The organism is Phycisphaerae bacterium, assembly GCA_041652575.1.
In the GTDB taxonomy this organism is placed as follows: Bacteria; Planctomycetota; Phycisphaerae; order Sedimentisphaerales; family UBA12454; genus UBA12454.
On the sequence record JBAZHC010000006.1, the window covers coordinates 57672 to 173014 of the forward strand.

General features: G+C 44.4%; 99 protein-coding genes, 1 other RNA gene and 2 pseudogenes (2 of these 102 cut by a window edge). 44 read left to right on the forward strand and 58 right to left on the reverse strand.

The window, feature by feature from the left end; all coding sequences use genetic code 11:
* Nucleotides 1-135: the beginning of a deoxyribodipyrimidine photo-lyase gene (locus tag WC496_06035; protein ID MFA5292579.1), read on the reverse strand. The gene continues 1233 nt to the left of window position 1, outside the view; 135 of the gene's 1368 nt are visible here — the first part of the coding sequence; it begins with the start codon at nt 133-135; its stop codon lies beyond the left edge, outside the window.
* A 697-nt stretch (nt 136-832) separates the two neighbouring features.
* Here WC496_06035 and WC496_06040 point away from each other — a divergent pair.
* Complete coding sequence (locus WC496_06040) at nt 833-1693, forward strand: MBL fold metallo-hydrolase (protein ID MFA5292580.1); 861 nt, start codon at nt 833-835, stop codon at nt 1691-1693.
* 129 nt (nt 1694-1822) lie between these two features.
* Entirely contained in the window at nt 1823-5272 is a 3450-nt protein-coding gene (locus tag WC496_06045) for a right-handed parallel beta-helix repeat-containing protein (protein MFA5292581.1), read from the forward strand.
* Between the two features lie 111 nt (nt 5273-5383).
* Here the strand turns inward: WC496_06045 and WC496_06050 are convergent, their stop codons facing one another.
* Together WC496_06050 and WC496_06055 are read right to left on the reverse strand one after the other, a co-directional pair.
* Nucleotides 5384-5743 carry a hypothetical protein gene (locus WC496_06050; protein MFA5292582.1) on the reverse strand — a complete coding sequence of 120 codons (360 nt, stop codon included), beginning with the start codon at nt 5741-5743 and terminating at the stop codon, nt 5384-5386.
* Between the two features lie 23 nt (nt 5744-5766).
* A complete protein-coding gene (locus WC496_06055) occupies nt 5767-6120 on the reverse strand; it encodes a DUF2007 domain-containing protein (GenBank protein MFA5292583.1) in 354 nt (117 codons plus the stop codon).
* Nucleotides 6121-6378: 258 nt separating this feature from the next.
* On the opposite strand from WC496_06055, the gene WC496_06060 reads away from it, so the two are divergent.
* The 4 genes from WC496_06060 to WC496_06075 all read left to right on the forward strand — a co-directional run bounded on the left by WC496_06060 (nt 6379) and on the right by WC496_06075 (nt 11497).
* Complete coding sequence (locus WC496_06060; protein MFA5292584.1) at nt 6379-6579, forward strand: hypothetical protein; 201 nt, start codon at nt 6379-6381, stop codon at nt 6577-6579.
* Nucleotides 6580-6870: 291 nt separating this feature from the next.
* Nucleotides 6871-8184: a glycosyltransferase family 4 protein gene (locus tag WC496_06065; protein ID MFA5292585.1), complete on the forward strand. Its 1314-nt coding sequence runs from the start codon at nt 6871-6873 to the stop codon at nt 8182-8184.
* 54 nt (nt 8185-8238) lie between these two features.
* Nucleotides 8239-9447, forward strand: a complete 1209-nt coding sequence (locus tag WC496_06070; GenBank protein ID MFA5292586.1) for a glycoside hydrolase family 57 protein — start codon at nt 8239-8241, stop codon at nt 9445-9447.
* A gap of 40 nt (nt 9448-9487) precedes the next feature.
* Complete coding sequence (locus WC496_06075) at nt 9488-11497, forward strand: amylo-alpha-1,6-glucosidase (protein ID MFA5292587.1); 2010 nt, start codon at nt 9488-9490, stop codon at nt 11495-11497.
* A 55-nt stretch (nt 11498-11552) separates the two neighbouring features.
* On the opposite strand, the gene nikR is transcribed toward WC496_06075, so the two are convergent.
* Both nikR and WC496_06085 read right to left on the reverse strand, forming a co-directional pair.
* Complete coding sequence (gene nikR, locus WC496_06080) at nt 11553-11969, reverse strand: nickel-responsive transcriptional regulator NikR (protein ID MFA5292588.1); 417 nt, start codon at nt 11967-11969, stop codon at nt 11553-11555.
* Nucleotides 11962-12312, reverse strand: a complete 351-nt coding sequence (locus WC496_06085) for a cupin domain-containing protein (GenBank protein ID MFA5292589.1) — start codon at nt 12310-12312, stop codon at nt 11962-11964. Before WC496_06085 ends, nikR begins: the two co-directional genes overlap by 8 nt.
* A gap of 161 nt (nt 12313-12473) precedes the next feature.
* On the opposite strand from WC496_06085, the gene WC496_06090 reads away from it, so the two are divergent.
* From WC496_06090 to WC496_06105, 4 genes are all read left to right on the forward strand, one after another.
* Nucleotides 12474-13493: a hypothetical protein gene (locus tag WC496_06090; protein MFA5292590.1), complete on the forward strand. Its 1020-nt coding sequence runs from the start codon at nt 12474-12476 to the stop codon at nt 13491-13493.
* 4 nt (nt 13494-13497) lie between these two features.
* Entirely contained in the window at nt 13498-14157 is a 660-nt protein-coding gene (locus WC496_06095; protein ID MFA5292591.1) for a prepilin-type N-terminal cleavage/methylation domain-containing protein, read from the forward strand.
* A gap of 77 nt (nt 14158-14234) precedes the next feature.
* The gene (locus tag WC496_06100; GenBank protein ID MFA5292592.1) at nt 14235-15434 is read left to right on the forward strand and encodes a nucleoside transporter C-terminal domain-containing protein; all 1200 of its coding nucleotides are present in this window, start codon (nt 14235-14237) and stop codon (nt 15432-15434) included.
* A 40-nt stretch (nt 15435-15474) separates the two neighbouring features.
* Nucleotides 15475-15741: a hypothetical protein gene (locus tag WC496_06105; protein MFA5292593.1), complete on the forward strand. Its 267-nt coding sequence runs from the start codon at nt 15475-15477 to the stop codon at nt 15739-15741.
* A gap of 5 nt (nt 15742-15746) precedes the next feature.
* On the opposite strand, the gene WC496_06110 is transcribed toward WC496_06105, so the two are convergent.
* A complete protein-coding gene (locus tag WC496_06110; protein MFA5292594.1) occupies nt 15747-16238 on the reverse strand; it encodes a metallophosphoesterase in 492 nt (163 codons plus the stop codon).
* A gap of 103 nt (nt 16239-16341) precedes the next feature.
* Here WC496_06110 and WC496_06115 point away from each other — a divergent pair, with 103 nt between their 5' ends.
* Nucleotides 16342-17553 carry a 6-phosphofructokinase gene (locus WC496_06115; protein MFA5292595.1) on the forward strand — a complete coding sequence of 404 codons (1212 nt, stop codon included), beginning with the start codon at nt 16342-16344 and terminating at the stop codon, nt 17551-17553.
* Nucleotides 17554-17641: 88 nt separating this feature from the next.
* Here the strand turns inward: WC496_06115 and WC496_06120 are convergent, their stop codons facing one another.
* Entirely contained in the window at nt 17642-18430 is a 789-nt protein-coding gene (locus WC496_06120; GenBank protein MFA5292596.1) for a hypothetical protein, read from the reverse strand.
* 259 nt (nt 18431-18689) lie between these two features.
* Here WC496_06120 and WC496_06125 point away from each other — a divergent pair, with 259 nt between their 5' ends.
* From WC496_06125 to WC496_06135, 3 genes are all read left to right on the forward strand, one after another.
* Nucleotides 18690-20873, forward strand: coding sequence for a CHASE4 domain-containing protein (locus tag WC496_06125; protein MFA5292597.1), 2184 nt, complete (start codon nt 18690-18692; stop codon nt 20871-20873).
* Nucleotides 20874-21068: 195 nt separating this feature from the next.
* Complete coding sequence (locus tag WC496_06130) at nt 21069-21614, forward strand: hypothetical protein (GenBank protein ID MFA5292598.1); 546 nt, start codon at nt 21069-21071, stop codon at nt 21612-21614.
* A 205-nt stretch (nt 21615-21819) separates the two neighbouring features.
* Nucleotides 21820-22587 carry a sulfite exporter TauE/SafE family protein gene (locus tag WC496_06135; GenBank protein ID MFA5292599.1) on the forward strand — a complete coding sequence of 256 codons (768 nt, stop codon included), beginning with the start codon at nt 21820-21822 and terminating at the stop codon, nt 22585-22587.
* Here WC496_06135 and WC496_06140 read toward each other — a convergent pair whose 3' ends face one another.
* Nucleotides 22588-23571, reverse strand: coding sequence for a PfkB family carbohydrate kinase (locus WC496_06140; protein MFA5292600.1), 984 nt, complete (start codon nt 23569-23571; stop codon nt 22588-22590). It lies immediately after the preceding gene.
* Between the two features lie 230 nt (nt 23572-23801).
* On the opposite strand from WC496_06140, the gene purF reads away from it, so the two are divergent.
* The 4 genes from purF (at nt 23802) to WC496_06160 (ending at nt 28837) form a co-directional block, all read left to right on the forward strand.
* Nucleotides 23802-25241: an amidophosphoribosyltransferase gene (purF, locus tag WC496_06145; protein ID MFA5292601.1), complete on the forward strand. Its 1440-nt coding sequence runs from the start codon at nt 23802-23804 to the stop codon at nt 25239-25241.
* Nucleotides 25241-26308, forward strand: a complete 1068-nt coding sequence (gene purM / locus WC496_06150) for a phosphoribosylformylglycinamidine cyclo-ligase (GenBank protein ID MFA5292602.1) — start codon at nt 25241-25243, stop codon at nt 26306-26308. Before purF ends, purM begins: the two co-directional genes overlap by 1 nt.
* 22 nt (nt 26309-26330) lie before the next feature.
* Nucleotides 26331-27326, forward strand: coding sequence for a hypothetical protein (locus WC496_06155; GenBank protein ID MFA5292603.1), 996 nt, complete (start codon nt 26331-26333; stop codon nt 27324-27326).
* 353 nt (nt 27327-27679) lie between these two features.
* Entirely contained in the window at nt 27680-28837 is a 1158-nt protein-coding gene (locus WC496_06160) for an iron-containing alcohol dehydrogenase (protein ID MFA5292604.1), read from the forward strand.
* A gap of 85 nt (nt 28838-28922) precedes the next feature.
* On the opposite strand, the gene WC496_06165 is transcribed toward WC496_06160, so the two are convergent.
* The 4 genes from WC496_06165 to WC496_06180 all read right to left on the reverse strand — a co-directional run bounded on the left by WC496_06165 (nt 28923) and on the right by WC496_06180 (nt 35978).
* On the reverse strand, nt 28923-30575 hold the full coding sequence (locus WC496_06165) for an electron-transfer flavoprotein:ubiquinone oxidoreductase (GenBank protein ID MFA5292605.1): 1653 nt from the start codon (nt 30573-30575) through the stop codon (nt 28923-28925).
* Nucleotides 30576-30595: 20 nt separating this feature from the next.
* Nucleotides 30596-32683 (reverse strand): FAD-binding protein, encoded by a 2088-nt coding sequence (locus tag WC496_06170; protein MFA5292606.1) that lies wholly within the window; start codon nt 32681-32683, stop codon nt 30596-30598.
* Nucleotides 32684-33641: 958 nt separating this feature from the next.
* Nucleotides 33642-33854 (reverse strand): KTSC domain-containing protein, encoded by a 213-nt coding sequence (locus tag WC496_06175; protein MFA5292607.1) that lies wholly within the window; start codon nt 33852-33854, stop codon nt 33642-33644.
* 21 nt (nt 33855-33875) lie between these two features.
* Nucleotides 33876-35978 carry an AAA family ATPase gene (locus WC496_06180; protein ID MFA5292608.1) on the reverse strand — a complete coding sequence of 701 codons (2103 nt, stop codon included), beginning with the start codon at nt 35976-35978 and terminating at the stop codon, nt 33876-33878.
* An 805-nt stretch (nt 35979-36783) separates the two neighbouring features.
* Here WC496_06180 and WC496_06185 point away from each other — a divergent pair.
* Both WC496_06185 and WC496_06190 read left to right on the forward strand, forming a co-directional pair.
* On the forward strand, nt 36784-37413 hold the full coding sequence (locus WC496_06185; protein ID MFA5292609.1) for a corrinoid protein: 630 nt from the start codon (nt 36784-36786) through the stop codon (nt 37411-37413).
* Nucleotides 37414-37614: 201 nt separating this feature from the next.
* A complete protein-coding gene (locus WC496_06190; protein MFA5292610.1) occupies nt 37615-39297 on the forward strand; it encodes a sigma-70 family RNA polymerase sigma factor in 1683 nt (560 codons plus the stop codon).
* 175 nt (nt 39298-39472) lie between these two features.
* Here WC496_06190 and WC496_06195 read toward each other — a convergent pair whose 3' ends face one another.
* Together WC496_06195 and WC496_06200 are read right to left on the reverse strand one after the other, a co-directional pair.
* A complete protein-coding gene (locus WC496_06195) occupies nt 39473-40120 on the reverse strand; it encodes an HNH endonuclease (protein MFA5292611.1) in 648 nt (215 codons plus the stop codon).
* 719 nt (nt 40121-40839) lie between these two features.
* Nucleotides 40840-41295 (reverse strand): ferritin family protein, encoded by a 456-nt coding sequence (locus tag WC496_06200; GenBank protein ID MFA5292612.1) that lies wholly within the window; start codon nt 41293-41295, stop codon nt 40840-40842.
* Nucleotides 41296-41522: 227 nt separating this feature from the next.
* On the opposite strand from WC496_06200, the gene proC reads away from it, so the two are divergent.
* Nucleotides 41523-42332, forward strand: coding sequence for a pyrroline-5-carboxylate reductase (proC, locus tag WC496_06205; protein ID MFA5292613.1), 810 nt, complete (start codon nt 41523-41525; stop codon nt 42330-42332).
* A 9-nt stretch (nt 42333-42341) separates the two neighbouring features.
* Here the strand turns inward: proC and WC496_06210 are convergent, their stop codons facing one another.
* Together WC496_06210 and ffs are read right to left on the reverse strand one after the other, a co-directional pair.
* Nucleotides 42342-42524, reverse strand: a complete 183-nt coding sequence (locus WC496_06210) for a ferredoxin (protein MFA5292614.1) — start codon at nt 42522-42524, stop codon at nt 42342-42344.
* Between the two features lie 168 nt (nt 42525-42692).
* Nucleotides 42693-42790, reverse strand: an RNA gene (gene ffs, locus WC496_06215) — signal recognition particle sRNA small type.
* A gap of 119 nt (nt 42791-42909) precedes the next feature.
* Between ffs and dnaX the strand changes: the two genes are divergently transcribed.
* Both dnaX and WC496_06225 read left to right on the forward strand, forming a co-directional pair.
* The gene (dnaX, locus tag WC496_06220) at nt 42910-44589 is read left to right on the forward strand and encodes a DNA polymerase III subunit gamma/tau (protein MFA5292615.1); all 1680 of its coding nucleotides are present in this window, start codon (nt 42910-42912) and stop codon (nt 44587-44589) included.
* 12 nt (nt 44590-44601) lie between these two features.
* Entirely contained in the window at nt 44602-45480 is an 879-nt protein-coding gene (locus tag WC496_06225) for a nucleotidyl transferase AbiEii/AbiGii toxin family protein (protein MFA5292616.1), read from the forward strand.
* Here WC496_06225 and WC496_06230 read toward each other — a convergent pair.
* A complete protein-coding gene (locus WC496_06230) occupies nt 45454-46332 on the reverse strand; it encodes a hypothetical protein (protein MFA5292617.1) in 879 nt (292 codons plus the stop codon). The two genes, WC496_06225 and WC496_06230, sit on opposite strands and share 27 nt — an antisense overlap.
* Before the next feature lie 780 nt (nt 46333-47112).
* Between WC496_06230 and recR the strand changes: the two genes are divergently transcribed.
* Entirely contained in the window at nt 47113-47718 is a 606-nt protein-coding gene (gene recR / locus WC496_06235; protein ID MFA5292618.1) for a recombination mediator RecR, read from the forward strand.
* A 134-nt stretch (nt 47719-47852) separates the two neighbouring features.
* Nucleotides 47853-49355, forward strand: coding sequence for an RNA polymerase factor sigma-54 (gene rpoN / locus WC496_06240; protein ID MFA5292619.1), 1503 nt, complete (start codon nt 47853-47855; stop codon nt 49353-49355).
* Between the two features lie 22 nt (nt 49356-49377).
* On the opposite strand, the gene WC496_06245 is transcribed toward rpoN, so the two are convergent.
* The 5 genes from WC496_06245 to WC496_06265 form a co-directional block, all read right to left on the reverse strand.
* The gene (locus WC496_06245; protein MFA5292620.1) at nt 49378-49620 is read right to left on the reverse strand and encodes a hypothetical protein; all 243 of its coding nucleotides are present in this window, start codon (nt 49618-49620) and stop codon (nt 49378-49380) included.
* On the reverse strand, nt 49617-50018 hold the full coding sequence (locus WC496_06250) for a DUF6677 family protein (GenBank protein ID MFA5292621.1): 402 nt from the start codon (nt 50016-50018) through the stop codon (nt 49617-49619). Before WC496_06250 ends, WC496_06245 begins: the two co-directional genes overlap by 4 nt.
* Nucleotides 50015-52219, reverse strand: coding sequence for a hypothetical protein (locus tag WC496_06255; GenBank protein ID MFA5292622.1), 2205 nt, complete (start codon nt 52217-52219; stop codon nt 50015-50017). The genes WC496_06250 and WC496_06255 overlap by 4 nt, the downstream gene beginning before the upstream one ends.
* 185 nt (nt 52220-52404) lie before the next feature.
* On the reverse strand, nt 52405-55776 hold the full coding sequence (locus tag WC496_06260; protein ID MFA5292623.1) for a right-handed parallel beta-helix repeat-containing protein: 3372 nt from the start codon (nt 55774-55776) through the stop codon (nt 52405-52407).
* Between the two features lie 39 nt (nt 55777-55815).
* On the reverse strand, nt 55816-56448 hold the full coding sequence (locus WC496_06265; GenBank protein ID MFA5292624.1) for a hypothetical protein: 633 nt from the start codon (nt 56446-56448) through the stop codon (nt 55816-55818).
* A gap of 338 nt (nt 56449-56786) precedes the next feature.
* Between WC496_06265 and hemL the strand changes: the two genes are divergently transcribed.
* From hemL to WC496_06285, 4 genes are all read left to right on the forward strand, one after another.
* Nucleotides 56787-58061, forward strand: coding sequence for a glutamate-1-semialdehyde 2,1-aminomutase (hemL, locus tag WC496_06270; GenBank protein ID MFA5292625.1), 1275 nt, complete (start codon nt 56787-56789; stop codon nt 58059-58061).
* 81 nt (nt 58062-58142) lie between these two features.
* A complete protein-coding gene (locus WC496_06275) occupies nt 58143-58931 on the forward strand; it encodes a hypothetical protein (protein ID MFA5292626.1) in 789 nt (262 codons plus the stop codon).
* 88 nt (nt 58932-59019) lie between these two features.
* Nucleotides 59020-59391: a GxxExxY protein gene (locus WC496_06280; GenBank protein MFA5292627.1), complete on the forward strand. Its 372-nt coding sequence runs from the start codon at nt 59020-59022 to the stop codon at nt 59389-59391.
* Nucleotides 59392-59467: 76 nt separating this feature from the next.
* On the forward strand, nt 59468-60361 hold the full coding sequence (locus WC496_06285; protein MFA5292628.1) for an NAD(P)-dependent oxidoreductase: 894 nt from the start codon (nt 59468-59470) through the stop codon (nt 60359-60361).
* Nucleotides 60362-60376: 15 nt separating this feature from the next.
* Here WC496_06285 and WC496_06290 read toward each other — a convergent pair whose 3' ends face one another.
* From WC496_06290 to WC496_06300, 3 genes are all read right to left on the reverse strand, one after another.
* A complete protein-coding gene (locus tag WC496_06290; protein ID MFA5292629.1) occupies nt 60377-60925 on the reverse strand; it encodes a hypothetical protein in 549 nt (182 codons plus the stop codon).
* A gap of 330 nt (nt 60926-61255) precedes the next feature.
* On the reverse strand, nt 61256-62065 hold the full coding sequence (locus WC496_06295; protein MFA5292630.1) for a hypothetical protein: 810 nt from the start codon (nt 62063-62065) through the stop codon (nt 61256-61258).
* Nucleotides 62066-62129: 64 nt separating this feature from the next.
* Entirely contained in the window at nt 62130-62468 is a 339-nt protein-coding gene (locus WC496_06300; GenBank protein MFA5292631.1) for a PilZ domain-containing protein, read from the reverse strand.
* Between the two features lie 351 nt (nt 62469-62819).
* Here WC496_06300 and WC496_06305 point away from each other — a divergent pair, with 351 nt between their 5' ends.
* From WC496_06305 to WC496_06325, 5 genes are all read left to right on the forward strand, one after another.
* Nucleotides 62820-63917 carry an ATP-binding protein gene (locus WC496_06305; protein MFA5292632.1) on the forward strand — a complete coding sequence of 366 codons (1098 nt, stop codon included), beginning with the start codon at nt 62820-62822 and terminating at the stop codon, nt 63915-63917.
* 39 nt (nt 63918-63956) lie between these two features.
* A complete protein-coding gene (locus WC496_06310; protein MFA5292633.1) occupies nt 63957-64313 on the forward strand; it encodes a four helix bundle protein in 357 nt (118 codons plus the stop codon).
* Nucleotides 64314-64330: 17 nt separating this feature from the next.
* Nucleotides 64331-64774 carry a hypothetical protein gene (locus WC496_06315; GenBank protein MFA5292634.1) on the forward strand — a complete coding sequence of 148 codons (444 nt, stop codon included), beginning with the start codon at nt 64331-64333 and terminating at the stop codon, nt 64772-64774.
* Nucleotides 64774-65121 carry a hypothetical protein gene (locus tag WC496_06320; GenBank protein ID MFA5292635.1) on the forward strand — a complete coding sequence of 116 codons (348 nt, stop codon included), beginning with the start codon at nt 64774-64776 and terminating at the stop codon, nt 65119-65121. Before WC496_06315 ends, WC496_06320 begins: the two co-directional genes overlap by 1 nt.
* Nucleotides 65122-65270: 149 nt before the next feature.
* Nucleotides 65271-66659, forward strand: coding sequence for a sigma-54 dependent transcriptional regulator (locus WC496_06325; protein MFA5292636.1), 1389 nt, complete (start codon nt 65271-65273; stop codon nt 66657-66659).
* Nucleotides 66660-66733: 74 nt separating this feature from the next.
* Here WC496_06325 and WC496_06330 read toward each other — a convergent pair whose 3' ends face one another.
* The 4 genes from WC496_06330 to WC496_06345 all read right to left on the reverse strand — a co-directional run bounded on the left by WC496_06330 (nt 66734) and on the right by WC496_06345 (nt 72118).
* Nucleotides 66734-67426: a transposase gene (locus tag WC496_06330; GenBank protein MFA5292637.1), complete on the reverse strand. Its 693-nt coding sequence runs from the start codon at nt 67424-67426 to the stop codon at nt 66734-66736.
* Nucleotides 67427-67576: 150 nt separating this feature from the next.
* Nucleotides 67577-68362 carry a phosphoribosylformylglycinamidine synthase I gene (gene purQ, locus WC496_06335; GenBank protein MFA5292638.1) on the reverse strand — a complete coding sequence of 262 codons (786 nt, stop codon included), beginning with the start codon at nt 68360-68362 and terminating at the stop codon, nt 67577-67579.
* Between the two features lie 7 nt (nt 68363-68369).
* The gene (gene purL / locus WC496_06340) at nt 68370-71249 is read right to left on the reverse strand and encodes a phosphoribosylformylglycinamidine synthase subunit PurL (GenBank protein MFA5292639.1); all 2880 of its coding nucleotides are present in this window, start codon (nt 71247-71249) and stop codon (nt 68370-68372) included.
* A complete protein-coding gene (locus tag WC496_06345) occupies nt 71246-72118 on the reverse strand; it encodes a prephenate dehydrogenase/arogenate dehydrogenase family protein (protein ID MFA5292640.1) in 873 nt (290 codons plus the stop codon). Before WC496_06345 ends, purL begins: the two co-directional genes overlap by 4 nt.
* A 168-nt stretch (nt 72119-72286) precedes the next feature.
* On the opposite strand from WC496_06345, the pseudogene WC496_06350 reads away from it, so the two are divergent.
* Both WC496_06350 and WC496_06355 read left to right on the forward strand, forming a co-directional pair.
* Nucleotides 72287-73249: pseudogene (locus WC496_06350) on the forward strand (acetyl-CoA carboxylase carboxyltransferase subunit alpha).
* A gap of 140 nt (nt 73250-73389) precedes the next feature.
* Nucleotides 73390-74445 carry a PfkB family carbohydrate kinase gene (locus tag WC496_06355; GenBank protein ID MFA5292641.1) on the forward strand — a complete coding sequence of 352 codons (1056 nt, stop codon included), beginning with the start codon at nt 73390-73392 and terminating at the stop codon, nt 74443-74445.
* A gap of 386 nt (nt 74446-74831) precedes the next feature.
* Here WC496_06355 and dprA read toward each other — a convergent pair whose 3' ends face one another.
* Nucleotides 74832-75992: a DNA-processing protein DprA gene (gene dprA / locus WC496_06360; GenBank protein MFA5292642.1), complete on the reverse strand. Its 1161-nt coding sequence runs from the start codon at nt 75990-75992 to the stop codon at nt 74832-74834.
* A 292-nt stretch (nt 75993-76284) separates the two neighbouring features.
* On the opposite strand from dprA, the gene WC496_06365 reads away from it, so the two are divergent.
* Nucleotides 76285-77691 (forward strand): folylpolyglutamate synthase/dihydrofolate synthase family protein, encoded by a 1407-nt coding sequence (locus WC496_06365; GenBank protein MFA5292643.1) that lies wholly within the window; start codon nt 76285-76287, stop codon nt 77689-77691.
* 302 nt (nt 77692-77993) lie between these two features.
* On the opposite strand, the gene WC496_06370 is transcribed toward WC496_06365, so the two are convergent.
* The 18 genes from WC496_06370 to WC496_06455 all read right to left on the reverse strand — a co-directional run bounded on the left by WC496_06370 (nt 77994) and on the right by WC496_06455 (nt 99371).
* Entirely contained in the window at nt 77994-78737 is a 744-nt protein-coding gene (locus WC496_06370) for a DUF5677 domain-containing protein (GenBank protein ID MFA5292644.1), read from the reverse strand.
* A 141-nt stretch (nt 78738-78878) separates the two neighbouring features.
* Entirely contained in the window at nt 78879-79541 is a 663-nt protein-coding gene (locus tag WC496_06375; GenBank protein ID MFA5292645.1) for a DUF4410 domain-containing protein, read from the reverse strand.
* 50 nt (nt 79542-79591) lie between these two features.
* Nucleotides 79592-80137, reverse strand: a complete 546-nt coding sequence (locus tag WC496_06380) for a hypothetical protein (GenBank protein MFA5292646.1) — start codon at nt 80135-80137, stop codon at nt 79592-79594.
* Between the two features lie 354 nt (nt 80138-80491).
* Nucleotides 80492-82018, reverse strand: a complete 1527-nt coding sequence (locus WC496_06385; GenBank protein ID MFA5292647.1) for a catalase — start codon at nt 82016-82018, stop codon at nt 80492-80494.
* Between the two features lie 111 nt (nt 82019-82129).
* On the reverse strand, nt 82130-82987 hold the full coding sequence (gene folP / locus WC496_06390; GenBank protein ID MFA5292648.1) for a dihydropteroate synthase: 858 nt from the start codon (nt 82985-82987) through the stop codon (nt 82130-82132).
* The gene (locus WC496_06395; protein MFA5292649.1) at nt 82987-83622 is read right to left on the reverse strand and encodes a hypothetical protein; all 636 of its coding nucleotides are present in this window, start codon (nt 83620-83622) and stop codon (nt 82987-82989) included. Before WC496_06395 ends, folP begins: the two co-directional genes overlap by 1 nt.
* Nucleotides 83623-83770: 148 nt before the next feature.
* Nucleotides 83771-84913 carry a 4-phosphoerythronate dehydrogenase gene (locus WC496_06400; GenBank protein ID MFA5292650.1) on the reverse strand — a complete coding sequence of 381 codons (1143 nt, stop codon included), beginning with the start codon at nt 84911-84913 and terminating at the stop codon, nt 83771-83773.
* Nucleotides 84914-85046: 133 nt separating this feature from the next.
* On the reverse strand, nt 85047-86150 hold the full coding sequence (locus WC496_06405) for a nitronate monooxygenase family protein (GenBank protein ID MFA5292651.1): 1104 nt from the start codon (nt 86148-86150) through the stop codon (nt 85047-85049).
* A 193-nt stretch (nt 86151-86343) separates the two neighbouring features.
* Nucleotides 86344-87444 carry an AmmeMemoRadiSam system radical SAM enzyme gene (amrS, locus tag WC496_06410; protein ID MFA5292652.1) on the reverse strand — a complete coding sequence of 367 codons (1101 nt, stop codon included), beginning with the start codon at nt 87442-87444 and terminating at the stop codon, nt 86344-86346.
* Between the two features lie 314 nt (nt 87445-87758).
* Nucleotides 87759-88517, reverse strand: coding sequence for a hypothetical protein (locus WC496_06415; GenBank protein ID MFA5292653.1), 759 nt, complete (start codon nt 88515-88517; stop codon nt 87759-87761).
* Nucleotides 88518-88710: 193 nt separating this feature from the next.
* Nucleotides 88711-91596, reverse strand: a complete 2886-nt coding sequence (locus tag WC496_06420; protein ID MFA5292654.1) for an anaerobic glycerol-3-phosphate dehydrogenase subunit C — start codon at nt 91594-91596, stop codon at nt 88711-88713.
* Nucleotides 91597-91659: 63 nt separating this feature from the next.
* The gene (locus tag WC496_06425) at nt 91660-92283 is read right to left on the reverse strand and encodes an NYN domain-containing protein (protein MFA5292655.1); all 624 of its coding nucleotides are present in this window, start codon (nt 92281-92283) and stop codon (nt 91660-91662) included.
* A gap of 410 nt (nt 92284-92693) precedes the next feature.
* Nucleotides 92694-93860 carry an ATP-binding protein gene (locus tag WC496_06430; GenBank protein ID MFA5292656.1) on the reverse strand — a complete coding sequence of 389 codons (1167 nt, stop codon included), beginning with the start codon at nt 93858-93860 and terminating at the stop codon, nt 92694-92696.
* A gap of 151 nt (nt 93861-94011) precedes the next feature.
* On the reverse strand, nt 94012-94833 hold the full coding sequence (locus WC496_06435; GenBank protein ID MFA5292657.1) for an ABC transporter ATP-binding protein: 822 nt from the start codon (nt 94831-94833) through the stop codon (nt 94012-94014).
* A 13-nt stretch (nt 94834-94846) separates the two neighbouring features.
* A complete protein-coding gene (locus WC496_06440; protein ID MFA5292658.1) occupies nt 94847-95683 on the reverse strand; it encodes an ABC transporter permease in 837 nt (278 codons plus the stop codon).
* 219 nt (nt 95684-95902) lie between these two features.
* Complete coding sequence (locus WC496_06445) at nt 95903-96940, reverse strand: hypothetical protein (protein ID MFA5292659.1); 1038 nt, start codon at nt 96938-96940, stop codon at nt 95903-95905.
* Entirely contained in the window at nt 96937-98166 is a 1230-nt protein-coding gene (locus WC496_06450) for an acetate/propionate family kinase (GenBank protein ID MFA5292660.1), read from the reverse strand. Before WC496_06450 ends, WC496_06445 begins: the two co-directional genes overlap by 4 nt.
* Nucleotides 98166-99371, reverse strand: coding sequence for a M20/M25/M40 family metallo-hydrolase (locus tag WC496_06455; protein MFA5292661.1), 1206 nt, complete (start codon nt 99369-99371; stop codon nt 98166-98168). Before WC496_06455 ends, WC496_06450 begins: the two co-directional genes overlap by 1 nt.
* Nucleotides 99372-99548: 177 nt before the next feature.
* Here WC496_06455 and WC496_06460 point away from each other — a divergent pair, with 177 nt between their 5' ends.
* From WC496_06460 to WC496_06470, 3 genes are all read left to right on the forward strand, one after another.
* Nucleotides 99549-101174, forward strand: coding sequence for a sigma 54-interacting transcriptional regulator (locus WC496_06460; protein ID MFA5292662.1), 1626 nt, complete (start codon nt 99549-99551; stop codon nt 101172-101174).
* Nucleotides 101175-101311: 137 nt separating this feature from the next.
* Nucleotides 101312-102106, forward strand: coding sequence for a hypothetical protein (locus WC496_06465; GenBank protein ID MFA5292663.1), 795 nt, complete (start codon nt 101312-101314; stop codon nt 102104-102106).
* A gap of 62 nt (nt 102107-102168) precedes the next feature.
* Nucleotides 102169-102879, forward strand: coding sequence for an HNH endonuclease (locus WC496_06470; protein ID MFA5292664.1), 711 nt, complete (start codon nt 102169-102171; stop codon nt 102877-102879).
* Between the two features lie 100 nt (nt 102880-102979).
* Here WC496_06470 and WC496_06475 read toward each other — a convergent pair whose 3' ends face one another.
* The 5 genes and pseudogenes from WC496_06475 to WC496_06495 form a co-directional block, all read right to left on the reverse strand.
* Nucleotides 102980-103219, reverse strand: a complete 240-nt coding sequence (locus tag WC496_06475) for a hypothetical protein (protein ID MFA5292665.1) — start codon at nt 103217-103219, stop codon at nt 102980-102982.
* Between the two features lie 2 nt (nt 103220-103221).
* Nucleotides 103222-103467: a hypothetical protein gene (locus WC496_06480; GenBank protein ID MFA5292666.1), complete on the reverse strand. Its 246-nt coding sequence runs from the start codon at nt 103465-103467 to the stop codon at nt 103222-103224.
* A 126-nt stretch (nt 103468-103593) separates the two neighbouring features.
* Nucleotides 103594-103983: pseudogene (dcm, locus tag WC496_06485) on the reverse strand (DNA (cytosine-5-)-methyltransferase).
* Between the two features lie 341 nt (nt 103984-104324).
* Entirely contained in the window at nt 104325-104531 is a 207-nt protein-coding gene (locus WC496_06490; GenBank protein MFA5292667.1) for a helix-turn-helix transcriptional regulator, read from the reverse strand.
* 62 nt (nt 104532-104593) lie between these two features.
* Entirely contained in the window at nt 104594-105532 is a 939-nt protein-coding gene (locus WC496_06495; GenBank protein ID MFA5292668.1) for an HNH endonuclease, read from the reverse strand.
* A gap of 339 nt (nt 105533-105871) precedes the next feature.
* On the opposite strand from WC496_06495, the gene WC496_06500 reads away from it, so the two are divergent.
* The 4 genes from WC496_06500 to WC496_06515 all read left to right on the forward strand — a co-directional run bounded on the left by WC496_06500 (nt 105872) and on the right by WC496_06515 (nt 111571).
* Complete coding sequence (locus WC496_06500; GenBank protein ID MFA5292669.1) at nt 105872-106597, forward strand: cobalamin-dependent protein; 726 nt, start codon at nt 105872-105874, stop codon at nt 106595-106597.
* A 187-nt stretch (nt 106598-106784) separates the two neighbouring features.
* Nucleotides 106785-109322, forward strand: coding sequence for a S8 family serine peptidase (locus WC496_06505; GenBank protein ID MFA5292670.1), 2538 nt, complete (start codon nt 106785-106787; stop codon nt 109320-109322).
* Between the two features lie 86 nt (nt 109323-109408).
* The gene (locus tag WC496_06510; protein ID MFA5292671.1) at nt 109409-110893 is read left to right on the forward strand and encodes an FGGY family carbohydrate kinase; all 1485 of its coding nucleotides are present in this window, start codon (nt 109409-109411) and stop codon (nt 110891-110893) included.
* A gap of 3 nt (nt 110894-110896) precedes the next feature.
* A complete protein-coding gene (locus WC496_06515; protein MFA5292672.1) occupies nt 110897-111571 on the forward strand; it encodes a CDP-alcohol phosphatidyltransferase family protein in 675 nt (224 codons plus the stop codon).
* A 2-nt stretch (nt 111572-111573) separates the two neighbouring features.
* On the opposite strand, the gene WC496_06520 is transcribed toward WC496_06515, so the two are convergent.
* From WC496_06520 to WC496_06540, 5 genes are all read right to left on the reverse strand, one after another.
* On the reverse strand, nt 111574-111990 hold the full coding sequence (locus WC496_06520; protein MFA5292673.1) for a secondary thiamine-phosphate synthase enzyme YjbQ: 417 nt from the start codon (nt 111988-111990) through the stop codon (nt 111574-111576).
* 100 nt (nt 111991-112090) lie between these two features.
* Nucleotides 112091-113263, reverse strand: a complete 1173-nt coding sequence (locus WC496_06525; GenBank protein MFA5292674.1) for a glycosyltransferase family 4 protein — start codon at nt 113261-113263, stop codon at nt 112091-112093.
* A 58-nt stretch (nt 113264-113321) separates the two neighbouring features.
* On the reverse strand, nt 113322-113681 hold the full coding sequence (locus WC496_06530) for a four helix bundle protein (GenBank protein ID MFA5292675.1): 360 nt from the start codon (nt 113679-113681) through the stop codon (nt 113322-113324).
* Between the two features lie 80 nt (nt 113682-113761).
* Complete coding sequence (gene truA / locus WC496_06535; protein MFA5292676.1) at nt 113762-114505, reverse strand: tRNA pseudouridine(38-40) synthase TruA; 744 nt, start codon at nt 114503-114505, stop codon at nt 113762-113764.
* A gap of 78 nt (nt 114506-114583) precedes the next feature.
* On the reverse strand, nt 114584-115343 hold the 3' portion of the coding sequence (locus WC496_06540) for a hypothetical protein (protein MFA5292677.1). 194 nt of this gene lie beyond the right edge of the window; the window shows 760 of its 954 coding nt (coding positions 195-954); the start codon falls outside the window, past its right edge — the gene reads right to left on this strand; the stop codon is at nt 114584-114586.

A 115343-nucleotide genomic window follows, 5' to 3' on the forward strand; every position in this document is an offset into this window, starting at 1 on the left:
CTGTTTTATTGCGTATTCGAGGGCATGGTTAAACTCAGTCCGTTGGGCCGTTTGCATCCAATAAACGACGAATTTGCCGCTTTTTATGGGACAGTTGTTGAGTGTTGTAATTCGTTCTTTTTCTAATGTCTTCATAACTGCTCTTTATGCCATTTTAAAAGTTGAAAAATCATAATTTCAACCAGGATTTACAGATGTTCCTTGTATTTTTTCAGCCGTATTTTGTCCCCGTTTACAGGCGTTATTATTATTTTTATCGGTTTTTTTCTAAAAAAGCCCTATTTGCAATTTTATCGGTATTCTACCGCTGTACAATCCCTAAGCGTATTAAAATCCATACCGGATTTGGCTTAAAAACCCAAAAACTTCGTTGAAAAATTATTTGAACAGAAATTTTTGCTTGACGTATAATAGGAGGAAATGTTATTTTAGATAACCCACACGTACCTCCTCCTCTTTAGGAGGCGCACACGGCATGGCGGTTTCTCTCCTCGGCCGCCTGCCATTTTTTTTGCGCTTATGTGGGCAGGTTGTTTTAGCGCCTAAATGAACGATTTTATGTTCATTCAGGTAAATGGGTTTTCGGGCTTGCGGGGCGGAAAATTTTGTCCAAAGTCAGGCAAACAATTTAGCTTGTTTTTACGTATAATAACTACAAGGGAAGTATCAAAACTTCTTTGATTTTTTTCTCCAGGGCGAGCGGCTGACCTCCTCGGTCGCTTGCCCATTGTTTTTTCAGCATATCCTCCACTTCAAAAACAGCCCGAAAGTGCCTTAACGCCAACCAAATAATTCATACCAATTCAGGTCCATACGTGGTAAAATTCCGCTTATGGCAAGTCATAACCTGGCAAAAATAAAAATAGACGACCTCGATATTCTCGGCTATTCGGTAGCGGGCGAAGAAACCGTTATCGGTATGCCGCAGCTCGACGTCTGCTTCGATATCGGCAAGTCGCCTGACCAGCTCATCAGTATAAATAATCTCCTTCTTACGCACGGACATATGGACCACGCGGCTGGAATAGCCTACTATCTTTCACACAGAAAATTCTGCGGACAAAAGCCGGGCACCGTACTGGCACCGGCAAATCTTATGCCCCCGCTGCAGGAAATCATCAACGCATGGGGAAAACTGGACGGCAATAAAATACCGGTAAGACTTATCCCTATGCAGGCGGACGAGGAATTCTATATCAAGCCCAATCTCCTTGTCCGGGCGTTCGCAACCAAACACTGCAAAGGGTCGCTCGGATTTACCGTCATCGAAAAAAAGAAAAAGCTGAAAGAAGAATATCTCGGCCTGAGCGGCAGTGAAATTGTTAAACTTAAAAAGCAGGATATAACGATAGACTACCCGGTCGAACTGCCGATAGTAACATACCTGGGCGATACGCGAGCCAATAACTTCGCGAAATTAGATTACGTCGTCAAAAGTAAAATCCTGATTGCCGAGTGTACATTCGTTGATAATGAACATATCGACCGTGCCCTTGCCGGCGACCATATGCATATCGATGACCTTGCCGAAATGCTCGCCGAACTCGATAACGAATATATAGTCCTGACGCACTTAAGCCAGCGGACACATATTATGGATGCGAAAAAAATCCTGAAGGAGAAATTGTCCCCTGCCGTTTACGCAAAAACAGTTCTGCTTATGGACAAAAGAAGCAGGCTGACAAATTCTTAGGCTCATTAACCATTAAATAACGCCGTTTTTTTATCAAAACAAGACATTTTTACTTGATTTTTACAGAAAAAGTCTTATAATATAGGCATATTTTTCGATTAAAGCCTGATTTTTCGAAAGAGCCCTAAAATGACAAAGAGAGAAAGCTGTTCTCAACGGTTGCGTTCTATGTATCAGCGTTTTTCATTTCTACTGCTGCTTTTGATTTTTTCTGTGAATGCCGTTCCGTTTATATCGGCATCTGAAAGATATGTCTATCCGCCGCCTGAGCAGCCATCTGACGGACTGAACGTAACCTTTGCCGGCGGAACTGTAATGTATCCAAACATTCAGGCCGCGATAGATGATGCCTGCGACGGCGATATTATTTATCTTGCGCCCGGCAGATATAAAGGCAAAGGCAACAGGGACCTTGATTACAAGGGAAAAGCAATTACAGTAAGCGGCCTTGACCCAAACGACCCTGATAAGGTGGCGGCGACAATAATAGACTGCAACGGAACAGAGACAGATAAACACAGGGGTTTTTATTTTCACACCGGCGAAGACACTAATTCCGTCCTTTGCGGAATTACAGTAACCAACGGTTTGCACGATTCGGGTTCAGCCATATATTGTGACCGGGGCAGCCCATATATTCATCACTGCAATATTATTTCAAATACAGCCAGATATGGCGGAGGTACCGCAATTAATGTTTATGGTTCCTCAATTTTGGAAAACAGTACTGTTACGGATAATAATACGGCCTATGCTGTTTATTCATATACTGATTATCGAGATAACAGCAATGCAATAATGATAAAAAATTGTATTATAAAAAATAATACCGGTTCCGGTATTAACTGCGGCGGCAGTACAGAAGTCGTAAATTGCAGGATAGAAAAAAATAAAGGATCAGGTATATATATGCGATTCGGGGGACGTTACACAACAGTAAAGATTTCCAATTGCGAGGTAATGTTTAATGGCACAACAGGAAATCAAGTCAACGGTGGGATTTTTAGCGCAAGCAGTACAGGCGTTTATATCGAAAATTCTTCAATTATAGGAAACATAGGAACCGGCATAGCACGATGTCAGGACGTTAATAATTGTTTCATAGGATATAATTCGGACAACGGCTTGTTATATTGTCAAAGAATTATAAATTCGAAAATTATTGGTAATGGCGGGGATGGAATATATTATCCAATCGGCATTAACGGTCCTTCACAGGTTTCAAACTGCGTTATCGCCAAAAATAAGAAACGAGGAATTTATTTTTATTACGGGACTCCTTATTTATCTAACTGCACAATAATCGATAATGACGGGGCAGGGGTTGAAATATATAAAGTGACGTCACTGAATATCACCAATTGTATAATCAGAGATAATTTCGGCGAACAGATTAAAGGGGCAACATCATCAACGAACATCACATATACCAATTCCTATAAATATTCCGGGGCTCCATGGCCTGAGAAAATACCTTATGATGGAACAGGCAATATTACTGCCGACCCTTATTTTGTCTCCAATGACGATTTTCATTTGAGGTCGAATTCCAACTGCGTTGACGCGGGAACAAATGATGCCAACTTTGTTACGGAAGTCAATGATATTGAAGGAAGTCCAAGAATTATTGACGGAGACGGAAACGGCACTGTAACGGCGGATATAGGCGCTTATGAATATAATGCAAATCAGCCTGTTATATCCGCATGGGCGGACAGGATAGTATGTCTTAAAAACGCAGGCAATCAGACAGAAGGAAAGATATATATAAAAAATGCAGGGACCGGTACGCTCGATTATGAAATTGTTTCAGATAACAACTGGCTGACTATTATTACTCCGCAGGGTACGTCTGCCGGTGAGATTCAGGAAGTGAATGTTTCGATTGATGCCAACAATCTGGATTTGGGCGATTATATTTGCACAGTAAAAATATATGACTCCAATGCAGCGAATAACCCGACAGACTTGTGGTTTTGTGTGCATATAGGAAGCCTGTGGACTGTCCCGACCGATTGTAATACTATTCAGACAGCAATAAACGCGGCAAGCAGTTGCGATTATATCTGCGTTATGGATGGCAATTACACCGGGCCGGGAAACAGAGATATTGATTTTCTTGGAAAAAATATCGTTCTTTACAGCGAAAACGGCCCGGAAAATTGTATTATAAACTGTGAAAATGTTGCGGATGGTTTTAAAATCATTTCGCACGAAACAGAAGCCGTTCTCGATGGCTTTTCCATTATTAATGCATTTGATAAAGCTGTTAGTTTAGATTCTTCCAGCCCGCTGATTACAAACTGTATTATCTCTAACAGCAAATATGGTGTTTATATGCGGTATTATGGCAGCCCCACAATCACAAACTCAAGATTTAATTGTGCTTATGCTGGAATATACGGCAGTTACAGATACTTCACTATTAAAAACTGTGAATTTTCAGAATGCGGGATTTTAGTATGTACTGGCGAAAAACTCCTCGTTAAAAATTGCAATATTACTTCAACTCGTTTTCCCTCCGATTCAGGAATCCACTGTGGAAATACCGAAGAAGTAATCATTGATAGGTGCTCTATCTATGGCTGTGAAGAAAGCGGAATTATACTCACTGCTGTGGGGGAATTCCAGATAAGCCATTCAGATATACGAAACAATGCATTTTATTTTATGTCTCGGCATGCAGGAATTGACCTTGGATATATCGGGCATGGATTAATATCAAATTGCATCATAACCAATAACATGTCTAATTCGGAATTCCACTATGGTTCTCCATGTGGTGGAATAGTTATATACTATGATGCTAATATTCTTGTGCAAAACTGTTTATTGGCAGCAAACACTTATGCTTGTTTTGCCGGTTACCGGTGTAAGGTGCAATTTGAAAATTGCACCTTTAACAATAATCGGGATTGTCTTCTCTGGTGCAATGACGGTCCTGATGTTAGTTTTAAAAATTGCATCTTATGGGAAGATGGAGATTTGATTCATCAGGAAGGAACTCCGGACGCGATAATAGATATTTCTTACAGTAATGTTCGCGGCGGATGGGAAGGTGTTGGAAATATCGATACAGACCCTTGTTTTGTCGATGCCGGTTATTGGGACGCCAATGGCACGCCGAGCGACGCAAATAACGATTTCTGGGTTGACGGCGATTATCATTTGAAGAGTTTTGGCTGGCGATGGAATCCGTCCGAACAGGAGTGGGTCTTTGACAGGGTAACGAGCAGATGTATCGACGCCGGTTCGCCGGGCTGGCCTTTAGGTAATGAGCCTTTAACTATATCGGAAGACCCGGAAAACGAATGGGGCGAAAATCTGCGAATCGATATGGGCTGTTACGGCGGAACCGCAGAGGCGTCGATGCCGCCTTACGATTGGGCATTATTATCCGATATGGATAACAGCGGCAAAGTTAATTTCGCGGATTATTCTTATCTGGCACAATTTTACAGTTCATCCGGCGAAAAAATAGACGGCGATTTGAATCGCGACGGGCAGGTAGATTTCGAGGATATAAATTTAATTGCCGCCGACTGGCTCTGTTATACAGACTGGGCCTACAGCAGGTAATAATAAAATGGATTCCCGCTGGAGTTTACCCTCGTGAAAACGGGGGCAAGAATGACAAGGGATAAATAACCCGCCGAATAAATCAGCGGGCTTTCGGATATAAAAGAGTTTTCAGCCTTGCGGTTTCGAATCGTCTTTGTCCTGCAAATCCTTGAGCGAACATGGCTCGGCTGTTTTTCGATAGCCCAGAGTCTTTATTATCTCGAGAATTTCCGTCCAGCTCGGGAAAGGTTTGTTGTTGAGTTTTTTATACTGGTCGATGGCCATGATAAATTCGAACTGCTCATCGGTCATTTGTCCTTCTTCGGCGGCTTTTCTGTCGTCGGAGCGTCTTCTGCCGGGACCGCGTCTTCTGTCAAGGTCGGCCCTTCTATCGGAGCCGTCCTGTCTTGTGCCGTTTAAGCGCCTTTCCGCAACTGTCTGACGTCTTGTTGTAAAGCAATTTTCAATATGTGATTTATATTCTTCCACTTTCATCACCTCATTAATTCAAATTATAAATTTTCATCTTCATCATCGAAACTGTCGCTATCGCCAAATTCATCGAAGTCCGGCTCCTTGTTCCAGTTGTCATGGTCGTTGAAGGCATCGTCGAGGAAATTATCGAAACTCTGCTCGGATTCGATAAGTTCCTGGGCCTGTTCGAGATAGTTTTCCGGAACCATTACCGCTGTGCCTATAACTTCCGAAGAATAACTTTTCTGTGTGGCGATTACGGCTGGAATGTTATGCCCTGCAAGTATATCCTTGTATTCATTTGCAAGGTCAACATCCTCAGCGATTGCAACGGTCACATAATCCTCCAAAGCCGTTCTCTGGTCATCACTTCTATTCTCATTAGTATTCATAATTCTGACTCCAATCTCGATATAGTCAAAATGACCCTTTCAAGGGGTTCCTAAGCTGTTTTCGACAAAAAACAGGGGCTATATAATCTAAAAACTGGTGCAAAAGGCTTAATAAGTGCATAATTTTGCATTTTTACGGAATTTTTTTGTTGCAAAAGGTCTTATAAGTATTCAAAATACGACCCAGAAGTCGGTCATTGTCGTAAAGGGCCGATAAAAAAAGGAATATTTGTTTAATTTGCATGGAGGATTTCTAACATGGCAAAGAAAAAAGCTGCAAAAGGTAAAGAGTCTCTGATCGTGGCGAGCAAAGTAAAAGCTTATGTCAAAAGCAAAAAAATGATGACATCGGCTGACGCACTCGGCGCGCTGAGCGACAAAATTTACTGTCTTCTCGATAACGCCTGTGAACGCACAAAGGCTAACAGAAGAAGCACCCTGAAGCCGCAGGACCTGTAATCTGAATTTTGCAGGACAAAACAACGAAACCGACCTCTGTAAAAAAACAATAGAGGTCGGTTTTTTTACGAACATACTTAACCACTTCTTTCCTTCTCAGGGGTTTTTCATAGTATTTTAGTCTTTTTTCCACTTTTGACACAATTAACGTCCGATAAATCGTAAAAATGGGGTTGGCGGCACTGAAAAATGATTTTATAGGAACAATTTATTAAACCCGTTTCGATAAAAAACCGATTATAACCATAAGAGATATATTATTTTACCTGTTTTTTGGGAGACCAGAAGGTCTTGAAGATATTTATGCTTGGCTGGGAGTTTCCGCCCTTTATTAGCGGCGGTTTGGGTACGGCGTGCTATGGCTTAACCAGAGCGATGAGCAAGCTCGGACTTGAAGTAACATTTGTCCTGCCGCGGACAATATGTGCGGACAAACTCTCGACCCATGTCAAAATGCGAACACCGGCAGATGCGAACTTCCACCACGTCGATTTGGAAAGCACGGAACTTAAAAATATAAAATTCAAGGCTATCGATTCCCCGCTGAAACCTTATGCCGACGCCGGAACATACCGGCACGAAATCGAGGAGATGATACGGGCCAAACAAAAACTCCGCAGCACGACGATAGTCGGTGAGGAAAACGATTTCGATGACGACAAGGCTCATTATGCCGGCGATATGTACACGGAAGTTCACAGATACGCCGCGGCCGCAGTTAAACTGGCGATGAAGGAAGATTTTGACGTTATCCACGCACACGACTGGATGACATATCCTGCCGGATTGGCCGTAGCCGCTGTTACAGGCAAGCCCCTCGTTATACATGTGCATTCGACCGAATTCGACCGCAGCGGCGAACATGTCAACCAGATGATTTACGATATCGAACGGGCCGGAATGCACGGCGCCAACAGGATAATCGCGGTAAGCTATCTTACAAGAAATATAATCCTGGCCAGGTATGGCGTCCCCGGCGACAAGGTGGAAGTCGTTTATAACGGCATTGAAAGAAACGGCAACGGCCTGACTATCGGCAAAACAGGAATAAAGAGAGACGAAAAAATCGTTCTGTTCCTCGGCAGAATTACCATGCAGAAGGGACCTGAATATTTCCTCGGCGCCGCCAAGAAGGTGCTTGAGGTTATGGACAACGTCAGGTTCGTCATGGCCGGTTCCGGCGATATGATGAGAAGGTCTATCGAACTCGCCGCCGAGCTTGGTATCGGCAGTAAAATATTGTTTACAGGCTTTTTAAGAGGCGAAGATGTCCGCAAAGTCTATGAAAGAGCGGACCTTTATGTTATGCCCAGCGTATCTGAGCCGTTCGGCATAGCTCCGCTTGAGGCGCTTAATCACGATGTGCCGGTGCTGATAAGCAAACAGAGCGGCGTCTCGGAAGTATTGACGCACGTTCTTAAGGCGGATTTCTGGGATACGACCGAAATCGCCAATAAAATTGTTGCAGTATTGAAATACCCGCCCCTGCAGATGACGCTGAAGGAACATGGAAACTTCGAAGTCAGAAAACTCAGATGGGAAGACGCCGCTGAAAAGTGCAGACAGATATACGAACAAATGATCGACCAGGCGGTTTGCGTCTAAAGTTACCGAACCGGCCAAAATATGCCGGAAAGGATTATATCAAAGGATTGAATTATGCCATCCGTATGCTTTTATTTTCAGGTTCATCAGCCTTACAGGCTGCGGCACTACACCGTTTTCGATGAAGACCACAGATATTTTGACACTTTCAAGAACAAATCAATCTGCCAGAAGGTCGCCAATAAATGCTACCTTCCCACGAACAGGCTGATTCTCGACTTGATAAAGCGCCACGAGGGACGGTTCCGCGTCGCATACAGTATTACAGGCGTACTGCTCGAACAACTGGCCGACTACGCCCCCGAGGTGATGAGCACGTTCGACGCGCTGGCAAGAACCGGCTGCGTGGAATTCCTGGCCGAAACTTATTACCACAGTTTGAGCTTTTTATACTCGCGAAACGAGTTCCACGAGCAGATTTTCAAACATATGGATACGATTGAAAACCTGTTCGGACAGCGGCCGAAGGTCTTCCGCAATACCGAACTTATCTACAGCAACGATTTGGCCGAGGCAATTGAAGAAATGGGCGTATTCGACGGGATTATTACCGAAGGCGCCGACCGTATACTCGAAGGCAGAAGCCCCAATTTTCTTTATAAGGCGCCTAAAGAAGGAAAAGCAAAATTACTGCTGAAAAACTATGCCCTTAGCGACGATATCGCGTTTCGCTTCTCCAACAGAGGCTGGAGCGAATGGCCGCTTATGTCGCATAAATTCAGCAATTGGGTAAACGAAGTCAACGGCAACGGCTACGTGGTCAATCTTTTTATGGATTATGAAACCTTCGGCGAACATCAATGGGAAGATACCGGCATATTCGATTTTATGCGGCAATTGCCCGAAGAAATTATGAAGAACCCGGATAATAATTTCAAGACGCCTTCCGAAGCGATTGCGTCATATCCGGCGACCGATGTAATAAATGTGCCGGGACTTATAAGCTGGGCAGATACCGAAAGAGACCTTTCCGCCTGGCTGGGCAACGCCATGCAGTCCAACGCCCTGCACGAACTTTATCGTATGGAGCAGAAAATAAAAAAGACAGGCGACAAAACGCTTCTGTCGGACTGGCGAAAACTCCAGAGCTCCGACCATTTCTACTATATGTGCACAAAATACTTCTCAGACGGTGACGTACATAAATATTTTAATCCGTATGATTCGCCTTATGACTCATATATCAATTTTATGAATGTGATGGGCAATCTCGAAAAGAGATGCGCAAAAACCACACAAAACCGACAAAAAGTTATGAGTTAACCGGAAATCAGGGATTAAACTTAAAAAAGGAACTGCCAGGATGGCGGAACTCGCCCAGCAAATTTCAAAACCGAAACAGCAGTCGAAACAAAAAAAAGAATTCGAAAAACAGATTGAAACCGAATGGCTGCTGACCAATAATCGCGGAAGCTTCGCGGCGGGCACAATATGCGGCTGCAATACGAGACGCTACCACGGGCTTCTGACAGGAACGCTCGTACCGCCGGCAAAAAGAACCGTTGCGCTTGCGAACTGCCTCGAAACAGTTATTACCGAAAACAAAAGGTACAATCTCAATCATTTCGAATTCGAGCCGCCCTCACCAGAGAACGCTCCGCCGCTGCCGACCGGCTTCAGGAAAGATATCGGAGTTCATTTCGATTATTCAGGCAGCCTGTTTAACCTTACCAAAAGCATTTATCTGCTACCGGAGACCGACATAACGGCGATTGTTTACGACTTCAGCGACATACAGCAGAAATTCGATTTTACTGTAAGGCCGCTGGCGGCAATGAGAAATTATCACAGCCTCGCAAGGGCAGGCGAGAATTTTTATCTCGAATGGCAGGACGACTTCCTCGCGGTCAAAAACAAAAATTTTGAACAGGCTCAGCTCCTGCTGGCAACCGACGAAATGGCCTTTATGGAAGATACGCAGTGGTGGTACAATTTTTCCTACCGCCAGGAAAAATCCAGAGGCTACGATTATATGGAAGACCTCTGGTCGCCGGGGATTTTCAGAAGAACTATCGATGGGCCGGTAAGAATCGTCCTGTGGGCAGGTTTCGGCGACGCTGATATGCCGCACAAAATGGCAGGGCTGGATGTCGATGTGATTATCGACGACCTTAAACTGCAGCAAAAACAAGTACTGGGCAATATGAAAAACAAAGACCCCCTTGTTCAGTCGCTTGCTGTCTCCGCAGAGCAGTTTATTATCAACAGGCACCTTGAAAAGCTGAAAACCAAATCAATAATGGCCGGCTTCCCGTGGTTTGTCGACTGGGGCAGAGACGCCCTTATATCCCTCGAAGGCCTATTGCTGTGCTGCGGCAGATATGAAGACGCTTTTTCAGTCCTGATGAATTTCGCATATAACGCCGACGAAGGTATGATTGCCAACTACTTCGGCGACGACGAGAGCGGCGCACATTACAACAGTATAGATACGTCGCTTTGGTTCGTCCACGCGGCTTTCAAATATTACAAAGTTAGCGGCGATTCGAGGGGCTTCACTTCAAGACTGATGCCTGTAGTTCGCTGGGTAGTCGATTCGTACTGGCAGGGTACAAAGTTCGGCATAAAAGCCGACACCGACGGCCTAATCACCGGCGGCTCTTACGAGACTCAGCTTACATGGATGGACGCCAAATTCGATAATGTCGCCTTTACGCCGAGATACGGCAAGGCGGTGGAAATAAACGCCCTGTGGTACAACGCTATATGCAATTGCGCAGAATTTTACAGGAACAGGGACGCGGTACTTGCGGAAAGGTTCGGCAAAATGGCGGATAAACTCGTCGGCAGCTTCCGCTCCTGCTTCTGGAACCAGCAGGGCCAATATCTCTACGACTGCGTAACAACCGAATACAAGGACGCAAGCATAAGACCAAACCAGATATTCGCTGTTTCTCTGCCGTTCTCGCCTTTAGACTGCCAGCAGCAAAAAGCGGTGGTAAGCTGCGTTGAAAATAATCTTCTGACGCCTTTCGGCCTCAGGACACTTAACCAGGGCGACAGCAAATATAAGGGTAAATACGAGGGCGGCCCAAAAGAACGCGATAGTGCATATCATCAGGGTACCGTTTGGCCCTGGCTGATTGGGGCTTTCGTCGAGGCTTATTTGAAAGTCAACAACAACAATAAACAAAGCAAAAAAACCTGTGCCGACTGGATTGAGCCTCTTATCGAACACTTCAGGAACGAAGGCTGCGTAGGCAGCATAAATGAGATATTCGATGGCGACCCGCCGTACGAGCCGCGAGGAGCATTCGCCCAGGCATGGAGCGTAGCGGAAGTGTTAAGGGCCTGCATGATGATTAACGGCTAAAACACTTTGTCATTTCGAGCGAAGGCTGCAACGCAGCCGAAGTCGAGAAATCTATTTATTTTTCGGCTTCGACAGCGACGAGATTTATATAGCCGTGCTTTACGCCCCGCAGACTTATCATTTTTTCGCCCATCGCGTTTATATCTGAAGCCATCCCCCTTACAATCAGAATCTCAAGGCAGTTATCATGGTCGATATAGACATGAATCGAAGAAATTGTTTTTATGGGCCTGCCGTGGCGCAGTTTTTTGAACACGTTCGAGATATGCGCGGTGTGGTGGTCGTAAACGAGGAAAATTGCCCCGATTGCCGGGGTTTTTTTATGCTCAATTTTTTTCTGGGAAAGATTCTCGCGAATCAGGTCGCGAATCGCTTCGGAACGGTTTTTATAGCTTTTGCCTGAAATGAACTTGTCAAATAGCACAAGCAATTCTTTTTCCAGCGAAACTCCTATGCGTTCAATATCACTCATGTTTATGTTCTCCGTTGCCGTTTGTCGGCGCTACGCAGTAAATATAACACAAAGGTTCATTCGAATTATTCACTATATTATGTACGGTCTGCGGAGGAATATAGGTTATTTTTCCTTTGCCGACTTCGAGAATTTCTCCCTCACCAATAACCGCCTGCCCCTGTCCTGAAAGGAATACAAGCATTTCTTCCTGCGCTCCGGTTGTATGTTGGCCGCAATCGGCGCCGGGCTGCAGGTAAACCCTGCCGGATTTCATTCCACAGGTTTGTGGAATTCCGTCTAAAAGACTCTGGTATTCAGGTTTCTCGTTTAAAACAGCGATAAAAGGTTCTTTTTGCGACATTGTAGTAACTTTCGAGATAGTATTAATATTTTCAGGCCATTCTACAAAATTTTTAACTATTTTCCATATTTTATTTCTTGTCAAAGATATTTGAATGTGGTATTCTTGGTAACACGATTTTCAATTTTTTATGCGCAGGTGCTCGCAGGAAGGTTTCAGGAATGAAGAAAGATGTAAGGTTAATTTGTATAGTTATGTTTTTATTTACGGCTCTTTGTTCTGCCGTAACAAACTGGGATTTACAGCAGATTGGTCCTGATGGCTATCCTATTGAAGGTTGCTATGCGTATGATTATGACTCTGCCGTTATTGAAGGATATATTTTGAACAGGCCCGAATATATGCTTAATGGAACGCCTAATTACAATACCATTCCCTGGAATCTCGGCGGCCAGTGGCAAATTTTTGTTCAGGGAGGCACGGGTGATCATGCCGGCACGGCAGTTTGGATGGGACAGAATTACGCGAATATGCTTGGAGTAGGATACGGACGATATACCAACGAAGAATGGATTGCAGAGCTTGACCGTTTAAATAACGACCCCTGCACCGGCCACAGGTTTATGCCGGGCGATAAAATACGCGTAACCGGTCTTTTAATGCCTCATGGCGGCAAAGCAAACATCAACGAACAACATGATACCGATCCTGACAATGATATAACAATTGAACTTATCGAGCTTGGCGCAGGCCTGCCCGAGCCGGAAGTAATTACCTTAAGTCAGGTTAAAGACGCAAATAATAATTTTATCTTTGATTATACAAGAGCAACCGGCTGCGAATATTATCAGAGCAGGCTGGTTCGAATAAATAATGTACATTTTGTGGATGTCAATCTATGGGCACCCGGCGTAAAAACAATGCAGATTAGCGATGGAACGAGGACGTTGCCGCTATGGCTTGGTATCGGCCCAGGCATAACAACCAACTCAAACAACCTTCCCGCTAATTTCGATGTCATCGGCATTTTCAACCAGGAAGATTCGGACACCGCCGGTTATCTGCTCTGGGTTACAAATTATGACGGAAATGGTCAGGTATTAACCGATGGCTGCGACTTGTCAGGCGTATTCGCTTCCGGCGATATAAATAAAGATTGTACTGTAAACTTCGAAGATTTTGCGATTATGGCGGCAGACTGGCTCAAATGCAGCAATCCGCTCTTGACTGAGTGTCAATAAATATATGAAACTGAAACGGGCCTTTACATTAATCGAACTGCTTGTAGTCATAGCTATAATAGCTTTACTGCTTGCGATTTTAATGCCCTCATTGGCAAAGGCCCGCCTGCAGGCTAAAATATTAGTTGCCAATGCCGAACTTGCGGATATAGGCCTTGCTCTTGAGGCTTATGCGATAGACCATAATAATAAATTTCCTCCCACTCGGGCCAGTTGCAATTCTGATGCTCGTGAGTATTCGTGGGCATTGCCGCAGGAGTTGGTTAAGGCCGGATATATGCCGGGCGGCAGGACCAGGGTTGTAACTTATTCAAAAGTCGAGGATAAATTCAATCCCGGCTTCGCATACAAATATGTTGCGGTTGGACCGCGGCTTGATTTTTCCGGCAAGCCCTTTAAAAATGACCTGTCTTTACAAATACCGGTAGGTTTCCCGGACAACGAAACAGAAAAATATAAAACTTACGACGACCCAAAAACATCGCCCGTAACATGGGCACTGTTCAGTCTTGGACCTAAATACGATGAGCAAAATGCGGGAATGGAAAAATTTCCTGTCTCAAAACAATATTGGTATTCCCCAAAAACCGGCAGCGGTATTATAACACGCCTTCGGTTATTGAAACAAATGGACCATATCGGCACATTTCAGAATGGCAATTAAACCGGCAATTTTATTTCGAGGTTGATTTACCGGTTCTGTCCTCTTATATTATCCTGCGGTAATTACGGAGTAATTTTATGCCCAGATTGATAAGTCTTACGGGTTTGCTTGCAATGGTTCTTCTCGCATGGCTGCTTTCCGATAACCGCAGAAAAATGAACCGGCGGCTTATTGTCAGCGGCATTATTCTCCAGCTTGTACTTGCAGTTATTATTCTGCATACCATACCCGGCCAATATGTTTTCAACGGCATAAGGATTTTTATAACAAGGCTTATTGGTTTTTCCGAAGCGGGTTCGGCATTTGTATTCGGCGAAGGCTTTAAAGAACACTTCTTCGCGTTTTCAGTTTTGCCCACCATAATTTTTGTATCATCTCTTATGACAGTTCTTTTTCATCTCGGCGTTCTGCAAAAAATCGTCGAGTTTATGGCCAAGATTATGGTCTATGTTATGGATACGGCAGGCTCGGAGTCTCTGGCCAGTGCCGCCAATATTTTTATGGGAATGGCCGAGGCGCCGCTGGTGATAAGACCTTATATAAAGACAATGACCCGCTCTGAAATTATGGCGATGATGACCGGCGGAATGGCTACCATTTCCGGCGCGACACTGGCAGCCTATACAGGATTCGGCGCAAACGCAGGACATCTGCTGACGGCCTCGATAATATCGGCGCCGGCCGCACTGGTTATAGCGAAAATAATGGTTCCGGAAACCGAGCCGTCCCAGACCAAAGGCGTAGTAAAGATTAAAATTCCGAAACAGGACGTAAATGTTCTCGACGCCGCCTGCCGCGGCGCCATCGATGGCGTCAAGCTCGCAATCAATATCGCCGCTGTACTGATTTGCTTTATCGCGTTTGTCGCTCTTGTAAACTGGCTGTTTTCGTTTATGCCCGGTTTCAGGGGCCAGCCGTTTACGCTCGAAAGAATCCTCGGCTGGTTTTGTTCGCCGATTGCATGGATTATGGGGGTGGAATGGAAAGACGTCTCGATAGTCGGCTCGCTGCTCGGAAAAAGAACGGTACTTAATGAATTCATCGCTTATCTTGACCTTGTTAAATACAAAGACGTGATTTCTCCTCGTTCGTTTACTGTGGCGACTTATGCACTTTGCGGCTTTGCGAATTTCGGCTCGGTTGCTATTTTAATAGGCGGCCTGAGTACGCTTGTTCCGGAAAGACGAACGGAATTTGCCATGCTCGGTTTTAAATCTATGATAGCCGGAACTCTGGCCTGCTTTATGACGGCGACAATCGCAGGTGTGCTGATTTAAAAGCGGCTCGCTTAATGAAATGTTTTTGAAGGAAGAAATTATGATTAAAGACCCTCATATCATTCTCGGCGTTCATATCACGGACAGAATAAAGCACATCGGCCAGATTCAGCCGGTTTTAACGGAATTCGGCTGCTACATTAAAACAAGGCTTGGTCTGCACGAAGCGGGCAAAGACTTCTGTTCGCCGAACGGTTTGCTGATTCTCGAATTGGCTGGCGACGCGAAAAAGTGCGCCGAGCTTGAGCAAAAACTCAGGGCCATAGAAGGCGCAAGCGTTCAAAAGATGGTTTTCGAACACGATTAATTTGCTTATAGTTCGAATTCCGCAATCTTTAAACTGTCCGTATCGAGTATGACAAGATTGCCTTTGCCGCACACCCAGTCGGTCGCTTCGCCGGGGTTTATAATCAGCGTCTTGCCGGCGGTTCTGATGTCCCTGAAATGCGTGTGCCCGTAAATGACGATATCGTATTTACCGCTTGCGACGATCTCATCGAGAACGCTCGGCTTGTGCGTCATAAAAAGTTTTTTGCCTGCGATTTGCCCGGTATAAGGGTCCTGATGGATTTCGCCGCCGAAGTCCTCTATTACTTTTCTAAGCACGAATTTTTCGCCGTCGTTATTGCCGAAAATCGCTATAAACTTCGCGTTTTTCACATCTCCGAAAGCCCTGGCGGTATATTGAGAAACAATATCGCCGGCGTGAAATACATACTCTACCTGTTCTTTCTTAAAAATTTCAACCGCCTTTAGTACGTTTGCGTGATGGTCGTGCGTATCGCTTATTATCCCGATTTTCATAAATAATCCCTGTAATTTTTTATATTATAAAATATTGTCGAAAAAAGGTCAATTCTGTATAATACCGCAACTATTAATAATCTGGATTTGAAAGGTTTTAAAAATGGCATCTGCCCCGAAAGCAAACGCAATTGTAAGTCAGTCCGGCGGACCAACAGGCGTAATTAACGCTTCATTAGTCGGCGTTATCGAAGAAGTTAAGAAATATCCTGAGATTCAGAATCTCTACGGCGCAATTCACGCGGTAAGCGGCATTGTGAAGGAAAACTTCATCGACCTTAACAAAATCTCAACCAATGTTCTCGAAACAGTCGCGGCAAGCCCCTCATCGGCGCTCGGCTCGAGCAGGGATAAACCGGACGCCGAATACTGCAAAAAAATTCTCGATGTCTTTAAGAAACGGGATATCCGTTATTTCTTCTACATCGGCGGAAACGATTCGGCCAATACCTGCTTCATTATTAATAATATGGCTCAGGAAGCCAAATATGAACTCAGGGCTTTTCACGTTCCAAAGACCATCGACAACGACCTGCTCGTTACCGACCATTGTCCCGGTTTCGGCACAGCGGCAAAATTCGTAGCCTGTGCTGTTATGGGCGATGACCTGGACAACAGGGCTTTGCCGGGCATTAAAATCGACGTTATAATGGGACGCCACGCAGGTTTCCTTACCGCCGCCGCGGCTCTCGGCAAACAGAGAGACGACGACGGCCCGCATTTGATTTATCTGCCGGAAAGACCCGTTACAATGGATAAGTTCCTTTCCGATGTTGACGCTGTTTATAAAAAACTCGGCAGATGCGTCGTCGCTATAAGTGAAGGAATTGGCGACGTCGACCATAAAACATGGGCCGAGAAAATCACCGAGACCGAAGAACGCGACTCGCACGGAAATGTTCAGCTTTCCGGAACAGGCGCTCTGGCCGATTTCCTTGCCGCTCAGATTAAGAGCAAATTGAAAGTGAAACGTGTCCGCGCTGATACGTTCGGCTACCTGCAGAGAAGTTTTGCGGGATTGCAGTCGCCTGTCGATGCGGCCGAGGCCCGCTGGTGCGGCCGACACGCCGTTCAGTATGCTATGAAGGAACTCAACGGCTCTGTCGCTATGAAGCGAACAGGCAATGGTAAAAACTACGGCGTTGAACTTTTCAGAACGAAACTCAAAAACGTCGCCGAAAAGACAAAATCGCTGCCCGATGAATTCATCAACAAGGACGGCAACGGCATAACGCCGGCATTCGTCGAATACGCCCTGCCGCTGACCGGCGGACTGCCGAAAACAGAATTTCTCGGCAACAAACCGAAAATTTAAAAATGCTTACTCGGAAACAAAAAAGCCCTCGATAACAACGGGGGCTTTTTTTATAAATCAAAACATCGATTATGTATTAAGGCGGTTTTTAAAAATCCACCGTATAGGAGAATGAACACCAGAATTCATCTTCTTCATTAACCGATTTATCCATCGTGGTCTGGTAATATACGGCAGGCGTAAAACCGCCGGGGCCGAATTTAATATAGCTCGAAGCTCCCCATGTGATATATGCCCAGTCGTGGGCAAAATCGGGGCCGCCCTGCCCGTCGTTATATGTAATATCCCAGCTCAGCGTCAATGGCAGCGGCAGCTCGACTTTGGGTATATTGACATCATAAGTAAAACCGAATGTATGCAAACAGCCTTCCATTTCAAGAGCCGCAGCCGGGCTGTCGCCTTTGGCGGCATAAAGATAACTAAGCGTATAATTCGGCACTATGCCGCAGGAAAAAATATCAGGCCAGGAAAAACTGAATTCAAATTCCTGTGAATCCGCCTCATCGGACGATATGCGGGTATAATCGTAATATAACCATTTCAATTCATAATCGATTTTAAACTTCGTATCTTCAAACAAACTGTTTGTATAAGCCACCGTATAATCAAACTCATCGCTGCTTACAAAGCCGCTGCTGCACGCCGATGACGACCAGACATTAACGCTGAATCCGGTTCCAAATAAATCTATATTGATGCTCGGCTGAAAGGCCGCACGACCCTCGTACAAATCCTGACCGTGCCAGATGTATTTGCTGACCCAGGTTACATCGAGTTGTATCCCCAGTTTAGTCTCCTGTGTCAGGTTGGCATCCTGCGCCAGCACACAATTAACTGCACAAATCAGTCCTATAACAAATATTGTGATGTTTTTCATTTCGGCACTCTCGAAAAAAACGTTTAATTGTGGAGTCATAACTAACTGTATTTACAGCCGGTTATCGTCAAAATCATCAAAGAAACGGCCTTTAATCCCCAACCTCTTTATCCCGCCTAAAATTTGGGGCGTTCCCCAAAACATCCATATCTTTTTATCGGCAAAACCAATTAATTAACAACAGGATTAAGACGAAAAAACAAAAGGAAACAGGCCGGCAAGGTACCGCTTCGATAAATAATTTAGGGGTTGATAAAAAATGATATTTAAACCTTCACTCAGCCGAAAAGTACTATTAAGTATCAGTTGTGTAATCATACTGGCTCTTATGGCTATGCTCTATGTTTCCAAGACGATAGTACTGAGAGGGTTTGCCCGTCTTGAAGAACAGGAAGCACAGACAAATATTGAGCGCGCCAAAAACAGCGTCGATGTCGAACTGACTGATTTAGTCAGGATATGTAAGGACTGGGCGCCATGGGACGACTCACAGAATTTTGTACTCGGCAAAAATCCCGAGTACATCGCTTCGAATCTTCTGGCAGACAGCCTTTCAAATTTTAATCTTAATTTTATGATGTTTATAGATTTGTCCGGAAAAATATTTCATATTACGGCGGTTGATCCTGAGAAGGGGGAATTTGTACAGCTTCCAGAGACAGTGGTTGACGGTATTCTTGCGAACAAGTCTCTTCTCACAATGACAGAGCCGAAGGACAGCAAGTCGGATATAATTATTCTGCCTGACGAAATTATAATGGTGGCTGCTCAGCCGATTTCAAATAGTTTGTCAGAAAAGCCCATCAGCGGAACATTGATAATGGGGCGATATTTGAATGACCGGATGATAAAAATATTGAGTGAACGAACGCAGCTCGATATCAGCATATCACGCAACGATGCACCGGCATATGACCACGATGCTTCGGTCGTCGTACTGAGTAAGGATAGCATAGCGGGGTTTGTGAACATTTCCAATCTCAACGGTGATAAACATATTACGCTGAAGACAATAATGCCGCGGGCGATTTACAATCGCGGCCTTACGACAGTTCGCTATTTTACCACAGCTATAATATCAGGAGTCGTGAGTATTCTGGCGATTCTTCTGTTCGTTATGCACAAAATCATACTTCGGCCCATTAATACTCTAACTAAAAATTTCATGGATATCCGCAACAACCACGATACAAGCACAAAACTTTATACAGAAAGAAACGATGAAATCGGAACCCTCGCCAGGTCGTTCGACGAGATGATGGAAAACCTCAAAAATAAAATGGCAGACCTGGACGAAAGTCAAAATCTGACAAGAAACATCATCGACACGGACCCTGCGATAATCTTCGTTAAAGACTGTGACGGCCGCTATCTTCTCGTAAACAAGGCAATGGCCGGTTTATTCGATACGACCTGTAAAGATATGCTCGGCAAAACTAATATGGATTTTCTGGGCAGCGCCATCTCTTCTTCCGAGCAAATTGACAAATTCGCCGGCGATGACAGAAAAGTCATCTTAAGCCAAAAACCTCTTTTCGTAAAAGAGGAACAATTTGCTTCGCCCAAAGGCTGGTCAAAGTGGCTGCAGATTTACAAAATTCCGATAACCATAAAGGGCAACCCGAAATGCGTCCTTGGAATCGGCGTGGATATTACGGAACGCAAAAAAAATCAGGACGAGACAAATTCTTTGAACCGTGAACTGATAACAGCCACAGAAAAAGTTGAAACGGCAAATATAGAACTCAGGAATTTTGTCTATGTGGCCTCCCACGATTTACGTGAGCCTTTGAATAAGATTGCCATGTTAAGTAATGTATTGCATCGGTCCCTTACAGACAAGCTTACCGGCAACGACGCCGAAAATCTGAATCTTATGATCGAAGGCGCCAATCGAATGACAAAAATGGTTGAAGGCCTGCTTGATTACTCGCGTGTGGATATGGAAACTCATCCTTTCAAAACCGTTGACGCAAATGAAATTATCGAACAATTAAAGGAATCGGAACTTTCGGTACTGTTGGACGGAAAAAATGCAATAATAGAAATTCCGCAGTCATTGCCGACTGTTATAGCCGACCCTGTTCAGTTTCGCCAGCTGCTTGGAAATCTTATTGCCAATGGGATTCTATATCAGGATAAAGACTCAACTCCGCATATTACGATAACATCAAAACCTGCCGCTGACGGCATGACAAAGATAGAAGTCGCCGACAACGGCATAGGCATAAAGCCAGAATATCATCAAACAGTTTTTATGGTGTTCAAACGCGTCGCCTCCGGCGATGAATATGAAGGTACGGGAATCGGTCTTGCCGTCTGTAAAAAAATTATTGAACGGCACGGCGGCAAAATCGGCCTCAAATCAACCCCCGGCAAAGGTTCGACTTTCTGGTTCACAATCCCCACCTCCTCAGCTGCGGTTTTTGCCGCTCACGTCTGAGTTTAATTTGGCACTGTATGCCGCAACAACTTTAAAAACGCAACATATTTAACTATAAGCACTTAACGCAAAAACCCCGCACGGTGCCGGAAATTTTCCCGAACATATTCCTTTTGTTTAAGTACTATTTATACGGTACGTTAAGGTAGATGTATGCAAATATTAACCAATATTCAGATTAGAAAGGTAAATTGTATGTTTAAAAAAAACCTATGGATTTCAGCTTGTATTCTTACAATTGCGATATTCGTTTTTGCCGGCTGTGACAAACAGGCCAAGTCAGACACTCAGGACCTGAAAACCGCCCCGAAGGCTTCTATCGCAGATAATACAAAGACTGGCTGCATAAGCAAAGCCGCAGACACAAAATGTACCAAATCAAAAGAGAAGAAGGGCTGGTATGCAAAGAAAGAGAAATGTGCCGCTGTTAAAAAAGAATGTAAGGCTGCAAAAAAGGGCTGCCCGACAATGGCTAAAAATAAATGCAGCGCTGAAATGGCAAAGAAATGTGCTGCCGACCCGAATATGATGAAAAATTGTCCGATGAAAGACAAAAAAGGCTGTCCGACAATGGCTGAAAAGAAATGCAGCGCTGAAATGGCAAAGAAATGTGCCGCCGACCCAAACATGATGAAAAATTGTCCGATGAAAGGCAAAAAAGGCTGCCCCATGATGAAGAACAAAAAGGGCTGCTGTGCAAAAAAAGGTGCTAATGATCCAAACGCACCGGCAAAGCCGTAAAAATAAATAAACCAAAAAAAGATTGGCTGTGTGATAAAACTTTGTCGCACAGCCATTTTTTTTGCCTTCACCCCGCACCTATTGTACAATGCCAAAGCAAAAAAATAATCGATTCAAAGATAAAATCGAAACAATTTTGAGTCGGATGTAAAACGGAACGATAGGTGCGGGGTTTATCCCGCTTAGCCGGATACTATTTTTCATTATGTTTACAAGTTTGACGAATCTATTGCCGCAGAATTACACTTCAACCCAATGGCTGATATTATGTATATGCGCAGTTTGTGTCGGTATGAACAAAACAGGTCTGCCCGGCATAGGGATAGTTGTAGTTCCTTTGATTGCGGCGTTTTTCCCGGCAAAGACCTCGACCGGTTTATTGCTGCCGATGCTTGCGATGGGCGATTTATTTGCCGTTGGTTTCTATCATCGTCACGCGAAATGGCCGCACATTATTAAACTCCTTCCGCCGGCACTTTTCGGCATAGCCGCCGGTTCCGTCGTAATCAGGCATATTTCCGATTTTCAGCTGGCGCCGGTCATAGGCGTAATTGTCCTTGTTATGCTCGTTTTAAATTATTTGCGTTCGCAAAAACAGCGGGATAATTTCGATGTGCCAACGCATTGGCTCTTTGCCGTTACTATGGGTTTCTTTGCGGGCCTTACTACGCAGATGGCCAACGCGGCCGGTCCCGTTATGATTATTTATCTGCTTGCCGCACGTCTGCCGAAATACGAATTCATCGGAACAGGCGCATGGTTTTTCCTTATTATCAACTGGCTCAAAATTCCGGTATTTATAACTGAAGGCAGGATAACCCTCGAATCGGTTTCTGCTGATGTTATTATGCTGCCTTTGATTGCTGCCGGTGCAATTATGGGAGTATTTGTTCTGAAAAAACTTCCCCAGAAATGGTTTAATATTATTATGCAAATCCTCGCCGCAGCAGCCGCCGTTAAACTGCTGTTCTAATTACGGCAAACTCTGCAGCAGTTCGATTATTTCCTCTTTTTTCGGCAGCGATTCCTGCGAACCGAATTTTGAACAGGCCAGCGCTCCTGCCGCCGATGCGAACTTGGCGGCCCTTCTGATTTCGTCTGCCGTAAGGCATCCCTTAGCGGAGCCTACGCCGCAGCTTGCGGCAAGTGCTCCGTCAAACGCATCGCCGCAGCCGGTATGGTCGACAAATTTTACTTCAAACGGCGCGATATGGTCTGCGCCGCTTTTATCAATAACCATCGCGCCTTTTCTGCCGAGCTTGATAACAACACAGCCTACGCCGCGGGCGATAAGGTCGGAACCGATAAGTTTTGCGGTATGAATATTATGATTTTGAGCGGTGCTTAACTCGGCAGCCTCGGCAAAATTAGGCACCAGTATATCGGCGGTATAATAATCCAGCGGCAGTTTCCCGCTTTGATTTTCAAACTGCTCGCCTGACAATGCAGGGTCGAGAATTACTTTTGTCTGGGCCAGTTTCGCCGCTCGTATCGCGCCGCAGATAAAATCATTTGAAAGACCGCCGTTTATCAGGCACACATCGGCGAACCTTAAAAGTTTTTCGAATCTTTCCTCTTCTATATCGCTGTTCTGCAGCGCCCTGTTTGTTCCTTCGGAGATAATTGTTCTGTTCGCTCCCGAACTATTGACGAACGAAACGCTCACACCGGTGTTTTTCGCCTCGGCATCGGAAACAAAATCGCAGTTTACGCCGAAGGCTTCAAGGTTGTCTTTTATCATCTGCCCGAAGATATCTTTGCCGACCTTGCCTACGAGGTAAACATCGCATCCGCAAAGGGCCGCCTGAATTGCCTGGTTCGAACCTGCCCCGGAGGCCGTATATGAAAAGCCGCTCCCTGCCGCGATTTGTCCGGTAGCAGGAAAATCCACGCACCGTATCGCCATATCCACATATATGCCGCCGATTACGACAACTTTAGGTTTGTCCCCTGCCATTGGTACCTCTAAAAAAATTCTGCTCGGCTTGTCGAAGTCGGGATTTCTACTGGTCTATAAAATACAGCCAAGTCACGGGTTTTGCAATAACTTATCATTATTCAATCCTGACGTGTGAACCTATAAAGCATTTGACTTGAACGATACGTTCGGCTACACTACTTTCACTGCAATAAGAACGGGATTTCCCGACAGCACTGCTGTTTTAACCTTTTATCTGGATAGTACTTATGGACAAGAAAGAAAACTGCGGTCTTTTCGGTATTTTTGGAGATGACGACGCGGCTGAAAAAACATTTTTTGCTCTGCACAGTCTTCAGCACCGCGGCCAGGAGTCGGCGGGCATTGCCACAAGTAACGGAGAGATGATTACCTGCCATACCGGCATGGGGCACACGACCAGGGTCTTCCGGTCGGGACCGAACACACTTAACCGCTTGCGCAATCCGATGGCTATAGGCCATGTACGATATTCCACCTCCGGCTCGCGAAACCTCGCAAATGCCCAGCCGCTGCTTAGCGAATACTCTCGGGGCCAGGTTGCGGTCGCTCATAACGGAAATTTAATAAACGCTTCTTTGCTTCGGGACGAATACGAGGCTTACGGCCATATTTTCAAATCCACAAACGACACTGAAATCATAATTCATCTTCTGGCCAAACCCTCGCACGTTTCAAAGCCTGACCCGCTGGGTCACGTTCTTAATCATCTTCAGGGTGCCTATTCTCTGCTCTTTCTTTTTCCCGACAGAATTGAAGCCGCAAGGGACCCTTACGGCATAAGGCCTCTGTGTATTGGAAAAACGAAAAACGGCGCTTACTGCGTCGCAAGCGAAACCTGCGCACTGGTCACTATTGACGCCGAATACATTAGAGATGTCGCTCCGGGCGAAATCGTAACACTCGACAGCAGGGGCATCACCAGCAGATGGTTTGTAAAGCCCGCAAGTATCACCCCGGCGCATTGCATCTTCGAGCACGTTTACTTCGCAAAGCAGAGCAGCGATATTTTCGGAGAAAATGTCCACGAGATCCGCAAAAGATTCGGCGCTCAGATTGCCAAAGAGCATCCCGTTGACGCCGATGTTGTAATTCCCGTGCCGGACTCAGGAACCTCGGCCGCCATTGGATATTCACGACAGAGCGGAATACCTTTTGATATGGGTTTTATAAGGAGCCATTACGTCGGCAGAACTTTTATTTCTCCGACTCAGGACCTGCGAGACCTTGCCGTCAAGCTCAAGCTTGCCGTCGTTGCAAACGTTGTCAGAGGCAAACGTGTTATAGTGGTTGACGATTCGATTGTTCGCGGCACAACCACGAAAGGCAAAATCAACGCGCTCAGACAGGCAGGAGTTAAGGAAGTTCACATGAGGGTAAGCTGTCCGCCGATAAGATTCCCCTGTTTTTACGGCGTGGATTTCCCCACAAAACAGGAATTGCTCGCCAACGAAAGAGATATGAAGCAGATAAAGGAATTTCTCGATGTGGACAGCATCGGTTATATCTCGCTCGAAGGAATGCTGTCCTGCGCCTCTTTGCCGAAGGAAAATTACTGCACCGCCTGCTGGACGGGAAGTTATCGGATTCCTATCCAGACGGTAGTGAATAAATTTACGATGGAACGATACCAGATGCAGCTTTTTGACGATGAACCGGTACAATTATAATGGCTGAATATCTCACTTACTCCAAATCGGGCGTCGATATTGACGCGAATGACGAAATGGTGGACAGGATTCAAACCTCTATCCAGAGCACGCTTGGCCCTCGCGTAATTAACGTCCCCGGCGGCTTTGCGGGCCTGTTTCGTCTCGACTACGACGAAAAAATCTTCCGTAAAAATTACAAAAAACCTGTTCTTGTCGCCTGCACCGACGGCGTCGGCTCGAAGGTCCTCGTCGCAAGACAGATGAAAAAAATCGATACGCTCGGCTTCGACCTCGTAGCAATGAACGTCAACGATATGCTCGTTATGGGCGCAGAGCCGCTGTTCTTCCTCGATTATCTGGCCATAAACAAACTCGAACCGGCCAAAGTGGCCGATATGGTCGAAAGCATCGCCGCCGCATGCAGGGTCGCAAATTGTGCGCTCATCGGCGGAGAAACAGCAGAGATGCCCGACATCTACAAAAAGGACGATTTCGATATGGCAGGTTTCGCCGTCGGCATTGTCGAAAAAAATAAAATTATCACCGGCTCAAAAATCGAAGCCGGCGACGTCGTGCTCGGCCTCGCCTCGACCGGCCTCCACAGTAACGGCTACGCCCTCGCCAGAAATATCTGCTTTAAAAAACTCGGACTTAAGGTTGACCAGGAAATCCCCGAACTCGAAAACAGAACCATCGGAGAGGTACTGCTGGCCCCGACAAGAATTTATGTCCGTTCGATAATCAAACTTCTCAGTCACTACAAAGTAAAACACGTCGTTCATGGAATGGCTCATATCACCGGCGGCGGCCTGCCGGGCAATGTCCCGAGAGTCGTTCCCTCTAACTGCGATGTGGTCCTGGATAAATCAAGCTGGAAGAGACAGCCCATTTTTGATTTTATGCAGAAAAACGGCCCTGTCGAAGAAGAAGAAATGTACCGTGTATTCAATATGGGTATCGGTTTCACCCTGATGGTTGCACCTGATTTCGCCGATTCAATCGCCGAACAGCTTGCTCATAGCGGTGAAACCGTTTATAAAATAGGTACTATCCGCAAAGGCAGCGGAAAAATAATTATAAAATAACTTTAATTTCGGCAAACCTTTTATGGAAAAAAGGATTTCGTCGGCTGTTGCGTTTCCGCCGGCAGTAATAATTTATATTATTTTTGCCGCTTGGCTTTTCTATCCACACCTGCAAAAGCTCTCCGCCATACAGCGTCTTTTCCCTTTGGAAGCCATCGTCGCCGCGGCAGGTGTTTTCATTCTATGCAGACGATGGGTGCTTTCGTTTTTCGCTTCTCTTATCGGCGGCGCCATTTTCGGCTTCGGAATATTCGCCTGCTCTTTCTTCTGCTATCATCCTTTTGCAGGACTTGTTTACGCGGTTTTGCCGTGGACTTTCGTGCCGGCCGTTTTCTTTTATCAGTGGACAAAACTCGATTCCAGAAACACCGCCATTCTTTCCGGCCTGCTCTCCCTCCTTCCGTTTTTGTTTATACTCCTCGCTTATGAATTCTCCGCCGGAATGTATCTTTACCCCATACCCGCCGATACCCGCCTGTCTATTCAAAGCCTGCTCGGCATAGTAAATCCTTCCGGCGCAAAACCCGACATATTCGCCCTGGGCTTTTATCATGTTTCCGTCGCCGGCCTGATTATGGGCTGTGTTCTGCTGGTCAGGACTCGCAGAATATGGACGATTGTCTTAATCGCAGCGGCAATTTTCGCCGCCTTTTACAGACCCATAATGCACGTCCCGCCGGTTATGTGGGCCTCTGTTCCGGTTTTATTTTGTTCTATTATAATTGCCTCAGGCCTTGAAACTCTAATTCTCGCAGGCGCCGCCGATTCGAAACTGCTTCTGGCCTCGGCGGTAATATTATTTTTGTTCGGCCTGTTTAATGTTTTTGTGCCGGGCCAGTCGGGTCTTTCCCCTCAATTCATCGGTATGTACGGCCTCGGTGTCTTGGTCGTTATGCTTATCTTCTTTATCGCCCGCGCAAATCGCCCCTGGCATGGTGTCAGAATGTTCGTATTATATTCCGCCGCCCTGATGGACATATTAATCAGTACGAAATATATCATAGATATTATTTTCTAATCAGGGCCTGGTTCCGAAGGTATAAAAAAATGGCAGAGCTTTGTAAGCTCTGCCGTTTATTTTATGGCTCTTTCGTTTTTGCGTTTTAGCGTTTCGCCCGCTGCATCCTGCTTTACCATCAGACTTGCCGCATGTTGCCGAGACGGATAGGCCGGTTAAGCTAAACATAACCTTTTCAGGTAATTCGAGCCATGTTTTTTTATATGTCTCTGGTTAGACGTATCGTCTTATCAGTACTGAAAAGTTGAATTTTTTAAGACATATTTTTAAAATCATACGATAATTTTTACACTGGCAAAAAAGCACAAAATAAGTTAAATAATATCGGTCTTATTTGGAAAAGGATAAAAAATATGGATAATTTCACCTATTGCAACCCGGTCAAAATAGTATTCGGCAAAAACACAATCTCGCAATTAAACCAGCTTATAGACCCAAAAGCGAAGATTCTTTTAACCTACGGCGGCGGCTCAATTAAGAAAAACGGCGTCTACCGACAGGTTAAGGCCGCTTTGAAAAAACGAAAAGTCGTCGAATTCGGTGGTATTGAGCCTAACCCCACTTATGAAACCTGCCTCAAGGCTATTGCCCTCGGCAGAAAGGAAAAAATCAATTTCGTTCTCGCCGTCGGCGGAGGTTCGGTACTTGACGGCTCGAAATTCATCGCCGCGGGAATTCCTTATAAGGGCAAAAACCTCTGGGATATTGTTTCAAGCTTCGGACAAATCCTTAAAACCGTTATCCCTATAGGAACAGTTATTACTCTCCCGGCAACAGGTTCGGAAATGAATGCCTTTGGCGTTATATCGAGATTAAGCACAACCGAAAAACTCGCTTTCGGCAGCCCGCTTTGCTATCCGAAATTTTCGATACTCGACCCGCAGACAACTTACTCCCTCGACAAGAAACAACTGCGCAATGGCATTGTTGACACATTCGTTCACGTCGCCGAGCAATACGCCACTGTCGATTTGAACACCGCTTTGCAGGATAAATATGCCGAGGCGATTTTTAAAACTCTTATCGAAATCGCCCCCGCCGTAATGAGCGGCAAAAAAAATTACGACGCCCGCGCCAATTTTATGTGGTGTGCGACGCAGGCGCTGTGCGGCATTTTAGGCTGCGGCATAAAACAGGACTGGAGTACTCACGGCATCGGCCACGAGCTGACGGCCTTTTTCGGCCCAGCCCACGCCGAGACTCTTGCGATTGTTTTGCCGGCTATGTGGAAATACGAAATTAAAAACAAGTCCGCAAAATTTGCCAAACTTGCCGAAAACGTCTGGGGCGTAAAAAAAGGCACTGCAAAACAGAAAGCCAACGCCGCGATAAAACACACCGTTAAATTCTTCCATTCGCTCGGTATGCCGACGTCACTGAAAAATTACGGTATAACATCGAAGGACATCGAAAAAATCGTTCAGCGTTTTGCTGACAGGGGCATGGTAATCGGTGAAAATGGCGACATTGATTCCAAGGCAGTCCGGAAAATTCTGAAATTGTCTTTATAGGGCAAGGGCGGGCTTAGGTAAGGAGGACCGGCGGAATTGTGTTCTACAATTTTCCGCACCCTAAACCCTGCCCCCAATAATAACCCTACATATTTTTATATCTTGGTCCGCCGCCACCTTCAGGCACCGTCCAGCGGATATTGTCGAACGGACATTTCCTCTGACAGGTTTTACAGTGCAGACAGTTAGATGAATTTGCCGGTTTTACCTGCCAGCCTATCGTTTCATACACACCTGCCGGGCAGAATGTAATACATGGCGAACCAAATTTCGGCGTGCATTTCTGCGCACAGGTATTTGTGTTTATTATCGTCAGATGGCTGGGCTGCTCTTCGCGATGTTCCGTAGCCGCCATTGCCGTAAAAGTATCTTTGTCGTAATTCTTCGACGGTTTATATTTATATTTTTTGCTCGTAATCGCCTGATAATCTTCCTCAACATTGAACAGCGGCCCTTTCTGGCCGAGAACTGATAACGGCATCCCGAACAGCGGACCGAATTTTGCAACGTTCTGTCTGAATCTCGACGCAAATCTCATTTCTTCCATTACGCCCGACATATTCAGCAGTTCGGTATATTTCGACGCTGTGGAGTTAAAGTTATTCAAACACTGGGCAACTGCCTTGCCTGCTGCCATTCCGGATTTTATCGCGTTGTGCAAACCTTTAATCTTGAGCATATTGACAAACCCTGCCGCATCGCCGAGTATCAGCACGTTAGATTTTCCGACCGCGCTTGTCTGCGGATTTCTCGGCAGCGCGTAAAAGCCGCCTTCGGGAATCATTTTCGCCCCTGCTTCGACAATCGTGCCGCCTTCTATGAATTTTTTTACAAACTTATGATTTTTGAAATTCGTCAGCGCATCCTGTGGATTGAAATCGCAGTATTTCCAGTCCAGCCCGACAATCATTCCTACCGCGATATGATTTTGACTGACAGGATGCATCACACCGCCGCCGAACATCGCAGGCCCAAGAACTGGCGTCCACAAAGGATAGCCCATCGCGTGAACAACTCTTTCGCTGCTGAATTTGCTGAACTGTTCATCGCTTACCTTTATCAATTCCTTTACTCCGACTGAGTAAAGCTGTTTTGCTCGTCTCGTTAACCCCGCCTTTTTGACAAACTTTTCCGTTACCAGACCATCGCAGCCCTCGGCGAGTATAACTACATCTGCCTCGATAATTTCGCCCGCAACATAATTAGGCTGTTTTGCCCCGTGCTTATCCAGCCCCTGATCGACAAGTTTTATCCCCGTGGCGATATTTTTAGACACATCGTAAATAATATCTTCAGCGGCGAAACCGTGTATGACTTCGACTCCCATATCTTTCGCCGTCTGGCAGAGCCATTTCGTAAGTCTGCTTATCGATATTATATAATCTCCCTGATGTTTCATCTGGCCGAAGTTGATTTTGAACTTTTCCGCAAGTTGTATCGCTATATGAATATTGAAAGCTAATTTATCCCCCGCGAAAAACATCGTATTGTCTTTCGTCACTCTATACGCAAGAATATCCTTTGCCTCTTCGGATTGATGCCATTGCGGATTTACCTGTCCCATCAGCGATTCCAAAGCACCGGCTTCGAGAGTCGCGCCGGACAGATTGTGATTGCCCGCTTCGGCCGCCTTGTCGATTACGCATATTTCCGCATCGCTCTGCTGATGTTTCAGCGTAATCGCAGCCGATAAACCTGCCGGCCCTGCCCCAACAATAATTACTGAAGTTTTATTCATATCCGTAAAGCCTATATTGGTTAATTTTTATCTTTTGTCAATAGCGCAGAAAGCTGTGGCACGATTTTTTCTACTGTTCCTGTTATATAATAATCGCAGTGTTTGAAAATAGGCGCGTTCGGGTCGCTGTTGACCGCTACGATAATATCGCTGTTGGCAACGCCTATCATATGCTGAATCGCTCCGGAAATCCCCAGCGCGATATAAAGTTTGGGCCCTATCGACGTCCCGGTCTGGCCGACCTGATGAATACGGTCGATAAATCCCTGCTCTACCGCCGCCCTCGATGCGCCCTTTTCCACAACCGTATTAAGTCTTTGTCCCAGCGATGCGATAAGGTCGTTCAGGAGTTTTTCATAATTATCCCTGCTCTGCATTCCCTTGCCGCCGCTTACCACAACCTTGGCGCCAAGATTAATTTGGCCCGTGCCTTTTTCTGTTTTGATAATTTTCAGGCTCAAATCTTTTTCGCTTATATCGGCCGGCTCTTTTATGACTTTCCCTTTTCGCTCCGCATCGGCAGGAAGTCTCTTCATTACGCCCGGCCGGGCTGTTGCCATCTGACAGCGAGAATCTTTCGTGCATATCGTCGCCATAACATTGCCGCCAAGTGCGGGTCTTGTCTGCATCAGCACGGCGATTTGTTTTTTTCTGCTGCTGTCTTTTATTTCAAGTCCGGTACAGTCCGCAGTCAAACCACAGCCGAGCCTGTACGCAATCATCGGTGCAAGAACTCGACCACGAGGCGTCGCTGCATAGAGGACAATCTGCGGCCAATACCGGCCTATGGTGTCTGATAATACTTTTCTGTAGGTCGCCGGGTCAAACTCCGCAAGCAGCGGATGTTCTATCATATAAACAAAATCCGCCCCTGCCTCGATAAGCTCTCTGGACAATCCCTGTATATCGCTGCCTGCGACTGCAACGCCGACTTGCGTATCTAACGAATCGGCAAGACTCCGCCCCTTGCCTATAAGCTCGAATGTCGCAGGATGCAATTTTCCCCCGTCCCGTTCCGCAACCACCCATACCTGCCCCTCGTACGAAGGCTTTGTTGTTTGGAGTCCTTCGAGCATATCTTCCAGCGCTTTTTTGTGAAAATGTTCGCCGGCGGCACTCAAAATCTTTTCTTTTACTTCTCCCGTAATATCAGATAATTTTTCAACACCGGCTTTTTCAAGTACACCTTCGAAAAGTTTATAATCTTCACTTTCTTTTTTTGTACCTTCGAAACTCCTGTCGAAAATATTTGCTCTTTTCGCAGGCAGAACATAACTGTAATTCGATGTGTCCCCGTTCTGCCGTTCCGCGCCGAAGTTTTCAACTATTATTTTCGCAAGCTCCGCCGGCTCAGTTATGTGCTGACATTTTCTCGTGGTTTTACCCGGCGGGAAAACGGATATGACGCGGGTCTTTGAGCCGTCAATGCCGACATGCGTAGCGTTGATTTCGCTTGCTCCCCATTTTATAAGCTCGAATTTGCTCGCTCGGCGCGTCCCTTCGAATGTCGCGAACGTCGGGTATTCATATTTGGCGACTGTTATAACCGCCGGCGACTTTCGGCAGCTTACAACCTGGCTGCCTCCGCTTATGATTCCTGTAAATTCGAACTGCCCGTTTTTATATTCCACATCCGTTACATAAGGAATGCACGGAATATTTAATTCCTCTGCGATTTGTGCCGGCACCTGTGCCGTATCGCCGTCAACAGACTGCATTCCGCTTACGATATAATAATCTTTGGAACCGCCGAGCAAATCCTTTGCGATTTTTTTTATGGCAAACGCAAGAGGATTCGCCGTCGCGCAGGTATCCGCTCCGCCAAGTGATTTATCCGTCAGGAGAACGCCGGTATCGGCGCATCTCGCAAAACAATATCGCAATACTTCCTGCGCCATTGGCGGGCCCATCGTCAGCGCGATAATTTTGCCGCCCTTGCCGCTTAATTTATTCATCCTCTCGGCAACTGCGAAGGCATGGGTATCGAGTTCGTTGATAACGCTCGCAAGCCTCGACCGGATTAGGGTGCCCGTTTCGAGATTAAAGGCATTGTCAGTAATCTGCGTTATGTCGGGAACCTGTTTTACAAGTACTATATAATCGCTCATTTTCTCAAACCCAATTACTTTGCTTTCTTATTTAAACCTTACATAATCTTCCTTAAATTTGAGAAAATTAGATATAAGACAGGGGTTTTTATTTGTCACTATCCTGCTGTCAGCCCTTTAAAATGGCAAAAACAACGTTTTTTAACAAAAATCAGAGCCCCGACAGTTATGGAGGGGTATTTTAAAATATGGAGCGGTAAATTAAAATATCGGTCAGCCTTCGAAGCGAAGCGTCGACGCTGAGCGGAGACCCACGAGTTATTTAGTGCGTGGTTAGCCCTGCCAACACCTTGGCAGGGTTCGTCTTCCGGCGGCCGTCATTGCCAGTCTCGCCTTTGGCGGACGAAGCAATCTCATCTTGTCATTCCCGCGCAGGAATGTCACCCCCGCGCAGGCGGGAGTAGGAATCCACGTTTTTATTTAGCCGCCGCCGCTCGAGGCGGCGTGGTTGGCGGTTAGCCCCATCATTACTATGATGGGGTTCGTTATTATGGCGGGTTTCTCTCCCACCTTTGGGGGGTGTCATTCTTACTTGAAGATTCTTCTTTGAAGAGACGGGGGGATTGGGGGTTATTTTAAATTATTTTCCCGTGTTTAGCCCCCGGACCTGCCTGTCCGTCCGTAGATTTATCGAAGGCGGGTGCCGGGGGTTAACCCTGCCAATATTTGGCAGGGTTCCTCTTTTCCTGAAGCCCCCAACTTTATGTTAGGGGTTCGTTGTCATTCCCGCAAAGGCGGGAATCCACGTTTTTGTTTAGCCGCCGTCGCTCGAGGCGGCGTGGTTAGCCCTGCCAACATTTGGCAGGGTTCGTCTCGTGAAATGCGATAGTTTACCCTGTGGGATAATAATCCCACGGAACATATTAGGCTTTCTTTCATGGAGAACCCCGGACTACTTCAAACGACTACAACTCCATCCCATCAGGGCATCTCTATCCGGCATAGCATCCGGAATCTTTCAACGCACTTGGATACATGTAAATCGATCTTTGATGTGGGTATTCATGTATCTACCCTTTGATGAAGCATTTAATAATCCCTCATATTCATACTCCGACACGCCAGAGTACTGGTAAATGCTCCCAGAATTGAATTCTACTTCTAATATCCTTTTATCCGTATCATAACCAATTGAACGAATATTACTTGATTGTACTGAAATTCTATTCATTGCGGTTCCCTCTCTAAAAAGTTAAATCTTTCCTCCATTTCCGGCCTTTTGAGCATATTGAGAGATCCGGCCACATAAATCTATTAGTATTGGCGATTGCTTTTTCTTTTCATGTAACTTTTCAAGCGTTGCAGCAATCACCATACCATTCTTCTTCTTTGTTTTTACCTCTTCAAATCCATATTCTTTTACTATTACATCTTGTGCTTCCTGCCACTCCATCCCCTCAAAACTTCTTTCTACTTCTGTCCCGATAGAGTCCTTCCACATAATAATATTATTTCCTCGTATCGTTTCGCATTTCCCTGTATCCTCTATCTGTAAGCCGCATAAACTTGCTATAGCTTTATTTATTTCCTTTTGCTTGTTTAGTCCTTCTTTCGCGCCCTTAATTTTGTCTGCCCTACCTGAATCCCCTTCGGGAAGTTTTTCTGCTTGTTCAATCCTCTCAATACAGCTTTCTATGTCTGAGTCGCAAATGACAAAAGTTGGTATGTCAAATTCCTGTGCTATCGCCACAAGCCGTGGCATATTGTTTTTTCCACCTGCTACAATAAAATGGCATCCATTCCGCCTAAAGCTTTTCCACTCTCCAGTTAAATTTAAATGTGTTGCAATAAACGCCACATCTTCTTCTCCCTCTACCAAAACTACCACCGGAGAAAAAAATATCTCCTTTTGGGATGTCTGCATAATTTGTCCCACTGTTGCCATAAGACTCGTGGGCGACTGAGCTTCCTTGCCAAATGCTTTTGTAATTCTTTTTTGTACTTTCTCATAATTCGCTGATTTAACTACGGAGCAAGGTTTTTTACCATATTTACGAAACATTCTTATATTTTTAAATCCTTTGCTGGATACGAAATACGGACTGTGACTCGTAACGATAACTTGAGAATTATTACCTGGTTCTGCTAATCTTTCTAACACGCTTTGCATATGTTGTGCCTGTGGCGGGTGTTGATAAAGTTCGGGTTCTTCAAATCCAAGAAGTAATTTAGAACCTCCCTTTTGTTCCGTTGCAACAAGTTCTTTCAAAATTGCTACAATAAAACCTCTTTGCATTCCATGTCCCATTCTTGAAATACCTTGATCGATAAAGGCATCTTCCCCTACTTTAGCTTTTGCAATCGGCCCTTTAACTCTTATAGGCTCACCATGCCACTCAAGCTCTAAATTTGCACGTGGATTAGTCCACTCCCTTAAACTGTCTTGTATAGACAAACCCAGCTCTTTTAAAGCACCTTTTTCTTTCTCGAGAATCTCATTATATCTATTTTCTATTTGTGACTCTAATTCGTCAATGTCACTTTTAAAATTGATCTTTGCCCTAACTGTTCTTTGTAGTAATTGTCCTAACGCTGTCTTGCTCCCTTCTTCTTGTTCACTTGAGGCATCTTTAACGGCTGGAATATAAACCCACTGAACTAAATCAGCAAGTCTATACAACCCTCCTGTAAATCCATAACATTGACACTCTGCATCTTCCATGCTGCATTCCGCTGATCTCTCATTTTCATATTTATGCAAAGCATCTTGCATTGTTGTTCCAGTAGTTGCTTTGGGTAATTCGGAAAATTTTTCACGTAATTCATTGTAAATCTTAGATAATTCGGCTACTTTAGCATCATCTTCTTTTGCTTTAAAATAAGACTTGAAATCTTTCATTACTAATCGAGAACCATATTGTTTGACAGGTGCCCTCTCAATCGTTTCATCCCATTCAGCTTTTGCAAATAAAACCAATTTATCTTGTCGAGCATATAGCTTAATCAACTCTTTTGCTTGTGTTGAAATTAAAGGATCATCTTCATTCGGCAAGTCTTCAAATGTTAGAGTTATTTTCACAGGTTGTTGAACGTTTCCGTGATGAAAATCTTCTTTTGTTAGATTCAATACGTCAGTTACTGTCGAATCATTGTTTCTAAAAAAAACATTAAGCGCCATCAACACAGCGGATTTCCCAGAGCCGTTAGGACCGACTAGGCATGTATAATCATCGAAATTAATAGTCTGATCTTTAAAAGATCTGAAATTTTCAATTCTTAACTCCGATAGTTTCATTTTATCCTCTATTATATTTTTAAATTTTACTTTGTCATTTTGCTTTTTAATTTTTGACATTTGATTTACCGCTGTTGTAATTCCTCGATGTTTTTCCGCCGTTCAGCGATTCGTTTTTTCTCTTCTGTCTCTTGCTTGTCGCGGCGTAGTTCTTAACGAAGTCGGATGTTTACGTAATTATTAAAAATCAAAGTAATCTGTGTAACTTGTGGCATAGCTATCAGCGATGAAACAAAATTCTATCTCTTTTCCCCCTAAAACTCAACGAAAAATATTTAGCAATATTAGCAGTGTGAATCCGTGTCGTTCCGTGTCTAAAAAAACCTGTGTCCTCTGCTGAAGCGTCGGAACGAAGTGTCGGAGCTGCAGCGCAGACCCCAGCGCTTAGTTTTGCCCGTGACAAAACTGCAGGGGTAGACCCCCGTATTTAAATATCGGTTAGCCCCCGGACCTGCCTGTCCGTCCGTAGATTTATCGAAGGCGGGTGCCGGGGGGTTAGCCCTGCCAATACCTTGGCAGGGTTCATCATATATTTAGCGCCTCTGCGGTCCCTGTGACTTTGCCTGCCCGTTCGTAGCCCCTGCCCTGCATAGCACGTAGTGCGGCGTAGGGTTGGCGAAGACGGGTGGTAAAATTAATTTTGTCTTTCGTGTTTCTTCCGTCCTTCGTGGTAAGAAACCGCATCTATCTCAAAATTTGCATAAAATGGCTGTTTTTTACCCCAATCCAGTCGAAAAAACCTAGTTTCGGACTTATTTCTTGATACTCTCGCCCAAAAATTGTTAAATATCTCCTATCTGTGGAACTTGTCCGCCCTCCGGCGGGTTGGAAATTGGAATTGTGTACTTTAAATAAAGGGTAAAAAATGGCAGATCTGAAAGCGTTAAGCGAAGCTGTAATTAAAGGCGACCAGAACAAGGCTCTCGAAATCACAAAAGCCGCTATCGGCGAAGGCATGGCACCGGCTACCATTCTCAACGATGGTCTCATCGCCGGCATGAACATAATTGGCGTACGTTTCAAGAACAATGAAGTTTACATTCCTGAGGTTCTCATTGCCGCTCGTGCGATGAAGACTGCTATGGAAGTCCTTGAACCGAAGCTCGTTGAAGCAGGCGTTAAGCCTTTGGCTAAAGCCGCGATAGGCACTGTACAGGGCGATTTGCACGATATAGGCAAGAACCTTGTTGTTATGATGCTTAAGGGTGCTGGTTTTGAGGTAGTTGACCTTGGCGTTGACGTCAGCGACAAAAAGTTTGTGGAAAAGGTAAAAGAGACGAATCCGAAAGTTGTCGGCATGAGTGCTCTTTTGACTACTACTATGCCTTCGATGGAAAAGACGATTAAGGCTCTTAAGGAAGCCGGCCTTACTGTAAAGACAATGATTGGCGGCGCTCCCGTCACCCAGGCCTACGCCGACAAAATCGGCGCGGACGGATATGCCCCAGACGCGGCATCGGCGGTTGACGTTGCGAAATCGCTGCTCAGTAAATAAATAATATTTTTAGCATACCAATGAAAACGGCACCGTGAAGGTGCCGTTTTTTTTATGGCATATCAAAAATAATACAGACAGATATTACAGCTTATACTATCACGTTTTTTTATACAAATCCCCCAATAAGACACATGGACAAATGGTAAAATTAGCCCTAAAGGCTTGACTTTCGCAAGTTGTTTAGGATAAAATACTTATATGCAGAAAATTAAAAATGTTATACTTGCGCAACTCCTTATGGAGACAAGATTTGGGCCGAAAGCCGAGCAACTTAAACAGCTCGAATCGGCCGAAGAGCTTTACAAAATAATCTCGCCAAGTCAGGACTATCCATTCGAATTCGTCTGCTTCAGGATTACAGGCTATCGGCCAAAAGAACAGAGCAGAACGCAAATGATACCCGGCAAAGAACTTCTCGAAAGCCTGCCGGGGTATATCGCAAAGGCAAGCGCAAGACTGCACCTGAAAGCAGAACAGCAGGACGAGAAAATTTATTCGCTGGACGAACTGGCGAAAAAATTCAATATCTCAATCAGAACTCTCGAACGCTGGCAGAAAAGAGGACTTCTCGGCAGAAAATATATCTTCCCCGAGGGCAGTTTGAAAACAGGTTTTACCGAATCGGCCATCAATGAATTCGCAAAAGCAAACCAGGAGCTTATTCAAAACGCCTCGAAATTCAGCACTATCGAGCCGCACTTGAAAAATGAAATTGCCAAACGAGCCGGCCAGCTTGCCCAGGACCAGAGCCTCAGCAGGACAGCGGTAATAAAAAAAGTCGCCGCCGAGTTCGGCAGAGCCGCTGAGACGATAAGACTCATTCTCATCGAACGTGAAAAAAATCAGAAAAAACCTGTCTTCCAAAACCGCCACGCCCCGATAGGCACGGCTCAGGCCGTGACGATTTTCAATATGTATCAGGACGGCGCGACCGTTCAGGATATCGCCGAAAAATTCGGACGAAGCACCAGCTCCATTTACCGCATTATAACCCAAAAGAGAATCAAAAAACTTCTGGCGGTAAAAATTGAATATATCCCCAGCGATGAATTCCTCCGGCCGGACGCGCAAAAACAAATCCTTTTAGACCAGCCTTACATTCGCAGAACGCCGCGAAGGATTATTTCCGAGCCGGACGGCAGAATAAACCAGAAGGACTGGCAGCAATTTATCGAAACCGTTAAAAAAATTCCGATGCTCAACCGCGAGCAGGAAGTGCAGTTATTCAGGCGCTACAATTTTTTGAAATATCTCTCGGCCGATACGATAAGCAAACTGAGCCTCCACAGTCCGTGCGGCAGAACCGCGTATCAGGCACAGGAACTGCTTAACGAAGCCGGACAGTTGAAAAATATAATCATCGAAGCCAATCTGAAACTCGTTGTCAAAATCGCCGGCAGGCATTCGACCGGCGCAAACCTGCAGGACCTCGTCAGTGAAGGCAATATGGCGCTGATGCGGGCGGTTGAAAAATTCGACTATATGAAAGGATTTCGGTTCAGCACATACGCATCGTGGGTTATTTCCCGCGCCTTCGCCCGTTATCTTCCCGCACAGGCACGCATGAGCGCAGGCGCCGAGCAATCCGCCGATGAATCGCAGCAGGCGGCCGCCCAAACAAGCGGAATCGAAGACATCGAAACGGCACACAGCAGCCTTATGCAGGTTATCGATGAAAATCTTACCGAACGGGAACGATACGTTATTCGCTACCATTTCGGCCTGAGCGGGACGATAGTCAAAAAAGATTTCAAAACGTTAAAACAAATCGGCGAAGATTTGGGCGTAACAAAAGAACGTGTCCGGCAGATTGAACTTGAGTCGCTCCAGAAATTAAGACAAACTCTCAGTCCGGAAGAATTCGAATTGCTGACGAGATAAAAACCCCCAATATAAAATTGGGGGCTTAAGGATTACCCGGCCCCCGCAATTTTGCTTCGAAGTGCAAAATTCAAATGTTCAAAACTCGACGACGAACCCTGCCAAGGTATTGGCAGGGCTAACCCCCCGGCACCCGCCTTCGATAAATCTACGGACGGACAGGCAGGTCCGGGGGCTAACCGATATTTAAATACGGGGGTCTACACTTCGTTCGCAATGACCCCTCATTAACATTCGGGGCTCTGTTAGAATCCTCAGGAAAGTTCAAGACAGCAAAATCTTTGTGATATTTTTTCGCGGCCTCGTCATAAGCCCTTGCGGCGTCATCTTCGTTTTTGAAATAGCCGAGAAATTTGGTAGTACCGTTGTAAACTATTCGGGCGTAGAATTTTTTTCTGCTTTTTATAAAAGCGACGCCCTTGTATTTTGAGCTTTTGGGTTTGCTTGTTTTTCTGCTGCACCTGCTATTTTCAGCAAGGGTTACAATCTGCAGATTTTGTTTTGTGTTGTTAAGGCCGTTGGCGTCTTTGTGATGGACGACTTTGCCGGCAGGAGCATTTGTGATTTCTCTGTGCATATAGATAATTTTCCCGATACCCATCCTGGCGGCATAGAAATTATCCGTTTTGCCCTGATAAAACTGCCAATCCTCCTTCGCCAGTTTTTCATAATCGTCGGGGTCAACGATTGCGTGTTTTCCATTTGTAAGTTTTATTTTTCGAAAGGCGATGCCGTACTTTTTCTTTCGATAGCACAGGAGAAAATAAACACATATACTTTCGAGAAATGTTGGATAAGGAATGGGAAGATATAGTTTTGGCATAAATTCTTTCGATTAAATAAGATTATATGACCGCTCTCTCACGGTCGCGGCTCTGCCCCCCGGCACAGGTCCGGGGGCTAAACAACGCCTCTCCGTATTACCTGAAAACTTGCGCGGTTTTGACGAGTTTTTGAGGGGAATTTTTTGGGCGAAAATCGTAAATGCTTGTGATAGTTGGAGTTAAAAATTTTGGAAAAATCTTATTTTTCACATTTGCGCAATTTTTTTATTGCGCGCTTTTGACTATGTCGCCACAGAGGATATAAAAAGTATATTTTTAGCCACAGAGTACACCTGCCTTCGCTCAAAGCTACGGCAAGGCAGGCAGAGAACACAGAGATATTTTAAAAATGCAGCCACTTTAAACTGCGGATTTTTTTAAAAAAATCGGGGTTTGTTTTGCCAGATGGTTGCGGACAAAATCCTTTGTCTTCTCAGGAAAACAGGGGTATAATTTGTCAGGATAGCGAGGACAGCTAATTTTAATAATTAGGCATAGTCGCCTATTTTTCTCTCACACCGCCAATAACACGGTTTGTCGCAACTGAATATAATCTGCCTTTGGGGTTTGTATTTACGCGGCAGGCGACGAACTTTTTGCACCACGAAGGACAGAAGAATCACGAAGAAAAAATTATATAATATAAAAAAAGTTTCGTGTCTTAGTGCCTTTGTGGCTATCGAAAAACTTGTCCGTTCTGCTGACAGAGAACAGGCGGTCAGGCTTTTTTGGTCAGCATACTATATTCTATTTCAAAGCGAAGCTTGTGTTTAACTTCCTCCTCTGCTATCGCCAAAAGCACCTCTTTGGACTTTGGGTCGGTAACATGGGGCAGTAAATCCACATAAGTCCTGAACGAGGCCTCCTCTTTTTCGATTGCGAGCAAAAGTATGTCCCTGTAATCCATACTGCCCAGGGAATCTGCATCCGGTATTGAATCGGCCTCTGATGGGACGAACGAATCTTCTTCGGCGGGCAGAACTTTTCCCATTTTCAAAATTTCCAGCTCGAGCTGTTCCTTGTGGCCAAGCTCTTCTTTGGCAAAATCTTCAAGAACCTTGCGCATCTGGGGATCGCTGACAACTTTGGCCAGTGCCATATAGAAATGATACGCCGCTATTTCGCGAAAAATCGCAAACTCAAAGATTTCGCTGTCCGGCTCGGTTTGCGCCATAGTTTTGCTCCAAAATCAACCTCGCCATAATTATACGTTCCCGGCCGGGGCAAGGCAAAAAGATTTTGAGCTAACCAATCAGGGCGTTCTCTCTGTAAGGAGTCCTTAGGCCTGTGCCTAAAATCGGCGTCATTCTGTGTTCATCTGTGGCTAAAATTCTTTATTTTGCATTTTTTCTTTTCTTTGTTAAAATTACCCGAAGAAACCATTTAAAAGGGAGAAACTAAATGTCAAAAATTGGCTTTATCGGCGCCGGCAATATGGCCGAGGCGATAATCAAAGGCATTATCGACGCAAAGTTTTATAAATCGAAGGATATAATCATCAGCGATATTCGTCCGGAGCGCATTAAATTTCTCTGCAAAAAATACAAGGTTTCATCCGCCGCCGACAATTGCAAACTGACAAAGGCCGTTGATGTACTTGTTTTGAGTACCAAGCCGCAGAATATACGGGAAGTTCTGGAAGAAATAAAAGCCTCTGTCAGCAAAAAACTTTTGATTGTATCCATAGCCGCAGGTGTAACGACCAAAAAGATTCAGAAGGTTCTCGGCAATGTTTCTGTCGTGCGCGTGATGCCGAATACTCCCGCTTTGATTGGCGCGGGAGCGGCGGCGATATACGCAACGAAAAATGCAAAGGCCAAAGTAAAATCTGTTGTGCAGATTTTTTCCGCTGTCGGCCTTGCGGTAGTTGTTAATGATGAAAAACTCATCGATGCCGTAACGGCAGTCAGCGGTTCCGGGCCTGCGTATTTCTTTTTACTGATGGAGGAGATGATAAAGACGGCCGGAAAACTGGGGCTTAAAAAAGAGCTTGCCGAAAAGCTTGTTTTGCAGACGGCAAAGGGAGCGGGTCTGCTTGCGGTTGAGGCGTTAAAAAACGGTCAGTCCCCGGATATCCTGCGAAAAAATGTTACATCTCCCGGCGGGACTACGGAAGCTGCGCTGAAGGTGTTTGCCAAGCGTAAATTTGAAAAGACAGTTCTCGATGCGCTGCGGTCCGCTGCGAAACGAAGCAGGGAACTTTCGAAATAGCGAATTTGGCTATTCGACCGCGATTGCCTCTACGGGACATTCATCGGCTGCCTGCTGGGCGGCGTCTTCGAACTGAGGCGGAACCTGCTCGACGATAACCTCTGCGATGTTATCGCCCATCCTGAAAACTTCCGAACAAGTCTCGACGCATAGCCCGCACGATGTACAACTGTCATCAATTTTTACTTTCATAACATTCCCCTGCTAAACTTTTTGTTTTAGGTATTGGTTTAGGTAACGTTTATAAATGCCCAAACCAAAAACGTGACATTACCATTACCTCTACCGGTTTTTTACGCAGATTCCCACCCCCGCCTACGCGAGGGTGATATTCCTGCGCGAGAATGACACTCTGATAAAAAAGGCCGGGTTTACCAGTCACAACCAAACGACCGCGTATGGCTGCTCGCTTCCGCGTCTGACCAGGTTTGCGGGTCCGGATAGTCTGAGACCCGGCCGGATTTATTGTATCGTTTATTCCGCAAATGACAAGCCTAAAGCATTTAAAACAATTCAATTTGACTAAACGGCCTTTTGCATTTATGATGGTTTTTCACGGATTCTATACGGAAAAACAATGGCTTATACAGTACTGGCAAGAAGGTATCGCTCGCAAACGTTTGACGACGTGGTCGGGCAAAACGCTATTTCTCAGACGTTGAAAAATGCGATAACCTCCGGCAGGGTCGCCCACGCCTATCTTTTCACCGGCACACGGGGCGTAGGCAAAACCACTATGGCCAGAATCCTTGCCAAATCGCTAAATTGCCTCGCATCCAACAAGCCAACGGTCGAGCCGTGCTTAAAATGCGATAGCTGTATATCGGTAAACAGCGGCGAAGATATCGACGTTGTCGAAATAGACGGGGCGTCGGAACGTAAGATAGAAGATATCCGCGAACTGCGGAACAACGCCATATACCGGCCGGCAAGGGCCAGATACAAGATATACATTATAGACGAAGTACATATGCTCACGACAGAGGCGTTCAACGCCCTGCTGAAAATCCTCGAAGAACCGCCTTCACACGTTAAATTCATTTTCGCGACAACCGAGCCGAACAAAGTACTGGCGACAATCCAGTCCCGATGCCAAAGGTTCGATTTCGGCAATATCAGCCCTGCCGATATTATCACTCAGCTCAAAAAAATACTTACCGACGAGCAGATAAAATTCGAGGACGATTGCATAATCGCCCTGGCAAGACTTGCCAACGGGTCGATGCGCGACGCGCTGAGCCTGCTCGACCAGATTATCAGCGCAGGGACGCAGCCTTTGACGGTGAAAATGCTCGAAGATTTGCTCGGACTGCCGAGCAGCGAAAAAACATACCTGCTCCTCGAAAAAATCGGCGCTGCCGACGCCGCGGGAACATTGCAGGGAGTTGACGACCTGCTAAATACCGGCCTGAGCTGCACGGGATTGCTCGATGCGCTTATCAACGGCCTTCGCGATATGATGGTTCTCAAGGCGGCAAAGGCCGCGTCTTCTCTGGTAATCCTGACCGAAGCAGAAAAGAAAAGGCTTATTGAAATAGCAGAAAACTTCGATATACCGGCCCTTGTTTACAATATAGCGCTTCTCGAAAAGCTGCGCTGGCCGGTGAAAAACAGCGATAATCCGCGGGCACTTCTCGAAGCATCGCTGCTGAGATTCGCCCTGGCCGAGCAATTTATGAGCATACCCGACTTACTCAACGCTAAAGGCCCTGCCGAGCAGTTAAAAAAAAACACAGCAGTAACACATAAGACACAGAACACAGAACACAGTCCTATGGACTCCTTACGGAGAACACAGAATTCAGAACTCAAATCTGACCAGCAGGCGGACAAATCCCAGGAACCTGTAATCGCGGCAGGAGCGGATATCGAGCAGATAAAACAAAATTGGGAAAAAATAATTAATTCAATCCCGAATACGAGAATTGCTGAGCTTTTGAGAAAAGCATCCCCACTGCGATTAAACGGTAATTTGCTAATCCTTGGCTTTAACGGGTGCGATGAATTTACGATGAAACTCTGCAAGGGAAACGGCAAGCAGGAAGCAATCGAAACCATCCTGAGCGGTTTACTTGGCACAAAAATAAAAACCGGCTTTGAAATTATTAATGAAGCTTCGCAGAATCTGGCCAAGCCCAAACCACGCGGAGCAAAGGTGAGCAAAAAAACTATCGATGAGGCAGCTAACAGCCCAATCATAAAAAATATGCTTACCGAATTTGAAGCTAACATTATAGATGTAGAGGAACAGAACTAATGAGGACGGTTTATGGATTTGGACAAACTTGAACAAATAAAAAAACTTGCAATTATATCTGTTTTCGCAGACGACACTCTAATGAAAACACTTGTCCTAAAGGGTGGCAATGCTTTAGATATTGTCTATAAAATTTCCCCCAGAGCCTCAATAGATCTGGATTTTTCAATCGAATCTGAATTTGACTCTCTTAATGAGTTTTTAGACAGGCTAAGTAAATCATTAGAAAAAATTTTCAGTGAAAATGATTATATAATTTTTGATATTGCTATTAAGGAAAAGCCCGAACAAAACAAACCTAATACTCCAAAATTTTGGGGAGGCTATCAGTTAGAATTTAAAATTATAAGCAAAAATGATTACGTTAAGCATCAAGAAAATATTGATGCTTTGAGGAAAAATGCTACGGTTGTTGGGCCACTTCAGAAAAGGAAATTTAGCATTGATGTAAGCAAGTGGGAATATTGTGAGCACAAACAAGCCTTTGAGCTTGAAAATTATACCATTTATGCATATTCGCCAGAGATGATAGTATTTGAAAAGATAAGAGCTATTTGTCAGCAAATGCCGGAATATGTGGAATTAATTGGTCAATCTTATCGAACTGCTCGAGCGAGAGATTTCTTTGATATTTATACAGTTTTAAATCATTTTACAATAAATTTAACCACTCCAAACAACATTGAACTATTAAAGCGAATCTTTAAACAAAAAGGTGTAGGTTTAGGTTTAATTAAAAATATTAGAAATTATAAAGAATATCATAGGGAAGATTTTTCAACGATACAAAATACTGTAAAACCTAATATAGAACTAAAGGCGTTTGATTTTTATTTTGATTATGTTGTAATGAAATGTGATGATTTATGCAAGGCCCTTGGGGAAGTATAACCTCCATTTTTCAGAATAGTCTAAATCTGTCATTTTGTGCATAAGATAAAAGTCGTATTTTATTTCAAATTTTCTTAATAATTCAATTTGCGACTCTTCATACGCACCTGTTTTATCTAAGTAAAATCCAATTACCTGATGGTAAGGATATACATAGTTAATCTTTTTGAGCAAAGCAGTTAGCCTGTTGATAGAAACCTTATCTTTTGCCAATTTATACGCTCTTAATACTTCAAAAGGCCCGCCAGAGTACTCTGGCCTTACGGCTATGTCAATTAAAGTGCGTTCTACATCTGTTAATCGTATTTTTTCTCCTTCATAACCAACCGACTCAATAACTCCAGCATTCCCGGTTTGCATACCGTTTAATAATCGTATTGTATTATTATGGTACTTCGCAATATTTTGAGAAAGTCTGGTAGCATTTCTAAATGCAAAATCTATCCCACTCTGCACAAGAGTACCTTTAGAATGGGGCTTGGATCCTTGTTCAAAGTTTAAGCAAATTGTTTTTGGGATTTGCTCGGTTAGCTCGTGAAAATACATTGCAGTATAATGCGTAAAATAACTTTTAGGTTTCAGGGCCAAAAGTAGTTCATAGAAAGGGATCTCGCCCCAAGTGTATCTAACAATAGAACGGTATGAAAAATTGAATATTTCTTTTTTTAGTTTGGTATCTTTAATTAGAAAATTTATAAAATTATTGCAAGACATATACATTGCCAAACGCCAGTATGCACGGTTCTTTTCGAGGATTTCCCTGATATCAGATAGTTCAAAAATCTTCTGATTTAAACCATCAAATAGTTTTATTATGTCGGGCTTCGCTATAGATATTCGAGTTTTTGCCATGATTGCAACTTAGTATTATTAATATCAAAACTATTTTTAGATGCCTTTATAAATCTCGGCTAGTAGTTCACTTTAACGTTAAGTTTTAGTTGTAGTTTGAGTTATACACTAATAGTTTTCGTTTAATTATACCATTTACAGTAGTATATATACTACTGTAAATTGGATTAGTTATTGATCCTTTTAATATAGTCATATAATTATTACATAATTTTCAATAAACACATGTACATGGAGCGTTTAAAGCATTTTATTATTGTGTTATGTAGTATATATACTACATAACATAGGGTCAATATAAAAACATAAGTCATTTTATTGAGCAATTTCCCATAATTCCTTTATAAAAAGATATATAAATTGTATGTAAAATAGGTCTTTTTTGTTACAATTAATAATTGACAGGTTTTATGTAGTATATATACTACATAAAACCTATGAATATCAAACTTAAATTCCACTTGTAGCTAACAAAATCACATTTTTTTAAAACCTCCTTACAAATTCGCGATTAATCGCATATAAAAAAGGCGGTTATTTGACGTTGCCATATTTTGAAAAAACCATAAAATGGTAAGGTAAATGGTTTAAAAACGAGATTGCTTCGCCCCAAAGGGGCTCAGATGACAAGGTGTAAAGATAAGGCGAATAAAAGGAAGGTGCGGGATGAACCCCCGTTAGACCTGGTTGGTTTTATACATATGTTGTAAAGTTCGAAAAGGCAGGTATATTTTATACAGGTTGTACAAACAATTATAAATTGAATGGAGGTCTAACGGGGTGAATCCTGCATATACACAGAGTTTAAATAAGCTGATAGATGAACTTGGCAGGTTGCCGGGCATAGGCACAAAAACCGCTGAACGGCTGGCATTTCATATCCTGAGAACGGAAAAAGCCGAAGCACTTTCCCTTGCCGAGGCCATCACGAAACTAAAAAGCAGCGTCCGGCAATGCAAACAATGCCATAACCTTTCCGAAGGCGATTTATGCTCGATTTGCCGCGACGCCAAACGCGACAAAAGCATTATCTGCGTCGTCGAACAGTTCAAGGACCTCATAGCCCTTGAAAAAACCGGACTCTGCAAATGGGTTTATCACGTCCTCGGCGGCCATATCGCTCCGCTGGACGGCATCGAGCCGCACGATTTGACAATCGACCATTTAATCAGCCGAATCCGCGACGGCAAAATCAGCGAGGTTGTAATGGCCACGAATCCGACCGTCGAAGGCGACGGCACGGCCCTTTATCTCAGTTCATTAATAAAACCTTTAGGCGTTAAAATCACACGGCTCGCAAGAGGCCTGCCGGGCGGAAGCCAGATAGAATACGCCGGCGGCGCGGTTTTGACAGACGCTATACTCGGCAGAAACGAACTCGAATAGCGATTTTCAGCGTGTTTTTGCCGATTTTCCCCCATTTTAGGCACATTAAATTGCTTTTTTCGCAACAATTTGCTATATTTAATCCAATTGGAACGAAATTTGCATATTAGGCACGAATTTTTCCTGGAAGTGGTATGAAGCTGGATATGACAAACCAGATGCGGCTCGAACAGCGGATGAAGCTTGCGCCGCGGATGATTCAGTCGATGGAGATTTTGCAGCTTCCGATGTTCGCGCTTCTTGAAAAGATTGAAGCCGAGCTTAGCAGTAATCCCGTTCTTGAAACAGATGAGCCTTTGGAAACCGATTCTCTGCCGAACATTAACAGCGACATTGAACCGGCCACAGTTCAACAGTCCGAGCAGCCGGATGCACAGGTGCAGGAGCTTAAAGAAACCCGCGACGAGGACAAGCAGGAGGATTTCGCAAAACTTGACGATTTCGCCGAGCAGTCCGACGATTATCTTTACCGTACCGAAATTTCCAAACGGACAAGTTACGATAATGAGCCGGACAAAAAAATGGAGGCGATGAACAACGCTCCGGATTTGGGCGTTTCGCTCCATGATTATCTCAGCGAACAATGGCGGCTTGTCGATGCGGACGAAAAGACAAGAAAAGCCGGCGACCAAATCATAGATTACATCGATGAAAAAGGTTATCTGAAGGTTCGGCTCGAACAGCTTCACAATAAAGATAAAAATGATTTCGGAATGGAAGACCTCGAAAAAGCATTAAAGCTCGTCCAGCAGCTCGAGCCGGCCGGCGTCGGCGCACGCGACGCGAGAGAATGCCTGCTGATTCAGATAGACCAATCTTCGGAAGATATGAGTTTCGAGAGGGAGCTTGTATCGAAATATCTCGATAAGCTTCTTGAAAATAAACTGCCGGACATCGCGAAAAAAATGAACTGCACGGTCGAGCAAATTAACGAGGCTCTTTTACGGATGCGGAAGTTCGATACTTCGCCGGGGCTGCAGATTGGCAGGGTCAGGAATCATCCGGTAAAGGCTGATATAATAGTTGAGCCCGTCTCCGCTGAAGCCTGCAGGTTTAAAGTTTACCTGGCGGACAAAAGCGTTCCGGCTCTTCGGATAAACGAATATTATGCCGGTATGGCAAGGGACAGAAAACTCGACGTAAAGGCGCGCCAGTTTCTGCAGGATAATATTCGTTCGGCAAGATGGCTAATGGACGCTATCGCACAGAGGAAGCAGACCCTTTTGAAAGTCAGCCAGGCGGTTGTCGACAGCCAGAGCGAATTTTTCGAAAAGGGCCGGATGTATTTAAAACCGCTGCCGATGTCGGAGATTGCCGAGAAGGTCGGCGTTCACGTCGCTACCGTTTCGCGGGCTGTTTCGGGCAAATATATTCAGTCGCCGCAGGGACTGATGCCGCTGCGGGACCTTTTCGGAGGCGGAATGGAAACCGATGACGGCGGAAGCGAAAGCTTCGAGGCGATTCGCGCAAAGATGCAGCAGATTATAGATTCCGAAGACAAGTCGAAACCGATGAGCGACGACGCGATACGCAAAAAGCTCGAACAAATGGGAGTGAAGGATATCGCAAGAAGAACTGTCGCGAAATACCGCAAATTAATGAATGTACCAACGGCGAGATTCAGAAAAAAATTCTGATTTTTCCCCGTTTTGTGATTTATCAGCCGACCGTCAACTTCATAATCAAAAAAATAACTATCGCCGTCAGTACCATAAAGGCGAGAATCGAGCCGAACAGAAGAACCGTCTCGCGAAGAAACGAGACGAGTGTAATTTTTTCGAGTTTCGTCGCTTTATACACAACCGCGATAACAGTTATCAGCGGCAGCGCGAGCAGAAACGCCTGTGGCGTTGTGCCGATATTAATAGGGGCCATAAAGCCGGCAAGACAATAATCAATCATTTGTTCTGCTCTTTTATATTAATACAATGAGCCATATAAACGGCATTGATAACACACAAAAGGTTCAGCATTCCGGCGATGCCTGTGTAGATTTCACCTATTTCTCTCGGCCTGCCGTACGCGTCCAGATGATATACGGAGCCGCTGAGATGAGCGATGAATGCAGCCGCCGGCGAAAATAAAAGCTGTGCCCAGTACCAGGGCGTGTTTGCGTCGATTACGGCAATCGAGCCGATATAGGTGCCAAGCCCAAACGCGAAAACAATCGCAACAAAAATTATCGCAGCGCGTTTGTGCTGACCAATCAGCCAGTGGCCGGCGCCTGGTATCCACCAGCCGAGAACGCCGGCAAGAAAAAGAAGCCATATACCGGGCAGCTTAAATTTCCCTGCTGTCACTGATTTTCTCCATTTGCATTATTCGAATCGGCCGGGGAGTTCGGTTCCTGCTGCGCGGGCCTGAGGTTCAATCTCTTAAGAATATTGTCCGGCAGAAAATGCTCTACCGACATACTCTGTGAATCAATATAATCCTGCTGGAAAGCGAGCTGCTGGCGTATCTGTTCATAATCCTCGATTGCACCGGAATCACGAGTTAAACTTTTTATCACATAAAAGGAAAGCCGGGGCTGGAAACCGATAATCGCCGGCAGAGTTACCTTTTTCGCCTGGATATCTTCAAACTCACTGTTAATTGTGTCCATAAGTTTGCTGTAAATCAGGCTTTGATTCATAATGCCTTCGGCACCGGCCATACCGGCAGTTCTCATCCTTGTAACTTCTATATCCATTTTAGAAACTCTGGTGCTGTCGCTGAATGTCTGAATCGCAAAGGTTTTTTTGTTCGGCTCGTTACTGTCTTTTTTGCCGTACGAGGCATTGATTTTTTCCAGTGCGGAATCCCAGGATTGCTTTTTGACCATTTCCAGAAATTCTCCGGCGACTTTGTCGGCGACTTTCATTGCCTGGAGTCTTTTGCAGTCTTTCGCGACAATATCTTTCAGGACAAATGTCTTGTTTCCGGCCGCGGAAGAGGCGGCAAGTTCCGGAAGATTTTTTTGATAGCTCAGCCCGATATCGGCAGGTACGGCAGAGCCGGCGGTTTCAACAACACGCACGACGGCCATAATATTGCCGGCCATATCCGAAAGCGGCCCGACGCTAACATACAATTTCGGTACAGCAGGTTCGAACGGTCCGAGTTTGCTCGCTTCGCTGCCGAGCGGTTTTACGGCAAAGGCAAGTTTGCTCAGTCTCGTGGGCACCCTGCTCTGGCCTGTCATCATCAAACCTCCGAGATACTGGTCGGCCTGTATTTCTTCGGCGCTGATCAGAGCGGTTTTGCCCGTATAAATTTTTATATTATATTCTTTCGATGCGACCTCGGCCGCTGCGCTGTAGTCTCCCGCTTTGGACCGGAATGCGTTAACATCCGCTTTTTCAAAGTTCAGCGTATCAAAATTCGTTTCAGCCTGTTCAACGGCCCGATTGAGAATTTTCGTGCCCTGTGAACTTGCTTTTTGAGCATACAATCCTCTCTTTATCATATCGGCCACTTCGGCGTAGCTTTTCTGTCTCGTTACAGGCTTGGCGTCCGGGGCATTGGATTCGGCAGGCATCTCTTCCACGAATCTCTCGAGATTATGCTGATAGTAATCTTCCGTTTCTTCCTCGGCAGGCATAGCAACCAGCTTTTTAACGTCTTCGAGCCTGACAATCATATACTCCAGCGCGACCCGCGGCATCAGTTTATACCCAAAACCATACGGGTTGTCGTCATCGACCGTTCCCGGCAGATAATTTTTGTATTTCTCGAACTGCTCGGTAATTGCTGCGCTATCCGGTTCAGAGGCCTTATCCAGAAAGTTTTCGGCATTGAACTGAACAAATTCGGCGTTGATTTTTTCTTTTGCCCTTGCGAATATATTTTCGAGCTGCGATTCGGTAACATTTTCGGTATCGCCGACGATTCTCGCATAAGTCATAATCGACAGGATATCCGCAAAAGCCTCCAGCCCCTGCGCGTCAGACATATTATTGGCCGAACATACTCTTTTAACGGCTGTCGCCGCATCGACCTGATTGTTCGTTACCTGCGGAATGATGATGTTAAGTATTTCACCTGCCTGCTTGGCAGGCACGACACAACCGGCGCTTGCGGCTTCGTCCCCGAGCGCTATCAGGAAAAGCTCCGCTCTGCCGCGGCTTTGCGCGAAAAACTCATCTATCCTCGAAGGGCTTATGCTGAGCCGGTTCTGAATGGAAAGTTTTTTTATCTCGTCATCCAAAAGAGCCGCAGGCACCGATTCCGGAAAAAGAATCTGGCCCAAAAGTATCGATCTTAAATCCTGCTGACCAAGGAGAAATTTGTCCACATACAAACCGCGAAGCACAGTGAGCTTGGCAGTGGCTTCTCTCAGGTCGTTAACTGTGATTTTTTTGTCCTTGCCGTACAGCCACATTGCGTTTTCAAGGCCGGTAGACCTCGGCTTGGCAAGCTGAGTCAGTACGGTCGGCATAATAAAGGCAACCATAATCAGTATCACGAATATCGCCATCAACTTGGTCATATTCTTGCGAAACCATTTAACCAGATGCATATTACTCTCCAAAAAAAGGTTTAAAAATTATTTCTCTACTTCTAAGTATTTCTACAAAAAAGACTTATATCTATACACTGTGCCTGTTTTGAGAACAACAGAGTATAAGTGATTCAGAATAGTTTGCAATAAAAAAAGGCCGGGGGCAAAACCGGCCTTTTATCCTGTATTTTACTGCTAAATATCTATTCCTCCGATTTCTCAATAGATTTCCTGAATTCAAGATACTCTTGTTCGCTCATCGATTCTTTAAATTCCTCATCGCTTTTCCACAATTCGTCGAGCCAATTTAGGATTTCATTTACATCAAAAACCTTAGAAGTATCTGATAAACTTATTGATTCAGCTTTAGATAAATGCATTCTCTCTGCTCGCTGAGCTTTTAAAGATTCCAGTTCACGCTGTTTTGCGGAGATTGTCATCGCTGGTGTAATATCATAGAATTTCTGACTTCCTTCTATCAACCTTTGAGGTCTTTTACTTAAACTTTCAATAGCCGTTGACAGCATAAGATTATCATTCTCCAATGAATCTTCATCATCGCCCGTACTCATACACATCATCCGGCTTTGTTCGGCGTTTTCCTGCCACAGCCAGTCTCCGGCAAAATATGTAAGGTCATAAATATCAACATCATTATCATCGTCAAGACTGTAATCCGTCTGGTTTTGTTTCCAGCTTTGAGCTAAATAGCGATAATCCAAAAAGTTTACTATTCCGTTTTCGTCATAATCAGCAAGGCCGCCATAGAATTCATCACCACCTATATCAACTCTGCCGTACTGGACTCGCCCCTGGTCGTCAATGTCGGTTTCACCGCTATAATTACCATTCGGATCACCGGCATTCCTGCAGCGGGAATCTTTAATAATTCGCAGATTATTTGAATCAGTATCCACGAAACACGGGTCGGCCACGATGTTGCCGATACCGGAATGTATACTTTGCAGACAACTATATCTTACATTGTTAAAACTGCCATTTTCTCTGTAAAGGTCATTTGCATCATTTCCATAAATGATACAGTTGGAGATATTCGGCTCACCGCCACTGTGAGACATTTGAATGCCATAAGTATAATTACCATATAACGTGTTGTTTCTTATGAATGGGGGCGACATACTGTGATTGTTTAAATAAATTCCACTGCAGCCTTCATAAAGATTTTCTGCTGTCCCATTATTATATATCCAATTGTTTGTAATGCTGCTGGTCAGATTATTGAACAATTCCAAGCCTTCATTGCCATTATAACTAATCACACTGTTTTTGAGGGTCAAATTGCATCCGCTGTTAAGAGATGCGCCGTTATAACTGCTGTTTGAAATAATACTGTATTTTACGGTCAAATCCGAATTAGAACAGGATATTCCGTTAATAATCGAATCCGTTACGGAACAATTTGTCAAAGTGGTTGAAGTGTTACTCAGATTCAAGCCGTACCAGTTATCGATAAAATTAGAGTCCACAACAGTTATAGTTCCATTATCGGCAAGTATCCCGCAGCCGCTGGAAGAATTATATCCAGGATGATTTTTGAATATACAATTATTAACGTCTATAACAGAATAGTTTTGCGTATATATGCCATAATTCGTTATTCCGTTACCATCAAAAACGGAATACGATACTACAGGCCGACTTAATTGGAATGCATACAGACCATTTTCAAAATTATTGAAGAAGATGCAGTTGTGAATATCAGACCACGAGTATATGCTGCGAACGCCATAATAGTTATTTTGGAATTTACAATTTACGATACCTGCATAAGAATTATCGATATATAAACCGTCGCCTTGTGCATTTCTAACAGTAAACCCGTCAATGATTGTATAATCCGGGTACTCAATGTCTTCGGCCTTGACCACACTGGCAACACTTTGCTGTGTTCCTATCAAACCTTCGAGAACAGTTTCATTGGCAGGGTTATTAAAATCGCGATCAAGAGTACTTTCCTCGCCTCCTGCGAAATGTCCGAATAAGCCGACATTTGGAATAAGCTCAAATGTTTCATTACCTGTCATAGTATAGGGATTTTGCACAGGTTTATAAACACCGTTAGCCACCCAAATAGCTACAACTTCTGCACAACTGCTTCTGGCACATTCAAGAGCCTCTTGTAAATCCTTATATGCGTCCTGCCAGTTTGTCCCGTTACCCCAGCCATTAGTATCTCTATCCACATAGATTATATCACCGCCGTAATAACAAACATTAGTATCAATTGCATATTGGTCAAAATAATGATCGCCTTCTATTACAGCCTTGTTCCTGATAGTTCCGCAGGGGTTGGCATAATAGTTGACTGCCGCCTGAATCTTAAATTGGTTGCTGTCTTGCGCCGATACGTCACCGACATTCCATCTGACAGCATGCAAATCAGGGAGATATTCGCCGCCATCGGAAATAAAATTTGGCTCGTTTACCTCGAACGGCAGAAAATCTGTGATTACGACGTTGCTGTCTGCAAAACCATTTGCGTCCCAGTTAATATTGTAATACAGCCAGTTATATGGCGTTCCCAGCCACTCGTGTTCTAATTGGCTAATCAAAGGATATACGCAATCGGCATCATTATCATCTTTAACAATTTCAAAACATGGATGCCTGTATCCAATTTCGGCGACCGTTAAACCTGTCGGACAACCAAGCTGAATAGGTGTACTATGCAGAGTCAAATTAACATCATAAATCATCAGCTTATATTTTGTTTCATTAATGCCCTCATCACTGGTTGTGATATAGACAAGGCCTGTCTGCTGGTCAACAGCAATGCCCGCAACCGCGTTACCGATATATACCGAATCACTCTCGTCCGTTAGTAAATTATACTGATATAAACAGGGGTCGCCGTCACCATATCCTTCACCTATACTGCCATAATAAAGTCGCTGATTATTTTCATCAATCGCAACACTGATTGCATTGCAGTCAACATTAAGCTCACCCGCCAAGGACCAGTCGTTAGTATTATAATACTCTATAGTATGCGTATTGTCCGCCACATAAAGCAAATCGTTTTCTTCATCAAGTGTGATACCAAAAGCACCAACAGGTTCACCATATTCTATACCTTCCAGTTCGATATAATATGGGTCGTTAAAATCAAGTGTAAGCGTTTCTGTTATCGGATTCCACGAATATGACCATAAGCGATTAGTAAACCTATCCATTGCATAAAGTTTGCTTTTATCTTTATCTATCACGATCCCGGCCATACCTCTGCCATGGGCATTTGGAACTGTTATTCTTTCTTCAGGCTTCCTTGTTTGCAAGTTAATACGTTCAATTATTCCTGTATATTCGATTGTACAGAACATCCATTTGCCGTAATCCGATTCGTGAACCGTAATATCTGTCGGGAAAGCAATATCCACAGTAATATTAGCATCATACACAAAATTTAAATTATCATTTGCAATATCATAAGTTTTAATTTGCGGCATTACGCGAAAATTTGAAATCACATATAACGATTTGCATTTGACAATATTCGTCATAAAGATAAGAATAAATAAACAGAAAACCCCTGTTGATTTTTTTGTGTGGTTCATTTTAATTCTCCCTGAAAGATGACTTCCATTCTTCTCTTATTATTTTTTTCTCAATAACAATCCGCCAAATGATAATAACATTAACATTGTCGGTTCAGGAACAATATTTATATGCGAATAAACATTGCCGTCACCATAAGCAAGGTCAAAACAAAATGAACTATCATCAAGATAGTACTTTCCTGTGACCTGTCCTAAATTGTAGATTCCACCTGTTACAGTATGTATAATATCATAAGCATAAAGATTGACTATGCTATTCTCCATGGCCATAAGAATATCAATTTGGCTGTTATAGATGTTTATAATAGAATTTTTTTTCCCCCATAAAGCATATATCTCACCTGCATATAAATTTGTAATAGATGTCTCAAGACTCATTAGCTGATTAATATCACCTCCTAAAACATTGAAAGTACTCTCGCCATACGCTCTGAATTCAGTTATATGGCCATCACGCAAATTAATAATCGTTTCATCATAAGCCTCTATAGATTGAATGGAACCACTATACATATCCAGCGAGCTATCATTATACATTTCTATTACGCCATCATAAGTTTGATTTGCATCAATTACATGATGGCCTTCCGTCCAGATGGTAGTTGCCTGTGCACAGACTGGTAAAAACAGAAATGCCAATAAAACCAAAACCCCTATTTTCGTTCTCATACTTCTTTCTCCTTATCTAATTTTTTTCTTCTCTCGATTTCCGATGCCTCATCAACGGCCAGACTCGACAATCCATTATACCAAATTTATCATAAAAATATGGCAAAAAATATAACAGGACTATGTATATATATATACCAGATTATGTTTGTTTGTCAATATAAAAGCACGGAAATTATTAAGAAAAAAACCGATAAGTTTGCACTTTTAGCACTTAAACCCCGCACCAATATTCTAAATGACAATTTTAAAACTCAATGTTATCATTCTTATATATCTAAATTAAAGCAGTTTAAATTATTTTTAACGATATTGGTGTGGGGGTAAAGATTATAAAGATGAAATCGCATAAGCAATTTACAAAAGCCTGCCGGTTTATGCCCGGCGGCGTGAATTCGCCTGTCAGGGCCTTCGGCTCGGTCGATTGCCCGCCTTTATTTATCGCAAAAGGAAAAGGCTCGAAAATTTACGATATCGACGGCAGGGAATATATAGACTATGTGTGCTCATGGGGAGCGTTGATACTGGGCCACTGTCATCCTGCGGTTGTCCGTGCCGCAGCGGCCGCCGCGAAAAAAGGAACATCATTCGGCGCACCAACTGTCGCCGAGACAGAGCTTGCCGAAATAATCGTCAACGCCTTCGATTCAATCGATAAAATTCGTCTCGTCAGCAGCGGAACCGAAGCTGTTATGGCAGCGGTTCGTCTTGGCCACGCATTTACCGGCAGAGATTACATATTAAAGATGAACGGTTGCTATCACGGCCACAGCGATTCGATGCTCGTAAGTGCCGGTTCAGGTTCGGCCCAGTTTTCAAAGCCTTTATGCCCCGGCGTGCCGAAATCCCTTTCCTCGCTTACGCTGGTCGCTGAATACAACAATATAGATTCGGCGGCAAAGGCATTTGGAAAACACAAAAATAAAATCGCCGCCTGCATAATCGAGCCGGTCGCAGCGAATATGGGCGTTGTCCTGCCGAATGCAGGTTATCTGCGGGCATTGCGAAAACTCTGCGATGAAAACAAGACTCTTTTGATTTTCGATGAGGTCATCACCGGCTTTCGTCTCTGCTTCGGGGGCGCGCAGAAAATTTTTAAAGTGAAACCTGACCTGACCTGCCTTGGAAAAATCATCGGCGGCGGCATCCCGTGCGCGGCCGTTGGCGGAAGGGCTGATATTATGGATATGCTGTCGCCGACAGGAAGTGTTTATCAGGCCGGAACCCTGAGCGGCAATCCACTGGCGACCGCGGCGGCAATTGCGACTCTGAAAATTCTGAAAGACAAAGGATTTTACGCCCGTCTCGAGGAAAAATCGGAAAAGCTCCATACCGGCCTGCTCGAAGCGGCGAAAAAGGCGGCTGTTCCTCTGACGATAAATCGAATCGGGTCGCTTTTGAGCTGTTTTTTTATTGAAAAGCCGGTCAGGAACTTCGCCGACGCGAAATCGACAAAGGCGAAACTTTTCAAAGCGTTCTTCGCGGGAATGCTGAAAAACGGCATTTATCCTGCACCAAGCCCATTCGAGGCGATGTTTATTTCCGCGGCCCTGACAAAAAAGGATGTTGAAAAAACTATTTTTACTGCACAAAATATATTCAACCAGTTATAATACCGTACCTTGTGAAGCGTATCTCATATCTCGCTTAACGCTTCACTAATAACGAGATACATTTTTTTAGGAGATACCGAAATGACCGAAGACTCGAAAAAACAGGACCAGCTCCTTGAAACAACGGACTGCCTGGAGGCTATCGGAACGCTCAAGAGCTTTAAGAACCTTTTCTTCTTTATATGCCTGCTCTGTTTGCTTTTGCTGCAGGGGTCTTTTTGGTTTATGTTTACAGACCATGTAAATACCGAACCAAACAAGCCGGCGGCAGTTTCGAGTCGGCCCGCAGAGAATGTGACGGTCTCCGCTCCGATTGTTCAGCCTAAGCTTACCGGCGCCGAGGCGGTTTCAGCCAATTCAATCGCGCCGATTTCGGCAAACTCCGTCGAGCCTAACAAGCCAAAGTCCGACCCGAATGTCGTCTGGCACAAATACACCGACCAGCTCTCTCACGCCAAAATCAAATTCAGTCAGCTTGCCTGGATAATCAGAATCTGCAATTATGTGCTTATCGTCTGTTCGGTTGTTTATTCGATGAGCCTGCTGTTCGGACTGATGATATCGCTCATCGGCAGACTTGGCGGCATAAGCCACGTAACAAAGGCTTTTTTCATTTCACTTTTCGTGATTGTCCTGCTGATGCCATGGCAGTTATTGTTTAAGAACGTCGGCATCGGCGCGATTTTCAAACCTGCCGAACTTCTCGCAGCCTGGCAGATTTATACGGACGCCAATTTCTTCGCGAGAACATTCATATATCTTCGATATGTAGGCCTTCCCGTCGTCGTGATTCTGCTTCTCGTCTGGGCACAGCTAAAGAGTATGCGATGGTCGAAGAATACACTTAAACGCCTCGGCATCGTCGGGTAATAAAAACCACGAAGAACACGAAGTAAAATTAAGTTAAATAAAAATACTTCGTGGCCTTTATTATCTTCGTGAAATAAAAGGATTTTGAATGGAATTTGATTCCTTATCAAAAAAACTGATTGGATGCGCCATTGAGGTACATAAAAAATTAGGGCCGGGATTACTCGAATCAACTTATGAAAAATGTCTTTCTTATGAACTTACGAATGCTGGAATAAAACATAATGTTCAAAAGGAAGTACCGGTTGAATATAAAGGTGTAGTGCTCGAATGTGGTTATCGAATAGACCTGCTTGTTGAGAACAATATAATTGTCGAACTTAAAAGCGTAGATAAAGTTTTACCAATTCACGAAGCACAACTTCTTACTTATATGAAACTTACCGGCATTAAAATAGGTTTACTTATAAACTTTAATGTCAAAAGATTAAAAGATGGTATAAAGAGATTTGTATTATAAAAAATTATTGAAGAACAACGAAGGATATGAAATAAAAACAATATCTTCTTTTTCTTCGTGAGTTTCGTGGTGCAAAATGACTCAATTTCGTATTGCCTTTATCGGCATCGGCATAATGGGCAAACCAATGGCTCTCAATCTGCTTAAGGCAGGTTTTGCGCTTACAGTTCATGCACGTACAAAGTCAAAAGCCGACGAGGTTATAAAAGCCGGTGCCCTCTGGGCTGATACTCCGGCAGAAGCGGCAAAAGATAAAGATATAGTTATAACCTGCGTTACCGACACGCCTGATGTAAGAGAGGTTTTGCTCGGCAAAAACGGCGTAATCGAATCATCGCATTCCGGCCTTATCTGCATCGATATGTCAACTATTTCTCCCGACCAGACGCAGGAAATGGCAAAGACGCTTGCCGAAAAAGATGTTGTTCTTATCGACGCCCCCATCAGCGGCGGTCAGATTGGCGCCATAGAAGCCAAACTTTCAATAATGGCCGGCGGGCCAAAGGAATCTTTCGAGAAAGTAAAGCCTGTATTCGAAGCGATGGGCAGAACTATTACATATTGCGGCCCTTCCGGCTTCGGCCAGATAACGAAACTTGTCAACCAGGTTATGGTAGTTCATACGATTATGAGCACCGCCGAGGGTCTGGCTTTCGCTCAGCAGGCAGGACTCAATCTTCAGACTACGCTCGATGCTACCGTTGCCGGCGCCGCGGGCAGTCATTCATTGAAAGTGCTCGGCCCGAAGATTATCGCGGGAGATTTCAAGCCGACGTTTATGGTGGATTTGCAGGTGAAGGATTTGAGACTGGTTCTCGAATACGCCGACAAAATTAATCAGCCGCTGCCGGGAGTCGCGCTTATAAAAGAATTGTTCAGCGTTTTACAGTCACAGGGCAGAGGCAAAGATGGAACGCAGGCTTTGTTCGATGTGATTAGACAAATGGCCGGGAAAAAAGTATCGGGGTAGAAATCTATACGAGGTTTACAGTTGCCAGCCGGCCGGATAACTGACGCTGGTCGGCTCAATATTGAATTTTCTGCCGAGGGCATCTATCAGTTCCTGTGTCCGGCTTACCTGGTAATCCGACGCCGGGGTTCTTTTCCCTTCGCCTACCACGCAGATACGGATTGTTGAGCCGCTGCCATACCATGCTTTGCCCTGCAGGGCCGACCATTGATTGAGCCATTTTACCGTGGATTGTATCTGGCCGTCGAGGTTGAGGCTACTGCAGACAAGGAAATGGAAATTAAGGTCTTCCGGACTGGTCAGGCCGTTCAGGGACGCGAGCTGGTCGAGGTCGCCACCTTTGGTATTACTGTAGAATACTTCTATTTTGTCCCACCTGTCGGCGTTTGTCGCCTGACGGGTCTCGATAACGGAAGAAATCGAACCGAGCGAGGAGTAACTCGCCAGGCTGAACGCCCCTGCCGATATCGACTGACTGCTCAATGCCATCAACAGCGCCGCTCCGACGGTCATCGAAACCACAAGGCATATTAAGATCTTCGCTTCGCGAGGCTGACTGGGCATGTTTTTAATCCGTTAAATATTGTTTTTAGGACCTTCCATTGGCTACGCCGCCAATATAATTGCTATCGGCCAATTCGTAAAGTTTTTATAAGGAATTTTTGAAAAAAATTAAAAAAGATTTTCACTTAAATCTTATGGGATGTTTCTTTCCTGTTTTGTTTTGGTAATAACCCGAATTGCCGCTGCCAATCGGGATTTTATTGAAGTGGCAAACTGTGAAATTCTGTCCCCTATCCTCTTCTTTGCTAACGATTGTTCTGTTACTTTTTAGAATTGGGACTCAGACGCCAGTTTCGAGTGAGAATCAGCCTGATTTTCCGGTCGAACCGGCTAATCATTTATGAGACTACAGGCTACGAGGCAAAATCTTACAACTGGCTTCGGTTTGGCCGAGCAGAATATCATTTCACCTGTTAGAGGCAGGCCTTGCTGCGGAAAATGAGCCGTATCCGGCGCTATGCAGACAAATTGTCCCGGCCGAATAGGTACGTTCATGGCAATTTCATCGAAAACAAACTCCCAGCCGGAGTTTCCCTGTTCTTTTCCGTTACTATCCGGTGCTGCGATGGTCTTATAAACAGGTATAATATTGAGTCCGCAGACTTGCTTAAGACCGATAAGTGATTTCACGTTTATGCGCAAAGCGACAGTTCCGGCCGGCAGACCTATCCCTGCGGAAATATCCTTGCCTGAACGGCAGCAGATGGCCCCGGGTTCCTGAAAATCGATAATTGCAACGTCGTTGTCTATGTTTTCGTTTACATAAAGACTTATTCTTTTGGTTATTTTCACCTGTGCTTTGGACAGAACCTGTGAAAATTTCACCCAGTCGATTCTATTTCCCCCGCCGCCGATAAGTCCGTTATTCAAAAAACTTCCGGAATTTTTATATTTGACAGGCAAATCGTTCAAATCACCTATCGCATTCAACACCGATGGATACTTTCCCTTGTCGAATTCAAATACATAAATATACAGGCCAATAATAGAACTCTTTTTGTCCCCATAACTATCCTCCGGCAGAAGGTCTCCGGCCTGAGCTTTTGTCCAGGGTCTTTTCCAGTTTTGTTTTTCGGTGCAGCCCGACACAAGCATCGCAAGGAATAACAGTACGGAACAGTATCTCAGAGTTTTCTTCATAGACGCTGATACTAATGCGGCGGCTTTGAGATGTCAACGACCCCGATTGAATTAGAGATATGAACTAAAGATTAAACTGCGGCCGGGTGCAGAATTGAAAGGCTATCTGTTTTTTGCCGGCCTTTTGGTCAGATTCCATAATTCTTACGACCTTTGCGTACGCCGAAACCTTGCCGCCAATCTGGTCGGCCCTGTCAGCTACAGGTATGTCCAGCTCAATATCGAAAAGGTCGCCGGTATCAGTAACAGAGGTTTGGCTGCTTTCGACAAGAAGACCGTCAGGGCTTATATTAATGCTGTCGCCGACAAAGGCATGGTCGTGCATAGAGCCGATTTTGCGACACAATATCCCCGTCCTGACAAGCAGGCGCCGATGCCTCCTTCTTTCGTTTTCTCCTCCCATTACCTCCATGTCCTAAACAAATTAGTTAAAAAAATGTTAAATATTTATGCCATTATAGGACTATTGCAAATAATATACCAAAGAGGCTATCTCGAAAACAACCTATCTTAACTTATTTAACTACTGTAAAAACATAGGCTTATAGGAGATTGGTGGTTAATTTTAAACCTGACAGGTTGTGAACTTAGTAAATATTGTTTAAAAACTACAACAAATCGCATTTTGAACAGGCCGCAATAGCAATGGAAGTACCAAATTAAAGCTCAGGTTGTGTCTCTTTGGCGGCATTGTTGTTTTTTTGCAACATAAAAGGTTGACAAATATCGCCAATACTTCTTATAATATTGAAGTATGTCCAATAACGCTCAACAAAACGTTCCAACCAAAGAGGTTAAAAAAACCGCGAAGGCGGATTTTGCTCCCGCCGTTTTGCAGTCGCTGCCTCTTGGCGTTATCGTATTTGACAAAGAGCTTAAGATATTAAGCGCAAATCCGGGCGTATCTGCCCTTATAGACGTAAAAGCTGCCGCCGATGTTACACTCGCGGCGGGAACAAATGAAAAAATCTGGGGAAACTGGCAAAAAATTCTTCTTGAAGTCGTGGAGACCGGCAAAATCTGCCGTTTCGATAATGTCAGCTACCGTACGGCAAATAAACTATCGGCTTTACAGATAACTTCCGCACCGCTGACGGACAAACCAGGCGGCACGATACAGGGCGGACTGCTTTTGCTGGAGGATGTAACCGAAAAAGCAAACGCGCTCAAGCAGATGGCAACCACGGAACGGTTTGCAGCTATGGGAAAACTGGCGAGCAAGGTCGCGCACGAGCTTAACAATCCTATAGACGGCATAATGAGGTATATCAATCTGGCGAAAAGAACTATCGGCGAAGCGGGCCTGTCGAAACCGGTTGAGTATCTCGAACACGCAAGCAACGGGCTTAAAAGAATGATTCAGATTATCACCGAACTGCTCGAATTCTCACGCAGCAGGTATTCAGCTCTTGAGGATACGCCTATTGATAAAATTATCGATGATGCCATCAGGTTCGTTGAGCCGGCGGCAAAGGCGGCGGAGATAAAAATCGAGCGGCAATATTCCGCGGGTCTGCCAAAGGCAAGAAGCGGAAACCTGTTCCAGGTGTTTTGCAACCTGCTGAAAAACGCCATTGAGGCAATGCCTGACGGCGGGACAGTAAGTATAGGATGCAGCGTTTCGGAAGATAATGTCGCGTTAATAAGTTTTAAGGATACAGGTGCAGGCTTCAGGCCGGAAGACGGCGAAGCTATCTTTGAACCGTTCTTCACGACAAAAACAGGCAAAGGCACGGGCCTGGGCCTTGCCATCTGCAGGGATATAATTGAAAAGTACGGCGGAAAAATTACCGCCCAAAACGCTCCGGACACCGGCAGTGTCTTTACGGTCTATCTGCCTTTAAACGAGTAAATAAAAAAATCCGAATATCGAAATCCGAAACAAATTCAAATGACAAAAATGGAAAATTCAAAACTATACGATTTGGAAGAACGGACATTCAAGTTCGCAAGACAGGTTAGAGAGTTTGTTTATAAATTAAACAAAAATCTTATAACCATAGAAGACTGCAAACAAGTAGTCAGGTATTCCGGCTCGGTCGGTGCAAACTATATTGAAGCAAACGAAGCTTTGAGTAAAAAAGACTTTGTGATGAGAATTAAAATTTGCAGGAAAGAGGCTAAAGAAAGTGGTTATTGGTTAAAACTTATAAATAGCCCGGAATTACAGAATGAAAAACTAGATTTGGAAAGGGAAGCAGTAGAGCTCACCAACATTTTTGGAGCAATATTACGTAAAAGTGAATAATGTCGAGATAAAGCTGTATGATAAACAAAAATAAATCGGAAAGATTTTTTGAGAGATACTTGAATTCAAATGGATTCAAAGGCAAATGGACGTATGAGCCTTTAATCTCAGGAAAAAGCAAAAAACCAGATTATTTATTGGACTACAATGGGCAGGAGTGCTTTTTTGAAGTTAAGGAATTAAGAAAAAAGAATAATGAGCCCACTAAGTGGCCGGCTTTTATTGATCCATATATAAGCTTGCGTACTGAAATACATGACGCAAAAAAACAGTTTAAGGAATTTAAAAAATATAGCTGTTCGCTTGTTATTTTTAATGTTAATGATAGACAGGCAAGGCTTATGCCTTTAGATGTATTGGGTGCAATGTTGGGAAACTTGGGCGTTGAGATGGACTTTGATGCAACTAAAGGAAAGCAATCAAAGGAACAGAAAGAAGTACCTTTCTCAGCGGCGGCATAATGGGAAAACAGAAGAACACAACTATAAATGCTATTATTATTTTGGAGAAATTCCTTGATAATCTCGAATTAGAAAAAGCCATGTGGGAAAGAAAAAAGAAACAAAAGATTGAGCTTGCTATAGCAGAGTTGCTTGAGCAGAGAATGGAACTTCAAAAACATTATAAGTTACAGATGGTATTGAGGGTTGTTGTAATCGAAAATCCATTTGCGAGAATTCCATTATTCGCCGATATATTCGGGGGATACTTCGATGAACGGTGGCAGTTTATAAATGGTAATTGTAAAAGGATTTTTGCTGGAGATAAATTGAAAGAACTGGAAGCTCTTAAAGGGAAATCGGTATGATTGCAGGTTTTTCCGCCAAGAACAGGCTTTGGATTATTCCAGAAAAGTAATAGAAAAGAAGTTTGGTAATTTGATATTTGAGAATTTGGATTTGTTTCGGATTTCGATATTCGGATTTCGGATTTATTTATAATATTTGAAAGTTACTTATGAAGCAAAGCAGTATTTTAGTAGTTGACGACGATAAGATAATCCTCGATTCACTGTGCGAATTTCTGAAACTCGAAGGCTATAACGCCGTCGGCGCCGAATCCTGCAAACAGGCCACGAGCATGGCGCAGAAACAGAAATTTTCGCTTGTTATCACCGATGTCAATCTGCCGGACGGCAGCGGCTTCGAACTGCTGAGCCTGATTAAAAAAAATTATCCGCAGACCGTGGTAATTATCATCACCGGCTACGGCACAATTGAAAGCGCCGTCGAAGCAATCAAAATAGGAGCCTATGATTATCTCACAAAGCCTATTGTCGATGACGAACTGCGATTGACGATTGAACGGGCATTAAAACAACAGTCGCTCATCAGCGAAAACGAAAATCTGAAAAATCAGCTCGAGAACAAATTCAGTCTCGAAAATATAATCAGCCAGGATTACAAAATGGCGAAAATCTTCGACCTTGTCGAAGCCGTCGCAGACAGCCGGTCCAACATTCTTATGACAGGCCCCAGCGGCACGGGAAAAACAATGCTCGCAAGGGCGATTCATTATCGCTCGGGCAGAAAGAACCAGCCTTTCGTCGAGGTAAGCTGCGGCGCTCTGCCGGAAACCCTGCTCGAAAGCGAATTGTTCGGACACGTCAGGGGTTCTTTTACAGGCGCCATCAGCGACAAGCAGGGAAAATTCCTTGCCGCTGACGGTGGTACGATTTTTCTCGATGAAATATCGAGCGCTTCCCCCGCGCTGCAGGTTAAACTTCTGCGCGTTATCCAGGAAAGACAATTCGAGCCTGTCGGCAGCAATAAAACCATCACTGTCGATACGCGGGTAATTGTCGCCTCGAACAAAAATATGACCGAAGAAGTAAAGCTCGGCAACTTCAGGGAGGATTTATATTACAGGCTCAATGTGATATCGATAAATCTTCCCGCTCTTAACGAAAGGCCGGCCGATATACCGCTTCTCGCCGAATATTTTATGAAAAACTTCTGCATGTCGCATAATCGCATAAAATTGGGAATTACGGACCGGGCGATGGATGCCATGCAGAGATATAACTGGCCGGGCAATGTGCGCGAACTTGAAAACGTACTCGAAAGAGCTGTTCTCCTGAGCAAGACGGACCATATCACCCTTGAGGACCTGCCGGTTAATATAACCTCTCACACGCCCCAGCACGAGCCGGCGGACTATAAGAAGATAAGTTTAAAGAACGCGATTGCCGAACCTGAAAGAAGAATTATCAGGGCGGCGCTGGAAACAAATAACTGGAACAGGCAGCAAACCGCTGAAGCGCTGAAAATCAACAGAACCACGCTTTATAAAAAGATGAAAAAATACGGCCTCGAAGACGAAGCTGAAAGACTGGGAATCAGATAAAATAAACAGTTCCTGGAACCTTTATATTATTTTAAACATCATAAACATTTGCAAAATAACGAGTTAAAAAGGTGTCAGGAACCTTTATTGCTTTTCTTGTATCCTACAGGCCTGCCGCGTGTTTTTAAAGTTGAATCCAAACCAAGCGACGAAGCTGTCTTCATCATCCAATCAATTTCCCCAAATGGCCGATTTCGTGCGATACATTTTCCCAAATCAGTTACTTCCTTTTCATTCAGTTCCTGATTTACCAATGTTTGCCAATTTTTCGGCATATCCACAGGCCATTGAGTAAGAAGAGTTCCGCTGTTAATGTCTTTATTCTGGCGATGCCACATTGCAGACCATCTCCATTCCTGAGCCTTTTCGACTAGTCCGGCATTTAAGGCATTGCGTTCAACATACCTGCAAAGAGTTAAAAAATGCGAATCCTCCTGTACAGGAAAAGCCTTGAAACGCCCCTGGTAAAGATGACCAGACCCTATAGTTCTATGGTTTGCATGCCATCTCTGGGCGTGAGTCAAAGTGAGCCAGCCGACAAATTGTGAAAGTTCATTATCTTCTTCCGGCCATAAAACCAAGTGCCAGTGATTTGGCATTATGCAATAAGTGCACAACCGCATATTAAATTTCCCGCAGGCCTGAAACAAGATGTTTTCGAAACAGGAATAATCCTTATCTTCGGAAAATATTTGGACATGCGCGTTAGCTCTGTTGAAAACATGATATGCGTAGCCGCCTGGTATTATTCTTAACGGTCTTCCCATAGCGAACCATTTTATAAAGCTTTTCTACCTTGTCAATATAAAGGTGTCTGGAACCATTTAACTATTTTTGCCTCTGTAACTACCTATAAACAATGAAATTAAAAAGGTGTCAGGAACCTTTTTAGGAAAAAAGCAATTAAAAACTCTTTACTATACAAAGTTTTGTTTTACATATTTTACGGCGTTGTCAAAGATTGTTCTGCCGTCGGCGCGGGATTCATCCTTTAATCTTGTCCAGTGCGGATGCTGAGTGAATCTTACAAATCTTTCCGGATGCGGCATAAGCCCCATCACTCTGCCGGTCGAATCGCAAAGACCTGCGATAGAATCTGTTGAGCCGTTTGGATTTACCGGGAACGGGCCGAAATTTCCGTTTTCATCGACATATCTGAATGTGATTCGGTCATCTGTTTTGATTTTTTCGAAGACATCGTTATCTTCAAAGAGAATTTTCCCTTCTCCGTGCGCTATCGGCAGACAAATCCTTCTGCCCTGCTCAATGAAAATACATTTTTTACTCGAAGGTTCGAGATACACCCACCTGTCTTCGAATTTCCCGCTGTCGTTATTTGTGATTGTAAGCTGCTGTTTGCCGCTCGGCTCGATTTTGCCGAGAATGCCGGTTTTGACAAGAACCTGGAAGCCGTTGCAGATGCCCAGAACTATTTTGCCTGCATCTATAAAAGCATTGAGCCTGTCGGAAAGATGATGAATAATCTGATTGGCAAGAATTTTACCAGCTGCTACGTCGTCGCCATAACTGAATCCGCCCGGAATAACAAGAATTTGAAATTCGTCGAGCAAATCGGGACTCTCGATAATTCTGTTAACGTGAATTCTTTCTGCCTTGGCACCGGAAAGCTCGAGTGCATATTGTGTTTCCACATCGCAATTGATTCCAGCCGCTCTTAATACTATCGCATTTGCTTGTGTCATTTATTTTTTACCATTTCAAAGGTTTCAGCCAGGCTTCTTTCAAGTTGTCAATCGCGACATCCACGACATTTTTGCCTAAGCTATCTTTTATAATTAGATTTTTATTTTTCGTTACCTGTCCAATCTGCCCGAACGCGGAGCCGAGCATAAGTTTGGCGAAATCGTTGAATTTCGCCGGCTCAACTTCGACAATGTACCGCGAACACGACTCGCTGAATAATTGCGAAGCTAAAGCGGCGCAATCGGAACTCTTCGGCAGTCCTTTAAGGTCAGCCATTATCCCGAATCCACCCGAAAACGCCATTTCCGCAAGCGCAACCGCAAGGCCGCCTTCGCTGCAATCGTGACAGCTTGCGACAAGTCCTTTATCGATTGCCCTGGAAATTTTTTCAGCGCTTAATTTCGCCGCTCTTAAATCAGTTTTGGGAACATTGGCGCCGAGCTGATTTTTAATTTTATAGTAATGCGAACCGCCAAGCTCATTTTTCGTAATGCCGACCATAAACAGCAAATTGCCAGCCGCTTTCAAATCAGCCGTTACGCATTTTTTCACATCATCGACAATGCCCATCGCGCTTATAAGCAGCGTCGCCGGTATTGATATTTCTCTGCCGTCATCGCAGATAAAATTATTGTTCAGCGAATCTTTGCCGGAGATAAAAGGCGTACCGAACGCGATGGCTCCGTCGAAACATGCCTGTGCCGCGCGAACCAGCGAGCCTAACGTTTCTTCTTTTTTGCAGTCCGCCCAGCAGAAATTATCGAGCAGTGCGATTCTGTCCGGCCTTGCCCCGACACAAACTACATTTCTTATCGCCTCGTCGATTCCCGCCAGTGTCATCCAGTACGGGTCGATATCGCCGTATAACGGATTCATTCCGCATCCGATTGCGATGCCTTTATCGGAGTCGAATTTCGGCTGCACCACCGCCGCGTCATTCGGCCCGTCGTTGGTAACACCGCCCAGCGGCTTTACAACCGAGCCGCCCTGCACTTCATGGTCGTATTGGCGGATAACCCATTCCTTGCTCGCAATATTATATGTCGAAAGAACATTTAAAAGTTCTTCATTATAATTTTCTTTTGTCTCAAGAGCAGGCTCCGACAAATTTTTTGAATTCCATCGTGCCTTTCTCGAATATTTCGGCAGACCGTCGTGCAGAAAATCCATATCGATTTGGCCGACCTGCGTGCCGTTATATTTTAATGTGAGTTTTTTATCGTCTGTGAATCTTCCGATAACCGTCGCCTCGACATTTTCATCAGCGAACAATTTGCTTATTCTTTCGAGGTTTTCCGGCTTGACCGCGATAACCATTCTCTCCTGCGCTTCGCTTATCCACGTTTCGGTATATGAAAGGCCCGCATATTTGAGCGGGATTTTTTCAAGGTCAACTTCCGTGCCCAGTTCCGCTCCCATTTCGCCGACCGCGCTGCTAAGTCCCCCCGCTCCGCAATCGGTAATCGCGCTGTACAGTTCCAATTCCCTGGCCTGCAGGAGCGTATCGAGCATCTTCTTTTCCGTGATTGCGTTTCCAATCTGTACCGCGTGCGAAAAAACAGTTTCGTGTTCGTGCGTCATCGCCCCGCTCGAAAAAGTCGCGCCGTGAATGCCGTCTCTGCCGGTTCTGCCTCCGACAACCATAACGAGTTCGCCGGTCGATGCTCCGCCGAAACATTTATCTCTCGGCATAATGCCTATATTGCCGCAGAAGACCAGCGGGTTGCCGAGGTATCGGTCGTCGAAGAATATCGCGCCGTTGACAGTCGGTATTCCCATCCTGTTTCCGTAATCTCTTACGCCTGCGATAACGCCTTTGGCGATTCGTTTGGGATGCAGAACGCCTCGCGGAATTTCATCGAAACTTTTATCAGGCTCGGCGAAACAGAAAATATCCGTATTGGCAATCGGTTTTGCGCCAAGTCCGGTTCCCATCGGGTCGCGCAGAACTCCGCCGATACCCGTTGCCGCTCCGCCGTAAGGGTCCAGCGCCGATGGATGATTATGCGTTTCCACTTTGAAGCATATAGCGTCCGTTTCATCGAATTCTATTACGCCGGCGTTGTCTTTAAAGACGCTTATGCACCAGTCCTTATTGAGCTGTTTGGTCGCTCCAAAAACAGTTTCTTTTATAAGATTATCGAAGTGAATATTCTTGCCTTCGAATTCGAAATCGACGCTGCTCTTTAATGTTTTATGAACGCAGTGTTCGCTCCAGGTCTGGGCCAGCGCCTCAAGTTCGATATCTGTAGGCTCTCTGCCAATCGACTTGAAATAACCCTGAATGGTTTTCATCTCGACTGCGTTGAGGAACAAATCCATTTTTTTGCTCAGTTCGACAAGCTGCTGCTCGTCGAGATTTAATAAGCTGATTGTTTTAAGATTGAACTGATATGGCGCAAGGTGCGGACTCGGCGGCTCAGCCTCGGCGCCGATAACGACTACTTCGATGCAGTCGTTCGAAAGTCTGCGGACAATTTTTTTAAGCTGCTTATCGTTTATCTCGCCGAACAGAACGTATTTTCTCGCTGTCCTGACCGTCAGACATTTTTTGCCCATATCGTCGATAGCCGTCATCACCGATTCAGCGACAGGGTCGGTAACGCCGCTTTTGAGATGAATTTCTATAATGGTTGCCCTGGCAAGTCCGGCCGGTGCCGAACTTTTGCCGATATAAAAATCCTCGCAGACCGTATCAGCAAGTAATTCGCCGCCGATTCGTTTGGCGAACTCGTCATCGAAATCGCCTTCAATCAGGAAAACTCTTGCCGACTGAACATCCAGTACGGTTTCGATGCCGAGTTCCCAGATATCACCCAAAACATTCCTGCCCCCGACATCTGCGCTGTCGGCCCTGCTGAAAACTTCAAAACGCCATTGTTTCACTGTAGTTCCTTCTTTGATACTTTGTATTCCATAAGTCTTGCTCTTTTGTCGCGGGCAAGAGAAAGTAATTTTTCAATTTTGCTTTTATTTTTAAGTTTCGCCGCCTTTTTAAGTTTGCCCAGTTCTTTGATTACGTTGTCGATGCCTTTGCAGATATTGGCCGAATTCGTATAGAAGATATCCGCCCAGATATTTGCCGGCCCCGATGCGATTCTCGAAGTATCTATAAAACCTTTTCCGGAAAATTTTAACTGTTTCAAATCTGAAGCGTTCAGCAGTGCCGCCGCAAGTGCGTGCGGCAGATGACTGACGTTGCCGAGAATTTTATCGTGCTGCTGCGGCGACATCGTACTGACCTTGCAGCCGAGCGATGCCCAGAATTTTTTCAGCGTTTTTACAGCCGATGAATTCGTCGAAGCGTCTTTCGTAATTAGACAGGCGGCCCCATCGAACAAATCGTCCCGTCCGAAGTCCACGCCCCGCTGCTCCGACCCTGCAATCGGATGAGAGCCGACATAACTTACATATTTCGGAAGATTCTTTTTCGCCCACTTATGCGGCAAAACTTTTGTCGAGCCGACATCGGTAACTATGCAGCCCTTTTTCAGAGCGGGCCCAATCGTTTTGAATATCTCTTCGAAAGTGCATATCGGCGTCGCGAGGATAACAACATCGGCATCGGCTGCGCTTTTGCGTATATCGTCGAAGACACAATCAGCGACGCCAAGCCGTTTTGCCCGTCTGCGCGTAGAGGCCCTGTGGCTGAAACCAGCCGTTTTTATGCCCAGATTGCTGCGTCCGATAGCCAGAGTAATCGAAGAACCCAAAAGGCCGAGCCCTATAACGGTAACTTGTCGTAAATCCTTCAAAATAAACGCCTTATATAAACATTATCGCTTTTGTCATGTTTGTAAAAAGTATCGACAAACCGCTCCAATGTCAATTTTTTTCTTTGTTTGAAGGTGCCAAACTGGTATAATGCCTTGCTACTAAATTGTTTCAATTCACTAAATTATCAACATAAACTACTGAATTTAATGGCAAATACGAAAAATAAGAATAACGGCGACTATCTTTCGTTTGAAGAGAAGATAGCTGACATCGACAGGCAGACCGCTGAGCTTACAAGATTAAGCTCGGTAAAGGGCATCGACTATTCAGCCGAAATCCGCAAGCTCCAAAAAGAGCAGGTCGCCGAATTTAAGCGCATCTATTCGAATCTTTCCGCATGGCAAACCGTTCAGGTAGCAAGACATCCGAAAAGACCTCTGTTCAGCGAATATCTAAACCTTATGGTAAAAGATTTCCGCCAGCTTCACGGCGACAGATGTTTCGGCGACGACGCCGCGATAGTCTGCGGCACGGGCCACATCGGTATGGAGAAAGTTTTAATCGTCGGCCAGAATAAGGGCCGCGACACAAAAGAAAAAATAAAATGCAATTTCGGCTGCCCCAACCCGGAAGGCTACCGCAAGGCGCTTGCCAAGATGAAATTCGCTGAAAAATTCAATATCCCAGTCGTAACCCTGATTGATACTCCCGGCGCATATCCCGGCATCGGCGCCGAAGAACGCGGCCAGGCACAGGCCATCGCCGTAAATCTTATGGAAATGTCGCGACTGAAAGTGCCGATTATCTGCATCGTCATCGGCGAAGGCGGCTCAGGCGGCGCATTGGGCATCGGCGTCGGCGACAGAATGGCTATTCTCGAATACGCTTATTATTCGGTTATTTCGCCCGAAGGCTGCGCCGCGATCCTATGGCGCGACGGCTCAAAGGCTCAGGAAGCCGCCGAGGCTCTTAAACTCACAAGCAAAGAACTTTACAGACTGGGAATCGCCGATTCGGTAATAGCCGAACCTCTCGGCGGAGCGCACCGCAATATCCACGATGCGGTTTATAATGTCGAGCAATATATCGTCAGGACCCTGCGCGAGCTGAAAAGAATGAAAGTGGAAAACCTCCTCGAAAACAGATACCAGAAACTGCGTGCCATCGGCACAGCCGCCACAACGTTCAAACCGCTGGACGATTCCGAGCACAAAATAAAAAGAGCAGCCGAAAAAATTATAAACGCCGGCAGTATTAGCCCTTCACATATTAAACCCATCGAAGTTTAATTTTCTGAAAGCCCCCATTTATGCCAAAATTTATGGGAGACGAAATTATAACTATCGGCTTAAGTCCCTGCTGGGACAGAACCATCGAAATCGCCGATATAAACTGGAACCAGCACAAAACAACCTCTTCACAAAAGAGGGCTCCAGCCGGCAAAGCATTAAATATCAACAAGGCCCTTGCCTGGATGGAAATTGAATCCACCGCGGCAGGCCTCTGGGGCAGCGAAGATTTTTCGCAAATGAAACAGGCGTTAACGTGTCATTCCCGCTCTCTTTGTCATTCCCGCGAAAGCGGGAATCCACGTATCAATATTCGTCTCACCAAAGTCCCCGGCTCAACCCGTGAAAATATAACAATTATAGACACCGCGAATAAACGCCAGATGCACCTTCGCAGCAAAAGTACTTTGGCAAATGGAAAAACGACGAAACTGTTAGAACGGGATTTGCAGAAAATTATCATAAAGCATAGTATCTGTATCTTCTCAGGCGCAATGCCGGACGAAGCGATTGAGTTGGTTGAATTTGCAAAGAAAAAGGCCGTGTCTGTTATCGTTGATACTTCCGGCCCTGTCTTAAAAAGAATAGTCGCAAAAGGCGGCCTGTTTCTTATCAAGCCGAACATCGAGGAGCTTGGCGAATTAGTCGGAAAGAAAATCAAAAATGAAGAACGCGCGATAATCTCCGCCGCGAAAAAATTATTGACTAAAGTTAAGTTTATCCTCGTCAGCCGCGGCGAAAAAGGCGCAATGCTTATTTTTTCTCACAGCTCGGGCGAATTTATCCCCGAACATTGCAAAGGCGTTCCCCAAAAAATACTTAAAGCGGAAACAATTGTTCTTTCCGCCAAATATATCGGCAAAAAATATGATGTTTACAATACTGTCGGCTGCGGCGATTATCTTTTGGCCGGCTTCATCAGCCGGTTCTGCCCCTGTATAGACAATTGCATCCGTGCGCTTAAAGATGGAGTGCAAGCCGCAACCGCAAAAGCCTTCGGCCTGAACGAAACCCTCTCCTGGCAGCAAATTCAAAAGAAAATAAATATTAAGATTTTACATTTACGAAAAACTTAACATCGTTTATCCCCTTAAACCATTAATAAAAAAATCCTTAACATAAAAAATCTTCCGGTACTATACTCGTATGTAGTATACTGCATACGAGTATAGTGGTCGCATCTTTTGTTTCAGCAAAGGCCGACCTTGTCAGTCTGTGGACAACGCATAATGGCTGGCACAAAAGCTCGCTTTGAGCAAAGCCGTTGCTTTGTCCTATGGACTCCTGATGGAGAGCACAAAATTATTTGCTGAAACAAACAGTGTTAGTCCGTGTCTAAAAATATCTGTGACCTCTGCCTGCCTTGCCGTAGCTTTTAGCGAAGGCAGGTGAGCTCTGTGGCTCGGTGGTGAAATTAAATTTTTCTTCGTGCTTCTTCCATCCTTCGTGGTGAATTATCTTTTTACTCCCTATGGGATGCCTTACGGCAAAAATAATTACCCGGCAATTGTTTCACGATTCCTTTCAGTCTCATCGAAACCAAAGCAGCATTGACCTTCCCTGCCGAAATTTCAGTCTGGCTTATTATCTCTTCAATATGAACCGGCTCGCTATCGAGGCAATCGAAAATCTTTTTCTCAATATCTGTCAAATTCAATTTTGAAATGTCGAACAGCGGCATCTGGGCCTTTTCAATCGCCTGTTTTGCGGCCTTGGTCAAATGCTCTGCGAAATCTTTTTGCAGAAATTCCAAAGTTTCAATTACATCTTCAACCGACTCGACAAGTTTCGCTCCTTCTTTAATTAATTTATGCGGCCCTTTCGAAAGCGGCGAATCTACTCTGCCGGGAACGGCCATTACTTCTCTGCCGTTTTCCATCGCCGCCCGTGCGCTTATAAGCGCACCTGACCTCGGCATCGCCTCGACAACAATTGTCGCAAGTGAAAGTCCTGCGATAATTCTGTTTCGAGGCGGAAAATTTTCCGCTAATGGTTCGTATTCCATCGGCAGCTCGCTTACGCAGGCGCCGTTTGCGCAGATTTTTTCGAAGAGCTGTTTATTCTCCGGCGGAAAAATATTCGCAAGGCCGCATCCCTGCACCGCGATTGTCCTTCCGTTTGCGCTTAATGCTCCGCTGTGCGCAGCCGAGTCGATACCCCTTGCCATTCCCGAAACGATAGTGATTCCCGCCGATGCCAAAAGATGCGCTAACCTCGATGCCTGTTCGCTTCCGTAATGGCTGCATCCGCGCGACCCGACGATTGCGACAGCCAGGTTATCGCTGGCTACAATCTCGCCTTTGACATAAAGCACCGCCGGCGGGTCGTAGATTTTTTTCAATAATGTCGGATACCGGTCATCTGAAATATTGATGATACATACCCCGTTTTTATCGGCCAGTGCGATTTCCTTTTCGGCATCGAAGCTGTTTCTTGAGCGGATGATTTTTTCGCTTATTATTCGCCCGACGCCTTCGACCTGTGCCAGGCCGGTTGCCGAAGCCGAAAGAATCGCTTCTACGGTGCCGAAACGTTCGAGAAGACGTCCGAAAATAACTGGTCCTATCCCCTCGGAACGAACAATCTTCAGCCAGTCGCGTATATTGGTTGAGTGGCCTGCCAAATTTCCTCCTCTCGGATGGAATATTTTGTGACTCTTTTATCCAGTTTAGACCTAAAAATAATAAAGAAACTGTTGAATTTCAATAAAAAAGTAACAGAAATTGAGTTAAAATGGACTTAAACAATCTTGAACTATTAAAGAAAAACGAATTAAATTATGTACGATTTTTCGATTGTAACTATATGTATTATAAACACTTAAAAAAGAAGCATAACAGGACAATCAATTCTGTTATTTATGATAAGCGGTTATAAATTGACTTCATGATATTTTATTGGTATTTTGAGGGGCTATGGCTACCCACACAAGCACAACTAAGAAGGCTGAGAAGTTAGGTAAGACCTCGCCGGTAAAAGCTTCGAAGCAGTTTCGCACGATAAAGCAGGGACTTGAATACCTGTTCACGCGGACGGACTATGAAAAGCAGAGCCGCCTGCGCTATAATATTACGACTTTCAGTCTTGAGCGGATGGAAAAGCTTTTGTCTCTGGTAGCCAATCCGCACAAAAAACTCGCCTGCGCTCATATCGCCGGCACGAAGGGCAAAGGTTCAACGGCGACGATGCTGGCGAGGATGCTGCAGGCTAATGACTACTCGGTCGGGCTTTATACATCGCCCCATGTCGTCAATCTGCACGAGAGAATAGAAATTAACGGCAAAAGAATATCCGATTCGGAACTTCTGGGTCTGATTAACCGCATATATGCTCCCGTTGAAAAAATGGCAAAAACAGACCAGCCGACATTTTTTGAGATATTCACGACGATAGCGTTTTTGTATTTTGTGGACAAAAAAGTTGACATTGCGGTTATCGAAACGGGCCTCGGCGGCAGATTAGACAGCACAAACGTAATTGAACCGGCTGTGGTCGGAATAACGAATATCAGTATCGACCATCAGAACCTCCTCGGCAAAACTATCGACTGCATAGCAAAGGAAAAAGCCGGCGTCATAAAAAAAGGTATTCCCGTGATAAGCGTTCCTCAGGACCCGATGGCGATGCGCGAACTTAAGAAACAGGCGTTGGCCGTCAAGGCGCCATTCACGGTTACAGGCAAAGATATCGACTTTTCATATCGATTCGAATCGTCGCGCGAACACGGTCCACATAACCGAATATGCCTGACGACTCCTACGAGCAAATTCGAACATCTTAGAGTTCCGCTTCCCGGCGAACACCAGGCGATGAATTGCGGTCTTGCGATAGCGATGCTCGATGCCCTCAAAGTCGGCGGCTTAAAGATAGACGACGCCAAAGCAATCAGCGGCCTGAAAGAAATAAAAATGCCCGGCCGAATGGAAATAATCCACAACGACCCGCGCATCCTGATTGACGGCGCTCACAACGCCGCAAGTATCCGTGCGCTTGTCCAGGCCATCGGCCAGCACGTGCCGTACGATTCCATGATTGTTATCTTCGGCTGCGGTCAGGACAAAGACGTTAGAGGAATGCTCGAACAGCTCCAGTACGGAGCCGACAAAGTGATATTCACTCGCAGCAATTCGCCAAAGGCCGTTTACCCGCAGGAGCTTGCGGATATGTACACCGAAATCTGCGGCAAGATGTGTCAGACGGCGCTGAGCCTCAAAGAGGCCCTGCGAATCGCCTCGGCAGCTATCGGCAGAGAAGACCTCGTCTGTATCACCGGCAGTTTTTATCTTGTCGGACAGGCTCGGATAATGTATATACCAGAGTAAGGCCGCAGCGTAGCCACAAAGGCACTAAGGCACAAATATAATTTTAACTTCCAACATTTGATAACCGTAAAGCGGCTGCGGTGGCGCAACTCGTTTCGCCTATCGTTTTACGATGAACGTAATTGAAACTACGAATCCATACAAATAGAAAAGCCACAGAGAACACAGAGGTCACAGAGATACAAATTTTTAAAATCGCAGATTACGCTGATGATATTGATTTAATTATTCACCACGAAGAGTTGAAGAAACACGAAGGATAAAATTAATTTCACCACAGGGACACAGAGAAAAATACCACATCAATCTTTGGTTGACAAATCATCAATTAAAGAATTGTACTCCTGCTCTATTGCTTCTTTGCCCCAGTTCTTTTTTACATGAACCGATAACAAGAACATGTAAGCAAAATTCAAGCATCTCATTTTTAGATCCCCCAAATTTTCATTTGTATCATCATTTATCTCCCCTTGTTTCAGGCTGCTTAGTATCAAAGGATCGATATGGACAGCGGGACAATACTGTGAGTATAAAATTGCTGAAACATTGCCGCCAAAAATATTTGATGTACTCTCAAATAGACCACCCTTACCGGTAATTCTTAACCTTTCTTTTTTTGCGTTATAGCCTTTGACAGTTCTTTCAAGTTGTTCTTTCAACTTTTTTATTTTCTTTAAGTCTTCTTTGTTTAATACTCCTTCTTCTAATTCAAGTAAGCCGTTGTATAAGTTTATTTTCTCATTGCCTGCATTTCTATCCCATCTTCGTAACCTATTATGGATTTCATTTTCATCGTCAGGGCTCACTACACACCAAAGAAATTTTATAAAGAACTCAGAAATGACCCTTATTAGTGCCATTGCGGGTAATTTAAAACCTTCATCAAGTAAAAGTACTGCCGCACGGCAATATGTTTTCATTACTGTTATAGCAAAAGCACAAAATAATAAGCTATGGCTCTTATCTCTGGACGACACTTCAGTTATTAGTTTCTGAGTGCCCTCAAACCACTTATTTATTGCTTTCTCAATTTTTTTGTGGCTCATTTTTCCCCTTTATAGTTTATCTTTTTGTGTTTACACAGTTACACAGCTTTTTCTTAATTATCATCGCACCAATGCCGAGCAGTAAAAGTGTGGCGAACCGGGTATCTGCACTCCAAGATAATCAGCCTAATTTATTGAAATCTACTTCTTACTTTTTTTAACTTTTTTATTTTTAAGCTCTTCACCACGTAATAACTTGGTCATCATTTCCACAAACTGCTTTCTAATTTCTCTATCAGTATAGTCGTTTGATACTGATGAGACGTTAAGCCCAAGAGTCGGATTTCCATTGTGATCCTTTCTACTTCCAAGTGCCATAAGCAGCTCGTCTTGTTTACTGGTTAGCTTGCTTTCCATTTGTATTTTTGTTGAACCTGCTCCACAGCCAATAATATAACGCATTGCACCGTTGCCAGGGTAAAATTCAGTAACCACAATGCTCAAGTTAGCTACTCTTAAAGTTTCCGGTACAACTTCACCAGCAGAAATTACGCTGAATAATGTTTTCTGGGGTATTGCTGCGGTCAAATCTACCTCTAAATCTGAAGCAAACTTTTTGGCCTGATCTTCTAATTTAGAATCTACTTTCTTCATCGATCCCAAATTCACATCTATTGGCTGTAAAGCTATGGCATCTATTTGATCTAACTTCAAATTATGATCTTTGTATACTAATCCCACATTCTTTTTATTTTCATATGAGAGCTTCTGATCAAGAACATGCAATCGGCTGTTATTTATTGAATAACAGCCGTATAAAAAGAACATTGGTAATAAAATTACACATCTTGCATATTTATTCATTGTTTCACTCCTTGATTTTTCTCTTTTGTTTAATATCAAGAAATCATTATTCATAGTTTCTCAACTATTGTTTTAATTCCTTTCTCAGCAACTTTTTTGGCTCCATATTCTGGAGTTCTCTCTTCAACTGACCATCCCCCAGTATTATTGGTTTCAAATATATTCCAAAGAATTTTGCCTGTATCCAGCGAAACACACTCTGCTGCAAAACCAACCATTGCATATTTAAACAAATCGCCCTTATTCCAAACAGTAACTTGACCTGTAATGATTACATTGGCTCCCGCCTGTCTTGCAATCTCATGACGCTTATTGGGATCTTCCCAATCTGTTTGTTGCAATTGAAGTTGTTTAATCGCATGATTCAGATCAAGAGTTGAGAGGAAAATATAAGGCACTTTCTCTTTTGATGAAATTTTTGCCAAAGCACTCTTGAATGCTACTGAAAAAATCCTCCCACTACCAGGTTTGTTTTGTGCATCCTCAAAAGGAATCAAAACTGCTTTTATATTCTTATTCTCTGGCAGGATTCTTTTGTTGCTAGATGTACAACCAGCAATAATAACGCAAGCTAATACGAGAATTAGTTTTCTCATTTACTCCACCTTTCAAAACCTCGATTTTTATTATGTAAAAGTATATTCTGCGGCATACGGATAAGCAAGGGAAAACAGGTCAAAAGGCAGAAGATGGGATTGCCGCGGCTGAAGCGGCCACGCCTGCGGCGGGCAAGCCTCGCAATGACCCTGATGAGATGGCTGCGGTGACGCAACTCGTTTTGTCTATCGTCTTACAGGGTCGGGATTAGTAAAAATCAATGAAATAAGTGTAACTTGTGGCTAAGCTATCTGTAATTAAAAACTGCTCACGTCTTTCGCAGTTTGTTTGCGACTTTAACCACATCAACCATCGCGGCGATATCAATTACGTCCAAAAAGTCAGGAAGCGATTTATTTTTCGGTAGCTTTCGCCCTTTCTTCGTCAGACATTTTTGCCAGTCGCTTAACCTCATTTATATCAAGACCCATCCCTTTGGCTACGCGACTGCCATAATCTTCGTCTGCCTTAAAAAACAGAGCTGTTTGCCGTAACTGGATACGCTTTTGTGCTTTGCCCAAATGGTCCACAATATTGCCAACGAGATTGCTGCGGTCGCTGTCTGACATTGCTTTGCGATACAGATTGCCGGCCTGAACGAAATCGTCGTTAGGAAAAGTGAACGGGAATCTGTCCGCCTGGCCGGAGATGTCGAAAGCAGGTTCTGCGGCTGTCGGGTCTGGAGCTTGTCCGCCGAAGCTATTCGGCCAGTAGTTTGGCCCGTCCCCGCCGTTGCCGTTGACCTGCATAAAGCCGTCACGCTGATAGCTTTTTTCGGGAGCGTGTTTCGGAGCGTTGACCGGTATCTGGTGATAGTTTGGCCCGAGTCTGTGAATGTGTGTATCGTGATAAGAAAACGCCCTTGCCTGGAGCATCTTGTCCGGTGAAAGTGCGATGCCGGGAACCATATTCCCCGGGCAGAAAGCCGCCTGTTCGACTTCCGCAAAATAATTAACCGGATTGCGATTCAAAACCAATTTGCCAATTTTAATCGGCTTGACTTCCGCATGCGGCCATACCTTTGTAATATCAAAAATGTCCCATGGGAAATTTTTAGCTTTTTCCGGCGTCAAAATCTGCATCTCGAGCGTCCATGAAGGATAATTTTTTTTCTCGATAGCCTCGAACAAATCGCGGGTGGCATGATTGGGGTCTTCGCCGCTGAGCCGTGTTGATTCGGCCCGGGTCAGATTTTTTATGCCCTGGTCGGTTTTGAAATGGTACTGTACCCAAAAGTACTGGCCTTTATCGTTATACCACTTGAATGTGTGGCTGCTGTAACCGTTCATATTTCGATATGTGGCGGGCGTTCCCCTGTCGGAAAAGAGGACTGTAACCTGATGAATGGATTCCGGCGTAAGTGACAGAAAATCCCAAAACATATCAGCATCCGGAAGATTGGTTTTCGGATTCCGTTTTTGCGTGTGTATGAAGTCGGGAAACTTGAGCGGGTCGCGAATAAAAAATACCGGCGTGTTGTTGCCTACTAAGTCGTAGTTGCCTTGGTCGGTATAAAATTTTATCGCGAATCCGCGCGGGTCCCGCGCAGCGTCTGCGGAACCTCTTTCGCCGCCAACGGTAGAGAAACGAACAAAGACATCGGTGCGCTTGCCGACTTGTGAGAGAAATTGGGCTTTGGTGTATTTGGTTACATCGGCAGTAACTTCGAAATAGCCGTATGCTCCGGCTCCCTTTGCATGCACGACTCGTTCAGGAATTCGCTCGCGGTCGAAATGGCCCAGCTTCTCCAGCAGGTGAACATCCTGCATCAATATTGGCCCTCGCTCACCGGCCGTTAAGCTGTTCTGGTCGTCGGCAACAGGAATTCCAAAGGCGGTAGTTAGTTTTTCCTCTTTCTTTTTATCTTTTTCTTTTTTCATTTTAAATCCCCTGTTTTAGCAGTATTATTTAATATATTCATTTAACGCGATGCTAAGCACGTTGATGACTCTCCACCCCGATAAAATAGCGAGCAACTCTTTGCCTGTCAACTATAGAATAACTTTCCCAAGTCTGTTTGCGACTTTAACCACGTCAGCCATCGCGGCGACATCGTGAACACGCACAATTGAAACGCCCGCCGCCGCGGCCAAAGCAACTGTCGCGGCAGTTCCGAAAATTCTGTCCTTCGGCTCCTCTTTACCTGTCAGTATCCCGATAAATTTCTTTCTGCTGGCACCGAGCAAAACTCTGAAACCACTGTTTACAAAAACATCGATGTTTCGCAGGAGCTCAAGATTATGTTCGAGTGTTTTGCCGAACCCAATGCCGGGGTCGATAAAGATTTTCTCTTTTTCAATACCTGCCTTTTGTGCGGCCGATGCTCTATCCAATAAATAATCGAGAACCTCACCAACGACATCTTTATACTTCGGCTCTTTCTGCATTGTTTCGGGATTGTTTTGAATATGCATAAGTATTACCGGTACTTTTTTCTCCGCCGCAAGCTGCGCGGTTCTGTCGTCGCTTAAAGCGGTTATATCATTTATTATCGAAGCGCCTGCTTCGAGGGCCGCCTTCGTAACTTCAAAATTTTTACTGTCGATACTTATCGGGATTTTTATTTTGCCGGCAAGTTTTTCGATAACCGGAATAACTCTTTTGATTTGCTCTTCTGCGGAAACTGGTTTTGAGCCGGGGCGGGTGGATTCGGCGCCGATGTCGATTATCGCTGCTCCCTCCTGCTCCATTTTGATACCACCGGCGACAGCTTTTTGAGTATCGAGGAAATCACCGCCGTCGCTGAACGAATCAGGCGTAATATTCAGAACGCCCATTATGATACAGCCGGCGGAAAAATCCATTTTCCCAACCGGCCATATCAAAATATCTTTATCCTTATCCTGCATTACTCGACAATCTCTGCCCTAAGCACAAGAAAGAACATATCATTGCCGATTTGTGTCTGGGCAACAATAACAGGCTTTTGAGCAAGGACAACAGTTATATTTCGATAATCAACAGAACTGCTATCCGGCGGGCATTTATTCTCAATTTTGCTATATATAAATTTGGACTTAAATGACCACTCCACATATACCTGCTTATTTCCCAAAATGCTTGAACGTGTCCAGAATTCTACTTTTTGACCATAAGAACGATAGGTTCGTGACGTTATTGGTCTTGAGCTATCGCCAACAAAAGATTCTGTCGAATCGCCGAAATATGTTTCATTAGTGAATACATTCTCAACTTCCGTCTTAACCATAGCGCGAGTTGCTGCAGAAGCTGTGATACTGCCGCTGTTTGGCTCACCAAGGCACCAAATCAGATTCATTACTGAAACATTTTCTTTGTCTTTTTCCGATAATGGCTTTACGCCGGATTTAGCCAGGGCATCTGCGTCAACCTTTACAAGCCAGGCGTTGACAATAACGCTGCGATAGTCAGGTTTCTCTTTTTCCGGCTCTGCGGCTTTTTTCTCTTCTGCCCAAACAACCGAACACATTGCCAGAATAGATGCCAAAATCAAAAGCTTTTTCATAATCTTACCTCTCAAAATTAGACGCCAATTAACACTGTATGATTAGACACGGATTTACACTGTATATAAAAAAATATATCTCTGTGTTCTCTGCTGAAGCGAAGCGGAAGTCCCGACGCATCGGGATGCTCTGTGGCTAAAATAAAATTTATTCTCTGTGGCCATCAGTTTTAAACCCTATACCCTCAAATATAGTTTTAAGTTTCTCATCCTTTATTGAAACGACTGTATTCTGAAATTCTCTGCGGACGTGATAATTTTTCCGCAGGCCGTCGAAATACGCCCCGCCTGTTCCGGCAGGAGCTTCCGTTATCCGTCTCAATTTTTCATCATCTATTCTTATGTCGTAGAGCATATTCACTGCCGCCGATAATGGGTTTTCCTCCTGCTCGTTGATAACAATTCTTTCAATCTGCGATGGCGGCAAAAAATTATTAATGTTGAACTTCGACTTGATTCCGAAGTGCATGCAGAACGCCTCATAAATCATAACCATACCCGCGACCTTGCCGTCATAAGAATAGCCTGCGATATGCGGCGTGCCGTAATCGACCATTTTCAAAAGCTCGACATCGATATTCGGCTCTTCCTCCCATACGTCAAGTACGCAAGCTCTTGTTTTGCCGGAAGTTATAGCGGTTTTCAGTGCCATAGTATCGTGTACTCCGCCCCGGCAGGTATTTAAAAAAATCGCTCCTTTTTTCAGGGCCGCGAAAAATTTCTCATCGGCCAAATGAAAAGTTTTATCGATTCCCTCTTTAGTCAGCGGCGTATGCAGCGTTACGATATCGCAATTTAAAATTTCCTCTATCGGCCGGTATTTTTCATCGCCGGTTTTTCTTTTCAGCGGCGGGTCGTTGAGGACAACTTTCATTCCCAGCGCTTTTGCTTTTTTTTCTACTTTACTGCCGACATTTCCAACTCCGACGATGCCGATTGATTTTTTTGAAATATCTAATTTGTATTTATCGGCAAGATTTAAAAGTGCCGATACGACATATTCCGCGACTGAATTGGCGTTCGAGCCAGGCGCCGATGAGAAACCGATTTTTCTCGATGCGAGGTATTCGAGGTCGACATGTTCGAAGCCGATTGTCGCTGTGCCGACGAATTTTACATTTGTCTCGTCGAGCAGGTCCTTATCGACTTTTGTAATGGTACGCACTAAAAGCGCATCGACGTCTTTTAAAATTTCACGAGTGATCGTCCGGCCGTGAATTGTTAAACAGTCCCCGGCCGAACTGAAACATTCCTTTACAAACGGTATATTCTCGTCTGCTATAATTTTCATCCCGCACCTTCTTTTTATTCAATTTTCCAGTGAGTTTATCCAATATGCAAGTTATTTTTTTCGATTATCCAAAAACTTATGCCTTTGGGAATACTTGGAAGGTGCGGGATTCGTTCACAATAGATTTTGGCAGCTATTTTGCACTGGGGCATTGTTGTTTTTCTGTGGAAAGCGCCTGCTTTAATTCTTCAACCAGCTTATCGACAAGCACTTTTACAGGTATAATTTCGGTGCATTTATAGGCGTTTGAGCCGGCAAACACGAAAGATTCGTCCAGTTTACCTTTCGAAGCGTTTGACAAAACTTTGGCTATGCAGTACGGCGCCTTATTGGGGTCGCAGGTTCTGAGGCATTTATAAACGCACTTGAAAGGCACAGTCAGCCCCTGTTTAATTTTTTCCACAAACGGGCTATTGATAACCCTGCCCGGCAGTCCGACCGGACTTTTTATAATTGTTATATCATTCGGGCCGGCATTTATATAGGCCTGCTTAAAGTTTTCATGAGCATCGCATTCGTCCGTGCAGACAAACCGAGTCGCCATTTGAACTCCTGCCGCGCCTAATCTGAGAAAATGCGCTATATCTGCGCCGTCAAAAATTCCTCCCGCCGCGATAACCGGTATCTTCGGCTCGAACGTATTGGCAAACTCAATCACCTCTTTGACTATCTGTTCAAGTGTCATAGCTGTTCCGTCAGCCAGACTCTCGGCTGAATAGCCCAAATGACCGCCCGCTTTGACGCCTTCGACAATCACGGCATCGGGAAGCTTGTTATATCGGCCTTTCCATCTTCTGCAGATAAGTTCCATCGCCTTGACAGATGAAACTATCGGAATCAGTTTAATATCTTTTCCGTTGAGGAATTTAGGCAGCTCCAGCGGCAGACCTGCACCGCAAATTATCATATCGACATTTTCTTCAACCGATATCTTGACAAGATTTTCATAATCGGTAAGAGCGACCATTATATTAACGCCGATGATTCCTTTGGTAAGAGTTCTTGCTTTTCTGATTTCGTTTCTCAGGGATTCGCCGTTAAAAGTCCACAAATCCTTTCCGCTGAGATCCTCAAACAGACCGATTCCCGTACTGGCGATAACTCCGGCGCAGCCGGTATTGGCGACCGCAGAAGCAAGCCCCGCTTCGGATACCCTGATTCCCATTCCGCCCTGTATTATCGGCGGATTAATCGTTAAATTCCCGATTTTCAAATCGGGTATATTATTGGTCTGCATAAATACCTTAATTTAATTTAACTTAATAAAGCTTTAGTACTATAAGAGAATGTCGTTAATGATAGGTGTTGAAGCTGCTATTATTCTCAGGCGATTACTCTTTTCAGCGCCCGCATAATGCGACAATTCTGATTTAATACATACCCGAATTATACTACCACCATTATGGACTATAAACAACAATTATCTTTTTTTAACTATTAAGGGTATTGTTAAGCTCAAAACCCGCTATTTTTTCTCCACAGTCCGGGCAGCAGTCCTCTTCGACCCTGTTTTTAAGCACATAAAACCCCTCGCGCCCTATCAGCAGGCAGTCGCACCTCGGACAGTACGTATTTTCACCTTTTATTGTTCGAAGGTTCCCGATGTAAACATATCTCAGACCCGTCGCCTTGGCGATATCATAGGCCCTCTGCAAAGTCGCCCCCGGCGTCGGAGGCATCTCGGAATATTTATACTGCGGATAAAACCTGCTGATGTGCCAGGGAACATCCGGCCCGCAGGTATTGACAAGAAACTCCGCAATTTGTTTCAACTCGATATCCGAATCGTTCTGCCCCGGCACAATAAGAGTCGTTACCTCCATCCATATTTTCGTATGATGAGCGATGTATTCTATCGTATCCAAAACAGGTTTCAGTTTCGCCCTGCAGAGATTTTTATAGTATTCTTCACTGAACGCCTTCAAATCCACATTTATCCCGTCGAGCCATTCGGATGCGAAATCAATCGCTTCGGTCGTCATAAAACCGTTGGAAACAAAAATATTGGCAAGGCCTTTTTGTTTCGCGATTTTCCCGCAATCTGCCGCGAACTCCATAAAAACTGTCGGCTCGGTATAAGTGTACGCCATACTTTTGCACTTGGCCTTAATCGCAAAGTCCACAATTTTTCCCGGCTCCATTGGCTGCCCATCAATTTGACTTCCCTCGATTGCCATCTGGCTTATCTGCCAGTTCTGACAAAAGTCGCACTGAAAATTGCAGCCCGGCGCAGCGATTGAAAAACTTTTGCTGCCCGGCAAAAAATGAAATAACGGCTTTTTCTCTATCGGGTCCGGATTGGCCGAACAGAGTTTGTGATAGTTGAGTGAATATAATTTCCCGCCGATGTTTTTACGAACGCCGCAATGCCCCAGAGAATCTTCGCTTATAACACATCGCCAGTTGCACAGATTGCATCGGACCTTCGCGTTTTCAAGCGCCTTATATAGAACGGCTTCTTTTAACTCGTCTGTCATACCATAATTGTAAAACAATTCAAAAAATTTACAATGATTTTCGTTTTTAACCATGGACTTGCCCTTCGTCTTGTCCTCAGAAGCTTTAGCGGAGGAGGAAGCCTCGGCGTAGAAGGGCTCCACGGATTTCACTGACTTATTTTTCACTAGACATAAAAAGGCAATATCTTGCCTAAGGTCGGATGAAGCAATGTTCTCTATCCCTATTTTGACTGTTGAACACAGGAGGTGGAGCTTGTGTTTTCGTTTCTACCGAAAACACAAGCTCCACCTCATTGTTCGGCTTTAGCTTTTTACTCTACGCAACTTGCTCGTGCTAGTAATTCTGAGCGACTGTGATGCCTACGGTACCAACTACAGCACCAAGTTCATTTATTTTTCTTCATCTTAGACTCTATACTCTCTTTTTGTACTTTGTACTCTGGTTTGAGCTGATTAAGAGCACGTTGAAGCGAGACCAGGGCATCTGGGTTTGGTGAGGATGAATCGAGGCATTCCATTAGCTTCGTCAAGGTGTCTACGATACGCCATCCCCAGTCCTTTTTGATGTCATTCTCAAGAACGTTGATAAGATTCAAGATGTATCCCATTTGGCCCGTCTTCTTATATTCAAACGCCTTGGTAATAAGAAGATCCCTGTTCAATTCTTCTACCTGGTCCTTCAGTCCCTTAAACGCTTTGTCCAGTCGATATTCTATCGCATCGTACTTCTTCTCCAATCGAGACTCGATCGCTTTAGTGGCTTCGTCCAGTTTCTCTTCGGCCTTTTTGGTAAAATCCATGAAGGTGTTCTTTATTGCGTTTACTTCTTCCTCGCGGCTAGCGCGGGCTGTAGCCTCTATCTCGGCCTTGATGGAATCTATCTTACGATTGTTGAGCGAGAAGTTCTGGAAGAAGTTGAGGCCAACTATTGCCAGCATTATAGCCCCCACGCTGCCGAGGGCGAAGTATATGGTATTCAGTATTTTGGTGTTTATCTCCTCAAGGACTTCGACTTTGTCCCCAAGCACTTGAATTGGCGTGACCGAAGGCATTGGAGTTTGAATAGCCTCCTCTTGAGCAAACAAGTCGTGGACTGTCAGTAGCACAAACGCGATAAGAACAATGAGTAATGGTCGTTGGTTCATGATTTCTCCTTATCTTTTCTGTCGAACAATAATTAAACTCTCCATATAAGACAGCAAATAAATTACTTTTTTTACTCAATATACAGTTTAACCATTCCAGTATAAAATACAAACAAGAAAGAATCAGCGTTTAACAAATTTGTGTCAATTAGTGCCTGCCCCGCACCTTGTACGGTGCGGGGTTCATTTGTTGTTAATTTATCAGCCCGAAAGCCTGTGCCAATATCTTAATCGGGTGCTCGGTTTTTTTGCCCGTTAATTGTTCTATCTGCATTTGACAGGTAGAACACTCGGTAAGAACGACATCCGCTTTCGATTCGGCTACTTTCTCGGCAAGCTTTTCGCCGATTCGCATTGACATATCGTAATTTTTCTTCTGCATTCCGAATGTCCCCGCGATTCCGCAGCATCCGCCGTTAAGTTCTTTTACATCTATACCAGCAAGCTGCTTCAAAACCTCCAGCGACGCCGGCGTCCTCTCCAGCGCAATAAGATGACAAGGCGTATGATGAACATACTTCTTGTCGGTTAGCCCCGCCAATATTTTAATCCCCGGCAGGTGGACCTTGGCGGGGTTGAGTTTATTTTCTTTCATAAGATTTTTCAAATAATCGAAAAACTCAAACGTGTTTCCCGAAACAATTTTTGCTTCCGGACTATCGACAAAAAATCTCAAATCTTCCTTAAGGCACAATGCCGCGCTCGGCTCAGAACAGATTATTTTATATCCGCCCTTTACAGCCTCACAAAGATATTTGACGTTATACCGCAAATCCTTTCTGCTTGTCTTTATATCGCCGTAAACCGCCGCAGGCAGCGGAGCGGGCCTTTGTTTGGGAATAATCACATCTATATTATTGGCCCGCAAAAATTTTATTACGGCAAAACCAAGTTCATGGTCGTTGTAATTTACAAAAGTATCCGTAAAGTACGCAACCTTATCAATCGGCTTTTCCAGCTTCGGCTGAGCGGCCAGATATTTTTTCGCCTTCCTGATAAAGCTCGAAAATCCGAATTTCGGCATCGGCCTTCTCTTGTCGATACCCAACAGAGCCTGCATGGCCGATTTCACAGGCGCAAGACTCATAACCATATTACTTATCGGCGAAAAAGCCGAACCGAGAATACTCATATATCGATTGGACGACAGAACCTTTGCCGCCCTGCTCAATCCGCGTCTTTTCGCAAGTCTCGCCCGGACTTCCATCATCATTTTTGAAACATCGACGCCCGATGGGCAGTCAATCACGCAGGCCTTGCAGTTAAGACACGTCGCAAGAATTTCCCTGAATGCCTCCGACTCGAAATCATTTTCCGTAATAATTCCCTTCGCCCAGGCCGCAAGCAGATTCGCCCGCGCCCGCGAGGAATCCATCTCGTTTCCGGTCGCCCGAAACACCGGGCACATCCGAAGCGCCGAATCGGTGCTCTTGCACGCTCCGCAGCCGGTACACTGAATAAGCTCGAACTTAAACTCATCCGGCCTGAAATTCAGATGCGTCTTTGTTTTTTCGTCGATGATTTTATTTCCGCCGCGCAGGTTTTGCGTCATTATATCGGCATCGTCGCTAATGATTTTACCCGGATTAAGAATATCTTTAGGGTCGAATATCTTTTTAAGCTTTTTAAGAATATCGCAATATTCCCTGCCGAAATGTTTTTCCATAAACGCCGCGTGAATCAAACCGTCGGCGTGTTCGCCGCTCAGCGAGCCGCCGTATGACAGCGCAAGAGAAAAAACCTCATCGGCTATATCCGTCATTTTTTTTACATCCGCCGGGTCGGACAAATCCAAATACGGCCGAACGTGAATCTCTCCGTCGCCGGCGTGTCCGTAATAAACCATATCGGCTTTATACTTTTCGCCGATTTTCTCCAGACCCGCCAGATACTCTGCGAGTTTTTTATTATCGACCGAAACATCTTCGATAAACGGTATCGGCTGCTTCAGGCCCTTTTTCCTGCTCAATAGCGGAACCGCGTCCTTACGGCATTTAAACAGTCTCTTCTGCACCGCCGGGTCAAATACGATTTTTTTGTCGTAGCACAATCCGCCGACCGCTGAAACTGTCTTTTCTATTTTTTCTTTAACCTCTTCATCTGTATTGCCTGTGTATTCGACAAGAAGACTTGCGACAGAATTGGGATTGAGAATGTCGTGGTATTGTTCGAACGCGTCCCTTGCGATTTTTATCAAATCCTGCCCCATCAATTCGCACGCCGCCGCGCCGCAATCGACAATCAGCGGAACAGCCCGCGCCATCTTATCGAGCGAATCGAATTCGAACTGAACAACCGCCGAAACTTTCGGTATATCGACCGTCCGCAGCGTAACTTCCGTAAATACCGCCAGCGTCCCTTCCGACCCTGCCAGCAGCTTTGCCATATCTATCCTGCCGCTGTGAATAATACCTGCGATATTATATCCGCTGTGATTTCGTTTTGTTTCAGGCTGAACCCTGTTAATAAGTTCGGCGTTTGTGCTCAGCAGGTCGAAGCAGTCTTTTGATATTTTTTTTTCGCCGCTGCCGACATTATTTACAAACTCAAGCGTTCTTCCATCCGCCATAACCGCTTTTATTTTTTCGACGAAGTTTGCGATATAACCGTAGCTTAGCGAATGTGCGCCGGTGGAATTATTTGCGACTACTCCGCCGATTACCGCGCGGTTTCCGCTTGACGGGTCCGGCCCGATTTTTTTGCCGTACCTGGCCAAATGTTTATTCAAATCGTCCAGTACTACTCCGACCTCGCAGCAGACAACGCTGCCGTCTGAATTCGTGCTGATGATTTTGTTCATAAATCGGGTAGTATCGAGTACGATTCCGCCGGTCAATGATTCGCCTCCGAGTCCGCTTCCGGCCCCGCGCGCAACCACCGGTATATTGTTTTGATAAGCGTATTTTACAACAGCGGTTACATCGTCGGCGTTTTTCGGCGCAGCAACGCACAGCGGCATTATCTGATATATGCTCGCGTCGGTACTGAACACAACGCGGGTAAAAATATCAGCGAAGCATTCGCCTTTAATTAGATGCGAAAGCTCATCTGCAATTTGTTGTGAATTTTTACTGGTCATCTTTTACCTGTAGATTATATAAATATCCCGGTTTTTCTTATGCAGATATAGCAATTTCATAGTTTATCGCCATTCTGAGGGTCGTTGCAATACGTATCCATCTGCTTTGATAACTTTATCGGGAAATTGACATTTTGCAAGAAGCCCATGACCGATGGACAACTGATCATTTGCAACTGCCTTTAATGCTGCGGAAGAGCGGTTAGGTGGGAAAAATACAATTACCCTTTTTTGTGGAAACATTGTTTTTATCGTCTCGACCGGTCTGACTAAATCGCTATCAGCAGAAATAAGCAGAGCAGTGTCAAACTTGTCGCCAAAAGCATCAACAAGCATCTCTGTCGCAATATTGACATCCGTCATTTTTTCTTCAAATCTCGGCCAGCTATCTCCGCAATTTCTGCAGATGATCGGCTTGCTTAAGTAGTGACCATAATATATTTCAAAATCGCTCAAAGTTTCCAGTGCTTCAAGAAAAGTGGTTTGTCTTATTCTTTTATCCGACGGGCCTGATATTCGAGTGGTAAAATATTTAGTTGCCACCAGTTGCTGATTTCCCTTTAACAGATTTTGAGCCATCGCTTTTATGTTGAGCCAGTAAAACCGCTTAAAATTGCCGGCCCTAAGGCCGAAATATAGATTAAAACCATCCACATAAGTTATGACTTTTGTTACGGTTATTGCCATTTTATGGATATTTCCCTAAAATAACTTGACGAACAAGCCGATATTATCTATAGTATATAAAAATGAAACTCCCCCGAAGATAGCATCTTCGGGCTTACGCTCCCGTAAGGGGGCGTTTCTTTTGCGCCAAAATACCATTTTTTTTCACATATTCAACTTTTATCTGTTTAACTGACCGTCTGTTGCATCGAAAGACCGTCTTGTTCAGAAACATACCATTTCCCCGATATCAGGAAAATGGTGTAACAACTCAAAATTCTTACGTGGCTTTACGATTATCTCCCTTGTCGGTTTTGACCATTTTGCGCGTACGCGCAAAATGGTCATCGGGATTCATCCCTGCATTTTTACAGGCCGTTTTTGCCTTTTCCATTTTTTCTCATTATTTTTTAATGGCACAGATTATTATTCTAAAAATACCTCTGCCATTTCCCGTCTTTACCATAACCTGGGCATTTTTCATAGCCGCAAGCATTCCAAACCGAATCAAATGCCGGTTTCAAAATTTCGTCTACTGGTAAATCGTAACTCTCAATCCTTATTGGCAGTATACTTAACTCGTCTTGAGTAATGGATGGAACCGCCTTATGCCATCGAATCGCTTCCGTTCCCATTACATAACCTTTGATATCTATCAATGACAAACATATCCATGCTGGCAATTCAATCTGATATCTTTTGAATGAGCCAAGATAATTATTTAAGAGCGCTATCATTTCTTCTTCATAACTTGGTGGTATTATCTTCTTATCGGAACCTATGAGCATATTGGCATCTACACGCTCTAATATTCCATTATTAAAAATATGAGTGTAACAATAGACTCCTTGTAAGTCCGGCCAATAAGTCATCATTCCATCAAATGTTATTCTGCTGTTATAGCCGCCAATGCTATAACTTGGCGGAAAACTTGAAGAACAATTCTCCCCTAAATTATATTTCTTACCAATCTCAAAGGATGAATCCGGTATTATATGTAATACGATTTTTGCACCCGATACCAATGGCGCAAATGTTTCATTTGTTGAAATTGCAGAAAGTCTGTCGTTTCTGAAGTTTCTAATTTTTGTGGCAAGTGTCTCCGATTCCAGAAACGCTCTTCTTAAATCTTCTATTTCGAGCTGGTGTACTCCACTGGAGTTTCTGCCATGAAAACGAAAATAGTTATCAATTCGCACAACATGAGGTCTTGCGATACTTCTGGGTATTTTTATAATCACAACTTTTTTCAATCCACCAACATCTACCTGATGATAATCAACGCCTCTAATAACAGGAGCAACCCCTGTTCTGAGCAAATTCTCAGAACGCTGTTTGAATTTATCGAAATCTTCGATTTTTACTCCATACACTTTTATTGGCACACCTTTTTCTTCATCAATACCATAAACAAGATAGCCGCCAACTGTATTAGCAAATGCGCTGATATCTTTAAGCAGTTCTTTATTACCGGCGGGTGTTTCTGGCGGCAGTTCCCTTTTATAGTCCAGACCTCTATCTTCCGGAATTTTATTTTCAATAATCACATTTATGTCATCCGCCTTAATCTCTCTTAACGGCTTATTAAACGGTTCCATTGGGCTCTCTCTTTAAAATATTTTATTTTTTCAAACGATGCCTATCATAACAATACTCATTTCCCTCTATTCTTTTTAATTTTCAAAAATTCTGCTCTCGGCGGCTCCGCAATTAAAAACTAAAAATTGCAACTAAATACGCTTAACGAAATTACTGCGTGCCGTTATTTTTTATATCCTCGAACGAAACCTGTAGCGAGTTCAAATCTGTCGCGCTCACCTGCCCGCTGACAAATCGCTGAACAAGCGGCAGCGTACTGTTTTTGATTGTCTCGGCGCTGCCGTCGATGAGTATTTTCCCGTTATGCAGCATTATTATCCTGTCGGCTATTTTATATGCGCTTTTCATATCGTGTGTTACCACGATGCTCGTAATGCCAAGTTCCTTTTGCAGTTTCAAAATCAATTCGTTGATTATATCCGACCGTATCGGGTCAAGTCCCGTTGTCGGCTCATCGTAAAGAATCACTTCCGGATTAAGTGCGATTGCCCGTGCCAGCGCCACTCTTTTTTTCTGTCCGCCGGACAGTTTCGCCGGATAATATTCCTGAAACCCGTCCATCCCGACCATTGACAGTTTTACTTTCGTAAGTTCGTCGAGTTTATTCTGGTGTTTTTTATGAATATGCTGTTTTACAGGAAACATTATATTTTCCTGTACGGAAAGACTGTCGAACAATGCCCCGCCCTGGAACAGGAACCCCATTTGAGTCCTCACGCTTTCAAGTTCCTTTTCGTCGAGGTTATCGATTCTTTGATTTTGAAAATAAACTTCCCCGTCGCTCGGCCGCAGCAGAACTATTATATGTTTTATCAGAACCGTTTTGCCGCATCCGCTCGGCCCGATTATCACTGTCGTTTTGCCTTTTTCGAATGCGAGCGAAATATCGTCGAGCACGGCAAGTTTGCCGAACCTCTTACTGAGTCCTTTCAATACTATTATCCCGTCTCCGGGTTCGATTTCTTTTTGCACTTTTTTACCTTCTCTAAAGCAGACTTCTGAACGGCCATACTGACGAGTAAAGAGCTTTGAATATCACGACAAGAATAAAATCGATTGCCAGTATTAGAATAAAGCTCCCGACAAACGCTTCAGTGCAGGCTTCGCCGACGCCTTGTGCGCCTTCTTTGCAGTGGAACCCCTTATAGCAGCTCATACCCGCGATTGCCGCGCCGAAGAAAAATCCTTTTGCGATACCGATTGTAATATCCCAAAGTTCGACCCCGTCGGCACTGAAGCTCCAGTACGCCGTACTGTTTATTCCGAGATATGGAACGCTGATTAGATACCCGCCTATTATACCCAGAAAGTCCGCATAGATAATCAGCACCGGCGTAAGCAGCAGGCACGCTATCAGTCGCGGCGCGACAAGGTATCGGATTGGATTTGTCCCCATACTTCGGACGGCGAGTATTTGTTCTGTCACGTTCATTGTTCCAAGCTCTGCCGTCAGCGCCCCGCCGACTCTTCCTGCAAGCATCACCGCCGCAAGCACCGGCCCAAGCTCCTTAACAACCGACAGATTTATCAGCACTCCGAGATGTTCCTCGATTCCAAGACCGGCCAACTGGTCGTACGCCTGTATCGCCAGCACCATTCCAACAAACGCCCCAGTTATTGCCACGACCGGAACAGAGCGGACGCCGATGGCAAGCATCTGCTCCCAAATCAGCGGATATGTCGCCGGCTTGAAAAACGCCGCGACAGAAGCAACCAGCGATTCAACCTGAAACCTTGCGAACCTGCCGCAATTGCCGACCGCCTTTATTATGCGACCGCCAAGCTGCTCAACCGCCGTATTTTTGTGTGTTCCATCTGCCATATTCTGTCCTGTTATGTCCTGTTTTATCCACAAAAACACCGATTGTCAACCCCGCACATTCCCGGCAGAAAATTATGACACGGCCTGTCAGACAGCACAATCGCATATAAATAAGGATTCGGAACTGCAAAAAGTGGAAACAAAACAGGTTTCCGGCCCGTGCCGTAAAGCTGAACCGGAAACCCGACAGGTAAAATATATGGTTTTATCGTGGTATTATTATTTGTTTTTCAAAATCGTTATCAATGCGTCTTCGGCAATTATCTCGTTAATGGTTTTTTTAAAAGCTGTCCATTTTATTTTGCTTTTATTTCTTTTGCAGAAACCTTTCAATTTCTTTTCCAGTTTTTCCTTTATAATGTCAGCAGTCTCTTCGGCGTATCTGCCCGAAAAGACTATTCTGTCAACTCCGCCCATCGCAGCTGCCGCCATTCCGCAGGCAATAAGGATTTTATAGAAAATTATCTCCGCGACACATTTTATTTTTTTATCTTCGCTTCGGAAAACTTCCGCGATGGTAACATTCTTACCGGCAAGCCCCCTGATGCCGCTTTTTTCAGTCAGCTCGATATTGATTTGCTCCGGGGTCCATCCTTTTTTTTCGGAAAGTGCCAGGACTATACTTGCGTCGATATCGCCGCAGCTTTTTTGCCCGGGTATTCCTTCTATAGGAGTCGCACCGCTTGTTACCATTAGCGCACGTCCATCTGCAATCGCGGCAGTTTCCGGTCTCGGCTCAAGACATATCGAAATTACCTTGCCGGATTCTTCCGACGCCGCTTTATGAAACAGCCCGTGATAGCCGTAACGTCTCAGGTTCAGTTTATTCGACAAATCGCTTCCGACTCCGTAGAATGCCTCGCGATGCGGAAGATTCGCGAAAAAACCCGAATCAAAAACCGCAACAACAGGAATACCGTGCAGGATTTCCTTCGTGATGTCTATAAGATTGACGACCAAAGGCAGATGCATCGGAGCCTGTGGAAAGAGTTTGATTATTTTTTCTCTTGCTTCGTCCGTTACAATAACGGGGGCCTTAAATTCCGTTCCGCCCATCGCAGCTCTTATCGCGATCGCTTCGATTTTTTCATTTTTAAACGATTTATTTATATCCGAAACAATTCTCTTCATCGTTTCGGACATATCTTCCGCCTGCCAGTTTTTGAGAATTTTTCCGGCCGGAATTTTATATTCCGGAATTCTGCAAAAGGAATATTCCAGTTCCGCAGGGCTCGGATTCAAAACAAGTATATTCATCGTTCGCCTCGCTTTTCGTTTTTACCAAGCAGCCGAAAACTTTCCCTGGCAATGGCAAGTTCTTCATTTGTCTTAATAACGAGTATTTGCACATCGCTGCTTTCAGCGGCTATATTTTTTGGAAATGTGTTACAGTTATTGTTGCGTTCGTTATCGACCGATATTCCAAACCATTCCATATCGCTGCATACTGCCGCGCGAACTTCCGGCACGGTCTCGCCTATCGTATCGGTAAATATGATTGCCGCAGGTTTACCGACAACCGCCAGGTATGCGCCCAGATATTTTTTAATCCGCCACAGGTACATATTCGCGGTAAGACCCATTGCTTCATTTTCGTTTTTACTTTCTTTTCTCTGCAATATATCTCTTATATCCGCGGATACGCCGGATAGTCCGAGCACGCCGCTGTTTTGGTTCAGAAGCGTTTCGACTTCCTTTCGGTTTCCGTCGAAATTGGCAAGCAGTTTCAATAATACCGAAGCCCCGATATCTCCGCACCTGGTACTCATAAGCAGTCCGACAAGAGGCGAATATCCCATCGTATTATCAACTGATTCACCATTTACTATGGCACACAGGCTCGCCCCGCCGCTTCCGAGATGACAGCTTACCGCGTTGAGCTTTTCAGGTTTTATTCCGAGCATTTTGGCCGCTTCCTGCGAAACATATTGATGACTCGTCCCGTGAAATCCATATTTATAAAAACCGAGTTCTTCACTCAATTGTTTCGGTATCGCGTATGTGCGGGCGTAATCGGGTATCGTCGAATGAAACGCCGTATCGAATATCATTACCTGCGGAAGCTCCGGATAAATTTTCCAGCATTCCTGAATCAGCGAAATGGAAGGCGGATTGTGAATCGGTGCAAGCTCTTTTATCCGTTCGATGTTTTTCATCACATCTTCGGTAACGATTGTATGAGTAGTAAAAACCCTGCCGCCGTGAACGACCCTGTGGCCTATGGCGTCCGGCTGGAAATTTTTTACGCCGGCCAAAATCTTCATTATTTCCCTGAACGCCGTCTGGTGGTCCCGCATCTCAGCGATGTATGTTTCAGTTTTGCCGCCTTGAGTATAAACTATCTGTGAAGCTTCGTTTGTCTTCGGTCCGACTCGTTGAGCTTCGCCGCTGACAATCTCGCTTTCGCCCGGCATTTCAATCAGCCTGTATTTCAGCGATGAACTGCCGCAGTTCAGAACCAGGATTTTCGTTTGTTTTTTCATTAAATCTCGTCGCTGCTCCAGCCAAATACAGGAATACCTATAAGACTGTGCACTATCGCGCTTGTTCCGTAAACCGCTTCGGTTATGTTGTCAATTTTTACACGTTCATTTTCCGTATGAGAACTGTCTTCGTCTCCGGGGCCGTATCCGATAACCGGAATTTTAAATTCATTCAGAATTACACTTCCCGAAGTCCCCATTCCCAGTCTTCCGAGTTTCCATTTCCCTGCTTCCGCCTTGCAGCCGGCAGCCTTCAGGGCACCTCTCGCCTTTTCCATCAGTTGACAGAAAGGATCGATAGACCACGCATTGGATATTTTCTTTACGACTATCGAATGACCGGTATAAAGTTTTTGGAATTCGGTTTTGACCGCAACATCTATCGCGACCGAACCGTTGTTTTTGGCGGCCATTACTGCTTCATGCTTCAACTGACTGGTTATATATCCCATATCTTCGGAAAGATTCATTCGTCTTTCGACAGTTATTGTCGCTTCCCGCAGGCCACGGTTCTCTTCTATAAAGGGTTTATTTACCTTCCAAGAGTCGAAATTTTCCCTTTCATTCTCCCTGCTTATAGTGTCGATATCGTTAAAAATCGAATCAGCTGCATCTCCTACTTTGAAAGGATTACTGCCGACAACTTTGACATCGAGTTCGACCCAACCATCGTGTCCATAATAAAGACCGAGTCCGGTTGTTTCTCCGAGAACGACATAATCAGCCTTGAGACCAAGTTGCGGAAGTGTTTTTTCCATCAGCCATTTCGTTCCGACGCTGCATCCGTTTTCTTCCGCGACTGTCGCGGCAACAATCAGATTGCCATTCAGTGGAAGCAGGCTTCTTTTCAGCAGACAGCCCGTAAACACATGAGCCGCCACTCCGGATTTGCAGTCGCTTGAACCGGAACCATAAAGATAATCGTCCTCAACTAACCCGGCCTTTTCATCGGGCGGCAAAACAGTATCAAGATGACTCAACAGCAAAACATTAGGTCCGGCACTTCTTCCCATAATAAGCCCGACAACGTTCCCGCATTCATCTCTGAAAACCCTGTCAAAACCAGCGTAGCTCATTCCCCTTTCGACAAACTCGGCTGCCTGTTTTTCATTAAGGCTTACACTCGGTATCGCTACAAGCTCTCTTGTAAACCCGATAGCTTCTTTCTTCAATCCGTTACTCTTTAATTTCAGTAATTGATACATTTTCATGCCCCTTAAAAAAGTTTCTTTCCATATTTACAATAAGCAACAACTGTGCCAATCTTTAATATTAGACATAAGCCCATATTAAACAATGACTTAAATTTAATATTTTAATCTTGACATTTTGCAAAACTATTTCATAATAGTATATATGTATTTCATTTTGAAAGATTTACCATGAAAGCTGACGACCTTGTTCTTCAGGAATTAATTGATTTTAAGGAGGGACGATTGAGTCTTCACGGTCGCCGCCTCGTCCTTCATGATATGCATTCTTTCGCTCAATTTAGAAAAGATTTGACAGATATGATAGGTTTTCAGGAGACAAGAAAGATTCTGACGCGATTTGGGTTTTTCTGGGGTCAGGCCGATGCCGCTGCACTAAAAAGAATATTCCAGTGGGAAGATACTATCGAACTTTTAAAAGCAGGCCCGCGACTGCACACTCTTCAGGGCGTTGTGAGGAGTGTCATTAAAAAGATTGAGCTTGACCGCCAAACCGGAAAATTCGAAATGGAATTGCTCTGGTACGACTCCGGCGAAGCGGAAGAACATCTTATTTCTATCGGTAAATCAGAACAGACCGTTTGCTGGATGCTCATTGGTTACGCAAGTGGTTTTGCTTCTTATTGTCTTTCAAAAGAAATATATTTTATGGAGCAAAAATGCCGCGCCAAAGGCGATATGATTTGTACCGCCATCGGCAAAGACAAAGATTCATGGGGTGATGAACTGAAAAACGTTCTTCCTCACTTTGAGTCGGAAGACATTAAAGGCAAAATTCAGCAGCTTACCGAACAACTCCGCCTCAAATCACGGGAACTTTCCGCGCAACGTAAACAGCTCGGCCTTCCTGAAAAGCCGATGAAATTACAGGCCGCTGAAGTCAGGAGCAAATCTTTTCAGGCCGTCCTCGAACTCGCCTCGCGCGCATCGATTTTCGATTCATCAATTCTCATCACCGGCGAAACAGGAACAGGAAAAGAAGTGCTCGCAAGGTATATTCACAACAATTCGCCCAGAGCGAAAAAAAACTTCATCGGAGTCAACTGCGGCGCCCTTCCGGAAACGCTGCTCGAAAGTGAACTCTTCGGCCATAAAGCAGGTTCTTTTACCGGAGCGACCAAAGACCGCATCGGCCTGTTTGAGCAGGCAGGCCAGGGCACGATTTTTCTCGATGAAATAACAGAAATCTCCACCAACACACAGGTCAAACTCCTTCGCGCACTTCAGGAACGTGAAATCTTCCGCGTCGGCGAAAGCACCCCTCGCAAAATCGATATCAGAATCATCGCCGCCAGCAACCAGAATATCGCCGAAGCAATAAAAACCGGCCGATTCAGGGAGGATTTATATTATCGACTGGCAGTAATCGAAATCCAGGTCCCGCCGCTGCGCAATCGCCAGGAGGACATTCTCCCGCTTGCCAGGTATTTCGTTAACGAATTTTCCAAAAAAATGAAAATCCCGAACCTTATTCTCGATGCATCCTGTCTTAACTATCTCCTGAATTATTCCTGGCCCGGAAATGTTCGAGAACTCGAAAACGCGATAGAACGCGCCGCTGTCTTCTCGGGCGAAGGCGTCATCTTCCCGGAAAATCTTCCCCCTGCGATTCTCAAATCGGTTTATATATCGCAAAACGCTTCAGACCTGCAAAGCAGAACGCTCGAACAAATCGAAAAAAATCACATCAATAATATTTTGAAAATGACAGGCGGAAATAAATCCCGCGCCGCAAAAATTCTCGGAATCAGTCCCGCTACCCTCTGGCGAAAATTAAAAACTTTTGACATCCAATAAAGTCCGGCACAACTGCCGCCGATGATTTTTTATGCACTTGACTAAAAAGCGTCTTTTCGCTATAGATTAGGCATCTTCCATATCGTGAAATTCTATATGGGCGGATTCACTAAAACTTAAAAGACCGACAGAAAATAATGCTGCATTATACAGAAAGAAAAAACAGAATACATATCATCACCCTCGACATCGTCCTGGCAGGCGATATCTTCGAAAGACTCTCGAGCTGCCCCGACACAGACTCGGCACAGCTAATAATGCCCGGCAGCGACAAAAACATCACGCCGGACGATATCCTGAAAATCGCCCGCGACACCACAGATTCGAAAATCCTGATTATGGATGTGCGAACCCATACAAAACCGAGACTCCAGCAGGCATACAGCGATATAGTAAGATTCAACCGGCCGGACCTGAACAATTACTGCCATACGGTCCTTATCGGCGACGGGCCGAGCGAATTCCTGCTGCAAAAAAAGGGAACAAACGCATTTCAAAATTATCTTGCAGATCTGAGAATCGATTACAGCCCCGCAGTTTTCTTCGCCAATCCATTCCTCTATTACACTCAGCAGGAAATTCAGGATATGATTTTGAACCACGGCAACGTCCTGCCGGAAAAAATCCCGCAAAGACTCGAAAAATATTTCAAAAAAGACCTGCCGATAAAAACTATTTATGAATATTTCAGCGCAGCCGACAAACATGGCGGCGCAAAATTAAGAAGAAGAAAGAAAAGACTCGAAAAACTGAAAAATATATATACCAAATTAATCGCCGAGGATTTCCCCGACGATAAGGACAAACTCGCCGCGGCCCTGACAAAACAAGGCTGCCCATTCCCCGGCGAACTCCTCAAACTCAATACCTATCCGTTCCATTTCGAAGAATGGATTTCAGACTTACTAAAATTCATTCCAAAAAATCTTTGATTCTTTTGATGATTTTTGAGGGGGTTCTGGTATAATGCCGAGTATTAAAAGGATTTTAATAAATGGCTTACAAAAGCATAATTACTTATTTGGATATCGTAAAACGAGAAGATATTAACCTCCAGCGGGGAATGAATTTCCGAATCAAACCTAATTATTCAATAATATTAATGAGCGTAAGACGCGGCGCTCCATACAAGGACAGTTGGCATCCAGACACCGGCTTACTCGAATATGAGGGTCACGATGAGCCAAGACGAGCAGGTAACAATCCAAAAAAGAAGGATCAGCCGTTAAAAAACCCGAGTGGTACGCTAACTGATAATGGAAAATTCTTTGAAGCTGTTATTGACTACAAAGAGAAAAAACGAAAACCTGAATTAGTTCAGGTATATGAAAAAATCTCATCTGGTATATGGTGCGATAGAGGAAAATATGAACTGATTGATGCCAAAATTGTTTCCGATGGCGGCAGAAAAGTTTGCAGATTTTTCCTAAGGCCTGCAAAAGCTATTTTTAAGAGAGAACCATTTCTTAAAGTAACTCGTGCGATTCCAACACAAGTTAAAGTTGAGGTTTGGAAACGAGACCAAGGAAAATGTGTTATTTGCGGCAAAAAAGATAATCTTCATTTTGACCATGATGTACCTTATTCCAAAGGCGGCAGCAGCATAACTGCAAAAAATGTTAGACTCCTTTGCGCAAGACACAACTTATCTAAATCTGATAAGATAATGTCTCTTGCCCCGTGGTTTACTGTTCTTGTAGGGTGATCCGATATGTAAACAACCATAATAAAACTGCCACGTCCGGAAGCCCCCAACTTCATGTTGAGGGTTAACCCCTTTTATTCATATTAAGTTTTTTATTGTCTCATTTATCAAGTTGCTTCTCAATAGCATTTATAATTTCCTCATAATACGTAGCGATATTCCTTGCTTCATTGGCATTTGAACATTCTTCGATAATGCACGGCTCTGATGTTACGCCAGTTTCCATATATTCTGCTGTGTCTAACCAAACTTCTTGTCTTGCTTGTAGTCCCTCGATAATTTGTCCGACCATCAGTCTTGGCAATTTTAATGTAACGATTCTATCTTTCATGATTCCCATATTTATAATCCGAGCTCACCATCTTCGATATTCGCAGCGGCCGCAAGGGCTAAAGCATTTTTAAGAATAAAACTTCCATAATTCTTAACAACTTCAATCAATGTTTCAGTACCCTGTTTTGTCCAATCTCCGTTTATACAAAGCAATCCTGCGAGTATATCCCAATCAATCTCATTATTCTTATCAGTTGCTTTGGCAACATAAGTTTGATACTCAGACCGAATCTCTTTTATATCAATATCTTCCATATTAAAATCCTTTCATTGGTTATGTTAAGGGGTGCTACTTATAAGTCGACTACCCTAAGGTAGCAATATATGAAACTTATCCGCTTTTGGTAAAACAATGGCCCTATCTCCCCTCTTTATCTTAATAAGCAAAAACGCACGAGGTTGTTTTTCTTTTAAAACTCTTAATATATCAAAAAACAAAGTTCCTTGTGTCTTATCTGCGAAACCGTGTGCTTTACCTAAAGAATTTTTTTTGCTAACGCCTGCGATACTAAACGGCTGACAGGGAAAGCCTGCAACAAGAATGTCATGATCAGGAATGTCAGCTTCATTAATTTTCGTAATATCACCGGCTGGCCATTCTCCAAAATTTTCGTGATATGTGATTTGGCATTGTCGGTCCCATTCTGATGAAAAGACACACTTTGCGCCACATTTTTCAAAGGCAAGTCGCATCCCGCCAATTCCGGCAAAAAGATCAATAAATGTAAGTTGTTTCTTTGATGGGCTAAGACTGAAAATGTGGCTATCAATTCGCTCAAGATAAATTTTGTCGCCGATTTGTAGGTTATGATAACGAGCAAATTTCTTTATCTCTGGTCTTCGCCTGAATAGTTTCTTGTCTTTTGGAATATCAGTTTTTATAGTCTTGTTTATACCAGATAAATTAAGAGTTAATTTTTTTAAGCCTTCGCCTTTCCTCTTGCTGGATGAGCCGAGAGCATCTCTGGGAATAAGACCACCAATCAATTTACCAACACGAATATTGCCCTGGGTTAGTAGTTCATGTGTAACATTAAGAACCGCTACATTCGTATTATTTGTGTTTTCTTTTGGTAAACAAATCACACAGAAAAACTCCATTCATTTATAATTTAAAATAATTCCTTGATACTGACTTTTAATGCCTTTGCGATTTTTTCAATGTTCTCCAGAGTGATATTTTTTTCGGCCCTCTCGATCATTCCAATATAAGTTCGATGAACACCCGCTCTATCTGCAAGTTCTTCCTGCGAAATATGTTGCTTAGTTCTCTCTTCTCTGATTTTTTGCCCAAATTTAATTAGAATTTGTTTTTTCATAAATATCGTTCCGAATATTGGTTGCAGTTTGGTTGTAGTATAGAGGCTTGCTAACTATCGTTCTACATACTATAGTTAGCATCTTTGGTTTGTTTCTGAACCCGTTTTTTGTATTTTCGCAGGTTCTCATTCAATAAAAACGTTCTGAACGGCTCATTCTTAAAGCATGGAAAATTCAAAGGTGCGTAATTCTCCTCGCCGGCCTGTAAAACAAACTTATCCCTCGCAAATGCCGCGATAATCCTGTTCTCGGGACTGTCAGGCAGGCGAAACGATACCGCCTTGCCGTTGGCAAGCTGATATTTGGCCAAACAAAAATAACCGTTTTTCTCGCGTTTAACGGTAACGCCGATATAGCCCGATGAGTTTTCGCGTATTATATTCAGCCCGATTTGTCTTTTCGTCAGAAAACGCAGGTTCTCGTTCAGTAAAAAACTCCTGAAAGGTTCATACTTAAAGCATGGAAAATTCAAAGGTGCATATTCCTCCTCCCCTGCCTGCAAAACAAACTTATCCCTCGCAAATGCCGCGATAATCCTGTTCTCGGGACTGTCAGGCAAACGGAACACTCGCCCTTTGCCGTTGGCCAGCTTAAAGTTGGCCAGACAAAAATAGCCGTCTTTTTTGCGATTAATGGAGACGCCGATATAGCCCGAAGTGTTTTTACATATTTTGTTAAGGCCGTTTTGCCTGTATGTTGCAAAACGCAGATTGCATCGGCGGTTATCGAGCGGGTCCCTGTTCTTATGGTCAACAATCTGACCATCCTTGGCATTCATTACGAAACGCGAAAGAAAAACATGCCTGCTCGGCTTTTTGCCGAAAACAATCGCAGGGCAGCGTCCGGCATGACACACTATTCCGATAATTCCCTTATTGTACTTTTTCGGAAACTCGATGTATTTATTAAAGATTCTCGAATAAATGTCCGGGTCAACTTTGACGATACTGCCTTTAATTTTGAACATCACGTAATCAACTTTTTTCTTTGGTAATGACATAATAGGACTCCGAGGAAAAATTAAGATTTAAGATTTAAAAATGAGAATTGAGATTTGTTTGAGTTAATAGTTTTCTAAATTGTTAACTAATCACTTAATTTGTATGGGTATTTTACCATATTTTAAATAAAAATCAAGTAAAATCTCCATTTTTTTGTAAAAAGGAGGGATTAGGATTTTTGGCATAAAATCTTTTACGCAAATTTACAATTTTACCTATTTTAACTAAAGATTTTCAAGCTGCCTTCCCGATAGACTGTATATCTTGCCTAACTTAACAAGTTAACAGGAAAAATTAGGAAATTTGAAATAACCGCATCTTATTTGGAGAATTGAGTTATGTTGAATGAAATTTTTCTGCAAAGGTATTTACAAGCGTTACTTACAGGCGATCGTCGAAGTTGCAGAGAGGTTATAGAGGATGTTTTGCATAACAATAATGCGTCCATAGTTGGGGTTTACAGTGAGGTAATCTGGCCTATGATGCTTGAAATTGAGAAGTTATCTCGTTCTGACACAATAACATCGGTTCAGGAGCATTTGGCAACACGGATAAACCGCACAATAATAGACCAGCTTCAGAACAAGCTGCCTAAATTGCCGCAGAATGAGAAAAAGGTGGTTATCTGCAGTTCTCTAAAGGAGATAAGCGAGCTTGGCGGTCAGATGATTACGGATATGTTTGAAAGTGCCGGCTGGGATGTGAGGTTCATCGGCGGCGGGCTAACTAATGATGACATATTGTCTTATATACACGAGTTTAGTCCTGAGGTTCTTGTAATTTACGGAACGGACCCGACGGAGACGCCGGAAGTCCGCAAGATAATCGACAGGATAAGAGGGATAAACGCCTGGCCGGATATGAAAATAATGCTGTGCGGCGGGGTTTTCGGCAGAGCCGAGGGCCTTTGGGAAGAAATCGGGGCAAACCTTTACGCTGAAACACCCGCGGAGGCGGTCGAAGCGGCTACAAGTGAAAAGCCTGTTATAGAGCCAGTAAGAACGATAAATCGCAGAAAGAGAAAATACGAGCTGTGTGCCAAAGGCGGTGTGCATAAAAAATAGGACAATACTTTCTTTTTTGCGTTAATTTCGCTAGGGGGCAAATCCGCTGCAAAGCAGCGGATTTTTTTTGAGATTTTTCGGGATTTGGCGGCAAAGCTGTGTTTTACGCAGGGCTTGAGTTTGCCAATGTAAAACTGTATAATATAGAAAGCACGGGTAATTAAGCAGGAATCGCGGAAAAAGGAAAATGACACAGGGGAATTTGCATATCAAAAGTTCATTGCCGAGTTCGGCAATATATAAAACTCCAATAATAAGAACGCTGGCCATTCTGATAATATTTGCGGGAGTTTTATCGGCTGCGGAGGATTGCAACTGCGAAAAACCGGCGTCAACGAATACTATCGAAAGCAAACTTACAGACCCCAATGAAATTTACAAAGGTTTCGAGCTGGGCAGCGAAAAAGTCAAAGTTATCGTCAATCTTAAAAAACCGGAAATGCTGGTCAGGAAAACTGTCAACTGGCAATCGAAAGATTCGCTAAAGCGGCTGCACGGTGAAGTAAGAAATCGCCAGGATAAACTAATCGGGACTTTCAGGGCAAAGGAATTCGGGCTTCGTCATCGTTTTGAAAATCAGGCTGGTTTCTCCTGCGAAGTTACGCCTGAAGCGCTGGATAAATTATTAAACGACCCGAACGTCGAGTCGATAGAGCCGGTGTTTATTCTCGAAAAACATCTGGCGCAGGGCATACCGCTGATAAACGGCACGGTGTACCGCTCGACATATAACGGTCAGGGCACGGCAATCGCAATTTGCGATACCGGAGTCGATTATACTCATCCGATGCTGGGCGGGGGCGGATTTCCGAACGGTAAAATTATAGGCGGATACGATTTCGGCGACGACGATTCCGACCCGTTTCCAACAGACGCACACGGGACGTGCTGTGCCGGTATCGCGGCGGGAGATATCGGCAGCGTAGGCGATTATATCGGAGGCGTCGCTTACGGCGCTAAAATTTATGCGATGAAAGTAGAAGACAGCTCCGGCTATATTTACAATGACAGCATAATCGCGGCGTGGAACTGGTGCGTGAGCCATAAAAACGATAATCCATCGTATCCTATTCTGGTAATCAGTGTCAGTCTGGGCGGCGGACGATACTACAGCACGTGCGACGGCTCGAACAGTTCGCTGGCGACCGCTGCGAATAATGCCGTCGCGGCAGGGATTACGATTCTCGTATCTTCGGGCAACGACGGCTACTGCGATTCGATAGCAAGTCCGGCGTGTCTGAGTAATACAATTTCGGTAGGCGCTGTTTATGACGCGGCGTTCGGAATATACCAGCCCTGCGTCAGTTCGGCATCATGCGCGACCAAATATTCAACAGCCGGATGTACTACCGGATGGTACTGTATCGACACAACGGCGGCGGACAAGGTAACATCTTATTCGAACACCGCTTCGTTTCTGGATATACTTGCGCCTTCAAACAAGGCTTATACTACGGATATGGTCGGTTCGGCCGGCTATTCGAGCGGCGATTATTATTCATCTTTCGGCGGAACGTCAACGGCGTGTCCTTATTCGGCGGGTGCGGCGGCGTGTCTGCAATCGGCCGCTAAAGTAATTACGGGAAATTATCTAACGCCGAGCCAGGTTAAATCCATCCTGATTTCAACGGGCAATAATGTAACCGACACAAAGATTTCAATTACCAAGCCGCGCATCAATCTGGGCAACGCAATTGAAAGCATAGATATAACTCCGAATCCCTGCGAAGAAGTTATGATAGGAACGGGAACGTCGAGCTGGGGCTTTCCAATGTACACCTATTATCACGACAGCAGAACACAGGTGATATATCAGGCAAGCGAAATCGGCTCTGCGGGCAGCATCACAAGCCTTGCGCTTTATGTAACAACTATACCCGGGCAGGTGATGAACAACTGGACAATTCGAATGAAACAAACAACGCTGAATACTTACAGCAGCTGTTCGTTTGATTCGACGGGCTGGACGACAGTTTATCAGGCTAATGAATCGCAGGGCGGGACGGGATGGCGGACTTTTACTTTTTCGACACCATTTCTATATAACGGGACAGATAATCTGATGGTCGATTTCAGCCATAATAACAGTTCCTATACCACCAACGGCTATTGCAGATATTCGACGCCCGGCGGGACCAGGAGCGTTTACGCGTTTTCCGACAGCGTTTACGGCGACCCGCTGAACTGGTCCGGAAGCACTTTGCCGAGGACGTATTGCGGGACTTATGTGCCGAATGTTCTGTTTACGGTTTGCCCACCGACGATTGCCGCACCGGTTCTCGGCGCAGAACCAAATATAACGGCGGGACTTTGCAATACAATTTCCTGGGGCACGGTTTCCGCCGCTGATAATTATTACGCACAATGCTCGGCCGACCCATGCTTTTCTGTAATCGACAGCAACAGCGGCTGGATAACGGCGACAAGTTACCAATTCTGCAATCTCGACATTGGTCAGCAATACTGGTACCGAGCTAAAGCCAGAAATACTTCATTGGATATCGAAGGCGAATGGTCAAATACGGTTTCGTCGCGTCAGTGCGGCACGCCGGGAGATTTCGAGCCAGACTGCGATGTGGACTGGGCCGACCTTGCGGTATTGGGCGAACAATGGCTTCAATCGCCGGGCACACCATCGGCGGATATATGGCCGCCGCCAGCGGGCGACGGTATAGTCAATTTCTTCGACCTTGCCGAACTGGCAAACCACTGGATGCAGTATTAAACATATCAAAATTGTCAAATCCAACGAACTGCCTTGACCGCAACGGGCCAGAAAGTATAATCAGGTATCTTCGAAAGGAACAAAAGATGTTTTTTATAGGTTACGACGCAGGCAGTTCATCGGTAAAGGCATCGCTTCTTGACGGGCAGAGCGGAAAAATTATCGCTTCGGCGACAAGCCCGAAAAAAGAGCTTGAAATTATCGCGGCCAAAGCCGGCTGGGCCGAACAGAATCCGGAAATATGGTGGGAGAATATAAAAAAGGCGACGGCGGAACTACTGGCGGCTTCAAAAGTAAATCCGGCAGATATAAAAGCTATCGGAATTTCGTACCAGATGCACGGACTTGTGCTGGTCGATAAAAATAAACAACTGCTGCGCGACGCGATTATCTGGTGCGACAGCAGAGCGGTTCCAATCGGAGAAAAAGCGGCAAAAGAAATCGGCGAACAAAAATGCCTGCAGACACTTCTTAATCTGCCGGGGAATTTTACGGCGACGAGACTGAAATGGATAAAAGATAACCAGCCGGATATTTATAAAAAAATATTCAAGGCGATACTGCCCGGCGAATATATCGCGATGAAGATGAGCGACAGGATAGTAACCACGCCGGGAGGTCTTTCCGAACATATTATGTGGGATGCCAGTAAAGGCGGGCCGGCGGATATTATGCTGGACTACTTCGGATTCGAAAAAGATTTTTACGCGGAGGTGCTGCCGAGTTTTTCAGAACAGGGCGAACTGACGGCAAAAGCAGCAGATGAACTCGGATTAAAAGCGGGTACGAAAATTACATACCGCGGAGGCGACCAGCCGAATAACGCACTTTCATTAAATGTTCTTAATCCCGGCGAAATAGCGGCAACTGCGGGAACGAGCGGTGTCGTTTACGGAATTACAGACAAGCCGGTGTACGACGGCAAATCACGGGTTAATACTTTTGTTAATGTAAATTACAGCAAGACCGCACCGAGATACGGCGTATTGCTTTGCGTAAGCGGAACGGGAATTTTGAACAGCTGGCTTCGAAAAAATGTTGCAGATAATATCGACTATCACGCGATGAATGAACTTGCCGCCAAGGCGCCAATCGGCAGTGACGGGCTTGTGATACTGCCATTCGGCAACGGGGCCGAAAGGACGCTTGAAAATAAAGATTTCGGCGCACAAATCAGCGGCCTGAGATTCAACACACATACCAAGCAGCATTTACTGCGGGCAGGTCAGGAAGGCATTGTATTCGCATTGAATTTCGGCCTGCAGATAATGCACGGTATCGGCGTAAAGGTCAGTAAGGTTCGGGCGGGAGACGCGAATATGTTTTTGAGTCCGCTGTTCGGCAAGGCGTTCGCGTGCGTTACGGACGCGGTGGTTGAACTTTATAATACAGACGGTTCTGCAGGTGCAGCAAGAGGCGCAGGAATCGGACTCGGCTTTTATAAGGATTTTTCACAGGCTTTCGCGGGACTGAAAAGCACAAGAACCATAGAGCCTGACAAAAAATTATCGCAGCAATATAAAGAAGCTTATGAAAACTGGCTTGATGCAATGAAAAAGATAACAGGTTAGCAGATGGATAAAGCTAAATTTACCGGCGATAAAAAAGCCCCGATGAAAACATTTCTGGCCGGGCCTGAACGAAGGTTCATAGACAGCAACATCGCCAAACTTCCATCGTGGCTGCAGGGTTATCACTTAACGCTTATGACTATTATATGGTCTGGCGGCCTTATAGGATTCGGGTATCTGGCAAAAAATAATATTCACTGGCTCTGGCTTTCGTCTTTGATACTCGTTCTGCAGTGGTTCACGGATTGTTTCGACGGTGCTTTGGGGCGGCACAGAGATACCGGCATTCCAAAATGGGGATTTTATATGGACCATTTGCTGGATTTTATTTTTATGGCCTGCGTTTTTATCGGCTATTCTTTTTTGCTGGAAGGAATTTATAAAGAAATCATCCTGCTGCTGATTGGCGTATTCGGAACATTTATGGCAAGCTCGTTTCTGGCGTTCGGCGCCACCGGCGAATTCAGGATAACATATTTCGGCACCGGGCCGACCGAAGTTCGAATATGGTTTCTTGCGCTTAATACCGCATTGATTTTTTGCGGCACTAAATGGATTGAAAAATTTCTGCCGTATATTCTTGGAATCTCGCTTATCGTTCTGGTTGCGGTGATTTACCGTACACAGAAACACATCTGGGAAATCGATATGCAGGACAAGGCTAACCGAGGCCGTTGAAGTCATTCGCCGATGATTTTAACCAGCAGGCGTTTTCTGCGTTTGCCATCGAATTCGCCGTAAAAAATCTGTTCCCACGGACCGAAATCTAATTTGCCGTTCGTAATCGCAACGACAACCTCCCTGCCCATAACCTGACGCTTTAAATGAGCATCGGCATTATCTTCGGCGCCGTTGTGATGATATTGCGAATAGGGTTTTTCAGGGGCGAGCTTTTCGAGCCAGGTTTCAAAGTCCTGATGAAGGCCCCTTTCATCATCGTTAATAAAAACACTTGCCGTAATGTGCATCGCATTTACAAGACACAGGCCTTCTTTTATGCCGCTCTCCGACAGACAATTTTCCACTTCCGAAGTAATGTTGATAAACTGCCTACGAGTCGGTGTATTAAAATAAAGTTCCTTTTTGAAGCTTTTCATAACTTTTCCCTTTTAATCGCTGATTACACAGATTTCAATGATGATAAAAAGTAAGGATTAATTTTCGCGCGTTTTTCCGTACTTCCTTGTTTCCTTATATCTATACTTCCTTTAACAATTTTTTATAAACTTCTTCGATTTTATCGACCATTGTTTTCGGCGAAAATTTTTCTTTGACGAATTCCCTGCCGGCGACACCGAGTTTTGTCCGCAAATTTTCGTTCGCAATCAATTCCGCACAAACCTCTGTTAACTGCCGGACATTCTCAGGTTCGACAAGTCTGCCGGTGTCGGGGTTAACAACTTCGTTTGCGCCGTCGATGTCGAAACTTATCGCAGGTTTGCCGCACAGCATCGCCTGGGGCAGGACTCTGGCCAAACCTTCACGCAGCGAACAATGCACGAGAATATCCGAAGCCTGAATCGCAAGCGGTATGTCCGAAGGAGGCAAAAGGCCGGTAAATCTGAATTTATCGGCAAGGCCCGAATCGGCAATCTGCTTTTGCATCAGGTATCTCAAAACTCCGTCGCCTACGAAAAGCCAGACGCAATTTTCAAATCTTTTCGAAAGCTCATACGCAGATTCGACTATGTAATTATGCCCCTTGAGGTGAAACAATCTCGCGATAGTTACAAAAACAATCGTGTCATTCGGTATATCATATTTTTTTCGGAAATCATTCCGCTGTTGGGTTGTAACAGGATTTAAAAATGGTTCTTCCTCTATAGCCGAATAGGCGGTTGTATATTGCTCAGGTTTGCCGATGCCCGCGGCAAGGGATTTTTGCGTCATCGCGTCAGCCACACAGATAAACGCATCTGTTTTTTTCGCAGCGGCTCTTTCGACAGCGATATAAAATTTGTTCAATAATGGATTTTGGTATTCGTGGAATGAAAGGCCGTGAACGCCGTGAACGGTTTTGAGTTTTAAGTTTTGAGTTTTGAGTTGAGCGGCAGCGAAGCGGCCTAAAATACCTGCTTTGGCTGAGTGGGTGTGAACAATGTCAGGCTGAATTTGGGCTAATATTTTTTTTAACTGATAATACGCGGGGATATCGTAAATCGGATTTATTTGTCTGCGCAGCGAATCAATTACAATCGTTTTATATTTTTGATTTTTTGTCTGCCTAAAAAGTTCGCCTTCGGGGCCGAGCGCGGGGCCTGTAATTAAAGTTACATCGTGTCCGCGGTCGGCAAGGCCTTTACAGGTGATTAAAGTGTTCTCCTGCGCTCCGCCGAGAATCAAACGAGTTATAATATGCACTATAACCATAGAACACAGAACATAGAACACAGAACGCAGAATATAAAATACGGCATAAAAATAACCCTCAAATATCAGACCTTATTGCATTCGAATATCCCATAAGAATTTTACTTACTTCTTCAAGTTGAATAAGTTGTTCCTTAGTATCACTATATCCTAAATCTTTAGCAAGAATCAAATAATAACGGCATTCTTCCAGAGAACTTTGGGAAACTCCTAAAAAATATGTTTTCTCCGCCTTACTCCTTTTTCTAAATCCCTCCGCGATATTAGCAGGAATTGAAACTGCCGCTCTTCGAAACTGTGAGATTAATCCATATATCTCAGAGTTTGGGAATTTTTCACTTAGACGATAAGCGGATAAGACGAATTTATGAGCTTTTTGCCACACAATTAAATCAGTAAATTTCTTCGCTTTTTCCATGACTTGGCCCTTTCAAATCTTTGAAATAAATTCTTAATTCCCAAAATCTTCCGAGTTCCGAGTCCTGATTTCTGAGTTCTTTAGTATTTTATCCACATAAGGCACAGGCCGTTTGCCGGGGCGATAGGGCCGGCGGCGGTACGTTTTTTCGCTTCGATAATTTCATCTATTTTTTCCGGCTGCCATCGGCCGCGGCCGATTTCGACGAGCGTGCCGACAATATTTCTTACCATATTATACAGGAAACCGTCCGCTTCGACATCTATGTATATCCACTGCTGGTTTTGCGTAACCTCGCATTGCAAAATCGTCCGTACAGAACTGCTGCGCTTATCGCAGGCGGTAGCGAAAGATTTGAAATCTTTTTCGCCGACGAATTTATGCGCCGCGGTGTTCATAGCCTCGACATTCAGGCTGCCCGGCCTGTGCCAGCAATGATTTATCTGCATTACGGGACGGCTTCTGCCGGTGTAAATCGAATAACGATACAATTTGCTTTTTGTATATTTGATTGCGTCGAAGTCGTCCGGCACATCAACGGCTTCGGTAACAACGATTTGTTTCGGCAGATACATACTTATCGCTTTCGCGAGGCGGCCGGTTGGAATCGGAGTGTCGAGCCTGACATTAGCGACCTGGCCGAGAGCGCTTACGCCGGCGTCGGTTCGGCTCGAACCATTGACTTCGACATTATCGCAGCAGACAAGATTTTCAATTGCCGAGATAAGTTCGGCTTCGATGGTTTTGCGGTCAGGCTGCTTCTGCCAGCCGCTGTAGCGACTACCATCATACTGAATAGTTAATTTGATGTTTCTTAACGCCATTTTTAGCCACAGATTACACGGATTATACTGATTTTTTAACCACGAATTAACACTATAGTTAAAAATAGATTATTTGAATTATTCTACTTTGTCTCCATAAAAATGAAAGAAAGAGCTAATATTTCCTATTCCATCGTTTGATGGATCCACAAAATAAATTAATTTCTTCAAAGATTTATTACAATCCAAAAGCCACCAAGAAATATTTTTAGTCTTATCACTCAAATCAGAATGCTGTAAAAAGAAAACACGTTTAGTGTCTATTTGATAATTGTCCATAGAAAGTTGTTCGGAAATTGCTCCTGCGACCAAATCAGGAATAGCCAATAAATCCTCTATTTGATTTTTGCCATTATCACACCGAGAAGTTCCAATACGACAATGTCCAAGATCATGCTCTAGGTAGGTACTACAAATCCAGTCGAAAAGCTTTGTGATTTCACATACACGCTCATTATTTGCAACAATATCATCTTCATCCGTAAACCAAATAATATTTTGTTTTTCTTTGCTTAAACCAGCTATAATAAAGCTTATAAAATGAATTATTAAAAAAGCTTTTTCTAAAACTTTCCTTTTCCATTTTTTAAACATATGGAAAGCAGGATTAGACAAATCGAGCAGTCCTTTATCAGAAGGGCATAACACACTTTTCTTATTGACAGCTACAGTAAAAGATAAACCTTTTAAATCATTTGCAGCTTCCAATAAAGGTATTAACGCCTTCTTTCTTTGAATATCACCTAAGCTTTTGAATGCTATGCGCCTTGTATCTGAAAAACAAATTTTTCTTACTTCCAACCTCTTTGGTTCAAACATAGTCCATGATTCAAGGCTG

Coding starts and splice junctions, on each gene's coding strand:
- WC496_06465 (MFA5292663.1), top strand. CDS start 101,312: ATGCTGCATTATACAGAAAGAAAAAACAGAATACATATCATCACCCTC.
- WC496_06090 (MFA5292590.1), top strand. CDS start 12,474: ATGAAGAAAGATGTAAGGTTAATTTGTATAGTTATGTTTTTATTTACG.
- WC496_06430 (MFA5292656.1), bottom strand. CDS start 93,860: ATGGAACCGTTTAATAAGCCGTTAAGAGAGATTAAGGCGGATGACATA.
- WC496_06115 (MFA5292595.1), top strand. CDS start 16,342: ATGGCATCTGCCCCGAAAGCAAACGCAATTGTAAGTCAGTCCGGCGGA.
- WC496_06135 (MFA5292599.1), top strand. CDS start 21,820: ATGTTTACAAGTTTGACGAATCTATTGCCGCAGAATTACACTTCAACC.
- WC496_06275 (MFA5292626.1), top strand. CDS start 58,143: ATGACCGAAGACTCGAAAAAACAGGACCAGCTCCTTGAAACAACGGAC.
- WC496_06210 (MFA5292614.1), bottom strand. CDS start 42,524: ATGAAAGTAAAAATTGATGACAGTTGTACATCGTGCGGGCTATGCGTC.
- amrS (MFA5292652.1), bottom strand. CDS start 87,444: ATGGTTAAAAACGAAAATCATTGTAAATTTTTTGAATTGTTTTACAAT.
- WC496_06530 (MFA5292675.1), bottom strand. CDS start 113,681: ATGGAAAAAGCGAAGAAATTTACTGATTTAATTGTGTGGCAAAAAGCT.
- WC496_06300 (MFA5292631.1), bottom strand. CDS start 62,468: ATGGGAGGAGAAAACGAAAGAAGGAGGCATCGGCGCCTGCTTGTCAGG.
- WC496_06120 (MFA5292596.1), bottom strand. CDS start 18,430: ATGAAAAACATCACAATATTTGTTATAGGACTGATTTGTGCAGTTAAT.
- WC496_06475 (MFA5292665.1), bottom strand. CDS start 103,219: ATGGGAATCATGAAAGATAGAATCGTTACATTAAAATTGCCAAGACTG.
- WC496_06260 (MFA5292623.1), bottom strand. CDS start 55,776: ATGAACCACACAAAAAAATCAACAGGGGTTTTCTGTTTATTTATTCTT.
- WC496_06500 (MFA5292669.1), top strand. CDS start 105,872: ATGTTGAATGAAATTTTTCTGCAAAGGTATTTACAAGCGTTACTTACA.
- WC496_06075 (MFA5292587.1), top strand. CDS start 9,488: ATGGCGGAACTCGCCCAGCAAATTTCAAAACCGAAACAGCAGTCGAAA.
- WC496_06380 (MFA5292646.1), bottom strand. CDS start 80,137: ATGAGAAAACTAATTCTCGTATTAGCTTGCGTTATTATTGCTGGTTGT.
- WC496_06165 (MFA5292605.1), bottom strand. CDS start 30,575: ATGAATAAAACTTCAGTAATTATTGTTGGGGCAGGGCCGGCAGGTTTA.
- WC496_06125 (MFA5292597.1), top strand. CDS start 18,690: ATGATATTTAAACCTTCACTCAGCCGAAAAGTACTATTAAGTATCAGT.
- WC496_06405 (MFA5292651.1), bottom strand. CDS start 86,150: ATGCAGACCAATAATATACCCGATTTGAAAATCGGGAATTTAACGATT.
- hemL (MFA5292625.1), top strand. CDS start 56,787: ATGAAATCGCATAAGCAATTTACAAAAGCCTGCCGGTTTATGCCCGGC.
- WC496_06315 (MFA5292634.1), top strand. CDS start 64,331: ATGATAAACAAAAATAAATCGGAAAGATTTTTTGAGAGATACTTGAAT.
- WC496_06245 (MFA5292620.1), bottom strand. CDS start 49,620: ATGATTGATTATTGTCTTGCCGGCTTTATGGCCCCTATTAATATCGGC.
- nikR (MFA5292588.1), bottom strand. CDS start 11,969: ATGAGTGATATTGAACGCATAGGAGTTTCGCTGGAAAAAGAATTGCTT.
- WC496_06510 (MFA5292671.1), top strand. CDS start 109,409: ATGTTTTTTATAGGTTACGACGCAGGCAGTTCATCGGTAAAGGCATCG.
- WC496_06110 (MFA5292594.1), bottom strand. CDS start 16,238: ATGAAAATCGGGATAATAAGCGATACGCACGACCATCACGCAAACGTA.
- WC496_06460 (MFA5292662.1), top strand. CDS start 99,549: ATGAAAGCTGACGACCTTGTTCTTCAGGAATTAATTGATTTTAAGGAG.
- WC496_06190 (MFA5292610.1), top strand. CDS start 37,615: ATGCAGAAAATTAAAAATGTTATACTTGCGCAACTCCTTATGGAGACA.
- WC496_06330 (MFA5292637.1), bottom strand. CDS start 67,426: ATGGGAAGACCGTTAAGAATAATACCAGGCGGCTACGCATATCATGTT.
- WC496_06170 (MFA5292606.1), bottom strand. CDS start 32,683: ATGAGCGATTATATAGTACTTGTAAAACAGGTTCCCGACATAACGCAG.
- WC496_06095 (MFA5292591.1), top strand. CDS start 13,498: ATGAAACTGAAACGGGCCTTTACATTAATCGAACTGCTTGTAGTCATA.
- WC496_06415 (MFA5292653.1), bottom strand. CDS start 88,517: ATGAACCAACGACCATTACTCATTGTTCTTATCGCGTTTGTGCTACTG.
- WC496_06365 (MFA5292643.1), top strand. CDS start 76,285: ATGGCTACCCACACAAGCACAACTAAGAAGGCTGAGAAGTTAGGTAAG.
- WC496_06355 (MFA5292641.1), top strand. CDS start 73,390: ATGCCAAAATTTATGGGAGACGAAATTATAACTATCGGCTTAAGTCCC.
- WC496_06370 (MFA5292644.1), bottom strand. CDS start 78,737: ATGAGCCACAAAAAAATTGAGAAAGCAATAAATAAGTGGTTTGAGGGC.
- WC496_06255 (MFA5292622.1), bottom strand. CDS start 52,219: ATGCATCTGGTTAAATGGTTTCGCAAGAATATGACCAAGTTGATGGCG.
- WC496_06200 (MFA5292612.1), bottom strand. CDS start 41,295: ATGGCGCAAACCGAGCCGGACAGCGAAATCTTTGAGTTTGCGATTTTT.
- WC496_06525 (MFA5292674.1), bottom strand. CDS start 113,263: ATGGTTATAGTGCATATTATAACTCGTTTGATTCTCGGCGGAGCGCAG.
- purQ (MFA5292638.1), bottom strand. CDS start 68,362: ATGACACAAGCAAATGCGATAGTATTAAGAGCGGCTGGAATCAATTGC.
- dnaX (MFA5292615.1), top strand. CDS start 42,910: ATGGCTTATACAGTACTGGCAAGAAGGTATCGCTCGCAAACGTTTGAC.
- WC496_06505 (MFA5292670.1), top strand. CDS start 106,785: ATGACACAGGGGAATTTGCATATCAAAAGTTCATTGCCGAGTTCGGCA.
- WC496_06055 (MFA5292583.1), bottom strand. CDS start 6,120: ATGAATACTAATGAGAATAGAAGTGATGACCAGAGAACGGCTTTGGAG.
- WC496_06325 (MFA5292636.1), top strand. CDS start 65,271: ATGAAGCAAAGCAGTATTTTAGTAGTTGACGACGATAAGATAATCCTC.
- WC496_06040 (MFA5292580.1), top strand. CDS start 833: ATGGCAAGTCATAACCTGGCAAAAATAAAAATAGACGACCTCGATATT.
- WC496_06400 (MFA5292650.1), bottom strand. CDS start 84,913: ATGAAAATTATAGCAGACGAGAATATACCGTTTGTAAAGGAATGTTTC.
- WC496_06385 (MFA5292647.1), bottom strand. CDS start 82,018: ATGAAAAAAGAAAAAGATAAAAAGAAAGAGGAAAAACTAACTACCGCC.
- WC496_06420 (MFA5292654.1), bottom strand. CDS start 91,596: ATGACCAGTAAAAATTCACAACAAATTGCAGATGAGCTTTCGCATCTA.
- WC496_06495 (MFA5292668.1), bottom strand. CDS start 105,532: ATGTCATTACCAAAGAAAAAAGTTGATTACGTGATGTTCAAAATTAAA.
- WC496_06375 (MFA5292645.1), bottom strand. CDS start 79,541: ATGAATAAATATGCAAGATGTGTAATTTTATTACCAATGTTCTTTTTA.
- truA (MFA5292676.1), bottom strand. CDS start 114,505: ATGGCGTTAAGAAACATCAAATTAACTATTCAGTATGATGGTAGTCGC.
- rpoN (MFA5292619.1), top strand. CDS start 47,853: ATGAAGCTGGATATGACAAACCAGATGCGGCTCGAACAGCGGATGAAG.
- WC496_06265 (MFA5292624.1), bottom strand. CDS start 56,448: ATGAGAACGAAAATAGGGGTTTTGGTTTTATTGGCATTTCTGTTTTTA.
- proC (MFA5292613.1), top strand. CDS start 41,523: ATGTCAAAAATTGGCTTTATCGGCGCCGGCAATATGGCCGAGGCGATA.
- WC496_06520 (MFA5292673.1), bottom strand. CDS start 111,990: ATGAAAAGCTTCAAAAAGGAACTTTATTTTAATACACCGACTCGTAGG.
- WC496_06230 (MFA5292617.1), bottom strand. CDS start 46,332: ATGGCAAAAACTCGAATATCTATAGCGAAGCCCGACATAATAAAACTA.
- WC496_06070 (MFA5292586.1), top strand. CDS start 8,239: ATGCCATCCGTATGCTTTTATTTTCAGGTTCATCAGCCTTACAGGCTG.
- WC496_06105 (MFA5292593.1), top strand. CDS start 15,475: ATGATTAAAGACCCTCATATCATTCTCGGCGTTCATATCACGGACAGA.
- WC496_06425 (MFA5292655.1), bottom strand. CDS start 92,283: ATGGCAATAACCGTAACAAAAGTCATAACTTATGTGGATGGTTTTAAT.
- WC496_06455 (MFA5292661.1), bottom strand. CDS start 99,371: ATGTATCAATTACTGAAATTAAAGAGTAACGGATTGAAGAAAGAAGCT.
- WC496_06320 (MFA5292635.1), top strand. CDS start 64,774: ATGGGAAAACAGAAGAACACAACTATAAATGCTATTATTATTTTGGAG.
- WC496_06185 (MFA5292609.1), top strand. CDS start 36,784: ATGGCAGATCTGAAAGCGTTAAGCGAAGCTGTAATTAAAGGCGACCAG.
- WC496_06045 (MFA5292581.1), top strand. CDS start 1,823: ATGACAAAGAGAGAAAGCTGTTCTCAACGGTTGCGTTCTATGTATCAG.
- purM (MFA5292602.1), top strand. CDS start 25,241: ATGGCTGAATATCTCACTTACTCCAAATCGGGCGTCGATATTGACGCG.
- WC496_06195 (MFA5292611.1), bottom strand. CDS start 40,120: ATGCCAAAACTATATCTTCCCATTCCTTATCCAACATTTCTCGAAAGT.
- WC496_06180 (MFA5292608.1), bottom strand. CDS start 35,978: ATGTCAAAAATTAAAAAGCAAAATGACAAAGTAAAATTTAAAAATATA.
- purF (MFA5292601.1), top strand. CDS start 23,802: ATGGACAAGAAAGAAAACTGCGGTCTTTTCGGTATTTTTGGAGATGAC.
- WC496_06440 (MFA5292658.1), bottom strand. CDS start 95,683: ATGGCAGATGGAACACACAAAAATACGGCGGTTGAGCAGCTTGGCGGT.
- WC496_06160 (MFA5292604.1), top strand. CDS start 27,680: ATGGATAATTTCACCTATTGCAACCCGGTCAAAATAGTATTCGGCAAA.
- WC496_06470 (MFA5292664.1), top strand. CDS start 102,169: ATGGCTTACAAAAGCATAATTACTTATTTGGATATCGTAAAACGAGAA.
- WC496_06480 (MFA5292666.1), bottom strand. CDS start 103,467: ATGGAAGATATTGATATAAAAGAGATTCGGTCTGAGTATCAAACTTAT.
- WC496_06130 (MFA5292598.1), top strand. CDS start 21,069: ATGTTTAAAAAAAACCTATGGATTTCAGCTTGTATTCTTACAATTGCG.
- WC496_06515 (MFA5292672.1), top strand. CDS start 110,897: ATGGATAAAGCTAAATTTACCGGCGATAAAAAAGCCCCGATGAAAACA.
- WC496_06155 (MFA5292603.1), top strand. CDS start 26,331: ATGGAAAAAAGGATTTCGTCGGCTGTTGCGTTTCCGCCGGCAGTAATA.
- WC496_06280 (MFA5292627.1), top strand. CDS start 59,020: ATGGAATTTGATTCCTTATCAAAAAAACTGATTGGATGCGCCATTGAG.
- WC496_06450 (MFA5292660.1), bottom strand. CDS start 98,166: ATGAAAAAACAAACGAAAATCCTGGTTCTGAACTGCGGCAGTTCATCG.
- WC496_06225 (MFA5292616.1), top strand. CDS start 44,602: ATGGATTTGGACAAACTTGAACAAATAAAAAAACTTGCAATTATATCT.
- WC496_06140 (MFA5292600.1), bottom strand. CDS start 23,571: ATGGCAGGGGACAAACCTAAAGTTGTCGTAATCGGCGGCATATATGTG.
- WC496_06305 (MFA5292632.1), top strand. CDS start 62,820: ATGTCCAATAACGCTCAACAAAACGTTCCAACCAAAGAGGTTAAAAAA.
- WC496_06490 (MFA5292667.1), bottom strand. CDS start 104,531: ATGAAAAAACAAATTCTAATTAAATTTGGGCAAAAAATCAGAGAAGAG.
- WC496_06290 (MFA5292629.1), bottom strand. CDS start 60,925: ATGCCCAGTCAGCCTCGCGAAGCGAAGATCTTAATATGCCTTGTGGTT.
- WC496_06310 (MFA5292633.1), top strand. CDS start 63,957: ATGACAAAAATGGAAAATTCAAAACTATACGATTTGGAAGAACGGACA.
- WC496_06060 (MFA5292584.1), top strand. CDS start 6,379: ATGGCAAAGAAAAAAGCTGCAAAAGGTAAAGAGTCTCTGATCGTGGCG.
- WC496_06295 (MFA5292630.1), bottom strand. CDS start 62,065: ATGAAGAAAACTCTGAGATACTGTTCCGTACTGTTATTCCTTGCGATG.
- folP (MFA5292648.1), bottom strand. CDS start 82,987: ATGCAGGATAAGGATAAAGATATTTTGATATGGCCGGTTGGGAAAATG.
- WC496_06175 (MFA5292607.1), bottom strand. CDS start 33,854: ATGAATAGAATTTCAGTACAATCAAGTAATATTCGTTCAATTGGTTAT.
- WC496_06100 (MFA5292592.1), top strand. CDS start 14,235: ATGCCCAGATTGATAAGTCTTACGGGTTTGCTTGCAATGGTTCTTCTC.
- WC496_06395 (MFA5292649.1), bottom strand. CDS start 83,622: ATGAAAAAGCTTTTGATTTTGGCATCTATTCTGGCAATGTGTTCGGTT.
- WC496_06445 (MFA5292659.1), bottom strand. CDS start 96,940: ATGAATATACTTGTTTTGAATCCGAGCCCTGCGGAACTGGAATATTCC.
- WC496_06085 (MFA5292589.1), bottom strand. CDS start 12,312: ATGTCGCAAAAAGAACCTTTTATCGCTGTTTTAAACGAGAAACCTGAA.
- WC496_06285 (MFA5292628.1), top strand. CDS start 59,468: ATGACTCAATTTCGTATTGCCTTTATCGGCATCGGCATAATGGGCAAA.